General features: G+C 70.9%; 97 protein-coding genes, 1 tRNA gene and 3 pseudogenes (1 of these 101 cut by a window edge). 61 read left to right on the top strand and 40 right to left on the bottom strand.

The genetic code is table 11. The features are described from left to right. The 5 genes from sucB to ACFPIH_RS05235 all read left to right on the top strand — a co-directional run. Positions 1–1,528 carry the 3' portion of a 2-oxoglutarate dehydrogenase, E2 component, dihydrolipoamide succinyltransferase gene (sucB, locus tag ACFPIH_RS05255; RefSeq protein WP_385876277.1) on the top strand. It extends 236 nt beyond the left edge of the window, so 1,528 of the gene's 1,764 nt are visible here — the last part of the coding sequence; its start codon lies off the left edge, out of view; it ends in the stop codon at positions 1,526–1,528. A gap of 250 nt (positions 1,529–1,778) precedes the next feature. Next, entirely contained in the window at positions 1,779–2,402 is a 624-nt protein-coding gene (locus tag ACFPIH_RS05250; RefSeq protein ID WP_381179913.1) for a GntR family transcriptional regulator, read from the top strand. A 271-nt stretch (positions 2,403–2,673) separates the two neighbouring features. Then, on the top strand, positions 2,674–5,376 hold the full coding sequence (gene aceE / locus ACFPIH_RS05245) for a pyruvate dehydrogenase (acetyl-transferring), homodimeric type (RefSeq protein ID WP_381179910.1): 2,703 nt from the start codon (positions 2,674–2,676) through the stop codon (positions 5,374–5,376). 77 nt (positions 5,377–5,453) lie between these two features. Then, entirely contained in the window at positions 5,454–6,455 is a 1,002-nt protein-coding gene (locus tag ACFPIH_RS05240; protein WP_381179908.1) for a helix-turn-helix transcriptional regulator, read from the top strand. 104 nt (positions 6,456–6,559) lie between these two features. Then, positions 6,560–7,078, top strand: coding sequence for a DUF4240 domain-containing protein (locus ACFPIH_RS05235; RefSeq protein ID WP_381179940.1), 519 nt, complete (start codon positions 6,560–6,562; stop codon positions 7,076–7,078). On the opposite strand, the gene ACFPIH_RS05230 is transcribed toward ACFPIH_RS05235, so the two are convergent. Further along, positions 7,068–7,907: a M15 family metallopeptidase gene (locus ACFPIH_RS05230; protein ID WP_381179905.1), complete on the bottom strand. Its 840-nt coding sequence runs from the start codon at positions 7,905–7,907 to the stop codon at positions 7,068–7,070. The two genes, ACFPIH_RS05235 and ACFPIH_RS05230, sit on opposite strands and share 11 nt — an antisense overlap. Before the next feature lie 177 nt (positions 7,908–8,084). On the opposite strand from ACFPIH_RS05230, the gene ACFPIH_RS05225 reads away from it, so the two are divergent. Then, positions 8,085–9,794: a serine/threonine protein kinase gene (locus tag ACFPIH_RS05225; protein WP_381179902.1), complete on the top strand. Its 1,710-nt coding sequence runs from the start codon at positions 8,085–8,087 to the stop codon at positions 9,792–9,794. A 22-nt stretch (positions 9,795–9,816) separates the two neighbouring features. Here ACFPIH_RS05225 and ACFPIH_RS05220 read toward each other — a convergent pair whose 3' ends face one another. Further along, the gene (locus ACFPIH_RS05220) at positions 9,817–10,053 is read right to left on the bottom strand and encodes a hypothetical protein (protein WP_381179899.1); all 237 of its coding nucleotides are present in this window, start codon (positions 10,051–10,053) and stop codon (positions 9,817–9,819) included. Positions 10,054–10,129: 76 nt separating this feature from the next. Beyond that, positions 10,130–10,990 carry a peptidoglycan recognition protein family protein gene (locus ACFPIH_RS05215; protein ID WP_465270363.1) on the bottom strand — a complete coding sequence of 287 codons (861 nt, stop codon included), beginning with the start codon at positions 10,988–10,990 and terminating at the stop codon, positions 10,130–10,132. Positions 10,991–11,179: 189 nt separating this feature from the next. On the opposite strand from ACFPIH_RS05215, the gene ACFPIH_RS05210 reads away from it, so the two are divergent. Next, complete coding sequence (locus ACFPIH_RS05210) at positions 11,180–12,364, top strand: MarP family serine protease (RefSeq protein ID WP_381179893.1); 1,185 nt, start codon at positions 11,180–11,182, stop codon at positions 12,362–12,364. A gap of 3 nt (positions 12,365–12,367) precedes the next feature. On the opposite strand, the gene ACFPIH_RS05205 is transcribed toward ACFPIH_RS05210, so the two are convergent. After that, positions 12,368–12,865, bottom strand: a complete 498-nt coding sequence (locus ACFPIH_RS05205; RefSeq protein WP_381179890.1) for a GNAT family N-acetyltransferase — start codon at positions 12,863–12,865, stop codon at positions 12,368–12,370. Between the two features lie 71 nt (positions 12,866–12,936). Here ACFPIH_RS05205 and ACFPIH_RS05200 point away from each other — a divergent pair, with 71 nt between their 5' ends. Together ACFPIH_RS05200 and ACFPIH_RS05195 are read left to right on the top strand one after the other, a co-directional pair. Continuing rightward, positions 12,937–13,836, top strand: coding sequence for a TIGR01777 family oxidoreductase (locus tag ACFPIH_RS05200; RefSeq protein ID WP_381179887.1), 900 nt, complete (start codon positions 12,937–12,939; stop codon positions 13,834–13,836). 161 nt (positions 13,837–13,997) lie between these two features. Continuing rightward, on the top strand, positions 13,998–15,473 hold the full coding sequence (locus ACFPIH_RS05195) for an NAD(P)/FAD-dependent oxidoreductase (protein ID WP_381179884.1): 1,476 nt from the start codon (positions 13,998–14,000) through the stop codon (positions 15,471–15,473). A gap of 115 nt (positions 15,474–15,588) precedes the next feature. Here ACFPIH_RS05195 and ACFPIH_RS05190 read toward each other — a convergent pair whose 3' ends face one another. Further along, on the bottom strand, positions 15,589–17,448 hold the full coding sequence (locus ACFPIH_RS05190; protein ID WP_381179881.1) for a regulator: 1,860 nt from the start codon (positions 17,446–17,448) through the stop codon (positions 15,589–15,591). 256 nt (positions 17,449–17,704) lie between these two features. Between ACFPIH_RS05190 and lipB the strand changes: the two genes are divergently transcribed. The 4 genes from lipB (at position 17,705) to ACFPIH_RS05170 (ending at position 20,837) form a co-directional block, all read left to right on the top strand. Continuing rightward, on the top strand, positions 17,705–18,505 hold the full coding sequence (lipB, locus tag ACFPIH_RS05185) for a lipoyl(octanoyl) transferase LipB (protein ID WP_381179878.1): 801 nt from the start codon (positions 17,705–17,707) through the stop codon (positions 18,503–18,505). Between the two features lie 73 nt (positions 18,506–18,578). Then, positions 18,579–19,544, top strand: a complete 966-nt coding sequence (gene lipA / locus ACFPIH_RS05180; protein ID WP_381179875.1) for a lipoyl synthase — start codon at positions 18,579–18,581, stop codon at positions 19,542–19,544. A 309-nt stretch (positions 19,545–19,853) separates the two neighbouring features. After that, positions 19,854–20,057, top strand: a complete 204-nt coding sequence (locus ACFPIH_RS05175; RefSeq protein ID WP_381179872.1) for an SCO2195 family GlnR-regulated protein — start codon at positions 19,854–19,856, stop codon at positions 20,055–20,057. Between the two features lie 75 nt (positions 20,058–20,132). Further along, on the top strand, positions 20,133–20,837 hold the full coding sequence (locus tag ACFPIH_RS05170) for a DUF4191 domain-containing protein (RefSeq protein WP_381179869.1): 705 nt from the start codon (positions 20,133–20,135) through the stop codon (positions 20,835–20,837). Positions 20,838–20,920: 83 nt separating this feature from the next. On the opposite strand, the gene ACFPIH_RS05165 is transcribed toward ACFPIH_RS05170, so the two are convergent. Then, positions 20,921–21,388, bottom strand: coding sequence for an RDD family protein (locus ACFPIH_RS05165; RefSeq protein ID WP_381179866.1), 468 nt, complete (start codon positions 21,386–21,388; stop codon positions 20,921–20,923). Positions 21,389–21,600: 212 nt separating this feature from the next. On the opposite strand from ACFPIH_RS05165, the gene glnA (ACFPIH_RS05160) reads away from it, so the two are divergent. Next, on the top strand, positions 21,601–23,010 hold the full coding sequence (glnA, locus tag ACFPIH_RS05160) for a type I glutamate--ammonia ligase (protein WP_381179863.1): 1,410 nt from the start codon (positions 21,601–21,603) through the stop codon (positions 23,008–23,010). A 109-nt stretch (positions 23,011–23,119) separates the two neighbouring features. Here the strand turns inward: glnA (ACFPIH_RS05160) and ACFPIH_RS05155 are convergent, their stop codons facing one another. The 3 genes from ACFPIH_RS05155 to ACFPIH_RS05145 all read right to left on the bottom strand — a co-directional run bounded on the left by ACFPIH_RS05155 (position 23,120) and on the right by ACFPIH_RS05145 (position 25,201). Next, entirely contained in the window at positions 23,120–24,331 is a 1,212-nt protein-coding gene (locus ACFPIH_RS05155; RefSeq protein ID WP_381179860.1) for a tyrosine-type recombinase/integrase, read from the bottom strand. A gap of 88 nt (positions 24,332–24,419) precedes the next feature. After that, positions 24,420–24,713 (bottom strand): hypothetical protein, encoded by a 294-nt coding sequence (locus tag ACFPIH_RS05150; RefSeq protein ID WP_381179857.1) that lies wholly within the window; start codon positions 24,711–24,713, stop codon positions 24,420–24,422. Between the two features lie 17 nt (positions 24,714–24,730). After that, positions 24,731–25,201, bottom strand: coding sequence for a hypothetical protein (locus ACFPIH_RS05145; RefSeq protein ID WP_381179937.1), 471 nt, complete (start codon positions 25,199–25,201; stop codon positions 24,731–24,733). Between ACFPIH_RS05145 and ACFPIH_RS05140 the strand changes: the two genes are divergently transcribed. From ACFPIH_RS05140 to ACFPIH_RS05125, 4 genes and pseudogenes are all read left to right on the top strand, one after another. After that, a complete protein-coding gene (locus ACFPIH_RS05140; RefSeq protein WP_381179854.1) occupies positions 25,197–25,871 on the top strand; it encodes a YdcF family protein in 675 nt (224 codons plus the stop codon). The genes ACFPIH_RS05145 and ACFPIH_RS05140 overlap by 5 nt on opposite strands. An 82-nt stretch (positions 25,872–25,953) precedes the next feature. Then, a tRNA-Ser gene (locus ACFPIH_RS05135) sits at positions 25,954–26,036 on the top strand. A gap of 222 nt (positions 26,037–26,258) precedes the next feature. Next, positions 26,259–26,600: a DUF6234 family protein gene (locus ACFPIH_RS05130; protein WP_381179851.1), complete on the top strand. Its 342-nt coding sequence runs from the start codon at positions 26,259–26,261 to the stop codon at positions 26,598–26,600. Positions 26,601–26,603: 3 nt separating this feature from the next. Further along, positions 26,604–26,819 (top strand): annotated as a pseudogene (locus ACFPIH_RS05125) (YdcF family protein); the annotation flags it as partial. 442 nt (positions 26,820–27,261) lie between these two features. On the opposite strand, the gene ACFPIH_RS05120 reads toward ACFPIH_RS05125, so the two are convergent. The 3 genes from ACFPIH_RS05120 to ACFPIH_RS05110 form a co-directional block, all read right to left on the bottom strand. Then, positions 27,262–27,387 carry a hypothetical protein gene (locus tag ACFPIH_RS05120; protein ID WP_381179848.1) on the bottom strand — a complete coding sequence of 42 codons (126 nt, stop codon included), beginning with the start codon at positions 27,385–27,387 and terminating at the stop codon, positions 27,262–27,264. 18 nt (positions 27,388–27,405) lie between these two features. Then, on the bottom strand, positions 27,406–27,684 hold the full coding sequence (locus ACFPIH_RS05115) for a hypothetical protein (RefSeq protein ID WP_381179845.1): 279 nt from the start codon (positions 27,682–27,684) through the stop codon (positions 27,406–27,408). 159 nt (positions 27,685–27,843) lie between these two features. Further along, positions 27,844–28,047 (bottom strand): hypothetical protein, encoded by a 204-nt coding sequence (locus tag ACFPIH_RS05110; protein ID WP_381179842.1) that lies wholly within the window; start codon positions 28,045–28,047, stop codon positions 27,844–27,846. A 378-nt stretch (positions 28,048–28,425) separates the two neighbouring features. Between ACFPIH_RS05110 and ACFPIH_RS05105 the strand changes: the two genes are divergently transcribed. From ACFPIH_RS05105 to pspAB, 4 genes are all read left to right on the top strand, one after another. Continuing rightward, positions 28,426–28,680 (top strand): SCO2583/SCO2584 N-terminal domain-containing protein, encoded by a 255-nt coding sequence (locus ACFPIH_RS05105; RefSeq protein WP_381179839.1) that lies wholly within the window; start codon positions 28,426–28,428, stop codon positions 28,678–28,680. Positions 28,681–28,772: 92 nt separating this feature from the next. Further along, the gene (locus ACFPIH_RS05100; protein WP_381179836.1) at positions 28,773–30,236 is read left to right on the top strand and encodes a HEAT repeat domain-containing protein; all 1,464 of its coding nucleotides are present in this window, start codon (positions 28,773–28,775) and stop codon (positions 30,234–30,236) included. Positions 30,237–30,345: 109 nt separating this feature from the next. Next, a complete protein-coding gene (htpX, locus tag ACFPIH_RS05095) occupies positions 30,346–31,266 on the top strand; it encodes a zinc metalloprotease HtpX (RefSeq protein ID WP_381179834.1) in 921 nt (306 codons plus the stop codon). Positions 31,267–31,269: 3 nt separating this feature from the next. Then, entirely contained in the window at positions 31,270–31,854 is a 585-nt protein-coding gene (gene pspAB / locus ACFPIH_RS05090; protein ID WP_381179831.1) for a PspA-associated protein PspAB, read from the top strand. A gap of 16 nt (positions 31,855–31,870) precedes the next feature. Here pspAB and ACFPIH_RS05085 read toward each other — a convergent pair whose 3' ends face one another. Beyond that, on the bottom strand, positions 31,871–33,436 hold the full coding sequence (locus ACFPIH_RS05085) for an MFS transporter (protein ID WP_381179828.1): 1,566 nt from the start codon (positions 33,434–33,436) through the stop codon (positions 31,871–31,873). An 86-nt stretch (positions 33,437–33,522) separates the two neighbouring features. Here ACFPIH_RS05085 and ACFPIH_RS05080 point away from each other — a divergent pair, with 86 nt between their 5' ends. The 3 genes from ACFPIH_RS05080 (at position 33,523) to ACFPIH_RS05070 (ending at position 36,203) form a co-directional block, all read left to right on the top strand. Then, positions 33,523–34,203, top strand: a complete 681-nt coding sequence (locus ACFPIH_RS05080) for a FadR/GntR family transcriptional regulator (RefSeq protein WP_381179826.1) — start codon at positions 33,523–33,525, stop codon at positions 34,201–34,203. After that, the gene (locus tag ACFPIH_RS05075; RefSeq protein ID WP_381179823.1) at positions 34,200–34,925 is read left to right on the top strand and encodes an alpha/beta hydrolase; all 726 of its coding nucleotides are present in this window, start codon (positions 34,200–34,202) and stop codon (positions 34,923–34,925) included. Before ACFPIH_RS05080 ends, ACFPIH_RS05075 begins: the two co-directional genes overlap by 4 nt. Positions 34,926–35,003: 78 nt before the next feature. Continuing rightward, a complete protein-coding gene (locus tag ACFPIH_RS05070) occupies positions 35,004–36,203 on the top strand; it encodes a winged helix DNA-binding domain-containing protein (protein ID WP_381179820.1) in 1,200 nt (399 codons plus the stop codon). 82 nt (positions 36,204–36,285) lie between these two features. On the opposite strand, the gene ACFPIH_RS05065 is transcribed toward ACFPIH_RS05070, so the two are convergent. Next, positions 36,286–36,600 (bottom strand): hypothetical protein, encoded by a 315-nt coding sequence (locus ACFPIH_RS05065; protein WP_381179817.1) that lies wholly within the window; start codon positions 36,598–36,600, stop codon positions 36,286–36,288. Positions 36,601–36,867: 267 nt separating this feature from the next. Between ACFPIH_RS05065 and ACFPIH_RS05060 the strand changes: the two genes are divergently transcribed. The 7 genes from ACFPIH_RS05060 (at position 36,868) to ACFPIH_RS05030 (ending at position 44,729) form a co-directional block, all read left to right on the top strand. Further along, positions 36,868–37,557 carry an RlpA-like double-psi beta-barrel domain-containing protein gene (locus ACFPIH_RS05060; RefSeq protein WP_381179814.1) on the top strand — a complete coding sequence of 230 codons (690 nt, stop codon included), beginning with the start codon at positions 36,868–36,870 and terminating at the stop codon, positions 37,555–37,557. Positions 37,558–37,816: 259 nt separating this feature from the next. After that, complete coding sequence (gene glnII / locus ACFPIH_RS05055; protein WP_381179811.1) at positions 37,817–38,848, top strand: glutamine synthetase; 1,032 nt, start codon at positions 37,817–37,819, stop codon at positions 38,846–38,848. 408 nt (positions 38,849–39,256) lie between these two features. Continuing rightward, positions 39,257–39,847 (top strand): winged helix-turn-helix domain-containing protein, encoded by a 591-nt coding sequence (locus tag ACFPIH_RS05050; RefSeq protein ID WP_381179808.1) that lies wholly within the window; start codon positions 39,257–39,259, stop codon positions 39,845–39,847. Positions 39,848–39,929: 82 nt separating this feature from the next. Then, the gene (locus ACFPIH_RS05045) at positions 39,930–40,949 is read left to right on the top strand and encodes an NAD-dependent epimerase/dehydratase family protein (RefSeq protein ID WP_381179805.1); all 1,020 of its coding nucleotides are present in this window, start codon (positions 39,930–39,932) and stop codon (positions 40,947–40,949) included. A 52-nt stretch (positions 40,950–41,001) separates the two neighbouring features. Beyond that, positions 41,002–42,282 (top strand): sensor histidine kinase, encoded by a 1,281-nt coding sequence (locus tag ACFPIH_RS05040; RefSeq protein WP_381179802.1) that lies wholly within the window; start codon positions 41,002–41,004, stop codon positions 42,280–42,282. Continuing rightward, positions 42,267–42,923 carry a LuxR C-terminal-related transcriptional regulator gene (locus tag ACFPIH_RS05035; protein ID WP_381179799.1) on the top strand — a complete coding sequence of 219 codons (657 nt, stop codon included), beginning with the start codon at positions 42,267–42,269 and terminating at the stop codon, positions 42,921–42,923. Before ACFPIH_RS05040 ends, ACFPIH_RS05035 begins: the two co-directional genes overlap by 16 nt. Positions 42,924–43,106: 183 nt before the next feature. Further along, a complete protein-coding gene (locus ACFPIH_RS05030; protein WP_381179796.1) occupies positions 43,107–44,729 on the top strand; it encodes a DUF1996 domain-containing protein in 1,623 nt (540 codons plus the stop codon). 86 nt (positions 44,730–44,815) lie between these two features. Here ACFPIH_RS05030 and ACFPIH_RS05025 read toward each other — a convergent pair whose 3' ends face one another. Next, a complete protein-coding gene (locus ACFPIH_RS05025; RefSeq protein WP_381179793.1) occupies positions 44,816–45,265 on the bottom strand; it encodes a hypothetical protein in 450 nt (149 codons plus the stop codon). Between the two features lie 102 nt (positions 45,266–45,367). Between ACFPIH_RS05025 and ACFPIH_RS05020 the strand changes: the two genes are divergently transcribed. From ACFPIH_RS05020 to ACFPIH_RS05010, 3 genes are all read left to right on the top strand, one after another. Next, complete coding sequence (locus tag ACFPIH_RS05020; protein WP_381179790.1) at positions 45,368–45,895, top strand: tetratricopeptide repeat protein; 528 nt, start codon at positions 45,368–45,370, stop codon at positions 45,893–45,895. A 50-nt stretch (positions 45,896–45,945) separates the two neighbouring features. Beyond that, complete coding sequence (locus tag ACFPIH_RS05015) at positions 45,946–47,877, top strand: hypothetical protein (RefSeq protein WP_381179787.1); 1,932 nt, start codon at positions 45,946–45,948, stop codon at positions 47,875–47,877. 308 nt (positions 47,878–48,185) lie between these two features. Then, positions 48,186–48,905 (top strand): TetR/AcrR family transcriptional regulator, encoded by a 720-nt coding sequence (locus ACFPIH_RS05010; protein ID WP_381179784.1) that lies wholly within the window; start codon positions 48,186–48,188, stop codon positions 48,903–48,905. Between the two features lie 9 nt (positions 48,906–48,914). Here ACFPIH_RS05010 and ACFPIH_RS05005 read toward each other — a convergent pair whose 3' ends face one another. The 3 genes and pseudogenes from ACFPIH_RS05005 to pulA all read right to left on the bottom strand — a co-directional run bounded on the left by ACFPIH_RS05005 (position 48,915) and on the right by pulA (position 56,018). Beyond that, positions 48,915–49,277: a 5-carboxymethyl-2-hydroxymuconate Delta-isomerase gene (locus ACFPIH_RS05005; RefSeq protein ID WP_381179782.1), complete on the bottom strand. Its 363-nt coding sequence runs from the start codon at positions 49,275–49,277 to the stop codon at positions 48,915–48,917. A 30-nt stretch (positions 49,278–49,307) separates the two neighbouring features. Beyond that, positions 49,308–50,582 (bottom strand): annotated as a pseudogene (locus tag ACFPIH_RS05000) (PP2C family protein-serine/threonine phosphatase); the annotation flags it as partial. A 72-nt stretch (positions 50,583–50,654) separates the two neighbouring features. Continuing rightward, positions 50,655–56,018: a pullulanase-type alpha-1,6-glucosidase gene (gene pulA / locus ACFPIH_RS04995; protein ID WP_381179779.1), complete on the bottom strand. Its 5,364-nt coding sequence runs from the start codon at positions 56,016–56,018 to the stop codon at positions 50,655–50,657. Positions 56,019–56,239: 221 nt separating this feature from the next. Here pulA and ACFPIH_RS04990 point away from each other — a divergent pair, with 221 nt between their 5' ends. Continuing rightward, on the top strand, positions 56,240–58,291 hold the full coding sequence (locus ACFPIH_RS04990; protein ID WP_381179776.1) for a carbohydrate-binding module family 20 domain-containing protein: 2,052 nt from the start codon (positions 56,240–56,242) through the stop codon (positions 58,289–58,291). Between the two features lie 6 nt (positions 58,292–58,297). Here ACFPIH_RS04990 and ACFPIH_RS04985 read toward each other — a convergent pair. The 6 genes and pseudogenes from ACFPIH_RS04985 to ACFPIH_RS04960 all read right to left on the bottom strand — a co-directional run. Next, a pseudogene (locus tag ACFPIH_RS04985) lies at positions 58,298–59,272 on the bottom strand (glycoside hydrolase family 62 protein); the annotation flags it as partial. A 71-nt stretch (positions 59,273–59,343) separates the two neighbouring features. Next, entirely contained in the window at positions 59,344–60,759 is a 1,416-nt protein-coding gene (locus tag ACFPIH_RS04980) for a glycoside hydrolase family 30 protein (protein WP_381179773.1), read from the bottom strand. A 142-nt stretch (positions 60,760–60,901) separates the two neighbouring features. Then, a complete protein-coding gene (locus ACFPIH_RS04975; protein WP_381179770.1) occupies positions 60,902–62,584 on the bottom strand; it encodes a glycoside hydrolase family 13 protein in 1,683 nt (560 codons plus the stop codon). A gap of 50 nt (positions 62,585–62,634) precedes the next feature. Continuing rightward, complete coding sequence (locus tag ACFPIH_RS04970) at positions 62,635–63,513, bottom strand: sugar ABC transporter permease (RefSeq protein WP_381179767.1); 879 nt, start codon at positions 63,511–63,513, stop codon at positions 62,635–62,637. Between the two features lie 19 nt (positions 63,514–63,532). Further along, positions 63,533–64,540, bottom strand: a complete 1,008-nt coding sequence (locus ACFPIH_RS04965) for a carbohydrate ABC transporter permease (protein WP_381179764.1) — start codon at positions 64,538–64,540, stop codon at positions 63,533–63,535. A 108-nt stretch (positions 64,541–64,648) separates the two neighbouring features. Beyond that, positions 64,649–65,920, bottom strand: coding sequence for an extracellular solute-binding protein (locus tag ACFPIH_RS04960; protein WP_381179761.1), 1,272 nt, complete (start codon positions 65,918–65,920; stop codon positions 64,649–64,651). A gap of 298 nt (positions 65,921–66,218) precedes the next feature. Here ACFPIH_RS04960 and ACFPIH_RS04955 point away from each other — a divergent pair, with 298 nt between their 5' ends. Together ACFPIH_RS04955 and ACFPIH_RS04950 are read left to right on the top strand one after the other, a co-directional pair. Further along, positions 66,219–67,244: a LacI family DNA-binding transcriptional regulator gene (locus tag ACFPIH_RS04955; protein WP_381179758.1), complete on the top strand. Its 1,026-nt coding sequence runs from the start codon at positions 66,219–66,221 to the stop codon at positions 67,242–67,244. Between the two features lie 150 nt (positions 67,245–67,394). Next, the gene (locus ACFPIH_RS04950; RefSeq protein ID WP_381179755.1) at positions 67,395–68,276 is read left to right on the top strand and encodes a phosphatase PAP2 family protein; all 882 of its coding nucleotides are present in this window, start codon (positions 67,395–67,397) and stop codon (positions 68,274–68,276) included. A gap of 2 nt (positions 68,277–68,278) precedes the next feature. Here the strand turns inward: ACFPIH_RS04950 and ACFPIH_RS04945 are convergent, their stop codons facing one another. Continuing rightward, complete coding sequence (locus tag ACFPIH_RS04945) at positions 68,279–71,293, bottom strand: bifunctional [glutamine synthetase] adenylyltransferase/[glutamine synthetase]-adenylyl-L-tyrosine phosphorylase (RefSeq protein ID WP_381179752.1); 3,015 nt, start codon at positions 71,291–71,293, stop codon at positions 68,279–68,281. A gap of 160 nt (positions 71,294–71,453) precedes the next feature. Here ACFPIH_RS04945 and ACFPIH_RS04940 point away from each other — a divergent pair, with 160 nt between their 5' ends. Both ACFPIH_RS04940 and ACFPIH_RS04935 read left to right on the top strand, forming a co-directional pair. After that, positions 71,454–71,963: a pyridoxamine 5'-phosphate oxidase family protein gene (locus tag ACFPIH_RS04940; protein ID WP_381179749.1), complete on the top strand. Its 510-nt coding sequence runs from the start codon at positions 71,454–71,456 to the stop codon at positions 71,961–71,963. A 15-nt stretch (positions 71,964–71,978) separates the two neighbouring features. Further along, positions 71,979–72,422 carry a VOC family protein gene (locus tag ACFPIH_RS04935; RefSeq protein WP_381179746.1) on the top strand — a complete coding sequence of 148 codons (444 nt, stop codon included), beginning with the start codon at positions 71,979–71,981 and terminating at the stop codon, positions 72,420–72,422. 74 nt (positions 72,423–72,496) lie between these two features. Here the strand turns inward: ACFPIH_RS04935 and glnA (ACFPIH_RS04930) are convergent, their stop codons facing one another. Beyond that, entirely contained in the window at positions 72,497–73,858 is a 1,362-nt protein-coding gene (glnA, locus tag ACFPIH_RS04930) for a type I glutamate--ammonia ligase (protein WP_381179743.1), read from the bottom strand. A 345-nt stretch (positions 73,859–74,203) separates the two neighbouring features. Here glnA (ACFPIH_RS04930) and ACFPIH_RS04925 point away from each other — a divergent pair, with 345 nt between their 5' ends. Then, positions 74,204–75,181 (top strand): alpha/beta fold hydrolase, encoded by a 978-nt coding sequence (locus tag ACFPIH_RS04925; RefSeq protein WP_381179740.1) that lies wholly within the window; start codon positions 74,204–74,206, stop codon positions 75,179–75,181. Between the two features lie 17 nt (positions 75,182–75,198). Here the strand turns inward: ACFPIH_RS04925 and ACFPIH_RS04920 are convergent, their stop codons facing one another. Further along, positions 75,199–76,098 (bottom strand): MurR/RpiR family transcriptional regulator, encoded by a 900-nt coding sequence (locus tag ACFPIH_RS04920; RefSeq protein WP_381179737.1) that lies wholly within the window; start codon positions 76,096–76,098, stop codon positions 75,199–75,201. 121 nt (positions 76,099–76,219) lie between these two features. Between ACFPIH_RS04920 and ACFPIH_RS04915 the strand changes: the two genes are divergently transcribed. From ACFPIH_RS04915 to ACFPIH_RS04890, 6 genes are all read left to right on the top strand, one after another. Continuing rightward, on the top strand, positions 76,220–77,371 hold the full coding sequence (locus ACFPIH_RS04915) for a C45 family autoproteolytic acyltransferase/hydolase (RefSeq protein ID WP_381179734.1): 1,152 nt from the start codon (positions 76,220–76,222) through the stop codon (positions 77,369–77,371). A gap of 66 nt (positions 77,372–77,437) precedes the next feature. Then, complete coding sequence (locus ACFPIH_RS04910; protein WP_381179731.1) at positions 77,438–79,111, top strand: ABC transporter substrate-binding protein; 1,674 nt, start codon at positions 77,438–77,440, stop codon at positions 79,109–79,111. A 13-nt stretch (positions 79,112–79,124) separates the two neighbouring features. After that, the gene (locus ACFPIH_RS04905) at positions 79,125–80,078 is read left to right on the top strand and encodes an ABC transporter permease (protein ID WP_381179728.1); all 954 of its coding nucleotides are present in this window, start codon (positions 79,125–79,127) and stop codon (positions 80,076–80,078) included. Next, positions 80,075–80,923, top strand: coding sequence for an ABC transporter permease (locus ACFPIH_RS04900; protein ID WP_381179725.1), 849 nt, complete (start codon positions 80,075–80,077; stop codon positions 80,921–80,923). The genes ACFPIH_RS04905 and ACFPIH_RS04900 overlap by 4 nt, the downstream gene beginning before the upstream one ends. Before the next feature lie 5 nt (positions 80,924–80,928). Then, positions 80,929–81,915: an ABC transporter ATP-binding protein gene (locus ACFPIH_RS04895; protein ID WP_381179722.1), complete on the top strand. Its 987-nt coding sequence runs from the start codon at positions 80,929–80,931 to the stop codon at positions 81,913–81,915. Then, complete coding sequence (locus ACFPIH_RS04890) at positions 81,912–82,727, top strand: ABC transporter ATP-binding protein (protein ID WP_381179720.1); 816 nt, start codon at positions 81,912–81,914, stop codon at positions 82,725–82,727. Before ACFPIH_RS04895 ends, ACFPIH_RS04890 begins: the two co-directional genes overlap by 4 nt. On the opposite strand, the gene ACFPIH_RS04885 is transcribed toward ACFPIH_RS04890, so the two are convergent. The 4 genes from ACFPIH_RS04885 to ACFPIH_RS04870 all read right to left on the bottom strand — a co-directional run bounded on the left by ACFPIH_RS04885 (position 82,717) and on the right by ACFPIH_RS04870 (position 88,697). After that, a complete protein-coding gene (locus ACFPIH_RS04885) occupies positions 82,717–83,256 on the bottom strand; it encodes a VOC family protein (RefSeq protein WP_381179717.1) in 540 nt (179 codons plus the stop codon). The two genes, ACFPIH_RS04890 and ACFPIH_RS04885, sit on opposite strands and share 11 nt — an antisense overlap. Positions 83,257–83,342: 86 nt before the next feature. After that, positions 83,343–84,203, bottom strand: coding sequence for an NlpC/P60 family protein (locus ACFPIH_RS04880; protein WP_381179714.1), 861 nt, complete (start codon positions 84,201–84,203; stop codon positions 83,343–83,345). 137 nt (positions 84,204–84,340) lie between these two features. Further along, the gene (locus ACFPIH_RS04875) at positions 84,341–88,198 is read right to left on the bottom strand and encodes an nSTAND1 domain-containing NTPase (RefSeq protein WP_381179711.1); all 3,858 of its coding nucleotides are present in this window, start codon (positions 88,196–88,198) and stop codon (positions 84,341–84,343) included. Positions 88,199–88,331: 133 nt separating this feature from the next. Then, a complete protein-coding gene (locus ACFPIH_RS04870; RefSeq protein WP_381179708.1) occupies positions 88,332–88,697 on the bottom strand; it encodes a hypothetical protein in 366 nt (121 codons plus the stop codon). 272 nt (positions 88,698–88,969) lie between these two features. Here ACFPIH_RS04870 and ACFPIH_RS04865 point away from each other — a divergent pair, with 272 nt between their 5' ends. The 5 genes from ACFPIH_RS04865 to ACFPIH_RS04845 all read left to right on the top strand — a co-directional run bounded on the left by ACFPIH_RS04865 (position 88,970) and on the right by ACFPIH_RS04845 (position 95,138). Beyond that, a complete protein-coding gene (locus tag ACFPIH_RS04865) occupies positions 88,970–89,635 on the top strand; it encodes a DUF3105 domain-containing protein (protein ID WP_381179705.1) in 666 nt (221 codons plus the stop codon). Positions 89,636–89,646: 11 nt separating this feature from the next. Further along, entirely contained in the window at positions 89,647–90,246 is a 600-nt protein-coding gene (locus ACFPIH_RS04860; RefSeq protein WP_381179702.1) for a DUF305 domain-containing protein, read from the top strand. 198 nt (positions 90,247–90,444) lie between these two features. Next, positions 90,445–92,385, top strand: coding sequence for a S53 family peptidase (locus ACFPIH_RS04855; protein ID WP_381179699.1), 1,941 nt, complete (start codon positions 90,445–90,447; stop codon positions 92,383–92,385). Between the two features lie 82 nt (positions 92,386–92,467). Continuing rightward, the gene (locus ACFPIH_RS04850; RefSeq protein WP_381179696.1) at positions 92,468–94,222 is read left to right on the top strand and encodes an NAD+ synthase; all 1,755 of its coding nucleotides are present in this window, start codon (positions 92,468–92,470) and stop codon (positions 94,220–94,222) included. A gap of 37 nt (positions 94,223–94,259) precedes the next feature. Next, on the top strand, positions 94,260–95,138 hold the full coding sequence (locus tag ACFPIH_RS04845) for an NAD-dependent epimerase/dehydratase family protein (protein ID WP_381179693.1): 879 nt from the start codon (positions 94,260–94,262) through the stop codon (positions 95,136–95,138). A gap of 56 nt (positions 95,139–95,194) precedes the next feature. On the opposite strand, the gene ACFPIH_RS04840 is transcribed toward ACFPIH_RS04845, so the two are convergent. Next, positions 95,195–95,944, bottom strand: coding sequence for a MerR family transcriptional regulator (locus tag ACFPIH_RS04840; RefSeq protein WP_381179690.1), 750 nt, complete (start codon positions 95,942–95,944; stop codon positions 95,195–95,197). Positions 95,945–95,991: 47 nt separating this feature from the next. Between ACFPIH_RS04840 and ACFPIH_RS04835 the strand changes: the two genes are divergently transcribed. Both ACFPIH_RS04835 and ACFPIH_RS04830 read left to right on the top strand, forming a co-directional pair. Continuing rightward, complete coding sequence (locus ACFPIH_RS04835) at positions 95,992–96,513, top strand: DUF6194 family protein (protein ID WP_381179934.1); 522 nt, start codon at positions 95,992–95,994, stop codon at positions 96,511–96,513. 1 nt (position 96,514) lies between these two features. Then, on the top strand, positions 96,515–97,285 hold the full coding sequence (locus ACFPIH_RS04830) for an SDR family oxidoreductase (RefSeq protein WP_381179931.1): 771 nt from the start codon (positions 96,515–96,517) through the stop codon (positions 97,283–97,285). A 107-nt stretch (positions 97,286–97,392) separates the two neighbouring features. On the opposite strand, the gene ACFPIH_RS04825 is transcribed toward ACFPIH_RS04830, so the two are convergent. After that, complete coding sequence (locus tag ACFPIH_RS04825) at positions 97,393–97,809, bottom strand: MarR family winged helix-turn-helix transcriptional regulator (RefSeq protein ID WP_381179687.1); 417 nt, start codon at positions 97,807–97,809, stop codon at positions 97,393–97,395. Positions 97,810–97,931: 122 nt separating this feature from the next. Here ACFPIH_RS04825 and ACFPIH_RS04820 point away from each other — a divergent pair, with 122 nt between their 5' ends. Further along, a complete protein-coding gene (locus tag ACFPIH_RS04820) occupies positions 97,932–98,846 on the top strand; it encodes an alpha/beta hydrolase (RefSeq protein WP_381179684.1) in 915 nt (304 codons plus the stop codon). Positions 98,847–98,929: 83 nt separating this feature from the next. Beyond that, a complete protein-coding gene (locus tag ACFPIH_RS04815; protein ID WP_381179681.1) occupies positions 98,930–99,568 on the top strand; it encodes an HAD family hydrolase in 639 nt (212 codons plus the stop codon). Positions 99,569–99,590: 22 nt separating this feature from the next. Here the strand turns inward: ACFPIH_RS04815 and ACFPIH_RS04810 are convergent, their stop codons facing one another. Together ACFPIH_RS04810 and ACFPIH_RS04805 are read right to left on the bottom strand one after the other, a co-directional pair. Beyond that, a complete protein-coding gene (locus ACFPIH_RS04810; RefSeq protein ID WP_381179678.1) occupies positions 99,591–100,106 on the bottom strand; it encodes a GNAT family N-acetyltransferase in 516 nt (171 codons plus the stop codon). Between the two features lie 25 nt (positions 100,107–100,131). Further along, positions 100,132–100,908, bottom strand: coding sequence for a GntR family transcriptional regulator (locus ACFPIH_RS04805; protein WP_381179675.1), 777 nt, complete (start codon positions 100,906–100,908; stop codon positions 100,132–100,134). 212 nt (positions 100,909–101,120) lie between these two features. Here ACFPIH_RS04805 and ACFPIH_RS04800 point away from each other — a divergent pair, with 212 nt between their 5' ends. Further along, on the top strand, positions 101,121–101,438 hold the full coding sequence (locus ACFPIH_RS04800) for a hypothetical protein (protein WP_381179673.1): 318 nt from the start codon (positions 101,121–101,123) through the stop codon (positions 101,436–101,438). Next, positions 101,435–101,767, top strand: a complete 333-nt coding sequence (locus ACFPIH_RS04795) for a hypothetical protein (protein ID WP_381179670.1) — start codon at positions 101,435–101,437, stop codon at positions 101,765–101,767. Before ACFPIH_RS04800 ends, ACFPIH_RS04795 begins: the two co-directional genes overlap by 4 nt. Here ACFPIH_RS04795 and ACFPIH_RS04790 read toward each other — a convergent pair. The 4 genes from ACFPIH_RS04790 to ACFPIH_RS04775 form a co-directional block, all read right to left on the bottom strand. Beyond that, on the bottom strand, positions 101,764–102,993 hold the full coding sequence (locus ACFPIH_RS04790) for an MFS transporter (protein WP_381179667.1): 1,230 nt from the start codon (positions 102,991–102,993) through the stop codon (positions 101,764–101,766). The two genes, ACFPIH_RS04795 and ACFPIH_RS04790, sit on opposite strands and share 4 nt — an antisense overlap. 116 nt (positions 102,994–103,109) lie before the next feature. Then, positions 103,110–104,087 (bottom strand): endonuclease/exonuclease/phosphatase family protein, encoded by a 978-nt coding sequence (locus ACFPIH_RS04785; RefSeq protein ID WP_381179928.1) that lies wholly within the window; start codon positions 104,085–104,087, stop codon positions 103,110–103,112. A 276-nt stretch (positions 104,088–104,363) separates the two neighbouring features. Then, a complete protein-coding gene (locus tag ACFPIH_RS04780; RefSeq protein WP_381179664.1) occupies positions 104,364–104,987 on the bottom strand; it encodes a TetR/AcrR family transcriptional regulator in 624 nt (207 codons plus the stop codon). A gap of 46 nt (positions 104,988–105,033) precedes the next feature. Continuing rightward, positions 105,034–106,623, bottom strand: coding sequence for an MFS transporter (locus ACFPIH_RS04775; RefSeq protein WP_381179661.1), 1,590 nt, complete (start codon positions 106,621–106,623; stop codon positions 105,034–105,036). A gap of 177 nt (positions 106,624–106,800) precedes the next feature. Here ACFPIH_RS04775 and panB point away from each other — a divergent pair, with 177 nt between their 5' ends. The 3 genes from panB (at position 106,801) to ACFPIH_RS04760 (ending at position 109,679) form a co-directional block, all read left to right on the top strand. After that, positions 106,801–107,685, top strand: coding sequence for a 3-methyl-2-oxobutanoate hydroxymethyltransferase (gene panB, locus ACFPIH_RS04770; protein WP_381179658.1), 885 nt, complete (start codon positions 106,801–106,803; stop codon positions 107,683–107,685). Positions 107,686–107,841: 156 nt separating this feature from the next. Then, positions 107,842–108,867 (top strand): ATP-binding cassette domain-containing protein, encoded by a 1,026-nt coding sequence (locus ACFPIH_RS04765; protein WP_381179655.1) that lies wholly within the window; start codon positions 107,842–107,844, stop codon positions 108,865–108,867. Further along, positions 108,864–109,679, top strand: a complete 816-nt coding sequence (locus ACFPIH_RS04760) for an ABC transporter permease (protein ID WP_381179652.1) — start codon at positions 108,864–108,866, stop codon at positions 109,677–109,679. The genes ACFPIH_RS04765 and ACFPIH_RS04760 overlap by 4 nt, the downstream gene beginning before the upstream one ends. Positions 109,680–109,692: 13 nt before the next feature. Here the strand turns inward: ACFPIH_RS04760 and ACFPIH_RS04755 are convergent. Continuing rightward, on the bottom strand, positions 109,693–112,693 hold a 3,001-nt coding region (locus tag ACFPIH_RS04755; protein WP_381179649.1), incomplete at its 5' end, for an ATP-binding protein.

The following is a 112,693-nucleotide window of genomic DNA, read 5'->3' as shown; positions in this document are numbered from 1 at the left end:
CACGGGCGCGCCCGCGGCCGCCCCGGCCCCCGCCGCCGAGCCCGCCGCGGCTCCGGCCCCTGTCGCCGAGGCGCCCGCCGCCCCGGCTCCGGCCCCCGTGGCCGAGGCCCCCGCCGCTCCCGCGGCCCCCGCCGGTGGCGCGTCCGGTACGGACGTGGTCCTGCCGGCGCTCGGCGAGAGCGTCACCGAGGGCACCGTCACCCGCTGGCTGAAGTCGGTCGGCGAGAGCGTCGAGGCCGACGAGCCGCTGCTCGAGGTGTCGACGGACAAGGTCGACACCGAGATCCCGGCGCCCACCTCCGGTGTGCTGCTGGAGATCGTCGTCGGTGAGGACGAGACCGCCGAGGTCGGCGCCAAGCTCGCCGTCATCGGCGCCCCGGGCGCGGCTCCGGCCGCCGCCCCGGCACCGCCAGCCCCGGCACCCGCGCCCGCCGCCCCGGCTCCGGCCCCCGCCGCAGCCCCGGCGCCCGCTCCGGCACCGGCTCCGGCGCCCGCACCGGTCGCTGCCGCTGCGGCCCCGGCGGCCCCGGCGCCCGCGCCGGTCGCTCCGGCTCCGGTCACCCCGGCCGCGCCCGCGGCTCCGGCGGCTCCGGCCGGTGACGACGGTGCGTATGTCACCCCGCTGGTGCGCAAGCTCGCCGCCGAGAACGGTGTCGACCTGGGCGCCGTCAAGGGCACCGGCGTCGGTGGCCGTATCCGCAAGCAGGACGTCATCGCCGCCGCCGAGGCCGCGAAGGCCGCTGCCGCGGCGCCGGCTCCGGCCGCTCCGGCCGCCGCGAAGAAGGCGCCTTCGCTGGAGGCCTCCCCCCTCCGCGGCCAGACCGTCAAGATGCCCCGCATCCGCAAGGTCATCGGCGACAACATGGTCAAGGCGCTGCGCGAGCAGGCCCAGCTGTCGTCGGTCGTCGAGGTCGACGTCACCCGTCTGATGCGGCTGCGTGCCAAGGCGAAGGACTCCTTCGCGGCGCGCGAGGGCGTCAAGCTCTCCCCGATGCCGTTCTTCGTGAAGGCGGCGGCCCAGGCGCTGAAGGCCCACCCGGTCATCAACGCCAAGATCAACGAGGCCGAGGGCACGATCACCTACTTCGACACCGAGAACATCAACATCGCGGTGGACTCGGAGAAGGGCCTGATGACCCCGGTCATCAAGGGCGCCGGCGACCTCAACATCGCCGGGATCGCCAAGGCCACGGCCGAGCTGGCCGGCAAGGTCCGCGGCAACAAGATCACCCCGGACGAGCTGTCCGGCGGAACCTTCACCATCTCCAACACCGGTTCGCGCGGTGCGCTCTTCGACACGATCATCGTGCCGCCGGGCCAGGTCGCGATCCTCGGCATCGGTGCCACGGTCAAGCGTCCGGCCGTCATCGAGACGGAGGAGGGCACGGTCATCGGCGTCCGCGACATGACGTACCTGACCCTGTCCTACGACCACCGCCTGGTCGACGGAGCCGACGCGGCCCGCTACCTCACGTCCGTCAAGGCGATCCTGGAGGCGGGCGAGTTCGAGGTCGAGCTCGGCCTGTAACCCCCTGGGTTTCAGCAACGGGTGCCCCCGTCCGGTTCTCTCCGGGCGGGGGCACCGCCGTTCGTTCGCCCGCCGGCCCTGTGCCTGGCCGGTACCCGTCTTTACAAGCGGCCCCGTCGTGGGCGTGTAAGTCTCGTCTCACCTGCGTCAAAGCGCCCTTGTGCGCCGGTCCGGAAAGCGCTCACGGCCGTATTGTCTAAACGTCAAACGCCCCCGGGGCCGATGGGCGGCCCCTCCCTAAGGAGCCTCCATGACCGCGCCCGTCGTCCACTCGCTGCGCGAACAGATCCGCGAGCACATCGTGGAGGGGATCGTCAGCGGGCGCTGGAAGCCGGGCGAGCGGATCGTGGAGCGGCGGATCGCCACCGAGCTGGAGGTGAGCCAGACGCCGGTGCGGGAGGCGCTGCGTGAGCTGGAGTCGCTTCGGTTGATCGAATCCGCGCCGAACAAGGGCGTACGGGTGCGGAATCTGACCGCCGCCGATCTGGAGGAGAGCTACCCGGTCCGGGCGGGGCTCGAGGCCATCGCGGCGGAGCTGGCGGCGGACAGGCTGGCCGAGGACTGCTCGGCCCTGGAACCGCACGTCGTCGCGCTGTACGAGGCCGACCGGCACTCCGACGGAACCGGCCAGGTGCGGCACACCGTCGGCTTCCACCGCGAGCTGGTGCGGGCCGCCGGGAACTCCGTGCTGCTGCACACCTGGGAGGGCCTCGGCATCGAGGTGTTCACCGCGCTGTCCATCCGCTGGCTGGGGACCGTGCAGCAGTCGTACGCGGAGGAGCACGAGGAGCTGGTGCAGGCGTTCCGGCGGCGGGATCCGAAGATCGCGGACCTGGTGAAGGCCCACGTCCTGGGCTGTGCGCCCCGGGCCTAGCCTCCAGGGGAGCGCCTGTCCGCTCAGACGCGCGCTCACCTGCGAAAACCCCGGCCGCGGCAGTCACCCCGTGCCTCCGCCGAAGGCACCGCGTGCCGACTTTCTCGTATTCGAGAAGTTTTGCCCTCAACCCTTTGATCGATCATCGATCAGGGAGTTACAGTCGCCGACGGGCTTGCACCCAGGCCCACGCCCTGTCCTGCCAAAGACCAAGGGCACCCCCGAACCCTTACCCGTGAGGGAACCCCCTTCGACTGAGGAAGGCGGCGACATGACCGACCCCAACGCCATCCAGCCGAGCGAGCTCGACCAGCTCCCGGACCGCGACCCCGAGGAGACCGCCGAATGGCAGGCCTCCCTGGACGCCGTCGCCAGGGAGGCGGGACCGCATCGCGCCGCCTACCTGATGCGGCGCACGCTGGAGCGTGCCGAGGCGGGCGGCGTCGCGCTGCCGAAGCTCCTCGAGACCGACTACGTCAACACCATCCCCACCGCCGCCGAGCCGTCGGCTCCCGGTGACGAGGAGATGGAGCGCAGAATCACCGCGTGGAACCGGTGGAACGCCGCCGCCATGGTGACCCGGGGCAGCAAACACGGCGTCGGCGGCCACATCGCCACCTTCGCCTCCGCGGCCTGGCTCTACGAGACCGGCTTCAACCACTTCTTCCAGGGCAAGGAGGCCGACGGCTCGGGTGACCAGCTGTACATCCAGGGCCACGCGTCTCCGGGCATCTACGCCCGCGCCTTCCTCGACGGCCGGCTGACCGAGCAGCACCTCGACAACTTCCGCCAGGAGTCCGGCGGCAACGGCCTCCCGTCGTACCCGCACCCGCGTCGCCTGCCCTGGCTGTGGGAGTTCCCGACGGTGTCGATGGGCCTCGGCCCGCTGTCGGCGATCTACCAGGCGCGCTTCAACCGGTATCTGACCAACCGCGGCATCAAGGACGTCTCCGCGTCCCACGTCTGGGCCTTCCTCGGCGACGGCGAGATGGACGAGCCGGAGTCGACCGCCGCACTCGCGCTGGCCTCCCGCGAGGGGCTCGACAACCTGACCTTCGTCATCAACTGCAACCTCCAGCGCCTCGACGGCCCGGTCCGCGCCAACTTCAAGATCGTGCAGGAGCTGGAGGCCCAGTTCCGCGGCGCGGGGTGGAACGTCGTCAAGTCGCTGTGGGGCTCGGCCTGGGACGAGCTGTTCGCGCTCGACACCACCGGCGCGCTGGTCCGCCGGCTGCGCGAGGTGCCGGACGCCCAGGTGCAGACGTACCAGACCCGTGACGCCGCCTACATCCGCCAGGACTTCTTCGGCAAGGACCCGGCGCTCGCCGAGATGGCGAAGCTGCTGAGCGACGACAGGATCCTGGAGTGCTTCCACCTCTCGCGCGGTGGTCACGAGGCGCGCAAGGTCTACGCCGCGTACAAGGCCGCCGTCGAGCACAAGGGCGCGCCGACCGTCATCCTGGCGCAGACCGTCAAGGGCCACACTCTCGGCCAGGGCTTCGCGTCGAAGAACGCCAACCACCAGATGAAGAAGCTGACGGTGGACGAGTTCAAGGCGATGCGGGACCTGCTGGAGCTGCCGATCAAGGACAGCGACTTCACCGACGGTGTCGTGCCCTACGGCCACCCGGGCGCCGACTCCCCCGAGGTGCGCTACCTCCAGGAGCGCCGCGCCGCCCTCGGCGGTCCGGCCCCGGCCCGTCGTACGCACGCGCTCGCCCCGCTGCCCGCGCCCGCCGAGAAGGCCTTCGCCTCCTTCGACAAGGGCTCCGGCTCGCAGAACGTCGCCACCACCATGGCGTTCGTACGGCTCGTCAAGGACCTGGTCCGCGAGAAGGAGACCGGGCAGAGGTGGGTGCCGATCGTCCCGGACGAGGCGCGTACCTTCGGCATGGAGAGCCTGTTCCCGTCCCTCGGGATCTACTCCCCCAAGGGCCAGACGTACGAGCCGGTCGACCGCGACCAGCTGATGTACTACAAGGAGGCCAAGAACGGCCAGATCCTCAACGAGGGGATCACCGAGGCCGGTTCGATGGCCGACTTCATCGCCGCTTCCACCGCGTACTCCACGCACGGCGAGGCGATGATCCCGTTCTACATCTTCTACTCGATGTTCGGCTGGCAGCGCACGGCCGACCAGATGTGGCAGCTCGGCGACCAGCTCGGCCGCGGCTTCCTGGTCGGCGCCACGGCGGGCCGGACCACGCTGACCGGCGAGGGTCTGCAGCACGCCGACGGGCACTCCCCGGTGATCGCCGCGACCAACCCGGCCGCGCTGAGCTACGACCCGGCGTTCGCGTACGAGATCGCGACGATCGTCAAGGACGGTCTGCGCCGGATGTACGGCGAGGCCGCCCCGGGTGAGGACCCGAACGTCTTCTACTACCTCACCGTCTACAACGAGCCGCTGCCGCAGCCCGCGAAGCCGGCCGGGCCCGGCGTCGACGAGGGCATCGTCAAGGGCCTGTACCGCTTCAACACGGCGGAGACGGCCGGGCTCTCCCCGGTGGCCAACGCGCCCCGCATCCAGCTCCTCGGCTCCGGTACGGCGATCCACTGGGTCCTGGAGGCGCAGAAGCTGCTCGCCGAGGAGTGGGGCGTGGCCGCGGACGTCTGGTCGGCCACCTCGTGGACCGAGCTGCGGCGCGACGCGCTGGACGCCGACGCGGCGCTGCTGCGCGGCGAGGAGCGGGTGCCGTATCTGCGGCAGGCGCTGCACGGCGCCGAGGGTCCGGTGCTCGCGGTCACCGACTACATGCGCCAGGTCCCGGACCAGATCGCGCAGTGGGTCGAGCAGGACTGGTCCTCGCTGGGCGCGGACGGCTTCGGCCTCTCCGACACCCGCGCGGCGGCCCGCCGGCACTTCGGGGTCGACGCGCAGTCGGTGGTCGTCGCGGCGCTGGCCCAGCTCGCCCGGCGCGGCGAGGTCAAGGCCACGGCCGTGAAGGAGGCGCGCGAGCGCTACGGCCTGTAGGTAACGGTTCGACGAAGGGGGGTGCGGCGGCTGCCGTACCCCCCTTCGTTGTCGGTGGGTCCCGGCATCATGGCCCCATGCGTGCTGCCCGCCTCATCAAGATGGTGCTCCTCCTGCAATCCCGGCCCACCATGACCGCCGCCGAGCTGGCGCGGGAGCTGGAGGTGTCCGAGCGGACCGTCACCCGGGACGCCCAGGCGCTGTCGGAGGCGGGCGTGCCGGTGTACGCGGAGCGGGGGCGGGCCGGCGGGTACCGGCTGGTGGGCGGCTACCGCACCCGGCTGACCGGGCTGGCACGCGGTGAGGCCGAGGCGCTGTTCCTGAGCGGGGTACCGGGGGCGCTCAGGGAGATGGGTCTGGAGGACGTGGCGTCGGCGGCCCGGCTGAAGGTGTCCGCGGCGCTGCTGCCCTCCGTACGGGACGCCTCACGGACGGCGGCGCAGCGGTTCCATCTGGACGCGCCGGCCTGGTTCCGGGAGCCGGAGCCGCCTGCGCTGCTGACGGCGGTCGCGGACGCGGTGTGGGACGACCGGTCGATCCGGGCGGGCTACCGGCGCGGCAACGAGGTGGTGGAGCGGGAGCTGGCGCCGTACGGGCTCGTGCTCAAGGCGGGCGCCTGGTACCTGTGCGCACGGGTGCGGGACGCCGATGTGTTCCGGACGTACCGCATTGACCGTTTCGTCGAGGTCGAGATCTTGAAGGAACGTTTCAGCAGAGATGAGGAGTTCGACCTGCCGGGGTACTGGCGCGAGCAGGCCGAGCGGTTCGCGCGGTCGATCCTGCGGGCCGACGTCGTCGTACGGCTGTCTCCCGACGGCGTGCGCGGCCTTGTGCACGCCGTGGATCCGGTGGCCGCGCGGGACGCGCTGGCGGGCTCCGGGGAACCGGACGGGCGGGGGTGGGTGACGGTCACCCTGCGGGTGGAGTCGGAGGACGTCGCGCACACCCAGCTCACGGCGCTCGGCGCGCGGGCCGAGGTGGTCTCCCCGGAGTCGCTGCGGAAGCGGTTCGCCGAGGACGCGGCGGCGCTGGCGGCGCTGTACGAGCCGCGCGAGGCATGCGAGGCGGGAGAGTCCTGAGAAGCGGGAGGGACCGGAGAAGCGGGAGAGATGGGAGTGGTGGGGGAAAAACCGCTGTACTCCGCGTGCGTCGAGCCCTCCGAGGCACGATGCTTGGACCCGTGATGGACGAGCTGGAGTTCTGGGAGCTGATGGACGCCTCCCGCGAGGCCGCCGAGGGCGACCCTGAGGAGCAGGCCGACCTGCTCGTGGATCGGCTGCTCGGGCTGGACCCGGAGTCGGTGCTCGACTTCGCCCGGCACTTCGAGTCCCGGTACAACCGCGCGTACACCTGGGACCTGTGGGGCGCGGCATGGGTACTGCTCGACGGGGCGAGCGACGACGCCTTCGACTTCTTCCGGTGTTGGCTGATCGGACAGGGCCGGGAGGTGTTCGAGGGCGCGGTGCACGATCCGGACGCGCTCGCCGAGCTGCTGGACGACTTCGACGAGGAGATCGACGGGGACGGCGAGGAGCTCGGATACGCGGCCGACGAGGCCTACGAGCAGCTCACCGGGGCCGTCGCCCCGGATCTGGGCATTCCGCCCGCGCCGTCCGAACCCGAGGGCACACCCGTCGACTTCGAGAACGAGGGCGCGCTCGCCGAGCGGTTTCCCCGGCTGTGGGGCCGCTTCAAGGGGTGAGCCCTCCGTACGGCGGGCAGGAGTGACTGAGCGACGAGCGGGCCACCGGGAAGTCGAAGTACGTCGACGGGTACGGCTCGGCGGCGTAGGTGAAGTGCCACCACTCCTCCGCCAGGTTCACGAACCCCAGGTTCTCCAACGTGTCCTTCAGCAACAGCCGGTTGGCGTGCTGTGTGCCCACGATGCGCGGGTCCAGGGTGTGCGCGAGGGTGTCGAAGCAGTCGTAACCGGTCCCCATGTCGATGGAGTTGTCGGGGAACCGCTCCGCCGCCGAGGCGTAGCAGGGCACGAGGTTCTCGCCCGGAACGTAGGGGCGGGTGGGGACCGCGGGGAGCTTCACGAGGGTGAGGTCGACCGTACTGCCGCGGCTGTGACCGGACTTCTCGGCGATGTAGCCGTCGGTGAACAGGTCGGACTTGTCGACGCGAGGATAGAACTCCCGCTTCATCCCGTCGTCCGCCAGGTCCTCCGCCCAGCTGACGAAGTGGTCCACCGCCCGCTGCGGCCGGTAGCAGTCGTAGACCTTGAGCGCGTACCCGCGGGCCCGGAACGTCCGCTGTGCCGCGGCCAGCGCCCGGGCGGCGGGTGAGGTGAGGATGCAGAGCGACTCGTCGTATCCGTCGATCTCCTCCCCCACGAAGTTGTGGACGGTGGGGTAGCGCATCTCCTGGATGACCGACGGCGCCACGTCCTTGAGGGCGACGAACCCCGCCGGCGCCTTCGGGTAGTCCGCGTGTGCGGGTGCCGGAAGGGCAACGGCCACCGCGAGGACGGCCGACAACGAGGCGATGACGCCGGTGAGGCGCGTGCGTGCGTTTTTGACAGCCATGGGGCGGTACCCAACACCATCCTGTGCCGATGGGCACCCCGGCACGGGAACGGGGGCACGCAGGACTCGACAACCGTGCCCTGCCGGACAGTTCGCACCGTACGGCAGGGCAGTTCTCGGAGCTGTGGCGGAGAACTGCGTGTAGATTCCGCCGCGGCAGCGGAAAGGAAAGAAACGGTGTCCCACCAAGGACGGCTGATCGCCGGTCGATACCGCGTCCTCGACCGGATCGGCCGGGGCGGTATGGCCGTCGTCTGGCGCGCCCACGACGATCTGCTCGACCGCCAGGTAGCCGTCAAGCGGCTCCATCCGCAGCCGCATCTCGACGACGACGAACTCGCCACCCTCTTCGAGCGCGCCCGCCGCGAGGCCCGCAGCACCGCCAGGATCGTCCACCCCAATGTCGTCGTCGTGCACGATGTCGTGGACGACGAGGGTCTGCCCACGATCGTCATGGAGTACGTGCCCTCCACCAACCTCAACGACCTGGTCGAGGAGCACGGTCCGGTCCCGCCCGAGGAGGCCGCGAGGATCGGCCTGGCCGTGCTCGCCGCGCTGCGGGCGGCGCACCGGGCCGGGATCCTGCACCGGGATGTGAAACCGGCCAATGTGCTGCTCGCCGAGGACGGCCGGGTGGTCCTCACCGATTTCGGTATCGCCCACGCCTCCGAGACCTCACAACTCACGCGTACCGGCCAGTTGGTGGGCTCGGTCGACTTCATCGCCCCCGAGCGCCTCGTCGGCGCCGCTCCGGGCCCGGAGTCCGACCTGTGGGCGCTGGGCGCCACGCTGTTCCAGGCGGTCGACGGCCGCTCACCGTTCCTGCGGGGCTCGGTGACGGAGACGATGTACGCCATCGCCATGGAGCCGGTCCCCGAGGTCCGGAGCGCCGGGCCGCTCGCCCCGCTGATCCGGGGTCTGCTCGCGAGCAAGCCGGCCGACCGGCTGTCGGCCGAGGACGCCGAGCGCCTGCTGCGGACAGCGACGGCTTCGGCCGCCGACCGGGGTTCCGGTTCCGGTGGGGGTTCCTCCGTCGCTCCGGCTCAGGCAGCGAGGCGGAAAGCGAAGCTGAAACCGAAGCCGGGGCCGGACTCGGGGCTCCTGACCGGGGAGACGTCCGCTGTCGGCCTGCCCGGGGAACACACGCACCGTGCCGCGGCCCGGGTGAGGGCACAGCGGCGGCCCTCGGCCCGTTCGAGGAAGCGCGCCGTGCTCGTCGCGGCGGTCGCCACGGCCGTACTGATCGCGATCGCGTTGCTGGTCACCACGGCGATGGAGAAGGACCCCGCGAGCGCCGCCCCGTCGGGCGACCCGGTCCCGGTCGGCGACACCACCGCGCCGCGGACCCCCGGCACGGGGACGGCCTCTCCCGTCTCCTCGCCGTCGGCCTCCCCGGGTTCGGACGCCGCGTCACCGGCGGCGCAGCCCAGCCTGCCGTCGACGACCGGTACCGGGCAGGAGGATGCCGAGGTGCCGGCCGGGGGCGGGAACGTGTCCACGGGGCCGGATGTCGCCCCGACCGGCCGTGCGCTGGTGGTCGACGCCTCGGGGAAGTGCCTGAGCGGCGGCGAGGGGAACGAGGGGACGCAGCTGTTCCAGGCCACGTGCGACGGATCGGCGGCGCAGCGGTGGCAGATCCGATCGGACGGGACGATCCGGTCGTCGGGGAAGTGCATGACCGCGGCCGGAGGGGAGACCGCCGAGCGGACCGAGATCCAGCTGGCCGGCTGCGACGGCGGGGCGAGCCAGGAATTCCGCCTCGTCGGCACGGAGCTGCGGGCCGATCAGTCGCAGAGGTGTGTCGACATCTTCGGGGGTGCGAGCGGAACGGGCGCGGTCCTGTTCGAGTGCAACGGCAGGGACAACCAGACCTGGACGGCTCAATGACCCCCGTCGGTACGGAACCGCCTCACACCGCGTGCCTGCGGCGGGTGCTGTCCGCCGGGATGTAGGCGTTCTGGTCTGCGCGCTGGTCGGCGCGCACCGCGTGGTGCAGCGGGGCCCTGTTGGCCTGTTCGAGGGCGGACGCGGTGGTGGCGGCCGGGCCCAGGACGACGGCGGCGACGGCGCACAGGACGGTCCAGGGGCTGCGGGCGGCCTTGGTCCAGCCGGCGGCCGTCTGCTCGGTGGTGTGGCTGCTGTTCATGGTCCCCGCCTCCGGTCGGTGCGCTTGTGTTGTCCATGACCGTAGGAGGCGGGGATGGGAGAACCCTGAATCCCGCCTAAGGCGTTCCTGTGAGGCTCCCTGAGGGAGCTGTGGCGGCCGGGCGGCCCTGGAGCCGGGCGGCGGTGCCGCGGATCTCCGGGAGGCGGCCGCTGAGGGCGGCGCCGGGGCAGGTCGTCATGTAGCCGTCGTTGTGGCCGGCGAGCGCGGGGAGGGTGGCGGTGGTGCCCGCGGCGTACCGGCTGAGGCTGTTGCTGGAGGTGAGCCGGACGGTGGTGCGCGGGTCGACGCCGGCGAGGCCGAGTTTCCAGGCGGTCAGGGCCGCGATGGCGTCGATCATCGGCTGGGGGACGGTGGCTCCGGCGGTGAAGGTGCCCAGGGCGGCGATACCGGCCGAACGGTGGTTGAAGCCCTGGGTGTGGGCGCCGGTGACGGGGCGGTCGACACCGCCCGCGCGGCCCTCGTAGATGGTGCCGCAGCGGTCGACGAGGAAGTTGTAGCCGATGTCGTCCCAGTTCCGGTTGCCGGTCTGGCCCGTGTACAGGTAGCGGATGATGCGGGGCGCGTCCGCGCAGTCGTAGCCGTTGGGCGAGTCGGTGTGGTGGACGAAGACGGCGACGACCTTGTCGTCGTAGCGCGGCGGCGGCTGGGTGCGTCCGGCGTTCTTCTCCAGCCAGGCCGAGCGGGGCACGATAGGCGGCCGGGCGGCGGTGTGCGCGGCCGTCACGGGGCGCGCGGCGGCGGGCCGGTCGGCGCGGGCGGCCAGTTGGGCGGTGGCGGCGCGGTCGACGCCGTCCGCGCACAGCGGCAGGGCGGCGACGGCGGCCAGCCCGGGCATGCAGCGCAGGCAGCGCATGAGCACTGGGCGCGGGCCCGGTGTCCGCCGTGTGCGCGGGGACGCCTGTCGGTGGGCACACATGGACCCACTGTCGGCCGGTTCCGCGCGGTCCGCGATGTGTGCTGTGCCACCTGGTGGAACCATCATCCCGGTCCGTGACGTTTTCGAGGTGCACGCATGTGTGACCTAAACCGTTCACTCACGCGCGCGTGCGGCTGATCACCGGACCCGTCCCCCACGTACTGAAGGGTCCTAGAGAAAGGCGGCCCCGTGGACCTGCTCGACATCGTGCTGGCACTGGTGATCCTTGCCTATGCCGGCTCCGGCTACCGGCGCGGACTGGTGGCCGGCTGTGTCTCGCTGGCCGGCTTCGTGGGGGGCGCCGCGATCGGCGTGTGGGTACTGCCGTGGATCATGGGTTTGGTGACGCCGGGGACGACGGCGGCGACGGTGACTGCGGTGTTCACGGTCCTCGTGCCGGCGGCGGTCGGGCACGAGCTGGCGGGGCGGCTGGCGCTGCGGCTGCGGCGGGAGCTGGACCGGGGGCCGCTGAGAGTGGCGGACGGGGTCGGCGGGGCGGCTGCGAACGCGGTGGCGGTGCTGATCGTGGCGTGGGTGGCGGCGAGCGTGCTCGGCGCGTCCTCGTCGCCGATGGTGACGTCGTCGATCCGGGACTCCAAGCTGCTCGGGACGGTGCAGGACGCGATGCCGGAGACCACCCCGGCCTGGTTCTCCAACGCCACCTCCGCGCTCACCGCGGCGGGCTTCCCGCAGGTCTTCAACCCGTTCGAGAACGAGTCGACGGCCCAGGTCGCCAAGCCCAGCGGCGACAGCGTCACGGCGAGCGCGGCCAACGCGGCCAAGCTGAGCACCGTGAAGATCGAGGGCTCCTCGGGCGACCAGGGCCGCGAGGGCAGCGGCTTCGTGTACGCGCACGAGCATGTGATGACCAACGCCCATGTCGTGGCGGGCATCGACCACCCGAGCGTGCGCGTCGGGGGCGTGGGCGCGTCGTACGACGCCCTGGTGGTGCTCTTCGACCCGAACAAGGACGTCGCCGTGCTCTACGTGCCCAAGCTGCGCGCCCCCGTGCTGCGCTTCGAGAAGGCCGCCGAGCGGGGCGACGAGGCGGTCGTGGCGGGCTATCCGCAGGACGGCGACCTCAACCTCCAGGCGGCGACGGTCGCGAACCGGGTGAACGCGACGGGACGCAACATCTACAACGACGCGACCGTCACCCGCGAGATCTACTCGATCCGCTCCACGGTCCGCCCCGGCAACTCCGGCGGCCCGCTGCTCACCACGGACGGCCAGGTCTACGGCGTCGTCTTCGCCCGCTCCACCTCCGACAACGAGACCGGTTACGTCCTGACGGCGGCGGAAGTCACCGGCGACGCGCAGAAGGCGTCGACGGCGACGAAGCCGGTGGACACCGGGGAGCTCACCAGTTCGTGACACTCACAGCCGCATGCCCATGAACACGTCGTCCACGTACCCGCCGTCCAGCAGCCATTCCTCCGGCAGGGTCCCCTCCACCGCGAACCCCTCGGAGGCGTAGAGCTCCCGGGCGGGGGTGTTGGGGCCGAGGACGCGCAGGGTGAGGCGGCGGGCACCGAGCCGGCGGGCCTCCTCGACCGCCGCGCGGATCAGCGCCCGTCCGATGCCGCGGCCGCGCTCCTCGTCGAGGACGGCGAGGCCCTGTATCTGCCGGACGTGCAGGTTGCAGGCGAGCTGGGTGGGGCGGCCCAGGCGGACATAGCCGACGACGCGGTCGCCGAGCTCGGCGAGCAGGTGCTCCTGCGGATGATGGCTGTCGTCGAAGAAGGGGGCGTAGGGCGGCTGCGCCTGTGGCGTGACCGCGTGCAGCGGCGACCAGGTGAGCCGGTCGATCACGGCGAGCGACTCGGCGTCGGTGTCGCGGGCGGGACGGATACGCAGTTCGTCGGGTGCGGTCATGCGCGTCACCCTAGGGCGCTCGGGCCGGATCCCGACGGGGCTTTTATGCCGTCGCGCGGCAGGATGACCTCATGGAACAGCAGCGAACGCGAGTGGCGGTGGCCGGGGCGTCCGGTCTGATCGGCGGTGCCCTGGTGCGGTCTCTCGCCGCGGACGGGTACCAGGTGATCCGGCTGGTGCGCCGTGCGCCCCGGGGCGCGGACGAGGTGCGGTGGGAGCCGGAGGAGGGGCGCGTGGAGGCGGCCGGGCTCGCCGGGTGCGCCGCCGTGGTCAACCTGGCCGGGGCGGGCGTCGGGGACCGGCGCTGGACGGAGGACTACAAGAAGCGGATCCGCGACAGCCGGGTGCCCGCCACGGCGGGGCTGGCGAAGGCGCTCGCCTCGCTCGACGAGCCGCCGCGGGTGTTCGTGAACGGCAGTGCGATGGGCGTCTACGGCGAGACCGGCGACCGGATCGTGGACGAGAGCGCGCCCGCCGCCTCCGGTTTCCTGCCCGAGCTGTGCGTGGAGTGGGAGGGTGCCGCGGCGCCGGCCCGGGAGGCGGGGGTGCGCACGGTGTTCGTGCGGACGGGCCTTGTGGTGGCGCGCGGGGGCGGCGCGTGGGGGAAGCTGTTCCCGCTCTTCAAGGCAGGGCTCGGGGGCCGGATGGGCGACGGGCGGCAGTACTGGTCGTACATCGCGCTGCACGACGAGGTGGCGGCGATCCGGCACCTGCTGGACCGGGACGACCTGTCGGGGCCGTTCAACCTGACCGCGCCCGAGCCGCTGACGAACCGTGAGATCACCGCGGCCATGGGGCGGGTGCTGCACCGGCCGACGCTGTTCGCGGTGCCCGCGCCGGTGCTGCGGACGGTGCTGGGCGAGATGGCCGGGGATGTGCTGGGCAGCGCGCGGGTGGTGCCGAAGCGGCTGCTGGAATCGGGGTTCACCTTCGCGTTTCCCGGGATCGAGGACGCGATCCGGGCAGCCTGAACCGCTGCGGGAACGTATGCGACCGCCGTGCGACCGTGCCCTGTTGATGCGCGACTGTTCCTGACCGATCACAGCCCTAACCTCGATCCGAACTCGGGTATCCGGGAAGCCAGTTGGGGGCAGGACGTCCCCACCGGCCGCGCAACCTCGAGGAGGGGCACGTGCTAGAGCCCGCGTACCAGGCAGACGTCGTCGTCGTGGGAGCCGGAGTCGCCGGACTCTCCGCGGCGCATCGGCTGGCCAGCGCAGGAGTAACGACCGCGGTCCTGGAGGCCGCCCCTTACGTCGGCGGCCGTATGTCGACCGACAAGGTCGACGGCTTCCGGCTCGACCGCATCGGGCAGCTGCTGTCCACGGCCTATCCCGAACTGGGCCTGACACCGGGGCTCGACGCACTCGTGCTGCGTCCCTTCGCTCCCGGGGTGCTGCTGCACAGCGACGGGCGTCACCATCGCGCGGGAGCACAGGCCGGCACGGGGAGCGCGAGGGGCGCACTGCACGCCGTACGCGCCCTGGCGAGCGCCCCGAGGCCGGGTGCCCTGCCCCGGCCGCGCACGGGCGCCCACCGGGCGATGATGCCGCTGCCGGGCAGCCGGGCCCTGCCCCTGCCCGGCAGCCGGGCAGGGGCACCGTGGACGCCCGCCGCGAACCCGCCCCGGGTCCGGCCGGGCGCCCCGCTGGGGACCGCCGTGGACCAGGCCCGGCTGGGCGCCGCGCTCACCCGGATCGCCGCCACCCCCGCCGAACGGCTGCTGCGCCGCCCGGAGTCGGCCGCCGCGGCGGCGCTCGCGGCGCGCGGGCTGCCCGCCCGCACGATCGACGGGTTCCTGCGCCCGCTGCTCGCCGCGCTGCTGTGCGACCCCGACCTCACCACCTCCAGCCGGTGCGCCGACCTCGCGCTGCGGGCCTTCGCTGCGGGCCGGCTGTGTCTGCCGGAGGGCGGCGCCGAGATGCTTCCGGAGATGCTGGCGCGGACGCTGCCGCCGGGAACCGTGCACACCGGGGTGCGGGTCACCTCGGTCTCCACGACCTCGGTGACCACCGCCGAGCACGGCGAGTTCCGCTGCCGCGCGGTCCTGGTGGCCACGGACGCGCGTGCGGCGGCGGAACTGCTGCCGGGGCTGCGCGTCCCGGACTTCCACCCGGTGACGGTCCTCCACCACACCACGGACGAGCCGCCCGCGACCGGCGCGTCCCTGTTGCTGGACGCCGACCGGGGCGGCCCGGTCGCCCACACCACGGTCGTGAGCGACGTCGACCCGAGCCGGGCGCCGGCCGGGCGCGCGCTGATCTCCTCCACGGTCCTGGGCACGCCGCCGGACGATGTCGACACCGCCGTACGCATGCATCTCGCGCGTCTCTACGGCACCTCGACCGCGCGCTGGGAGACCCTCGCCGTCCACCGCACCCGGGAGGCGGTGCCGGTGATGCGGCCGCCGCACGATCTGCGCCGGCCGGTACGGCTCCTCGCCGGGCTGTACGTGTGCGGCGACCACCGGGACACCAGTACCGTCCAGGGCGCCCTGCACTCGGCGCACCGCGCCACGGCGGCGATCCTGTCCGACCTCGGGTCGGCCGGCTCCCTTCACCTCGCGGACCCACGCCCGACGGCCCGCCAGACCCAGGCGGCGGCGTAACGGTCCGCGGCGAAACCGTGCGGCGGGTGTCTGGGAGCGCCCCTGGGGGCTCCGCCCCCAGACCCCCACCCACGCCCACCCACCACCCGACTCGGTGGGTGAGATTGGCGCCGTCTCACCCCAGTGCCGCCACCTTCTCCCGGTAGCTCCGGGCCGGGGGCGCGTCCTTGTACGGCTCCAGGCGCCGTTCGAAGTCGCGGACGTACTCCACCGCCCGGACCGAGCGCATCTCCGAGGCCTGGCCGGCGGCCTCGGCGGCCAGTTGGCAGGCCTGGTCGAGTTCGCCGAGGCCCAGGCGGGCGGAGGCGAGCACGACGCGGCAGAAGAGGCGGCTGCGGGCGTAGGCGGCGGGGCGCAGCTGGAGGGAGCGTTCGGCGTGCTGGGCGGCGGCCCGGAACTGCTGGAGGTCGCGGTGGCAGTGCCCGAACTCGTCGGCCAGCTGCGCCTCGTCGAAGAACCGCGCCCAGTGCGGCACCTCGTCCCCGGCCCGGGCGGCCTCCAAAGCCCGCTCGGCCCGCACCAGGGCGGCCGTACAGGCCCGCACCTCGCCGAGCACCCCGTGCCCGCGCGCCTCGACGGCGTGCAGCAGCGCCTGGACGACGGGCGGGGCGCCGGTGCCCACGCCCTGCTGGGCCACGCGCGCCAGCTGGACGGCCTCCCGGCCGTGGCCGAGGTAGACGGCCTGGCGGCTCATGGTGACGAGCACGAAGGAGCCGTACGCCCGGTCCCCGGCCGCCTGGGCCAGCCGCAGGGCCTGGACGAAGTAGCGCTGGGCGAGGCCGTGCGCGGCGATGTCGAAGGAGGTCCAGCCGGCCAGCCGGGTGAGGTCGGCGGCGGCGCCGAAGAGCCGGCGGCCGGTCTGCTCGCCGTAGGTGCCGCGCAGCATCGGCTCGCACTCGTGCTCCAGGTACCGCACCAGGGCCTGCCGGGCGTGGCCGCCGCCGTACATGTCGTCGAGGGTGCGGAAGAGTTCGCCGACCGAGCGCAGCGCGGCGATGTCGCCACCGGTGACCCGCTGGCCCACCCCGCGCTCGGAGCCGCCGTGGCCCCCTTGGCCACGCTGGCCCCGCTGACGCGGAACGCCCCCGGCGGTGCCGGACACCGACCGGTGCGACGCGCCACCGGGACCGGCCCCGGAGTGGCCAGCTGACCCGGCACCGGGGAAGGCGGCCGACCCGGCCCCGGAGTGGCCAGCTGACCCGGCACCGGGGAAGGCCGCCGACCCAGCCCCGGAGTGACCAGCCGATCCCCCACCGGGGAAGGCCGCCGACCCGGCACCGGAGTGACCAGCCGATCCCCCACCGGGGAAGGCCGCCGACCCGGCACCGGGATGGGCTGCCGGTCCGGTCCCGGGATGGGCTGCCGGTCCGGCACCAGGATGGGCGCCCGGTCCGGCCCCGGGGAAGGCGGTCGATCCGCCCCCTGGGAAGGCCGCAGGCCCAGCCCCTGAGTGACCCGCCGCCCCGGCCCCGGGCTTGGCGGGCGGACGGCCCTGTACCGGGACCCGGGGAGTCGGGTCTGTGCGGGCGACCTTGTCGTCGGCCCGGCCGATCAGCCAGTCGCGGCTGGGCACCACGAGCCCCGCCGGGGTGAAGGCGATCTTGCGGAGCTCGGCGTGGCTGCCGGAGTCCTTGCGCCACAGCCCGCCGACGATGTCGATCGCCTCCTCGGGGGTGCCCGCGAACTCCAGGCCCGCGTAGACCGGCGCGCAGGCGTCCAGGCCGAGGTCCTGGGCGGTGAGGCGGCGGCCGAGCCGGCGGGTGAAGACCTCGGCGATCAGGGCGGGGGTGGTGCCCCGGGGCTGCTGGCCGCGCAGCCACCGGGTGACGGACGTCTTGTCGTATCTGAGGTCCAGGCCGTGTTCGAGGCCCAGCTGATCGACACGACGGGCCAGCCCCGCGTTGGAGAAGCCCGCTTCTGCGATGAGCGCGGCGAGCTGGCGGTTGGGAGTGCGCTGCGCGGGTCGTTCCGTCATCTGCGGTGCGGTCTCCTGCCTCCCGGGCTTCTGACGTGCCCGGATGAAGTGCCTTGATTTGCGGTGAGCAGCGGTGAGCAGCCCTGATGGCTCACGAACGGCGCGAATGTAGCGGAGCGTAGCCAGCCGGTCGCACATCTCGACGCCCATTCATCCGATCGTGTGAGGATTGGCCGTGCGGCTGACGCGGAACGCGCGGACGTACAGTGGCTTGGGCGCGTGACGCGCCTGACGACCTTCCAGGGAGGCGCTTGCCGTGAGTGAGTTGCGGTTCGTCCACATGGGTTTCGGGCCCTCGGCCGTGGAGTACCAGGAGGCCTGGGACGAGCAGCGCCGGGTGCACGCGGCCCGGTTCGCCGACGAGATCCCCGACACCGTGCTGCTCCTCGAACACCCGCCGGTCTACACGGCCGGCCGGCGCACGGCCGACAACGAGCGCCCCCTCGACGGCACCCCGGTCGTCGACGTGGACCGCGGCGGCAAGATCACCTGGCACGGCCCCGGCCAGCTGGTGGGCTACCCGATCCAGAAGCTGCCCCGCCCGGTGGACGTCGTCGCGCACGTCCGCCGTCTGGAGGAGGCGCTGATCCGCACCTGCGCGGAGTTCGGCGTGACGACCACCCGGGTGGAGGGCCGCAGCGGGGTGTGGGTGCTCGGCGATCCGGTGGAGAGGCGGCCGGCGATCGGCGGGCTGTCCCTGGACTTCGACCCACGGCTGACCGACGACGAGTTCGACCCGCGGCTGAACGGCCCCGAGTACGCCCCCTCCAACGCCGGGCAGCGCCGCGAGGACCGCAAGCTGGCCCAGATCGGTATCCGGGTCGCCAAGGGCGTCACGATGCACGGCTTCTCGCTGAACGTGAACCCCGACACCAAGTGGTTCGACCGGATCATCCCGTGCGGCATCCGGGACGCCGGGGTCACCTCGCTGGCGGCCGAGGCGGGCCGGGAGATCACGATCGCGGAGGTGCTGCCGGTGGTGGAGGGGCATCTGCGGGACGTGATGGAGAGCGCGGACCTGAGGCCCCGCGAGATCGAGAAGGCTCCGGCAGCCTGACACGGCCGCAGGCTTTCAAATCCACGGGCGTACCCTTGAGCACGCCGAAGAATCAAACGCTAGGGAGCCGGTCGTGTCCGCAGTCGCACCCGACGGACGCAAGATGCTGCGCCTGGAGGTCCGCAACGCCCAGACCCCCATCGAGCGCAAGCCCGAGTGGATCAAGACCCGGGCGAAAATGGGCCCCGAGTACACGAAGATGCAGAGCCTCGTGAAGAGCGAGGGGCTGCACACGGTCTGCCAGGAAGCCGGCTGCCCGAACATCTACGAGTGCTGGGAGGACCGCGAGGCGACCTTCCTCATCGGCGGCGACCAGTGCACCCGGCGCTGCGACTTCTGCCAGATCGACACCGGCAAGCCCGAGGCGCTGGACCGCGACGAGCCGCGCCGCGTGGGCGAGTCCGTGGTCACCATGGACCTGAACTACGCCACCATCACCGGCGTCGCACGCGACGACCTGGAGGACGGCGGCGCCTGGCTGTACGCGGAGACGGTCCGCCAGATCCACGAGCAGACCTCCGGCCGCGAGGCCGGCCGCACCAAGGTCGAGCTGCTCGCCCCGGACTTCAACGCCGTCCCGGAGCTGCTGCGGGAGGTCTTCGAGTCCCGCCCCGAGGTCTTCGCGCACAACGTCGAGACGGTCCCCCGGATCTTCAAGCGGATCCGCCCCGGCTTCCGCTACGAGCGCTCCCTGAAGGTCATCACCGAGGCCCGCGACTTCGGTCTGGTCACCAAGTCCAACCTGATCCTCGGCATGGGCGAGACCCGTGAGGAGGTGAGCGAGGCGCTGCGGCAGCTGCACGAGGCCGGCTGCGAGCTGGTCACGATCACGCAGTACCTGCGGCCGTCCGTGCGCCACCATCCGGTGGAACGCTGGGTGAAGCCGCACGAGTTCGTGGAGCTGAAGGAGGAGGCCGATCAGATCGGTTTCTCCGGGGTGATGTCGGGCCCGCTGGTGCGCTCCTCCTACCGCGCCGGGCGCCTCTACCAGATGGCCGTCGAGAAGCGGGGTACCTACATCGCCGCACAGGCCGTGTGACCTGGGCGACATTCCCCAACTCCGGTGCGCCGGACGGGTGCCGGGCAAGGGTGTGAACTCGCGCACAAGGTGCTACTCGCCAGTAATGGCCGATATGACGCGGCCTCGGCCGTCCTCGCAGATGAGGGCGCTCGCCGGGGCCGCGTTCGCGCTTCACGCCCCCCGAATGCCCCGTATCAAGGCTTCATTGGCGTTTGACCGGTCGGTCACGCACTGGTAACACCAATCAGTGACGCTGGTATCACTTCACGTAGACCCGCGTCGAACACGCAGACCCGTGCCCAATGCCGTCCGAGGGGGACCTCCACCATGCAGGCCGCGCCGCCCGTTCGTGCCACAGCGATCCCGTCCTTCACCACCGCCATCCGCGCCGTCGAGTCGCTGCTCATGAGCAGCGGTCAGCGCACCGCCCGTCGCAACGCCTGGACCTCCGTGCTCGAGGACCGTCGTCGCGCCAAGGACCGGGTCGAGGCGCAGCGCGTCCTCGAAGCGGTCACCGCCGCCCGTCCCTGACCCCCTCTCCCCCGCTCTCCCGCCTCCCGGACACTGCCGTCGTCGGCGCTTCCGGGGCCACGTAGACTTCGTCGCATGGCGAGAAGTGACAGCGCGGCGGATGCCGCTAACCCCGGGCGACTGAAGCAGATCGCCCTGACGTACAAGATGACCCGCAGGGCCGACAAGACGATCGGTCTGGTGCTCGCGGGTGTCTTCATCCTCATCTTCGGTGTCTTTCTCGCGATCGGTTTCCTGATCGGCCACCCGATCTACCTCGGCATCCTTGGATTCCTGCTCGCCTTCCTCGGGACGGCGATCGTGTTCGGACGCCGGGCCGAGCGGGCCGCCTTCGGCCAGATGGAGGGCCAGCCGGGCGCCGCCGCGGCCGTGCTCGACAACATCGGCCGGGGCTGGACGACGACCCCCGCGGTGGCGATGAACCGCAGCCAGGACGTGGTGCACCGCGCGGTCGGCAAGGCCGGCATCGTGCTGGTCGCCGAGGGCAACCCGAACCGGGTGAAGAGCCTGCTGGCCGCCGAGAAGAAGAAGATGAACCGCATCGTCGCGGACGTCCCGGTGTACGACGTGATCGTGGGCACCGGCGAGGGCCAGACCGACCTGAAGAAGCTGCGGACCGCGCTGCTGAAGTACCCGCGCGTCCTGAGCGGCCCGCAGGTCACGGCCACCAACGACCGGCTGCGCGCGCTGGGCGACCTGATGACCAACATGCCACTCCCGAAGGGCCCTATGCCCAAAGGCATGCGCCTCCCGAAGGGCGGCGGCCCCAAGGCCCGCTGACAGCCGCTGACACCTGCCGTACGACGATGGGGGCGCCCGGATCACACCGGGCGCCCCCATCGTCGTACGTGTCGAAGGCCGGTCTAGATCCGGACCTCGACCGTGCGCCCCAGTCGGTCGTGGAGGCCGCGGCCGTCCCGGTCCCAGATCAGGGCCGGGAGCGCCAGGCACAGCAGGACTGTGCGGATCAGTGAGCCCAGGGGGCGCACGGTGCCCGTCTCGACGGAGACCACCCGCAGGCCGAAGAGGCGTTTGCCGGGGGTGAAGCCGAGGGTGCTCACCGTGAGGGCACCGAGCACGAGGAAGAGGAGCAGGGTCCAGTTACTGGTGGCGGAGGTGTAGCCGTCAGTGATCAAGCTGTATGCGATCAACAGGCACAGTCCCCAGTCCACGGCCAGCGCGCCGAGCCGCCGGCCGGGGCGGGCGATCGAGCCCGGCCCCTCCTCCGGGAGGCCCAGCTGCTCGCCCCGGTATCCGAAGTCGGCACCCGCGTCCTCCATGGCCGCGCGGGGTCCGGACAGCCACGATCCGATTGCTTGCCTCTTGTCCACCGGACCACGGTACTGCGCACCCAAATGACCGGGGGACGTCGGGGTGGGTCGGGGCTACGGTGGAGGGAGGGGCGGTTAACTTGTGCGAAACAAATGGGTCACGTACGAGAAATCACCCGTCCCTAGTGTCGTGCGAAGCGTGTGCCACCGCACTGGCCGCACGAACGAACTACCACCCCGGCACGGGAACTGCCGGGAGTAGGAGGAGCTGGATGTTCCAGAACGCCGACGAAACCAAGAAGTTCATCGCGGACGAGGACGTCAAGTTCGTCGACGTCCGATTCTGCGACCTGCCGGGCGTGATGCAGCACTTCACGGTGCCCGTCGAGGCGTTCGACCCGGACGAGGAGCTCGCGTTCGACGGATCGTCGATCCGTGGTTTCCAGGCCATCCACGAGTCCGACATGGCCCTGCGCGCCGACCTGTCGACCGCGCGGGTGGACCCCTTCCGCCGCGACAAGACGCTGAACATCAACTTCTTCATCCACGACCCGATCACGGGCGAGCAGTACTCCCGCGACCCGCGCAACGTGGCGAAGAAGGCGGAGGCGTACCTCGCGTCGACCGGTATCGCGGACACCGCGTACTTCGGTCCCGAGGCCGAGTTCTACGTCTTCGACTCGGTCCGCTTCGCGACCACCGCGAACGAGTCCTTCTACCACATCGACTCCGAGGCGGGTGCCTGGAACACCGGCGCCCTCGAGGACAACCGTGGTTACAAGGTCCGCTACAAGGGCGGCTACTTCCCGGTCCCGCCGGTCGACCACTTCGCCGACCTGCGCGCCGAGATCTCCCTGGAGCTGGGCAAGGCCGGCCTTCAGGTCGAGCGCCAGCACCACGAGGTGGGCACCGCCGGGCAGGCGGAGATCAACTACAAGTTCAACACGCTGCTCGCCGCGGCCGACGACCTCCAGCTCTTCAAGTACATCGTGAAGAACGTGGCCTGGCGCAACGGCAAGACCGCGACCTTCATGCCGAAGCCGATCTTCGGCGACAACGGCTCGGGCATGCACGTCCACCAGTCGCTGTGGACGGGCGGCTCCCCGCTCTTCTACGACGAGGCCGGCTACGCGGGCCTGTCGGACACCGCCCGCTACTACATCGGCGGCATCCTCAAGCACGCCCCGTCGCTGCTGGCCTTCACCAACCCGACGGTGAACTCGTACCACCGCCTGGTCCCCGGCTTCGAGGCCCCGGTCAACCTGGTCTACTCGCAGCGCAACCGCTCCGCCGCGATGCGCATCCCGATCACGGGCTCCAACCCGAAGGCCAAGCGCGTCGAGTTCCGCGCGCCCGACTCCTCCGGCAACCCGTACCTCGCCTTCTCGGCCCTGCTGCTCGCAGGCCTGGACGGCATCAAGAACAAGATCGAGCCGGCCGAGCCGATCGACAAGGACCTCTACGAGCTCGCCCCCGAGGAGCACGCGGGAGTCCCGCAGGTCCCGACCTCGCTCCCGGCCGTCCTCGACTCGCTCGAGCGCGACCACGAGTTCCTGCTCGCCGGTGACGTCTTCACGTCCGACCTGATCGAGACGTGGATCGACTTCAAGCGCACGAACGAGATCGCCCCGCTCCAGCTGCGTCCGCACCCGCACGAGTTCGAGCTGTACTTCGACGTGTGATATCGCCCCAGGTCAGAGCGGGTTTCCGCTCCCCTGGGCCGTCTGTGGGCCGTCGGCCGTGCTCTTCCCACTCCGGGAAGGGCACGGCCGGCGGCCTTTGCGCTCACGGTCAGGGAGACACTCCCTTGCCGAACACCGAGTCGATGGCCCGGCGCGCCCGGTCCCTGCTGTTCGGCATCAAGTGCGTGTACGTCCGCAGCGTGAACCCCGGGTCGGAGTGACCGAGGTACTCAGCCAGAGCCTTGATGTTCTCTCCCGAGTCCAGCAGGACCGACGCGTAGTAGTGCCGCAAGGCGTGCATGCCGTGCTCACGCGACGGTTTGAACCGCTCCCCCGGCACCCGTTCCGGGATGACGCCGCCAGCAATCAGGGCGGGCTTCCACAGGTACATGTTGAAGTAGTTCCTGTTCAGTGCCTTACGTTCCCGCGAGTAGAACAGCAATTTCACTGTGACCGGCGGGCCGTCCGGGGTCTTCCACGGCAGAGTGACGTCGATAGGGGGCCGGCGGGTGACGTGCGCGGCGAGCGCATCCGACACCACGTCGGGCAGCGGCACGTCTCGCAGCTTGCCGCCCTTGGGCGGGGCGAACACCATCTGCGGACCGACCAGCTTGACCTGCCGTGCGATGTGCAGCACTCCCCCGTCGAAGTCGACTTCATCGACGGCCAGCCCGAAGATCTCGCCTTGTCGCAAACCGCACCCGGCACCGAGGTCCACCGTTGTCGCGTACTGCTCCGGGAGTCCGGCGCGAACAGCCACCACTCGATCACGCGTCCACGGCTTGATCTTCCGAGGATCAAGGCCGCACCGAACACAGCAGAGACGTTTGCAAACACGGTCCGCTGATATGAGGCTGCCATTCCGGAGTCCATGAGGGCCCGTGCCCACGTGCGGATATGGGTGGGCTGGAATGCGGTCATGGAGCGCGAACCGATGTACGGAAAGGCGTGCAGCCGAAACCGCAACTACATGTTCACGATGGTGGAAGGGTCCGTGGTCTGAGACGCCAGCCACGCCGTGGCGAAGTTTTGGAACGTCACCTTGCCCGCCGACGGGTCGACGTATTGCCCGCGCGTCATGTCCGTCTCGATGGCGCTCAGCCACTTCTCGGCAAGTCGCTTCGTCGCGGGCCAGGGCGCGCAGCAGGGACCAGGTCAGGTACCGGTCGAGGAACATGCGGTACTGGATCAGTTCGAGCGGCAGTGGGCCGACGGTGAGCAGGGTGAGGATCATGCCCCCGTCGGGAAGACGCTCGATACCGGTGCTGACGACCCGTTCGGTTCCCTCGGGCAGTCGCGGATGGATGCTGTGCTCGGGCATGCTGAAGGTCTCCAGTTCCTTGATGGTGACTGGCTGGACAAGGGCGACCCCGTGTTCTTTGGCGAGAAGGGGGTCGCCCTTGGCGTAGCTAGAAGGGCGGTTCGTTGCTGTAGCCGGCGGGGGCCCACGAGTCGCGGCCGTCGGTGGTGCGGCGGCGCAGCCACCGGGGGCGGCGCGGGAGGGGCAGCAGGACCGCGCGACGGTTCTCGTTCCAGCAGGTGCAGGGGTCCCATTCGGTGTCGGCGTACTCGCCGTCGGCGTCGCCGTAGTAGGAGGCGATCCAGCCGTCCCCCCGGCAGTCGGCGCAGTCGGGGCGGGGGGTGTCGGTCAGGACCAGCGAGCGGCGCCGCCAGCCGACGACCTGAAGCCGGAGTCGGATCACGGGTATTGGTCTCCTTCTCAGCCGTAGAACTTGTTCCGCTTGATCACGGCCTTGCGGATGTTGACGGTCGTCCCGCTCTTGCGGCCGCTCGCGCTGAACACCTGCACCGCGATCCATCCGCCGAAGATCACGGCGGCCAGGGTGATGAGCTGGGTGATGAGCACGGTCAGGGCGGCGATGAAGGTGGTGAGCAGCAGTCCGCCGCACACAGCGAGGAACCCGACGCCCCCGAGAGCGACGTTCACCGCCGCGCGCGAGACGGCCGGCTTGACGGCGGCCGGTTCGGGCTGCGCGGTGGGGATGGCGTAGCCGGTGATGATCCGGCCGTCGGGGAGGACGACGCTCGTGAACGCCGTACACGGCAGATGGCACAGTGGTTGAGTTCGCGGTCGGCGTTCATGCCGCCTCCCGCTTCGCGTGGGAGTACGAGTTCGACGTTCCCGATTCCGCCAGTGAGCAGGCCAACGGCGAGAAAGGTTTGACGTGATCTCCGTACGAGACTGGGTGGACGCCCAACTTTGTTGGGCATACCAACGGATGCAACCGCGTCCGTGCTCCGTCGGCATCGGTCTGGGAAGCCATGATCTGGGAGTAGCCGACACGACGGCGGACCTGTTCCGGCGCGGCATGATGCCGTTGATCGTGTTCACGGGAGCGACCAGCAAGACCACGCAGGAACGCATGCCGCGCGGCGAAGCCCAGCACTACCGGGACCGTGCGATCGAACTGGGAGTCCCGGGGAACGCCATCCTTGTGGAGCCTCACGCACGCAACACAGGGCAGAACATCATCCTGTCCCGCTCGCCACTCGAAGACGGCGGGATCGAGGTGTCCTCAGTGCTGCTGATCAGCAAGCCGTACGAGGAACGGCGGTCCTATGCCACCGCCCGGAAGCTGTGGCCCGGGGTGGAGTTCGTCAGTGCTTCCAGCCCGATGGCGCTCCCCGAATATGTCGATTCGATTCAGGACGCGCGCCTTGTGATCGACATGCTTGTGGGGTCACTGCAACGCTTGTTGATCTACCCGGCGCAGGGTTTCGCGATCTCGCAAGACGTGCCCGACGACGTGACGCGAGCGTACGAGCGGCTTGTGTCCCGTGCCTTCACGAGTCGTCTCGTGCCTGCCTCGGTTGGGGGCCCCTCCAGCACGGGCACCTGACGTGCTTTCCGGCACCCCTGCGGCCATCCTCTGGCCAACATCGCCCCCGGGGTGCGACACGCAAGGCTGTAGGTGCAGGCCAGCGGGCATCTCGCCGTGTGAAACCGGTCGGTCTTGAAAACCGTCGTGGCAGCGATGTCACCGTGGGTTCAAATCCCACACCCACCGCACGTGAACGGCCCCTGACCTGTGTGTTTGGTCGGGGGCCCTTCTCATGTCCGGCCCCCGTGACTGCCCGGTGTTCCCCGTTGTTTCCCTCTTGATCGGGCACGGCTGGGGCACGGTTGCCCGATCACCGGACGGTTCCGATGTGCGGCGCATTTGAGTAGCCATGCTCATGTGCAATACCTGCCACGACAGCATGCTGAGTGACATGCGATTAACGGGATGTCACCAGCAGACGGAATGGTCGTGGGTATGAGGCCCGGGGGTGAGCCGTCGACCGGCGAGCAGGTTGGGGTCAGCGTGGCGCTACTCGTCATCGACCTGGCCGTCATCGCTTGGTTGTGGTTCCGCTACGGGATGACGGGCTGGGCCGACAGTTACGACCAAGGCAATCCGCCCAGCGCGCCCAAGGAAGCGTTACGGGGGATGTGGCTCCTGGCTGGCGGCGCAGTCGTCACAGGCGGTGGTCTCCTTGTCCTGGGCTGGCGTATTCCGGGCGTCGTGCAACTGGTTGTCCTGGGAGTCGGAGCAGGACTGCTTGCCTGCTTCGCCGCCCGTGGATAGCGAACCCCCATGACGCTTCCCGAATACGTCGACTCGATCGGGGACGCGCGCCTTGTCCTCGACATGATGGTCGGCGCTCAGCAGCGCCTCATGATCTACCCCCGGCAGGGGTTCATGGTCGAGCAGGAGATTCCCGACGACATCCGGGCCGCGTTCGAGCGGCTACGCGACAGCGGGTTCACGAGCCGACTCGTGCCGGAAACCGCAAATCAGCCCTGACAGGGTCGGGGGCCGCTCCGTCTCTCCGTCTCATTCACCCCCGTCCGGAGCCGTTCACGGCGGTCCGCGCTCCGGACGGGAGTACCGGAATGAACGAGGGTGAACGGCTGCGGATCATGGCCTGACCAGCACGAACAGACCTCGAAAGCAAGTACGGAAGCCTGTCTGCCTCGGCCAGACCTTCCCTACCTCATCAAGCCCCGGCTGCGCTCCGCTCCGCCGGGCGGCCGCGGCCATGGGGTGATCACCGCAGAGCGGCAGCCGGTCACAGCAGTGCCTCCGGCGGGGGCGCTCAGGCTCCGAGATGGCCGGGGGACCGTACTCGAGTGCCGACCGGAAGTGGCGTGCGCGGGTGCTCCCATCCCGTCCGCCGTCGACCCAGGCAGAGCCGAGCAGACGCGGCCCCTGGCGTCCAGGTGGTGGGTTGAGGAGGGGGGCAGGCTCACCAGGTGGTCGGTTTCATGTGAAACGGCGGTTCGGCCCAACTTCCTTGCTCGCGCGAGGAGTTGAGGACGGCAGCGATCACTAAAGCTTGGAGGGCGATCTGTGCCGTCGCCAGTTCGATCACTATCCTGAGTGTTCGCTATCACCAGCGCACAGAACCGGGGAAACCTTCATGATCGAGCTTGGCATCCTGTTTGGTCTCCTGGTGGCGGCAGTGCTGGCCCTGATCTTTGTACTCCTGCGACGAGGAGGCCGACGCCCGGAAGCGGATGCGCCCACACTGCTCACGATCTTCCTCCGGAGTGTCCTCGGAGCAGCAGCAGTGGGATGCAAGCCGATGAAGATCCTCGGCGTCCAGCCACAGTGGAACCCGTCCTCTCGCCTTCTCGGCCTCCGGATCCGTGGGCTTGATCTCAGGCATGAGCCGCAGCCTAGCCGTGCCCGTTGCGTGCCCGGTCCGACGGGACGCAGCGGGGACTCACGGGGAACGGAGGCGCCGATCGCGCTCTGGCCCAGGTCAGAGACGCAGCAGGTCACCCGCCATCCGCATACGCGATCTTCCAACCTAGTACGCCGCCGATCAGGAGTAGAAGCCCCGGCCGTACTCCTCGCGCCCGACGCTGAAGTCGTCCGGACGATCACGGCGCAGCTCCTCATACCGGACCGCGAACACGTCGATGGCTTCATGAATCGTGCAGCCCAACACTTCGCGGATCGTCTTGAGCGCGAAGATGATCCGGTGATCGACGATGTCGCGATCTACGCTTGCCGGCAGTGTGGTCACGGGTCCCCCGAAGTCGCTGTACAGCAGCGGAGCACAGCAACCGCACAGACCACAGTCAACCGAGTAAGACTCCAGGCAAGCCAACGGCCAGCCAATCGACCTTCAGCAACCGTCGCGCCCATAGTTCGCATCAAGGGGCGGGGCGCCACGACACCCCCGCTTGGGCCGTCCCTGGGCCGTGCGGGGGTACTCAACGACGACCAACGCAAGGTCGCAGCGTTGATCAATTACGTAGCCGCAGGCCAGGGATCCGCCCCTTCACTTCTTCGACGTGTGATCGGTACGCCCCTGTGCGTCCGCGCCCCCGTTCCTGTTTCTCAGGGCGGGGGCGTCGTCGTATCGTGCCCGGGTACTGATGTTCGAGACAGGGGGACCGGGATGTCGCGACAGGACGACGAGGAGCGGGAGTTCGACCTCCGGTGGGCGGACCAGGCCGAGCAGAAGGAGCCCTCGGCGCGGGCGCGGATGCTGGCGGCGCGGTGGAAGGAGAACCCGCCGGAGCCGGTGCCGTTCCGGGGAGAGCCGGAGTCGGCCGGGCCGCGCAGGTCGTCGTGGGTGTCGACGGTGATCGTGCTGGGGTGCGCGGTCGCGGTGGTCCTGGTGCTGGGGTACACGCGGTTCCCGGGGCCGTGAGCATGAGCTGCGGCTGACCGCTTATTGCCACGACCGGGTGCGGTTCCGCTGCCTACGATCGCCGGACGGATCACGGCAGACCGGGGGCGGGTATGAACTGGAGCATCGGGGACGGGGAAGCGGCGGCGGTGCGGCTCGCCGGTGGAGCGGCGCTGCGGGAGGTGCTGCCCGGCGACGACCCGTCGGCCTGGACCGCGCTGGACGCCGGGGTGCGGCAGACCACCTGGTCCCCGGACGGCGACGGGTGGTCGCCCGCCTGGGAGCGGACCGAGGGCGGCCGGGCACTGGTCGGTGTCCTGCGCCGCCGTGTTCCGGTGCGCGCGGCGCCCTCGCTGACCGAGTCGCAGCTGGCGCTCGCCCTGTGTCACCGGGACGGCAGGTTCCGGCAGGCCGCGCTCGGGCAGGCCGCCGAGCATCCGGGGCTGCTCCCCCTGGTGGTCGTGCGCTGCTCGGACTGGGCTCCGCAGCTGTGCGAGCCCGCCCGGGAACGGCTGGCGCAGGTGCTCGACGCCGAGACCGCCGTACCGCTGATGCCTCTGATCCTGCGCATCGGTGGCCGGGGCCGCGGCGGCTTCGCCGCCGATCTCGCCGACGGGCTGTTGCGCGCCGCGCCGCCCGAGACCCTCGCGCCGCTGTACACCGACCCCGGCCGCGCCGTGCGCCGGTACGCCTACCGGCTCGCCGTCGACGAGGGGTTCCTCTCCCCCGCCGAGCTGGCCCGCGCCGCCGCCCGGGACTCCGACGCCGTCGTGCGGTCCCTGTGCGCGGACGCCGCCCTGGCCGCCGTATCGGACGACGGTGGTGCCTACGACGACGTACTCGAACCGCTCCTCGCGGCGCGCGGCCCGCGCGCCCGGGCCGCCGGGGTCACGGCGCTGCGGCGGGCCGGCCGGCCGGAGCGGGCAGTGGGATTCCTGGGTGACCGGTCGGGCCTGGTGCGGGCCTGTGCGCGGTATGTCGTACGGCAGTACGGCGGCGATCCGCTGACCTGGTACCGGGAGCGGTGCGCCGAACCGGAGGGGCCGGCGCCGGGGGCGGTGATCGGGCTCGCGGAGTCCGGCGGGCGGGAGGACGCGGAGTTGCTGCGGCCGTTGCTCGGGCATCCGTCGGCCGGGGTGCGGGCACGCGCCGTGGCCGGGCTGCGGATCCTGGACGTGACGGACGTACGGCGGCTGCGGCCGCTGCTGGACGATCCCGCGCCCGGGGTCGTGCGTGAGGTGACCGCGGCGCTGCTGCCGTCGGCGGAGCGGCTGGACGAGGCGGAGCTGACGGCGCGGCTGGCGGACCCGTGGCCGCGGCATGTGCGGGTCGCCGCGTTCCGGCTGCTGGACGCGCGGGGCGGGCTCGCGCGGCTCCGGGCGGCGGTCGGGTCGCTGGACGATCCGGACGTCAGGATCCGGCACTGGGCGCAGCAGTCCGTCCAGGGCTGGCACGCACCGGCGGACCTGCCGCGCGAAGCCGCGGCGGAGGTGGGGGAACTGCTGGACCGGGCGCGGCATCTGTTCAGCGAGTACGTGCTGACACGGCGCAAGTGGGAGGCCGGTCTGCGGGGCTGAGTGTTCGTGCCCGAGCCTTTGCTGGTCCTAGGGATGACCACGACCGGTTCATGGTGGGCCCGGGTGCACACTTGCAGTGGGGCGAGTGCCTGACTGCGGGGTGATGCAGATGCAGAGCCGTTTCCGGAGCGACCGGGGTCTGACCGTGCGGATGACGGTCACCTTGTTCCTGCTCGGACTTCTGTACGTGGCGTTCGTCGTCGCGTTGATCGTGTTGCTGAAATCGTGGGTGCTGGTCGTGGTGCTGATCGCGGCCATGTTCGTCGCGCAGTTCTGGTTCTCGGACCGGATCGCGCTGTTCGCGATGCGCGGGCGGGTCGTGGAGCGGGAGGAGTATCCCGAGCTGCACGCCGTCGTGGACCGGCTGTGTGCCCTCTCCGACATGCCGAAGCCGGTCGTCGCCGTGTCCGATATGGACATGCCCAACGCGTTCGCCACCGGGCGCAATCCCCAGAACGCGGTGGTGTGCGTGACGACGGGCCTGCTGCGCCGCCTCGAGCCGGCGGAGCTGGAGGGTGTGCTCGCGCACGAGCTGTCGCACGTGGCGCACAAGGACGTCGCCGTGATCACGGTCGCCTCCTTCCTCGGGGTGGTCGCCGGCCTCGTCGTGCGGTTCGCCTTCTACTCACAGCTGTTCGGCGGCGGGCGCCGGGACCAGAACACCGCCGCCGTCTTCGCCGCGATCATGGGGGTGTCGGCGGCCGTGTACGCGATCAGCTTCCTGCTGATCAGGGCGCTGTCCCGGTACCGGGAGCTGGCGGCGGACCGTGCGGCGGCGCTGCTCACCGGGCGGCCGTCGGCGCTGGCCTCCGCACTGACGAAGGTCTCCGGCGACATCGCCCGGATCCCCACCAAGGACCTGCGCACCGCCCAGGCCTTCAACGCCTTCTACTTCACCCCTGCGACCGGCAAGGAGCCCGGCATCGAGCGGTACTTCTCCACCCACCCGAGCCTGGAGCAGCGGATCGAGCAGCTGGGGCGGATCTCCGCCGAGCTGGGCGAGGCGGCCACGCCCGGGAAGGCAGGCTGACGCATGGGGTTGCTGGACATCCTGCTCGGCCGGACGAAACCGGTCGTCCCCGACCTCGATCAGCTGTTCGCGCTGCCGTCCGCGGCGGTGACGCTGGAGGCGGCGGCCGGATTCACCCCGACCGGGCAGGGTGCCGTCTGCTTCGCGACCGTGGAGGGCGCGGCCTTCGAGCAGACACATCGCGAGGTCCAGGCGCTCCTGGACGCGGACACCGAGCGCACCGGTCCCCCGGTACGGCTCCTGCGGGACGACTACGGCTACTCCTGGCTGCTCTCGCACCGCTCCCCCGACGACCTCTCGGCGCTGGTCAACGATCTGCACGCGGTGAACAGCGCGATGGAGGTCAACGGCTTCGGGCCGCAGCTGCTGTGCTCCCTGGCCGGGTTCGAGAACGCCGCCGGGCGGTCGCTCGCGCTGGTGTACCTGTACAAACGGGGGACGTTCTTCCCCTTCGCCCCGCTGCCCGAGCGGGGGCAGCGGCGGGACAGCGCGCTGGAGCTCCAGGTGAAGGCGGCCCTCGCGAACGACCTGCGGATCGAGCAGGACCTGAGCCGGTGGTTCCCGGTGTGGGGAGCGCCCGGGCTGTAGGGCCGGCAAGCCTCCTTCAGCCGCTGACCGGGCGGTCGCGGCCCGCGAGCAGGCCCGCCGCCGTCTGGGCCAGGGTCAGCAGCAGGACGAAGGCCAGCGGGGTGCGCCAGCCGCCGGTGTGGTCGTAGAGGATGCCGACGACCACGGGTCCTGGGATCGACAGCGCGTAGCCCCAGCTCTGTACGAAGCCGGAGAGCCGGACGACGGTCGCGCCGTCGCGCCCGCGTATGCCGATCATCGTGAGGGCGAGTGGGAAGGAGCAGTTGGCCACGCCCAGCAGGAGCGCCCAGAGCCAGGGGGCGGCGGCGGGGTCGGCCCACAGCCCCGCGAATCCGGCGAGGCCGCAGGCGCCGATGACCGCCGCGATCCCGCTCTGGTCGCGCAGCCTCCCGGCCACGGCGGACAGCGCGAAGGACAGCGGTACGCCGAGCAGCGAGGTCACGGAGAACAGCAGGCCCGCACGCCCGGCGGAGAGCCCGGCGTCCCGGAAGATCTGCGGCAGCCAGCCGATGACGATGTAGGCGGAGCTCGCCTGCAGGGCGAAGTAGGCGGTGAGGGCCCAGGTGGTGGGCGTGCGGGAGAGACGGCGGGACCGGGGGGTTTGCGGGTCGCTGGGGCGGGGGCTTGGGCGGTCGCCAGGGCGGTCGCTTGGGCAGGGGCTCTGGCGGTCGGTTGGCCGGGGGGCTTGACCATCGCCCGGCCGCGGATCCTGGCGGTCGCCCGGCGGGGGACCTTGCCGGGGGCTCAGCCGATCGCCTGGCCGAGGGCTCAGCCCATCGCCCGGCCACGGACCCTGGCCGTCGCCCGGCCGCGGATCCTGGCCGTCGCCCGGCGGGGGACCTTGCCGGGGGCTCAGCCGATCGCCTGACCGAGGGCTCAGCCCATCGCCCGGCCGAGGATCCTGACCCTCACCCCGTCGCGGATCCTGACCCTCGCCCCGTCGGGGGCTTGGGCAGGGGGCTTGGTGGGGGCTCTGTCGGGTGGGTTCGGGTGCCGGTGGGTGTGGGGGGTGGTGGCGGGCGAGGGTCGACCACGCGGGTACGGCCAGGGCCGCGAGGGCCGCCCAGGCGCCCAGGCCGTAGCGCCAGTCGCCGCCGAAGGCCTCGGTCAGGGGGACGGTCAGGGCGGCGGTGGACGAGGCGCCGGCGTTCAGGGCCATGGAGTACAGGCCGGTCATCGCGCCCACCCGGTCGGGGAAGAACTGCTTGACGACGGCCGGGAGCAGCACGTTGACGACCGCGATACCGGCGAGCGACAGGGCGGTCAGGACGACGAACAGGGTGGAGTCGGCGGCCAGCGGGCGCAGTGCGAGCCCCGCCGTCAGCACTGCGCCGGCGGCGGCGACGGTGCCGGCCGCCCCGTACCGACGGGCGAGCGCCGGGGCCGTCGCGCCGACGAGGGCGAAGCAGACGGCGGGGACGGAGGTCAGCAGCCCGGCGAGCGTGCCGCTCATGGCGAGGCTGTCCCGGACCTCTTCGAGGACCGGCCCGAGGCTGGTGACCCCGGGGCGCAGGTTCAGCGCCGCGAGGACGAGGGCGACCACCGCGAGCCGGTGCAGCAGCACTTCGTCATCGTTTCGCATGTGTCCTATCGTAGAGTCATCCCATGACTCTACGTCTAGAGGTCCCATGACTCTATCTCCGGTGATCCCTGTCATAGACTGACGGGATGACGCTGGATCCCGTGCGCCGTGAGGCGCTGTCCGACCAGGTGATCGCACGGCTGCGGCGGCAGATCACCTCCGGGGCCTGGCCGGTGGGCTCCCGTATCCCCACCGAGACGGAGCTGGTCGAGCAGCTCGGCGTGGCCCGCAACACGGTGCGTGAGGCCGTGCGCGCCCTGGCCCACACCGGCCTGCTGGACATCCGCCACGGCTCGGGCTCCTATGTGCGGGCGACCAGCGAGCTGGCCGGCGTGATGCGGACCCGCTTCGCGACGGTCGCGACGGACGACGTCATCGACGTCCGCAGCACCCTGGAGGTCCGGGCGGCCCGGCTGGCCTGCGCGCGGCGCACCGAGGAGGACCTGGAGCGGCTCGGTCTCGCCCTGGAGCAGCGGCAGCGGGCGTGGTCGGCCGGCGACCCGATGGGGTTCGTGAACGCGGACCTGGCCTTCCATCTGGCCGTCGTGGCCGCGTCGCACAACACCGTCCTGGCCGAGCTGCACGCGGATCTCGGCGAGGTGATCCGGGACTCGCTCCTCGACCACTTCGGCGACGCGCTGCGGCCCGAGCAGTTCCAGGACCACGCGCGTCTGGTCGAGGCCGTCCGCGACCGCGACGCCGACCGGGCGGCGCGCGAGGCGGGCTCCTACATGGACTGCGCGCCCACGGCGGGAGCCGCCAGGTGACGACCACTCACTCGATCCCCTTCCTCCACGAGTACGACGGTGAGCGCCTGAGCCTGGTGACATCCGGCGCCGCCGCCCCGGCCGCCCCCACCGCCGTCCTTCTGCACGGCGCCGGGAACGGCAGCAAGGAGCGACTCCTGCCGCTGCTCGGTGAGTTCGCCGCCGAGGGCTGCCGTGCCGTCGCCCTCGATTTCTCCGGGCACGGCGAAAGCACGGGCGCGCTGCGGGAGTTGAGCCTGCGGCGCCGCTTCGAGCAGGCGGTGTCGGTGATCGACGCGCAGGTGCCGGGGGTCGGACCGCTGCTGCTGGTCGGGTTCAGCATGAGCGGCCAGACGGTGGCGGATCTCGTCGCCCACTACGGGGAGCGCGTCCGCGCGGTGGGCCTGTGCGCGCCGGCGGTCTACGCGCCCGAGGCCTGGGACGTGCCCTTCGGCGACGGAACCGGCCGGTTCACCGAGATCATCCGCACCCCCGACGACTGGCGGCGGTCGCCCGCCCTGGCCGCCCTGCGCGCCTACGAGGGCCGCGCGGTGCTCGCCGTACCCGGCACCGACGCGGTGATCCCGCCGGAGGTGACCGAGGCCGTCCAGGACGCCCTCGCGACCCGCGCCCGGTACACCCGCTTCGAACTCCCGGACGCGACCCACCAGTTGGGCCTGTGGTTCCGCGACCGCGCGGACGACCGACAGGACTTCGTACGGACCCTGCTCACGCCGGCCTGAACAGCGACCGCGGCCCGTTGTCAGTGGCGTCGGGGAGGATGGGCGGGGAGGGAGCGGTGACGGCGGGCGGAGGTCGGGATGGGTGACGCGGTGCGGTATGTCGGCGGGGCGGAGCGGCGGGCGCGGGTGGGGGTGCGGCAGCGGCTGGCGCCGGGAGCGCGGGCGGCGACGCCCGAGGCGGTGGCCGACACCCTCGTCGCGCTGCACGGCTCGGACCCGGCGACGGTGTATCTGGCGATCGGCGCCCGGCTGGCGGACCCGGCGCCGACGGTGGCGGAGACGGACCGGGCGCTGTACGGGGACCGCACGCTGGTGCGGATGCACGGCATGCGGCACACGGTCTTCGTGTTCCCCACCGGGCTGACGGCCGTCGTACACGCCTCGACCGGTCTCGCGGTCGCGGCGCGGGAGCGGGCCACGCTGCTGAAGGGCATGGCGAAGGCGGGCGCGCCGGACGCGGCCTGGCTGAAGGAGACCGAGGAGTCGGCGCTGGCCGCGCTGGAGCGGCTGGGCCAGGCGACCGCGACCGAGCTGGCCCGCGAGGAGCCGCGGCTGCGCGAGCAGTTCGTGTACGCGGCCGGGAAGAGCTACGAGGGGGTCCACACCGTCGGCACCCGGCTGCTGAAGGTGCTGGGCGTCGAGGGCAAGGTGGTCCGGGGCCGGCCGCTGGGTTCCTGGACGTCCAGCCAGTTCCGCTGGGCCGTCGCCCCCGCCCATCCGGAGCTGGATCCGGCGGCCGCCCAGGCGGACCTGCTCCGCCACTGGCTGACGGCGTGCGGCCCGGCGACCGAGGCGGACCTGAAGTGGTGGACGGGCTGGCGGGTGACCGACGTACGGCGGGCGCTGGCCGCGATCGGCGCGCGGGCGGTGTCGCTGGACGAGGGCACGGGGTACGTCGTCGCGGAGGACGTCGAGCCGGTGGCCGGTCCCGCCGAGCCCTGGGCGGCCCTGCTGCCCGCGCTCGACCCGACGGCGATGGGCTGGCAGGCCCGGGACTGGTATCTGGCCCCCGAGCTGCGCCCCGCCCTGTTCGACTACAGCGGCAACGTGGGGCCGACGGTGTGGTGGAACGGCCGGGTGGTGGGCGCCTGGGCGCAACGGGCCGACGGGGAGATCGTCTGGCGGATCCTGGACGAGAAGGCTGTGGGGCGGGAGGCGCGGGCCGCGATCGCTGCGGAGGCGGAGCGGTTGGGGGCGTGGGTGGGGGACACGCGCGTGACGCCGAGATTCCGGACGCCGGTGGAGAAGGAGCTGGCGGGGCCCTTCCGGCGCGGGTGAGTTCAGTCGGCCCGTCCGGGGGAGTTCGAGGACACCGAAGGCGCCGGGCGCCGTGCGAAGACACGGCACCCGGCGCCTCCGCTCAACGCGAGTACCGCATCAGCGCCCTGACCATGTGGCACGTCGTGTCCGACGGCGGGTGGACACCGATCAGCTCCGCGGTGCTGCGGATCGTCTCGTTGCGGGCCTGGTTCGGCATGAAGACGCCCGAGTCGAGCAGCGCGATGGCAAGGCGCATGGCCTTGAGCTTGCGGTTGTGCATGACGTACCACTCGCGCGGCCGGCCGGGCGGCAACGGCCGCTTCGCGACGGGCACATAGGGCAGGTCGAGCTGGACGGAACGCTTGGCGGTGGACTGGGTCGGCAGCGGCTTCGGCTTCAGTGCGGCAGCGGGCACAGGCATCCTCCTGTCGCGGTCAGAGCTCCATCGGAACCTCCGGTGGAACCCTCGAACACTGCTTCTATTCTACCGCCCCCCACTGACAAAAGCCCCTGGCCACAAGGGCTTTCGGGGCCTCCGGGGCCCATGGGAAAGACGGGTTTTCGCGTGCCGCGGGACGCCGTGACGCGCGTCACACCGACCGAGTCCCGTGACCGCTGAGCAACCCCGTTCGGCATCTCGTACATAGCGGCGTACGCTCCCCCTATCCCTCAGGAGCCGCGCATGTCGCGCAGAAGAACGTTCGGCACGGGGAAGAAAGTCGCGCTGCTGGTGAGCGCGGCGGCGGTCGCGGGCGGCGGCGCCTTCGTGATGGCGAACACCTCGAACGCCGCCCAGACACCGCAGAACGCGAAGACGCTGTCCGCTGCGAACTCGACGGTCTGCCAGGGGCTCGCCACCGCCCTCGGCAACAACCAGAAGTTCATCGACGGCCAGCGGGCCGCTCCGGACGCTCAGTCGGAGGCCCGGATCGCCAACCGCGAGGCGGTCATCGCGCAGATCAAGGTGCAGCAGCAGGCGTCGGGGTGCGTCGTTGGGGAGTCGGCTCAGGACTCCCAGTCGACACAGCCCTCGCCGGCCGCTTCAGCACCGGCCGCTTCAGCGCCGGCGGCCTCGGCCCCCGCGGCCTCCGCCCCGGCCGGCAACGGCGGGGCAGCCGCCTCCGGGCAGCAGGTCTGCAACGGCTCCACCGTCACGCTCTCCGGTGAGGGCGGGGCTCCGGCGGCCTCCAGCAACCAGTTCCCGGCGGGAACCAAGCTGAAGGTCACCAACCTGGACAACAACAAGTCCACGACCGTCGAGGTCACCTCGGTCTCCGGCAGCTGCGCGCTGCTGAACAACGCGGCTTTCGAGCAGGTCCGCGAGCCCGGCAAGTTCCTGATCCGCCGGGCCCTGATCGAGAAGGTGGGGTGAGGCCCAGCCGGGAAACCTGAGGTACGTGTCAAGGGCCCCACTGTTCGCGGCCACGAGCAGCGGGGCCCTTACGTGCGGCAGGCGCAGTGGCCGTACGCAGGGCACGAACGACCAGGTAACACGGGGTTCACATTCGAGCAATGATCGGGAAATCGGCTGTTGACAAGCTGCCGGGCAAACACCGGCGGCGCCTCAGTGCCGCAGCGCCGCAGAATGCAGCACCCGCAAGTGCGCAGACACACCCCGAAGGAAGTGGCCCGTGACCTTCAAGGCTGAGTACATCTGGATCGACGGCACCCAGCCGACGGCGAAGCTCCGTTCCAAGACGAAGATCATCGCTGGCGAGCCGGCCGGTCTCGACGCACTCCCGATCTGGGGCTTCGACGGGTCCTCCACGAACCAGGCCGAGGGCCACGCCTCGGACCGTGTCCTCAAGCCGGTCTTCACCTGCCCCGACCCGATCCGCGGCGGCGACGACATCCTCGTCATGTGCGAGGTCCTCAACATCGACATGACGCCGCACGAGTCCAACACCCGTGCCGCGCTGGTCGAGGTCGAGGCGAAGTACGGTTCGCAGGAGCCGATCTTCGGCATCGAGCAGGAGTACACCTTCTTCCAGGACGGTTACCCGCTCGGCTTCCCCAAGGGCGGCTTCCCGGCCCCGCAGGGCGGCTACTACTGCGGTGTCGGCGCCGACGAGATCTTCGGCCGTGAGGTCGTCGAGGCGCACCTGGACAACTGCCTCGCCGCCGGCCTCGGCATCTCCGGCATCAACGCCGAGGTCATGCCCGGCCAGTGGGAGTTCCAGGTCGGCCCGCTCGCCCCGCTCGAGGTCTCGGACCAGCTGTGGGTGGCCCGCTGGCTGCTCTACCGCACCGCCGAGGACTTCGGTGTCTCCGCCACCCTCGACCCCAAGCCGGTCAAGGGCGACTGGAACGGCGCCGGCGCGCACACCAACTTCTCCACCAAGGCGATGCGCGAGGGCTACGACGCGATCATCACCGCGTGCGAGTCGCTCGGCGAGGGCTCCAAGCCGCTCGACCACGTCAAGAACTACGGCGCCGGCATCGACGACCGCCTGACCGGTCTGCACGAGACCGCCCCGTGGAACGAGTACTCCTACGGTGTCTCCAACCGCGGCGCCTCGGTCCGTATCCCGTGGCAGGTCGAGCAGGACGGCAAGGGCTACATCGAGGACCGCCGTCCCAACGCCAACGTCGACCCGTACCTGGTGACCCGCCTGATCGTGGACACCTGCTGCGCCGCCCTGGAGAAGGCCGGCCAGGTCTGATCCGCACCGCGGCTCCGCTCAAGGGGCGCCCCGCCGACACGGTGGGGCGCCCCTTCGGCATGGCGGGGCGCTCTTTGGGATGCCGCGCGGTTCCATGAAGGGAACAAGAAGCGTCCAAGCAGTGAGAGACCCCTGCTGTTACGGGCGGGTGTCTGCTTCAATGGCCTCATGGCCAGCTTCCAGAACCACACCGCGACGGGTCGCCATGACCTCGAGCCGTTCTGGCCTTCCCGTCAGCACCACGACTTCGACCGGGTGTGTTGCCGCGCGACGAACGCGCCGGCCCTCTAAAGCCGTACACCCCGGCCTTCGGCCAGCGCGCACGACGTACGTCCCCGACGAGCCCGACCACGAATCGCGGCCGTCGTCCTCCCCGGCGAACCTCTCGCGCGAAAGAGCTGACCTCTCATGGCGACCACTCGTTCCCTCACCTCCGTTCCCGACTCCCTCGCCGACTCCCCAGCCGTCTCCCCCACCGCTCCGGCCCGTCAGCGGCTGCGCGCCGTGGACCGGGACGAGGTGGTGAACGTCGCGGAGTTCCTGCCGCCGGGCGCCACCTGGCTGCCCGCCCCGCAGCACGCCCTGCCCACCCTGCCGGGCCGGCCGCCGATGATCGGCTATCTGGTGCTGGTCCCGGCCGACCAGCAGCCGCCCTTCCTTCCGGTGGCGGTGCCGGACCAGCCGGAGGCGGTGGAGTCCGGCGCGGACGCGCTGGTGCGGATCGACACCGTGCAGCGCACCGCCGCCGTCGACGGGCGTGAACTCGACCTCACCTACCTGGAGTTCGAGCTGCTCGCGCATCTCGTGACGCACCCGAACCGGGTGCACACACGCGACCAGCTCGTCACCACGGTGTGGGGCTACGGGCATGTGGGCGACGGCCGTACGGTCGACGTCCATATCGCCCGGCTACGCCGCAAGTTGGGCGCGGAGCACCGCAAGTCCATCCAGACGGTGCGCCGGGTCGGCTACAAGTACACGCCGCCGACCGGCCGTTGAACCCCTGCTGATCCTCTGCTGATCCTCTGCCCTCGGCAGACTCCGGTTCCGTACCGCGCCCGCACCGGGCAGAGTCACCGGTATGAGACTTCTGGTGCTGGGTGGTACGGAGTTCGCGGGACGGGCCGTCGTCGAGGCGGCCCTGGGGCGCGGCTGGGAGGTGACGGTCCTCAACCGGGGCCGGCACACGCCGCTTCCCGGCGTACGGGCGCTGACCGGCGACCGCACCGCGCCGGGGGGCCTGACCGCGCTCGAGCAGGGCGAGTGGGACGCCGTCGTCGACACCTGGTCGGCGGCGCCCCGCCCGGTGCACGAGGCGGCGCGGCTGCTGCGGGGCCGCGCCGGCCGGTATGTGTACGTGTCGAGCTGCTCGGTATACACCTGGGCGCCGCCCGCCGGGTACGCCGAGGACGCGCCGGTGGTCGAGGGCGCCGCACCGGACGCCGGGCAGAGCGACTACGCCCGCGACAAGCGGGGCGGTGAGCTGGCCGCCGTCGACGCCTTCGGCGCGGAGGACTCCGTACTCGTCCGGGCCGGGCTGATCCTCGGCCCGTACGAGAACGTCGGCCGGCTGCCCTGGTGGCTGGGCCGGATGGCGCGCGGCGGCCCGGTCCTCGCGCCCGGCCCGCTTGAGCTGCCCCTGCAGTACGTCGACGTCCGCGACCTCGCCGAGTGGATCCTCGGAGCCGTCGAGCAGGAGCTGAGCGGCCCGTTCAACCTGATGAGCCCTCAGGGACACGCCACCATGGGCGAGTTGCTAGAGGCGTGCGCCGGCGTCACCGGTTCCGGCGCCGAACTGCGCTGGACCGACCCGGAGATCGTGCTCGGCGCGGGCATCGAGCCGTGGGTCCAGCTGCCGGTGTGGGTGCCGCCGGGCACCGACATGCACGACGCGCTGCACTCCGCGGACGTCTCGCGGGCGGTGGCGAGCGGGTTGTCCTGCCGGCCGGTCGAGGAGACCGTCGCCGACACCTGGAGCTGGCTGCGGTCCGTCGGCGGGACCGCGCCGCACCGCAAGGAGCGGGCGGTCAAGGGCCTGGACCCGGAGGTGGAGGCCAAGGTACTCGCCGGGACGGGGGGTGTATCTGACACCACCCCCTGACCGGGGGCTTCGGGCCAGTGCCCCCTCGGTCCGGGTCGGCCAGACTGACCGCATGAACATCAACACACAGAGTGGCGAGGGCGGTTCCAGGGCGCGCGGCATGGCGCTGGCCGCCTTGCGGGGGTTGTCGCTGGCCGTGGTGTCGCTGCCGCTGGCCGTCCTGTGCTTCGTGCTCTCCGTCGTCTCCATGGCGCTGATACCGATCGGGGTCGGGGCGCTCGCCCTGCCCTATGTGACGAAGGGGGTGCGCGCCTACGCCGACCGGCGGCGGGCGCTGGCCGCCGAGTGGGGCGGGGTGCGCATCCCGTCGGCGTACCGGCCGCTGCCCGAGACCGCCAACCCGTGGAAGCTCACCAACGCGCTGCTGCGGGACCCGGCGACCTGGCGGGACCTGCGCTGGCTCCAGGTCGACATGACGGCCGGGTTCGTCACGGCGATCCTGCCGGCGGCGCTCGTCTACTTCCCGCTGGAGGGGTTCGCGCTGGCGGCGGGGCTGTGGAGGGTGGTGCTGGAGGGGCCGGACGACACCTACTGGTACGGGTTCGTGCCGGTCACCGGCCAGGCGTCCGCGTTCGGCGCCGCCGCCCTGGGCGTCGTGGTCCTGGTCCTCGCGCACCGGTACACCGTCCCCCTGTTCCACGCCCACTTCCGGCTCACCCGCCGGCTGCTCACCCCCACCCAGGCCGAACTGGCCGAGCGGGTGCGGGTGTTGACCGAGACGCGCCGGGACGCCGTGGACACCTCGGCCGCCGAGCTGCGGCGCATCGAGCGCGACCTGCACGACGGCGCCCAGGCCCGGCTGGTGGCGATGGGCATGGACCTCGGCACGGTGGAGGCGCTCGTCGACAAGGACCCCGAGAAGGCGAAGCGGCTCCTCGCGCAGACCCGCCAGTCGTCCGCCGAGGCCCTCGCCGAACTGCGCGACCTGGTGCGCGGCATCCATCCGCCGGTGCTGGCCGAGCGCGGTCTCGGCGACGCCGTACGGGCGCTGGCGCTGCGGCTGCCGGTCGCCACGGAGGTGACCGTCGACCTCGACGGCGGCCGGGCCGACGCGCCCGTGGAGTCGGCCGCCTACTTCGCCGTCAGCGAGATCTTCACCAACGCGGTCAAGCACTCCGGCGCCGACCGGATCTGGGTGGACCTGCACCACACGGACGGCAGGCTGCGGATCTCCGTCACCGACAACGGCCGGGGCGGCGCGGCGGTCGGGGCCGGTTCGGGCCTGGCCGGGCTCGAACGGCGGCTCGGTACATTCGACGGCGTCCTTGCCGTCAGCTCCCCCGCCGGCGGTCCCACGATGGTGACCATGGAGATCCCTTGCGAGTTGTCCTAGCCGAAGACCTGTTCCTGCTGCGCGACGGGCTCGTACGGCTCCTGGAGGCCTACGACTTCGAGATCGCCGCGGCCGTGGAGAGCGGGCCGGAGCTCACGCGGGCCCTCGCCGAACTGGAGCCGGACGTCGCCGTGGTCGACGTCCGGCTCCCCCCTACGCACACCGACGAGGGCCTGCAGTGCGCCCTGGCGGCCCGCCGCGACCGGCCGGGGCTGCCGGTGCTCGTCCTCTCCCAGCATGTCGAACAGCTGTACGCGCGTGAGCTGCTCGCCGACGGCAGCGGCGGGGTCGGCTATCTGCTGAAGGACCGGGTGTTCGACGCGGAGCAGTTCGTGGACGCCGTACGACGGGTCGCGACGGGCGGCACCGCGATGGACCCGCAGGTGATCCAGCAGCTGCTGGCCCGGCGCGAGGGCGACGGACAGGGCCCGGTGGCCCGGCTCACTCCTCGCGAACGGGAGGTTCTGGAGCTGATGGCGCAGGGCCGGTCGAACGGGGCGATCGCCGCAAGACTGGTCGTCACGGAGCGGGCGGTCGCCAAGCACACCGCGAATATTTTCCTGAAGCTGGGTTTGGAGGTCTCCGACGACGACAACCGCAGGGTACTGGCGGTGCTGGCCTATCTGGACCAGGGCGGATGAGCACTTCAAGTGCGGTGCGGTGTGGGGATGTTGGGGTGGTTTTGTCGCCGGGGTGGACGTCCGGGTCTCTCATCAATTTCTGAGACCGCTGAACACCACTGGGACGAGGTGCGTAAGTGAGGGAGCAGCTTCACTCCTGTCGGGCGCCTCGATGCTGCCCCGCAAGGAAGTCAGAGGAGTTCCATGGGACGCAACATTCGTAAACGCCGTTCGTCGATGGCCACGAAGGCCGTGGCAGCATCGGCGGTTCTAGCGCTCGGTGGGGGCGGGCTGATCTGGGCGAACTTCTACGCTTCGGCAGATGAGTCGAGCTCGGGCCAGAACTCGACCAAGGCCGCCACCGCGGCGGCTCAGGTCGCCACCATCTCCTGCCCGGATGTGGGGCAGAAGCTGACGAACGTGCCCGAGAAGGCCAAGCAGGGCGTCGCCACCGAGCTGGCGAACCTCGACAAGCAGATCACCGAGGCGTACGCCCGGCTCGCGTCGACCCGCCAGGCCCAGACTCAGGACGCCGGGTTCGTCCAGAACGCAATCACCGGCCCCCTCAAGGAGAAGCGCGCCGCCACGATCGACCGGATTCGGATCGATATCCAGCGCGTCGGTGGCCAGTTCAACACGCAGTTGAGTTCGCTCGCGGCCTGCACGACCCAGGCGGCCAACACGAACGCCGGCCAGGCGGGCAACGGGCAGAACAACAACGGCCAGAACAACAATGGCCAGAACAACAACGGCAACCAGAACAACGGTGGCCAGAACAACAACGGCCAGAACAACGGTGGCCAGAACAACGGCGGTCAGGCCGGCAACGGTCAGGCAGGCAACGGTCAGGCAGGCAACGGCGGTCAGCAGGCGGGCCAGAACGGCCAGGGCGGCAACGGCCCGGTCGCGGCCGACTTCGTGGACATCACGAAGGTCCAGCAGAACGCCTCGACCAACGTGGGCACCAACGGCTTCGCCGCGAACGGCAACTCGGGTTCCAAGGGCACGTTCGTCACGAAGTGCGGCACCAACGGCAACGACAACCACAACACGGACAACGTGATTGTCGCCCCCGGTGTCACCAACGGCGCGCACCACCTGCACGACTACGTCGGCAACCAGAACAACGACGCCTTCGCGAGCGACCAGGATCTGGCCAACGGCACCACCAGCTGCCAGAACCAGGGCGACAAGTCCTCGTACTTCTGGCCGGTGCTGCGCGTCCAGGACGGCACGCAGGACTTCGACCAGAACAACGACGGTGGTGGCAAGGAGGGCAACGTCGGCAAGATCCTCCAGCCGGCCCAGGCCCAGCTGACGTTCGTCGGCAACAAGAAGGCCCAGGTCGTCGCCATGCCGACCGCCCTGCGCATCATCACCGGTGACGCCAAGGCCTTCGTCAACGGCACCGCCAACGCCAACGTGAACTGGTCCTGCACCGGGTTCGAGAACAAGGTCCAGCTGCACGACAAGTACCCGATCTGCCCGCAGGGCAGCCAGGTGGTGCGCACGACCTTCTTCCAGAGCTGCTGGGACGGTCAGAACATCGACAGCGCCAACCACCGCACGCACGTGTCCTTCGTCCAGCAGGACGGCACCTGCGCCAACGGCTTCAAGGCGATCCCCCAGCTCCAGGTCCGGCTCGTCTACAACGTGCCGCAGCCGAAGCTGGCGAACGGAGCGATCACCAACCCGTACGCGGTGGACACGTTCCCGGAGCAGCTGCACAAGCCGATCACCGACCACAACGACTTCATCAACTTCTTCTCCACGAACACGATGAACCAGATGGTCAACTGCATCAACACCGGCAAGAAGTGCCAGTAGTCGCAGTAGAAGTCGCACACTGAGAGAGCCGGCGGTGAGGATTCCTCACCGCCGGCTCTCTCAATGCGTTCTCAATGCGTACGGCTTCAGTGGCCGGAGTGCGTCGCGCCGTCGGACGCCTCGCCCGACTCGTGCGCCGAGTGGTCCGTGCCCTCCTCGATGTCACCGCCGAGCGTCTTGCGCAGCGCGTTCACGGTGCTGGTCTCACCCACGGCCACCCACTTGCGGCCGACCAGGTAGTGACCGCCGTAGTCCTTGGCACCGTTGATCCACTCGCGCTGGCCGCGGTCCGTCGCGAACGTCGCCAGGATGAACTTTCCGTCCGCGTTCTTGCAGATGGCCTGGCGGATCTCGTCGGCGTCGGTCTGCATGTTCGGCGTGCACTTCACCTCGGCGGCCAGGTGCTCCAGGCTGCCGGTCGCCGCCGACGGCACGGCCGCCACGGCCTTCGCGTCCCCGTCGGCGCCACCGCAACCGGTCAGCGCCAGTGCCGCCGCGACGGCCACCGCCGCGAGCATGGGTCGGGTCACCTTCATCTGTTCCTCCCTGCGAGAGCCTCTTTCTGGATACGGCTCCCGTCCGCGGTCCGCTCAACATACCGGGGTGACCGGGCGGCACCCGCGTGCGAGAGTGGGCCGGTGAACCAAGACGGAAAAGACCCGGCGGACTGGGAAGACCGTGTGACCGCCGCCTGGGCCACCCTGGACGACTACCCGGAGGAGCGGGCCGCCGAGTTCCGCGCCGTGATCGACGCGCTCGTCGCCGAACTCCCCGAGGGCAGCCCGCTCGGCCCCTTCGAGCGCGCCTGCGCCTGGGACTCCACCGGCCACAGCGACCGGGCCGTCCCCCTCTACCAGGAGGCGCTCGCCCTCGGCCTGAGCGAGGTGAGCGGCTACCAGGGCCGCCGGGCGAAGATCCAGCTCTCCAGTTCCCTGCGCAACACCGGCCGGGCCGAGGAGGGCGTCAAGCTCCTCACCCCCGAACTGGACGGCCCCTCCGACGAACTGGACGACGCCGTACGCGCGGTTCTGGCTCTGTGTCTGTCCAGCCTGGGCCGCGACCGCGAGGGCCTCGCCCTGGTCCTCGGCGCGCTGGCACCCCATCTGCCGCGCTACCAGCGTTCGATGGCGAACTACGCGCGGGCGCTGACCGACCCGCAGGGGTGACTCACCCGGACGGCCGGTGACCATCCACCGTCGCGCTCGTTCTGCTGGACGTGCAGTCACAGGATGTCGCCAAGCGCCCCGCACCCGGTACCGCAGCGGACCGGGTGGTCGACGTCGAGCAGGCCGAGGCCGCGCTCGTCGAGCACTACCCGCGTCTCGTCCGGCTCGCCTACCTGGTGCTGCCGCCGGGCCTCGGCCGGGGCCGCCGCGTGCTGACCGCCCACGCGCTCGTCCAGCGCGCCCTCCCGCGCGGGCGCGCCTCCGCCCCGGTCATCCCGGCCCAGTCCACCGGCCGCGACGGCGACCCCGGGTACGCCTACGTCCGCCTCCAGGTGGTGCGTACGGCCCTGGAGGCGGGCCTGCCGCTGCGGCGCCGGGCGTGGCCCAAGCGCGCACAGCTGCCGCCGCTGCTCCCCCAGGTGTGGGGGCTGCGGCTGTTCCCCCGCTCCGGCGGCGCCGACGAGCTCGCCCTGGACCAGCTGCTGTCGACCCTCCCGGGCCCGGCCCGTGCCGCGTACGTGCTGCGCGGTCTGGAGAAACTCCCCGACGGCGACGTACGCAAGGTCCTGACCGGCGCGGGTGTCGAGCCGGACGACGTGGACGAGGCGCTGCGCGAGGCGGAGACGATTCCCGCGGCAAGGTACCCGCTCCTCGACTCCCCCGAGTTCGACCCCTGTTCGCTGCAGGCCCGGCCCACCGATCTGATGCGCCGCCGTCAGCACGGCAAGGCCGCGCTGGCCGCCGCGGTCGCCCTCGGGGTGTGCGGCGCGCTGGTCGCGCTGCCCGGCGACGGCTGGGCCCCGGACGGCGCGGCGGCCCCGCCGTACGCGAAGAACCCGGCCGCCGAGGCCGCCCTCGACCCGGGCCGGCTGCTGAAGGTCTCGCCCGTCGCGTGGAAGACCTCCGCACGCACCGACTTCTCCGTCTGGCCCGCCCGCGGCGCACTCGTCCGCGACGAGGCGCTGCTGCGCCGCGCCCTCGCCGTCCTGGCCCGCCCCGGCGCGACGGTGCGCGTCTCGGCGACCCCCGACACCCCGGCCGGCGGCCCGTCCGGCCCGCCGCAGCTGCTGTACGCCGGCGACGTCGACAACGCGCGCGTGGTGATCCTCTACGACGGTCTGCGCATCGCCCGCTACGCCGAGCCGAAGGGCGGCACGGCCGGGGCGGCGCTGGACTTCGCGCGGGTCGACGGCGCGAGCGGCGCCGAGTCGGGCGCGATCGTGCTGGGCCGGGCCGACGGCAACGTCCGCTATCTGACGGCCCCCTGGGTGACGGAGGCGGGCGAGCGGGACCTGACCAAGCCGGGCGCCGGGATGATGGGCCTGACGATCACCGACGGCATCACCTCACCGCTGTCCAGCCCCGCCACCCGGACCGGCACCTGCACCACCTGGAACGTCCTCCAGCTCACCGACGCCTCCGGCAGCCACCTCCTGACCGACCTGGGCGAACTCGTCCCGGCCCGGCTCACCGCGGGCCGGCCCTCCTCGCCGAAGTCGGCGGCGGGCGCCGAGGCGCTGAAGACCTGGGCGCCGTTCGCCTGCTCGCTGGCCGACACACGCGGACAGGGCGTACGGACGGTCAACGTGTGGTCGTACACACGGCAGTCGCTGCCCGACGCGACCGGCTCGGCGGAATGGGTGTGCACCCGCGCGGAGACCTGGCGGGGCGACGGCACCCGGGTGCTGGCCCAGTTCCGTACGCCGGGCGGGCTGTTCGGGGCGGCCGTGGCGAAGGCCGGGGACGTGCCGTCGTGCGGGCCGCGCGATCCGCATGTGCTCGCCGGTGTGCTGTGGAAGTCCGAGGCCGGCACCTGGTACCTCCTCGCGGCGGGCGACAAGGGCACCCGGTCCGTTCGGGCGACCGGCGGGGTGACCGGATCGGCGGACGGCAACCTGCTGGCGGTACGCGCGCGGCAGGGCGCGAAGGCGGACCTGAAGGGCACGCTGAAGGACGGACGGCCGGTGGGCGGGCTCCACTGACCGCCGCTCGCCGATGAGCACGCGCTGGGCCGGAACCAGACGCGTCCGCCGCCGAGTTGGCGGAATCACCCGCTGTGGCGGAGCGGGTGCCGTCCGTCCGGATGGAGGGGTTCCGGCCACGGGCGGCGGGCGGCGGCGCCTTCGAAGTCGAACTCCGTTCCAGCTCACGGGGGTTGACGGTCGACTCGGACGCCTCCGTGCGGGCGAGGTGGATCACCGGGATCACTTGCTCACGGACTCGGATCCATGTGAACTTCCCTGACGGATCCGGTCCGTTGGCGGCCGGATCCGATCGGTAAGCTGAGCGCATGACTACCGGGGTTCGTCGCAGCAGGATGGGAGTCGAGGAGCGTCGGCAGCAGTTGATCGGCGTCGCCCTCGAACTGTTCGCCCAGCGCTCGCCCGACGAGGTGTCCATCGACGAGATAGCGGCAGCCGCCGGCATCTCGCGCCCCCTCGTCTACCACTACTTCCCCGGCAAACTCAGCCTCTACGAGGCCGCGTTGAAGCGGGCCTCCGAGGACCTCGCCAGCCGGTTCGTCGAACCGCACGAAGGGCCCCTGGGATCAAGGCTGTTGAGGGTCATGCGCCGGTTCTTCGACTTCGTCGACCAGCACGGCCCCGGCTTCTCCGCCCTGATGCGCGGCGGCCCGGCGGTCTCCGTCGGCGCGGCGGACACCCTGAGCCATGTCTCCACCACCAACGCCCTCATCGACTCGGTCCGCCAGGCCGCCTACGAGCAGATCCTCTCCCACCTCGTGATCACCGACCCGCCCGCCCGTCTGGAGCTGGTCATCCGCTCCTGGATATCGCTCGCCGAGTCGACCGCGCTGATCTGGCTGGACGGACGGCGCATCCCGCGCGCCGAGCTGGAGGTACAGCTGGTGCACGACTTCGCCGCGCTGACCGCCGTGAGCGCGGCCTACGACGAGGAGATGCGCGCCCTGCTGCGCCCCATGCTGGGCAGCGAGCCGGCCGACGGCCCCTTCGGAGACCTGGCGACCCGGCTCATCGCCCTGGCGTCCTAGAGCCTGCCCCTAGCCCTCGTACTTGCGGTAGGACGGGTCGAGGTCGCGTACCTCGGCGGAGGCGTGCAGGACGAAGTCCTCGTTCTCCACGTGCTCGCGCAGCAGTTCCAGGACGGCCTCGGTCAGTCTGGCCTTGGTCTCGTCGGAACGCCCGGCCAGCAGACCGAGGGTGACATGGACGATGGCGTGCTCCTCCACCGCCAGATCCTGGTACGCGTAGGCAGCGGAGTCGGCCTTGCGGAACAGGGTCTTGCAGGCTTCCGGCTTGGCGGCGGCGATCTCGACGACCGAGGCGTGCAGGGCCTTCGCGAACTCCTCCTCGTCGAAGGCGCGGGACATCGCCGGCGAGTAGTCGACGGTGATCTGCGGCATGGGAACTCCTGTTCCGGTCGGGATTCCCGCTCACCCTAGCCTTAGCGCCAGCATCGCGATGTCGTCCTCCCTGCTGTGCCCGAAGCGGCCGAGGAGGAGGTCGCACAGGGCGTCCAGGCCGGGCGGGGCGCCGGCGGCGGCCGTGCGGAGGTGGGCCAGGCTGACGCCGAGGTCGGTACCCCGGGTCTCGATCAGCCCGTCGGTGACCATCAGCAGCCGGTCGGCGGGGTCCAGCACCAGCTCCGTCGGCTGCGGGCGCTCCAGGCCGAGACCGAGCAGCGGCCCGGCCACGTCGACGTACTCGGCGCGGTGGTCGCCTTTCACGATCAGCGGCGGGAGATGGCCCGCGTTGGCGACGCGCAGCCGCCCGGTGGCGGGGTCGAGGAGCGCCAGGCAGACGGTCGCGGTGACCTCGGGGTGGTAGTGCTGGACCATCCGGTCCAGGCGGGCGGCGAGCGCCGCGGGGTCGGGGTCCTCGACGCAGTAGGCGCGCAGCGCGTGCCGGATCTCCACCATCACGGTGGCCGCCTCCAGCGAGTGCCCCACGACATCCCCGACCGCGGTGAGCACCCCGCCCCGGGTGGACACGGCCGCGTAGAAGTCACCCCCGATCTCGGTCTCCGGCGACGCCGGCACATACCGCACCACCAGTTCGACCCCGGACAGCCGGGGCGGCCGGTCCGGCCGGGGCAGAAAGCTGTGCTGCAGGGTGAGCGCCACGTGCCGTTCCGCCTGGTAGAGCAGCAGCGGCTCGGCGGCGAGGGCGGTGACCTGGGCGAGCCGGGAGAGAAGGCCGTCGTGGTGGGCGGAGGGGAGAGTGAGGGAGGGGGCGGGGGTGGCGACGCAGACCGGGGTGCGGCGGCCCCGGGTCACCGCCAGGACCAGACGGGCTGCCTCCCGGCGGTCCGGGTGGAAGAAGCCGGCCGGCCACAGCGCCGCCGGTACGACGACGCTCCGCACTCCGCTGTGCCCGTTCACAAGCCCGGCGAGCAGCCGGGCCACCGCCTCGTGCCCGGCCGGGTCCGGCAGCCCGAGCGTGCCGCGCTCGCGGGACGTGCCCCGGTGCAGCGCGCCGTCCGGCCCGGTCACGAAGACGACGGCCGCGGTGCCGGTGAGCCGGGCCGCGCCTTCGGCCGCCGCGTCGGCGAGCTCGCCCGGGCCGCGTGCGGTCTGCACGGCCACGGTCGCCTCCGCGAGCAGCGTCAGCCGCCGCGCCCGTACCGTCGCGTCCCCTCGCCGGCGCGCCCCGCGCAGCGCGGCCCGTACGACGGCCTGGATCTCCAGTGAATCGGCGGGCACCGTCAGACTCCCGGCCCTCTCGGAGAACAACGTGGGACGGCCCCGGACCCGGGACCGCCCCACTAAATTAGTCCTGTATCAGGAGTCCCGCGAGAACACCGCGACAGTACGACCCGGAACGGCGAACGTGCCCGATTCCCGTGCGTAGGAAGCGGACTTGACGATAGAGTCCGCTCCCGCCGCCTGCAGCGGATGGAGCCGGTAACCGGTTCCCGCGACAGAATCGATTCGCTGCTTCTGGGTGACCGGCGTCGCGTTGAAGACCACGACCAGTTCGCCCAGCCGCATGGTGATCACACCGGGTGTCTCGTCCTTGCCGGACAGCGGGAAGGAGAGCGCCGACTGCACCCGCGCGGCCGTGCCGAGGGAGAACGCCTTCTCCGTCGTACGGATCCGCAGCAGGTCGCGGTACGCGGCGGAGGCACCCTCGATCTGCGCGCAGCCGATTCCCCGCACCGTGCTCAACAGCGGTGTGGCGTACGGCCATTTGGCGGCGTTGTCGGCGGCCGGCGGCAGCCCGCGGCCGAAGCCGTTTCCGTCGGCGCAGTTCCAGTGGATCGCGTTGAACCAGTCACCGCTGTCGTAGCTGTTGCGGTCCAGGGACTTGGAGCGCAGCAGGTCGCTGCCCGCCTGGGACAGGGCCGGTCCCTGGGAGAGGGCGGCCGTGGCCATGGCGAGGACCTGCGTCCGGGCGCGGTCGGCCGCGTTCGTGTCGGCGGGCAGCTTGTAGGTGAGGGCGTCGAACAGGGATTCGTTGTCGTGCGCGTCGACGTAGGCGAGGGCGTCTCCGGGGGCGTCCGCGTAGCCGGCGGGCTGTCCGTTGTAGTCGACCTCGGCGCCGGTGACCTCCTTGCCGTCGGTGTCGGTGAAGCGGTAGGCCGCCAGGTCTCCGGAGAGCCCGACCTTGATCAGGTCCTGGTAGTGCAGGAGCCGGGCCCTCTGCTCGGCCTCCGTCCCGTTGGCGGTGGAGGCGTTGGGGTCGGTGTAGAGCCCGGACGCGAAGCCCTGGACGCCGGGGTCGGCGTCGAAGGGGCCGCCGCCGCGTACGGCGTCGCGGGCGCGGTCGGAGAAGGTCGCGATCCCGGTCCCGACCATGTTCTTCTGCGTGGCCTGGACGAACCGGGCGTCGTCGGCGACCTCGCCGAAGTTCCAGCCCTCGCCGTAGAGGATGATCTTCTTGCCGTCGACGCCGTCCCTGGCCGTGGTGAGCGCGTCGAGCGCCTTGCGGACCGCCAAAATGTTGGCCTTGGGGTGGTGCCCCATGAGGTCGAAGCGGAACCCGTCGACCTTGTACTCCCTGGCCCAGGTGACGATCGAGTCGACGACCAGTTTGCCCATCATGGCGTTCTCGGTGGCGGTGCCCGCGCAGCACGTGCTGGTGGCCACCGATCCGTCGGCGAGGAGCCGCTGGTAGTAACCGGGGACGACCTCGTCCAGCACGCTGGTCTCCGCCTGCCCGGCGGCCGACGTGTGGTTGTAGACGACGTCCATGACGACCCGCAGGCCGTCCTCGTTCAGCGCCTTGACCATCCTGCGGAACTCGACGGTACGGGCGGTGCCGTCCGGGTCGGTGGCGTACGACCCCTCGGGGACCGTGAAGTGGTACGGGTCGTAGCCCCAGTTGTAGGCGTCCCGCGCGGCGGTCGCGGAGACGCACTCCTGCTGTCGGTCGGAGTCGGCCGGATAGGAGGCGAGATCGCAGCCGGTGGTCTCCTGGTCGGCCTTCCGCTCCGGAACGGTGGCGAAGTCGAAGGCGGGGAGGAGGTGCACATAGGAGGTGCCGGCCTTCGCCAGCGCGCGCAGATGCTTCGAGCCGTCGCTGTCCTTGTCGGTGAAGGCGAGATAGGTGCCGGGGTGCTCGGCGGTCCGGTCGGCCGCCGAGAAGTCCCGGATGTGCAGCTCCTGGATCTGGGCGTCCTTCAGCGGTACGGCCTTGGGCTTGGCGAGGCCCGACCAGCCGCCCGGGGCAAGGGACTTGTCGTCCAGGTCGACGACGAGACTGCGTTCCGAGTCGGCGGTGAGGGCGACCGAGTAGGGGTCGGTGACCTTGTTGGTGACCACCTTCCGGACGCTGGGCGCCCACACCTTCACGACGTACCGATAGGGCTTGTTCCGCCAGGACTTGGGGCCGGTGACGGACCAGACCCCGGTGGCGTCGTCGCGCACCATCCGCTTCACCGAACCGTCCAGCTCCAGGGAGACGTTCTGTGCGGTCGGCGCCCAAACCGTCAGCGTGGGACGGCCGTTGTGGAAGACCGGCCCGAGCTTCGCCTTCGTGGCCCCGGCGTAGAGGTCGTCGAGCACGCCTGCGATCTGCACACCGGTCGCGGCCAATACCGCCCCGTGCGGTGCCCGTTGGGTGGCGACGACCTGTCCGGCGAGCGCCTCCCGCACCCGGTCCGGGTCACGCGGATCGACGGACCACGCGCTGTACGCCTTCAGATGGGGGTACTTGGCCTTCTGCGCGTCGGTGAGGGAAGTCCTGGTCAGCCGGAGCCACTTGGCGTCTCCGGTGAGGGTGCCGTTGTCGACCGCGATCGTGCCCTCGCGGCTGTAGAGCAGTTGAGTGGAGGCGGCGGTCTCGGAGCCGTTCCAGGCGACGGTGTTCCGGTCGATCCAGATCGCCTTGGAGGTCGTCAGATCGAGCGCGGCGGCGGAACCGGCCGGCTGCGGGAGGAGGTGGTCCTCCTGCCCGTTCAGCAGCCAGACCTCGTGCCCGTCGGCGGTGAGATCGAGCGACCGGTCGGCCGGGAGGTCCTTCTCGTCGCCCTTGTGGATGATGTAACTCAGGCTGGTGGCACCGTCGTTGAGCGGTACCTCGAAGACCGCGCCGAAGGCGTCGGTGCGGGTCGGCTCGATCGGGTTGGACCATTCGGTGGGGTCGGCCGCGCCCGTCCAGACGTGCAGTCCCCAGCCGTCGTAGTTCCCGTCGGCACGGTGGTAGTGGAGTACGGCCCTGGAGGTGTCCTCGGCAGGGTAGTCGTCCGGCCGCTCGGTCCGTACGGTCGTGTCGCCCTGCTCGATCCAGACCTCGCCGGTCCTCGTCACGTCGATCGTGCGGTCGGCGGAGACGTCCTTGTTTCCGTCCTTGTCGATGACGAGGAAGCCGACGTTCGACGCGCCCGGCTTCAACTTGACGTAGGCGAAGGCTCCGTAGGCGTCCCGGCCGGTGAAGGGGTGGCTGTCCGGCCAGTTCGTCGACTCGCCGTCGGCCAGATCGCCCCAGGCGTACAGGCCCCAGCCGTCGTAGTCGCCGTCGGTGCGCCGGTAGTGGACGACCGCGTAGTCACGGGAGGAGGCGGAGGGGGTCTCCTCGGCGGGCGGGGTGCCGGTACTGGACACGGCGGTGGCGCTCGCCGTGCGGCCGGCCGAGTCGACGGCAACGGCCTTGTAGCGCAGGGCTGTTCCGGCCGGTACGTCCTTGCCGACGACCTGTGTGACCTGGTACGGGGCGTGGTCGGCGGAGCCCAGCGTCCGCCATGTGCCGTTGCCGGTCTGCGCGGCGAAGACGACGCGGTTGAGCTGTCCGCCGTCGACGTCGGCACCGATCTCGACGGTGCCGGTGGCCCCGGCGGCCGGGGCGTGGAGGGCGACGGTCGGCCTCGTGGCCGGTGCGGCGAGGGTGCGGGCGGCCTTGAGGACGATCGCCGAGCCCGCCGGGACCGTCACCGTGATCTTCTTGTCGGCTCCTGACATGACCGTCGCCCCGGTGCCGTGGATCCCCCGGAAGGCCATGTTCGCGGAACCGGTCGCGAAGGTCGCCTCCTTCTCGGTGCCCGCGTTGTTGAAGGCGACGACGTACTCGGAACCGGTTGCCGCGTCGGTGCGGGAGAAGGCGTAGACGCCGGCGCCGTCGGCCGCGTAGCGCTCGGTCTGGACGCCGTCCGTCAGCGCCGGGTTGGCCTTGCGGAGTTTCGCGAGGGCGGCGATCTGCCGGTACAGCGGGGCGGAGGTGTCGTAGGCGTCGCTCGCGTGGGTGCGGTCGGTGCCGAGCTGGTCGTCGTCGAGGTAGTCGGCCGTGCGGGACGCGAACATCGTCTGGCGGGCGTCCTTGTCGCCGCCGGAGCCGGTGAAGCCCTGCTCGTCGCCGTAGTAGACGACGGGGTTGCCGCGGCTGAGGAACATCAGCTCGTTGGCGAGCCGGTCCTTCGCGAGCAGTTCGGCGTCGGTGGCCTCCGGGTCGTCCTGCTTCAGGAAGTACCCGATGCGGCCCATGTCGTGGTTGCCGAGGAAGGTGACCTGTTCATAGGCGTTGGCCTTGTCGGTCGTGTACTTGTAGTCGGCGCCGAAGACTCTCGACAGCGTCTGCGCGCCGGCGCCCTGGGAGGCGTACTGGCGGGCCGCCTCCTGGAAGGGGAAGTCGAGCGTGGCGTCGAGGCGGCCCTGGGTGACGTACGGGGAGGTGATGTCCGGGTCGGCGGAGTAGACCTCGCCGAACATGAAGAAGTTCTCGCGCCCCTGTGCGGCGGCGTACGCGTCGAGCGCGGTGGCCCACTGGGTCCAGAACTCCATGTTCACGTGCTTCACGGTGTCGATCCGGAAGCCGTCGATATCGAAGTCCCGCACCCAGCGCTTGTAGATCTTCTCCATCCCGCCGACGACCTCGGGCCGCTCGGTCCACAGGTCGTCGAGGCCGGAGAAGTCGCCGTAGGTCGTGGACTCGCCTGCGTAGGTCGAGTCGCCGCGGTTGTGGTACATCGTCGGGTCGTTGAGCCAGGAGGGGACCTTCACGTCCGAGGCGACCGTCGGGGTGCGCGGGAAGGAGTCGGCGTCGACTGCGGGGAACCCGGCGCTTCCGTCCGCGTAGTCGGCGTCGTCGAAGGGCTCGCCGTCCTTGGTCAGGTACGGGAAGGCGCCCTTGGCGAGGTAGTCGTAGGACTTCTCCTCGTAGTCGACGACGTCGGCGGTGTGGTTGGTGATGACGTCGAAGAACACCTTCATGCCCTTGGCGTGCGCCTTGGCGATGAGGGTTTCGAGGTCCTTGTTGCTGCCGAAGTGCGGGTCGACCTGGGTGAAGTCGGTGATCCAGTAACCGTGGTAGCCGGCCGAGGCGTTGCTCCCCGTCCCCTGGACCGGCCGGTTCCTGAAGATCGGGGCCATCCAGATGGCGGTGGTGCCGAGGCCCTTGATGTAGTCGAGTCGCTTGGCTAGGCCCTTGAGGTCACCGCCCTGGTAGAAGCCCTTGTCGGTGGGGTCGTAACCGGTCTCCAGACGGGAACCGGTCAGTCCGCCGGTGTTGTTGGAGGCGTCTCCGTCGGCGAACCGGTCCGGCATCACAAAGTAGAACTGCTCGCGGGTGTCGTCGTGCCGGGCGGGCGCGGCGGCGAGCTTCGCGTCGGACGGCGGTGGGGGCGGGGTGGCCGCGCGGGCGGCGAGGGGCTGGACCAGGGCGGCGGCCAGCGCGGCGACGGTGACGGCCGCGATCCGTCTTCTCGGTGTCACAGGCGGGAACTCCTAGCGATTGCGGCTCACTTGCTCTCACTTGCTCTGCTTGCTCTCTTGGCCCGACCCCGCGCGACCGTATCCCTGCCGCAAGGTTTACAGCAAGAGTCATGAAACCCATCGAAAGAACTTTCACGCCGGACCTTGACGGGTCTCCTCAACTGCCCCACGCTCACCGGTTGTTGAAGCCGTATCCCGGCTTCCTGTCTTCCGGAGCCGCCATGAACACCAGACACCGGCGCACGGCCCGTGCCGTGGCCGCCGCCGCGCTGGCCTTCGCGGGAGCGACCGCCCTGCCCGCCGCCACCGCCCACGCGGACGTCACGACCTCCGGCGATGTGATCGCCAACCTGTGGGAGTACAACTGGAACTCGGTCGCGTCCGAGTGCACGAACGTGCTCGGCCCGAACGGCTACGGCGCCGTGTGGGTCGCCCCGCCGGCCGAGTCGCTGAAACAGCCCAGCTACTACTGGTGGGACGTCTACCAGCCGTACTCGTACAACCTGAACGGCCGCTTCGGGACGGCGGCCCAGTTCGCGTCGATGGTGACGGCCTGTCACAACGCCGGACTCGAGGTCTACACCGACGCGGTGATCAACCACACCGCCGCACAGACCGGAACCGGCTACAACGGCACGACGCTCACCAGCAGGTACGACACCCCGGACTGGGACCCGGGCGACTACCACACCTCGGCCGAGTGCAACGACTCCGACCTGCTCATCGACGACTGGTCCAACCTGAGCGAGATCCAGAACTGCGAGCTGCTGGGCCTGCCGGATCTGAAGACCGAGAGCGAGCACGTCCGTTCGGGCATCGCGGGCTTCCTCAACAGCCAGATCGCCCTGGGTGTGGACGGCTTCCGGGTCGACGCGGCGAAGCACATCCCGGTCGCCGACCTCAACGCGATCCGGGCGAAGCTGAACGACACGTCCTCGGGCGCGGACCCGTACGTCTTCCAGGAGGTGTACCCGGGTTCGACCCCGGCGGCGAGTGACTACTACGCGTCGGGTGACGTCCTGGACTTCACGTACGCGAGCAGGCTGAAGTCCGCGTTCCAGGGGAACGTGAGCGATCTGTCGTCCCTGGAGAGCAGCGGCATCCTGCCGGCCGCCAACTCGGTGTCCTTCGTGAGCAATCACGACACCGAGCGCAACGGCCTGCACATGAGTTACAAGGACGGCGACACCTACCGGCTGGCCAACGTCTTCCAGCTCGCCTACAAGTGGGCCACCCCGACGGTCTACTCCGGCTTCGAGTTCTCCTCCTCCGACCAGGCCCCGCCGAACTCCAACGGCTTCGTCACGGACACGAACTGCTCGAGCGGCTGGTACTGCCTCCAGCGCGACACCGCGATCACCGGCATGGTGAAGTGGCACAACGCGGTGGGCTCGGCGGAGGTCGTCAACTGGTCGACGAAGTCGTCGAGCGTGATCGGCTTCGCCCGTGGCACGGGCGGCTACGTCGCCATCAACAACGGCTCCTCGGCGGCGACTTACACCTTCGCGACCGGTATGGCCGACGGCACGTACGCGAACGTCGTGGACAACGGCACGACGACGGTGACCGTCTCCGGCGGCAACGCCACTCTCACGATCCCCGCGAAGAGCGCGATCGCCTTCTACAACGGCGCGTTCACCCCGTGCGACAGCTCCTGCGAGGACCCGGACGACGGCACGTCGACGGTGACGGCGACCTTCAACGCGTACGCGTCCACCCCGTCCGGCACCGACGTCTACGTCGTCGGCTCCGTCGCCGCCCTGGGCGGCTGGGACACGTCGAAGGCGATCCGGCTGTCGTCCGCCGGGTATCCGATCTGGTCGGGGGAGGTGAGTGTGCCGATCAACACGGGCTTCGAGTACAAGTACCTCAAGAAGGACGCGTCCGGGAACGTGACGTGGGAGTCGAACGCCAACAGATCGGCTGCGACGGCGACTTCGGCGCTCTCGCTCAGCAACTCCTGGAACGTGGCGAACGCGAGCGCCACCGACGTCACCTTCAACGTCAACGCGACGACCGCCCTGGGCACCGACGTCTACGTCGTCGGCTCGATCGCCTCACTCGGCTCCTGGAACCCGGGCGACGCGATCCCGCTGTCCTCGGCGTCGTACCCGACGTGGAGCAGGACGGTCATCGTCCCCCGGAGCACGGCCTTCGAGTACAAGTTCCTGAAGAAGGACGGCTCCGGGAACGTGACCTGGGAGTCCGGGACGAACCGCTCGTACACGACGGGCGGTTCGTCCGGGTACTCGACGAACGACACCTGGAAATGAGCCTGTTCAGCAGGTGGAGTTCGTCTGGGTGAGCAGTCCCAGCCGCCACGGGAGCGTGTTGTACGGGCCCGTGGCGGCCGGGTCGAGGCCCTGGTAGAGGTACTGGAGGCGGCAGGAGCTGATGGTGAGGGTCTGGTCGCTGCCTGCGCGGATCATCTCGCCGTGGCTGATGTCGTTGGTCCAGGGGGTGCCGCTGAACGTGACGTTGGTGGAGCGGGCGAAGGGCTTGGCCTCGGTGTCGGCCAGCGCGGTCCAGGTGCCGGTGATGCCGGTGGACGTCCAGGAGCGGAAGTACCGCTTGCCGTTGCTGCCGATCGCCTCGACGAGGAGCAGGTAGGAGTTGGAGTCGGCGAGCTTGTAGACGTTGGCGGCCTCCCACAGGCGGTACCTGCTCGCGTCGGACATCACCATGACCGTGTTGGTGAAGCCGTTCGGGAAGGCGGCCACGGATGTCTGCGAGCGGTAGAGGTGTCCGTTGTCGTCGGAGGAGAACAGGTAGCAGTTCGCCGTGTCGCAGATGGTCCAGAAGTCGACCCAGTAGCCGCTGCCGATGTTGTCCTTGATGATCTGCGGCATGCCGGAGGCGTAGAACTTCTTCGGCGCGGTCCACGAGGCCGGGTTGGCGATGTCCGTGGTGGTCGAGTACGCCGCGTTGTCCCCGGTCTGGTAGACGAGGTACCACAGCCGCTGCGGCGCGAAGTAGAACACCTGCGGTGCCGCCTTGTACCCGGTGCCGATCGCCGTCTGGTCCAGGTAGTGGTGCTGCGCGGCGGCGGCCTGCGACCAGTCGGTGAAGTTGAGGTACACCATGCTGTAGACGCCGGCGCTGGTCGTGGTGGTGGCGAACACGTGCCACCGGCCGCCCGAGTACACCACCGACGGGTCCTTGATCGCGCTGAGCTGGTGGGCGGCGTCCGACTTGGCGGTGATCAGCGGGCCGCTCGACGACCAGGTGAAGCTGCCGGGCAGGGCGGTCGCCGCGGCGGACGAGGGTGACATCGTCATCCCGAACACCAGGGCGAGCCCGCCCAGTAAGAGACCCAGACGTCCTGTCACGCGCATCGCGACTCCTGTCGGCTGAGGGTGTAGGTGACCAGTGAGCGGGCCGGAACCGTGGCGGTCAGCGACCCCCCGTTCACGGCGACGGCGGGCTGCCGGGCCATGCTGCTGGAGCCGTTGGTCAGGTACGGGGTCGCCGTACCCGTGGTGATCCCGGTGTTCCGGAGGCTGTACGACACCTGCTGGGCGCCGGTTCCGGCGTTGAGCGCGACGACGGTCAGCGTGCCGTCGGTGTTGCGGAACGCCGAGAGCCTGAGGTCGGCGTCGGGGGTCGTGGCGGCGATGCGGGTGGCGCCGGGGCGGACGAAGCGGCTGTAGCCCGCGAGCGCCCACAGTCGCTTGGAGACGTGGTAGCTGTCGCCGTCCATCTGGATCAGGCCTCGGGTGGCACCCGTCGAGGCGCCGTACCAGTAGACGTAGCCGCTGGTGTTCCCCCTGGTGAGGGCGTCGTGGACGGCGGAGGCGACGGTGAAGCCGTCGTAGCCGCTGCCGTCGTCCCAGTTCTCGTTCCAGGCCGTGCCGTTGGGTGACCACTCCGACATCCAGGTGCGCTTCAGGGTCGGCAGCGGGCCGTCGACGGCGCTGGCGTAGGTGTGGCCGGTGTGGGTGGCGACGTAGCCGCGTGCCGTGGCGTCCGCCTCGATCGCGGCGCTGTAACTCTTCTGCTGGGTCCAGCCGAAGGAGTCGCAGCAGGCGACCTTGTATCCGGCGGCGCCCGCGACCGGCCCCAACACCTTGGTGAACTCGACGGCCTGGGCCGGGGTGAGCCGCATGGAGTCGTAGGTCGCCGTCCAGTCGGGCTCGTTGGTGAACCCGAGGTCGGTGATGCCGATGCCGGCCTGTCCGTAGAAGCGGGCGTACTGCACAAGGAAGCCGGCGTACGCCCTGCGCCAGTCGCCGCTCGCGCAGGACGCGTCGGCCAGACCGCACAGGGTGCCGCCGTTGGCGTCCGTCCCGTTGGTCTTCATGTACCCGGGCGCGGTCCACGCGTCGGCGTAGAACCGGCTCACGCCGTACGCCTTGGCCTGCTGGGCGAGCCACACCTGGCCCTTGTCGTACCCGTCCCACACGTACCTCGGGGTGGCGTCGGGCCCGCCCGGGTCGGTCGGCTGGATACCGGAGTCGATCCCGAGGCGCAGGATGCTCAGCCCGGCGCCGCTGCCGCGGCTGAGCAGCAGGTCGAGAATCTCCCGCTGACGCTGTGCGGAGAGTCCCTGTGAGCCGTTCATGATGGCGGCGCGTCCGAAGTGCTCGGAGAAGCCGAAGCCGTCGATGGGCTGGTAGGCGATGGACCCGTCGACGGTCGCCGAGGAGGCGGCGGCCGCCGGCAGGTCGGCCGCGGTGGCAGCGGCGACCATGAGGAGGACCGCTGTGGACGTCAGCGTCCACTTCCTGAGTCTGCGCAGCATGATCCGCCCAATCGTGGGAGCGCTCCCATCTCCCTGCGGAAGGTAGGACCGTGACATGCAAGCGTCAACCCCTCCGGTGCGTCCCGGTGGTCTCCGCCCGCGGCAGGAGTGTGGAGAGCCCCTGCCGCGGGCGGGCGGCCGGTCAGGCCGTCGTCCACCACACCGTCGTGTCCGCCGGGAGCGTCGCCCCGCCGGCCGTCTCGGCGATCTCGTCGCCGCTGGTCAGCAGGACCCGGCCGTAGGAGGGGATCCGCACCGGCTCACCCGAGGTGTTGGCGACGCACACGAACTCCCCGCGGCGGAAGGCCAGTACGCCCTCCGGGGCCGTCAGCCACTCCACCGAGTCGCCCGCGCCCAGGTCGGGCCGGGTACGGCGGATACGCAGGGCCGTGCGGTACAGCTCCAGGGTGGAGCCCGCGACGCCCTGTTGGGCCGCCACGCTCAACTCCCCCCAGCCGGACGGCTGAGGCAGCCAGCTGCCCCCGTCCCCGAAGCCGTACGACGATCCCTCGCGCGTCCAGGGGATCGGGACCCGGCAGCCGTCGCGGAAGCCGTCCTGGCCGGCGCCGCGGAAGTAGGCCGGGTCCTGGCGGACCTCGTCGGGGAGGTCGACCACGTCCGGGAGGCCGAGTTCCTCGCCCTGGTAGACGTACGCCGAGCCGGGGAGGGCGAGCATCAGCAGGGTCGCCGCCCGGGCGCGGCGCAGGCCCAGGCCGCGGTCGCCCGCCAGGCGGATCTGGGTGCCGAGGCCGGGCGGGTTGGCGAAGCGGGTGGCGTGGCGGGTCACGTCGTGGTTGGACAGGACCCAGGTGGACGGGGCGGACACCGGGCGCATCGCCTCCAGCGTGCGGTCGATGACCGTCCGCAGTTCCTTCGCGTCCCAATCGGTGCTCAGGTACTGGAAGTTGAAGGCCTGGTGGAGTTCGTCGGGGCGGACGTAGTTCGCGGTGCGCTCGACGGTCGGGGTCCATGCCTCGGCCACGAAAATACGCCCGCCCGAGTACTCGTCGAGGATCAAACGCCACTGGCGGTAGATCTCGTGGACGCCGTCCTGGTCGAAGAACGGCGTGACATCGTTGCCCAGCAGCTTGAGCTGGTCGTGCACGCCGAGGTCCGGGAGGCCCTCGGCCTTCACCAGGCCGTGGGCCACGTCGATGCGGAAGCCGTCCACGCCCATGTCCAGCCAGAAGCGCAGGATCGAGCGGAACTCGTCGCCCACCGCCGGGTGTTCCCAGTTGAAGTCCGGCTGTTCGGGGGCGAAGAGGTGCAGGTACCACTCGCCGTCGTCGACCCGTGTCCAGGCCGGGCCGCCGAAGACGGACTCCCAGTCGTTGGGCGGGAGTTCGCCGTTCTCGCCCTTGCCGGGGCGGAAGTGGTAGCGGTCGCGGAGGGGCGAGCCGGGGCCGTCCGCCAGCGCCCGTTTGAACCACTCGTGCTGGTCGGAGGAGTGGTTGGGGACCAGGTCGACGATGATGCGCAGGCCCAGATCGCGGGTGTCGCGGATCAGCGCGTCCGCGTCCAGCAGCGAGCCGAACATCGGGTCCACCTCGCGGTAGTCGGCGACGTCGTAGCCGGCGTCCGCCTGCGGGGAGGCGTAGAACGGGCTGAGCCACACGGCGTCCACGCCGAGGTCGCGCAGGTACGGGAGGCGGGAGCGTACGCCTTCCAGGTCGCCCATGCCGTCGCCGTCGCTGTCGGCGAAGCTGCGCGGGTACACCTGGTAGATCACCGCGTCCCGCCACCAGTCGCGGTGTCCGACGACGGTCGGGACGGCCGCCGCCGGGGTGGGAGTGGTGGCCCGGGCTGCGGAGTGCTGCTGGCTCATGGCGTCCTTGGTGCGTAAGGGGATCGGAGTGGTCTTCACAGGAGGTGGGCTCAGCCCTTCGTGCCGCCGGCCGTGAGACCGGTGACCAGATTCTTCTGCACGAGGTAGAAGAACGCGGCGGCCGGTATCGCGATCAGCACGGCGGTCGCGGCCATGAGGTTGCGCTGGGCGTCGTGCTCGCTGACGAAGGACTGCAGGCCGACGGCGAGCGTGTACTTGTCGTCGCTGAGCATGAACACCGACGCGAAGGCGACCTCGCTGAACGCGGTGAGGAAGTTGTAGAAGGCGGCCACCGCGAGGCCGGGCCTGGCCAGCGGCAGGATGAGGCGGACGAAGGTGCCGAACGGGCTGAGCCCGTCGACGCGTCCGGCCTCGTCGATCTCGAAGGGGATGGTGTCGAAGTACCCCTTGAGCAGCCAGGCGCTGTACGGCACGACGGTGGTGCAGTAGACGAGGATGAGGCCCAGGTAGTTGTCGATGAGCCGGAGATCCGCCAGGACCTGGTACATCGGGACCATCAGGACGGCGACCGGGAACATCTGGGTGACCAGCAGGACCCACATGAACTTCCGGTAGCCGGGGAAGCGCATGCGGGAGACGGCGTAGCCGGTGGTGGCGGCGAGCAGGACGCCGATGGCCGTGGTGCCGAGGGTGACGATGAGCGAGCTCTTCAGCCAGTTGAAGAACTCGGTGTGCCGCAGGACGAACGTGTAGTTGTCGAACGTCATCTTGTCCCAGATGCCGCCGGGGTGGAGATAGTCGTCCTTGTCCGGGCCGAGGGACAGATAGACCAGCCAGCCGATCGGGAACAGCGCGATCAGACTGGCGACGGTCAGGATCGCGTGCGAGACGAGGGAGCCGGCGAGGGTGTTCTCGCCCCGGCGGCGGACACGGCGGGGGGCGGAGCTCTCGGGTGTGGTCGTGCTCATGGGTACGGAGACTCCTGCCTCAGATCGCGAGCTGCTGCTCGTTGCGGTTCAGCCAGCGGCGGTAGAACGAGGTGAAGACGATCAGGATGGCCAGCAGCAGGATGCCGTAGGCGGCGGACTGGGCGAAGTCGCGCGGCTGCTGTCCGAAGCCGAGGTAGTAGGCCCAGGTGACCAGGATCTGCGCGTCGGGTGCGGTGTTGCCGAACAGCAGGAAGATCACGGCGAACTGGTTGAAGGTCCAGATGACACCGAGGAGTACGACGGTGGAGCTGACCGTCCTGAGGCCGGGCAGGGTGATGTAGCGGAAGCGCTGCCAGGCGCTCGCGCCGTCCATCTCGGCCGCCTCGTAGAGGGAGTTGTCGATGGCCTGGAGGCCGCCGAGCAGCGAGATCATCATGAACGGCACTCCGCACCAGGTGTTGACCATGATCGCGGCGAACCGCTGCCAGAAGGTGTCCTCCAGCCACAGCGGCGTGGGCAGGTGCAGGGCGTCGAGCGCGGAGTTGATGACGCCGCCGTCGGCGAGCATGAAGCGCCAGCCGAAGACGGTCACGAACGTGGGCACCGCCCAGGGCAGGACGAGGATCACCCGGTAGAGGGTCCGGCCGCGCAGTTTCTGGTTGAGCAGCAGGGCGAGGCCGAGGCCGACGGTGTAGTGCAGGACGACACAGGCCGCCGTCCACACGATCGTCCAGATGAAGTGCGACCAGAAGCGGTCGTACGCCGTCGGGCCCCAGAGGATGTCGGCGTAGTTGTCGAGACCGATGAACCGGTAGGTGGCGTCGATGTGGTTGACGCCGATCGTGCGCGCCGTGTTGAGGCTGTTGGCGTCGGTGAGGGTGAGGTAGAGGCCGTACACCAGGGGATACAGGACCAGCACGCCCAGGACGACGGCCACCGGGGCGATCATGGCGTAGGCGTACCAGTGTTTCCGGTAGCCCTGCCTGAGTCGTTGGCCCAGGCCGGAGCGTGGCTGCTCGCGGTCACCGCGGCGCTTGCCGGTCGCGCGGTCGATGGCGACTGTCATGGTTCGACACCTTCTGGAACGTCTGCTGGTCAGGGGGGTGTACGGCGCTCAGGCCGGTGGCCGCCGGATCCCTCCCCCATGCCAAGGGATCCGGCGGCCACGCGGGGCTCACTTGCTGAAGTCCGGCACCAGCTTGGCGATGGCGGTCTCGGCGGTGCTCAGGCCCTTGTCCAGGGACTCCTTGCCGCCCGCGATCTTGGGCAGTTCGGTGTCGAGGGGGCCCCACAGGGAGCTGTACTCCGGCAGCGCGGGGCGCGGCTGGGCGGCGGCCAGGACGGCTCCGTAGCCGGCGATGCCCGGGTCGGCCTTGACCTCGGTGGTGTAGGCGTCGTCGCGGGTCGGCAGCGTGGAGTTCTTCAGCGCGATGGTGGCCTGGGACTTCGCGGAGGTCATGAAGTTGACGAACTTCAGCGCGGCGGCCTGGTGGGCCTTGTCCGAGCCGGCGTAGACGGAGAGGTTGTGGCCGCCGGTGGGGGCGCCCGCCTTGCCGGTGGAGCCGGCCGGGACGGTGGCGATGCCGAGGTTGGCCTTGTCCTTGAAGGCGCTGCCCTTGTAGAAGTTCGTGATCTCCCAGGGGCCCTGGACGATCGCGGCGACCTTGCCGTTGACGAACGCGTCCTGGATGTGGGCGTAGGCGTCGGCGGTGGTGTCGGCCTTGTGCAGGCCCTTGCCGTCGAAGAGGCCGAGCCAGGTGCCGTACGCCTTCTTCGCCGCCGCCGAGTTCACGGTGATCTTCTTGGCGGCGGCGTCGACGGTGTCGGTGCCCTCGCCGTAGAGGAAGGACTGGGCGTAGTAGGCCTGGGTGGAGCCCCAGTAGCCGTCCACTCCGGTCTTCGCCCTGATGGTGGCGGCGGCGGTCTTCAGGTCGTCCCAGGTCTTCGGGGCCTCGGCGATGCCGGCCTTCTCGAAGAGCTCCTTGTTGTAGACGAGCGCCAGGGTGTCGGTGACCAGCGGCACGCCGTACGTCTTGCCGTCGTACTTGGCCTGCTCGATCAGGTTCGACTTGAACTTGGCCTGGTCGGCGAGGGCCTCGGTGCCGTCCAGCGGCAGGAAGTAGCCCTTCTTGGCGAAGGCGGGGGTCCAGCCGACCTCGGAACGCAGGATGTCCGGGGCGCCGGAGGCACCGGCGGCGGTGTCGAACTTGTTCTGCGCCTGGTCGAAGGGGACGTTGACGTACTTGACCTTGACGTCCTTGTTGGCGGCCTCGAACTCCTTGACCAGGGCCTGGTACGTCGGCGCCTCGTTGGTGGCGTTGGAGGTGTCCCACCAGGTGATGGTCACCGGGCCGTCGGACTTGTCGCTTCCGCTGTCTCCACCGCAGGCCGTCGCCGCGAGGGCGAGGGACGCCACCAGCGCGGTGGCCGCTATGCCACGCCGCATGAGTTCTCCTTGAGGCTTGAGGGTGAGGGGGACGCCGTCGGGCGTCGCCGAACGTAACAGCGATGTAAGCAGCGCGAAAGGTCTTGCAGCAAAAAAGTGCAAGACGGCGGTGAAGTTATCCGGGCGTGACCCGGCAGCGACCGCCATGAGACGCTTGTTTGCGGCCCTGGAGCACTTCAGGTCGGCTGTGCAAGACTCTGCAAGCTCTTGCCATCACTTACATGAGGGATCACGAGGGAGCGCGATGACGCAGCAGCCCGGGCGTGGCCGGCCGACCCGGCCGGTACAGTCCACGTCTGTGACCACACGGCTTGCCGACATCGCCGCCCAGGCGGGGGTGAGCGAAGCGACCGTCAGCCGCGTCCTCAACGGCAAGCCTGGCGTCGCCGCCACCACCCGTCAGTCCGTGCTCGCCGCGCTGGACGTCCTGGGCTACGAGCGCCCGGTCCGGCTGCGCCAGCGCAGCGCGGGTCTGGTCGGCCTCATCACGCCCGAGCTGGAGAACCCGATATTCCCGGCCCTGGCGCAGGTCATCGGCCAGGCGCTGACCCGCCAGGGCTACACCCCGGTGCTCGCCACCCAGACCCCGGGCGGCTCCACGGAGGACGAGCTGACCGAGATGCTGGTCGACCGCGGGGTGGCCGGCATCATCTACGTCTCCGGGCTGCACGCGGACACCACGGCCGACATGCAGCGCTACGAGCAGCTGCGCGCGCAGGGCGTCCCCTACGTGCTGGTCGACGGCTTCTCGCCGAAGGTCCAGGCGCCCTTCATCTCCCCGGACGACCGCGCCGCGATGACCCTCGCCGTCACCCATCTGGTCTCCCTGGGCCACACCCGCGTCGGCCTGGCGCTGGGCCCCAAGCGGTTCGTGCCGGTCCAGCGCAAGATCGAGGGCTTCGTCCGGACGATGCAGGACCTGCTGGGCCTGGCCCCGGGGACCATCGAGGAGGAGCTGGTCCAGCACTCGCTGTACACCCTGGAGGGCGGCCAGGCGGCGACGGCCGCCCTGATCGACCGGGGCTGCACGGCGATCGTGTGCGCCAGCGACATGATGGCCCTCGGCGCGATACGGGCCGCCCGGCAGCGCGGTCTCGCGGTCCCGCAGGACGTTTCCGTGGTCGGTTTCGACGACTCCCCGCTGATCGCCTTCACCGACCCGCCGCTGACCACGATCCGCAAGCCGGTGCCCGCGATGGGCCAGGCCGCGGTACGTACACTGCTGGAGGAGATCGGCGGGACGCCTGCGCCGCACAGCGAGTTCGTGTTCATGCCGGAGCTGGTGGTGCGGGGTTCGACGGCATCGGCGCGCAGGACACCGTAAGGTGGTAAATCGTTCGTAAGACGGAGGAAACCAGGTTTCCAGCAGTGCGCTGGTAGGAGACCATGGGGTCCGTGCGCCGTAGAACATGCACGGCGAACCCGACCGGCGGATGATCGGGCCAAGAGAGCTTCTCTGGCAGAATTTGTGTCCATGGGTGAACCGACCGTGACGCCACTGGAACGCCATGACCAGGCCGTTCCGCACTCCGTCACGGCCGGGACCGGTGAGCGCCGGCTGGACCGGCTGCGCACCCCGCGCCGGCCCCGTCTGTGGTTCGAGATCCTCCTCATCGCGGTGAGTTACTGGACGTACTCAATGATCCGCAACGCGGTCCCGGAACAGCGTTCCGAGGCGCTGCGCAACGCGGACTGGATCTGGCGGACCGAGCACCACCTCGGGCTGGCCTTCGAGACGTCGGTGAACCACACCGTGAACTCGGTGACCTGGCTCATCGTGAGCATGAACTACTACTACGCGACGTTGCACTTCGTGGTGACGCTGGGTGTCCTGGTGTGGCTCTACCGCAGCCACCCGGGGCGTTACGCGGCGACCCGCCTGGTGCTCTTCGCGACGACGGCCGTCGCGCTGGTCGGGTACTACTTCTTCCCCCTCGCGCCGCCGCGTCTCATGCCGGGCGGCAATTTCGTCGACACGGTGACGGTCCACCAGACCTGGGGCTCGATGGCGTCCGGCGACCTGAAACACATGTCGAACCAGTACGCCGCGATGCCGTCCATGCACATCGGCTGGTCCCTGTGGTGCGGGCTGACGATCTTCGCGCTGGCGAGGCTGCCCTGGGTGCGGATCCTGGGCCTGCTGTACCCGGTGGCGACGCTCGTGGTCATCGTCGCCACCGCCAACCACTTCTGGCTGGACGCGGTGGGCGGCATCCTCTGTCTCGCCTTCGGCTTCACGGTCTCCCGCGCCTGGTACGGCAGCCTGCCGTACACCTTGCCGAGGGTGGTCCCCGCCCCAAAGGGGCGCGGGGAACTGCGCGACAAGCCACGACGGCGTAGCAGCCAAAAAGCCTGACGTCACCCCGCGTAAAACAGCTCGTCCACAACCCCCCGCGCCCGGCGGGCGGTCCTCCGATAGCCGTCGAGCAGCTCACCCACATGGCCCGGGCCGTACCCCAGGTACCGACCCACCGCGGCCAGTTCACGACTCCCGGAGGGAAACGTGTCGCCGGCCCTCCCCCGCACCAGCATCACCGCGTTCCGCACACGTGTCGCGAGCACCCACGCCTCGTCGAGCACGCCCGCGTCCTCCCCGGAGATGAGCCCGGCCGCGCAGGCGGCGGCGAGCGCCTCCCGGGTGCGGGTGGTCCGCAGCCCCGGCTCCGCCCACCCGTGCCGCATCTGCAGCAACTGCACGGTCCACTCCACGTCGGACAGCCCGCCCGGCCCGAGCTTGGTGTGCAGCTTGGGATCGGCGCCCCGGGGCATCCGTTCCGACTCCATCCGGGCCTTCAGCCGCCGGATCTCCCGTACGGCGTCCTCGCCGAGCCCCTCCGCCGGGTACCGCAGCGGATCCACCAGCTCGATGAACCGCCGCCCCAGCTCCTCGTCCCCCGCGACGGGTTCGGCCCGCAGCAGGGCCTGCGCCTCCCAGCCCAGGGACCAGCGCCGGTAGTAGGCCTGGTACGACTTCAGCGTCCGCACCAGCGGCCCGGACTTGCCCTCGGGCCGCAGATCCGCGTCGATCAGCAGCGGCGGGTCCGCGCTCGGGATCTGCAACAGCCGCCGCATCTCGGCGACCACGCGGTTCGCGGCCTCGCCCGCCTCCCGCTCGTCCTGGCCGTCCCACGGTTCGTGCACGAACAGCACGTCGGCGTCGGAGCCGTAGCCCAGCTCGTGCCCGCCGAAGCGCCCCATGCCGATCACCGCGAACCGGGTGGGCAGGGTGTCCCCCCAGCCGTCCCGCACCACGGCCCGCAGGGTGCCCGCCAGGGTCGCCGCCGTCAGATCGGAGACGGCGCCGCCCACCCGGTCCACCAACGCGCCCTGATCGGGCTCGGTGGGCTGGGTCTCGGTGCCGTACGAGCTGACGATGTCCCCGGCGGCCGTACGGAACAGTTCCCGCCGCCGCACCCCGCGCACCGCGGTGACCGCCTGCTCGGCGCTCTCCGCGCGCCCGACGGCCGAGAGGATCTCCTGCTCCAACTGCCCCCGTCCACGCGGCTGGAGACCACCGCCGGTGCCGGCCCCCTCGCCGTCTCCGTCGCCCAGCAGTGCGACGGCTTCGGGCGCCCGCATCAGCAGATCGGGGGCGAGGCGGCCGGCGGACAGCACCCGGGCGAGGTTCTCGGCGGCGGCGCCCTCGTCCCTCAACAGCCGTAGATACCAAGGGGTCTTGCCCAACGCGTCCGACACCTTGCGGAAGTTGAGCAGCCCGGCGTCCGGGTCGGCGGAGTCGGCGAACCAGCCGAGCAGAACGGGCAGCAGGGTGCGCTGGATCGCGGCCTTCCGCGAGACGCCCGAGGCGAGCGCCTCCAGATGCCGCAGCGCGGCGGCGGGGTCCGCGTACCCCAGGGCGACCAGCCGTTCCCGGGCCGCCTCCATGCTCAACCGCGCCTCACCGGTGGCAAGTTGGGCGACGGCGTCGAGCAGCGGCCGGTAGAAGATCTTCTCGTGCAGCCGCCGTACGACGGCCGCGTGCCGTTTCCACTCCCGGTTCAGCTCGACGACCGGATCGGTCCGCAGCCCGAGCGACCGCCCCAGCCGCCGCTGGTCCTCCTCGGCCTCGGGCACAAGATGGGTCCGCCGCAGCCGGTACAGCTGGATCCGGTGCTCCATCGACCGCAGAAACCGGTAGGCGTCGTCGAGCTGTACGGCGTCGACGCGCCCCACGTACCCGCCGGCGGCGAGCGCCTGGAGGGCGTCGAGAGTGGTCCCGCTGCGCAGCGAGGTGTCGATGCGGCCGTGCACCAACTGGAGCAGCTGCACGGCGAATTCGACGTCCCGCAGGCCCCCGGGGCCGAGCTTCAGCTCCCGCTCGACCTCGGCGACCGGGATGTTCTCCACGACCCGCCGGCGCATCTTCTGCACGTCGGTGACGAAGTTCTCCCGCTCGGCGGCCTGCCACACCAGCGGTTCGACGGCGGCGACGTACTCCGCGCCGAGTTCCAGGTCACCGGCCACCGGCCGGGCCTTGAGCAGCGCCTGGAACTCCCAGGTCTTGGCCCACCGCTGGTAGTAGGCGAGGTGGCTGCTGAGCGTCCGTACCAGGGGTCCGTTGCGCCCCTCGGGCCGCAGATTGGCGTCGACGGGCCAGATCGATCCCTCCACCGTGGTCTCGGAACAGACCCGCATCATGTGGGAGGCCAGCTTGGTTGCGGCCCGCAGCGCCTTGCCCTCGTCGGCCCCGTCGACGGCCTCGCCCACGAAGATGACGTCGACGTCGGAGACGTAGTTCAGCTCGTGTCCGCCGCACTTCCCCATGGCGATGACGGCGAGCCGGCACAGCGCGGCGTCGTCGGGCGCGGCACCGCGGGCGATGCCGAGCGCGGCCCGCAGCGTCGCGGTGGCCAGGTCGGCGAGTTCCGCGGCGGTCTGGGCGAGATCGGTCGTGCCGCACACGTCCCGCGCGGCGATCGACAGCAGGCACCGCCGGTAGGCGACCCGCAACGACACCGGATCCGCGGCTTCCGCGAGCCCCCGCTCGAACTCCTCCACCCCCGGGTGGAGATCCCGGGGCTCGTAGGTGACCAGCGCCTCCCAGTCCCGGGGGTGCCGGGTCAGATGGTCCGCGAGGGCGGCGGACGCCCCGAGCACTCCCAGCAGGCGGTCCCGCAGCGGTTTCGCCGCTATCAGCGTGTCGAGCAGCCCACGCCGGGCGGCGGGCCCGGGCTGCGCCTCGAGAAGCCGTACGAGACCATGCAGAGCGAGGTCGGGATCGGCGGTCGCGCCCAGCGCCTCCAGCAGAAAGGGGTCGTCGCGCACCAGGGACAGCTCGGGCCGGTCGAGCAGGCGCTCGGAGGCGGACGGGTCGGTGAAACCGTGTCGCAGCAGCCGCGTGAAGGTACTGCTCCTGCGCCCCGGCGCCATCATCCCGGCCTCCTGTCGCGGACCGACCTCCGGATCAAGGTCGTACTGTCCCGAGCGTAACCGGAGTGCCTGCGAGAAGAGCCGGAGCGGCGACCGATGAGTTCGCTGCCCGGACGGGGTCGGTACACCTGGGAGGACACCGGTCGAACCGCTGGGAGGAATCATGCGACGACAACCCGTGGGCGAGCTGGACGAGCGGTACAGCAGCGAGGAGGCCACGGCCCACGACTGGCCGGAGGTGACCGCGCTGCTGGGCTCGGCCGAGCTGTTCTGGATCTCGACGGTACGACCGGAGGGACGGCCGCACGTCACCCCGCTGGCGGCGGTCTGGGCCGACGGGGCGCTGCACTTCGCGACCGGTCCCGACGAGCGCAAGGCGCTCAACCTGGGGCAGAACCCGCAGGTGGTGCTGACGACCGGCACGAACACCTGGGCCGAGGGCCATGACGTCGTCGTCGAGGGCGAAGCGGTGCGGGTGTCGGACGACGGCCGGCTGCGCGAGCTGGCGGCGGCCTGGGAGGCGAAGTACGGGGAGTTCTGGCACTACGAGGTGCGGGACGGCCGCTTCCACCACGGTGCGGGAAATGCCCTCGTCTTCGCGGTGGCGCCACGGACGGTTTTCAGCTTCGGTAAGGGAGAGCCGTTCAGCCAGACGAGATGGCGGTTCGACTGAGAGAAGGGGAACAGCATGCTGTACACGCTCGAAGTGATCCCGCTGCCCGTCAGCGACATCGACCGGGCCCGGGACTTCTACCGCGACCGGGTCGGCTTCCACGTGGACATCGACCAGGAGGTCATGCCGGGCATGCGCATCGTCCAGCTGACGCCCCCGGGCTCCGGCTGTTCCATCGCGCTCGGCGACACCATCTGGGAGACGATGGACGGCCCCCGCCCGGCCCCCGGCTCCTACCAGGGCCTCCAGCTCTGCGTGGCCGACATCAAGGCGGCCCACGCGGAACTGGTCGACCGCGGCCTGGAGATCTCCGAGCCGGTCCAGTACGCACCCGACGACGGCGCGACCTTCATGCACTTCAAGGACCCCGACGGCAACGGCTGGTCCATCCAGGAATACCGCCGCAGAGCGACAGAGCCCCTGCACAAGGTCCTGGCCGACCTGGCCGCAGCCAACTAAGGGGCGCGGGGAACTGCGCGACCAGCCCCCACGAAGGGGAACTCGCCGCACAACCCCCGCCCCCCAGCGGAGCGCTACAGCACAGGCAGGTTCTTCCGCAGCTCGAACGCCGTGACCTCGCTGCGGTACTCCTCCCACTCCTGCCGCTTGTTGCGGAGGAAGAAGTCGAAGACGTGCTCGCCCAGCGTGTCGGCGACGAGGTCGCTGCGTTCCATGAGGGTGAGGGCCTCGCCGAGGTTCTGGGGCAGCGGCTCGATGCCCATCGCGCGGCGCTCGGCGTCGGAGAGGGCCCAGACGTCGTCCTCGGCGCCCGGCGGGAGCTCGTAGCCCTCCTCGACGCCCTTGAGGCCGGCGGCGAGGAGCATGGCGTAGGCCAGGTAGGGGTTCGCGCCGGAGTCGAGGGAGCGGACCTCGATGCGGGCGGATCCGGTCTTGCCGGGCTTGTACATGGGGACGCGGACCAGGGCCGAGCGGTTGTTGTGGCCCCAGCAGATGTAGGAGGGGGCCTCGCCGCCGGCGCCGGCGGTGCGCTCGGAGCCGCCCCAGATGCGCTTGTAGGAGTTGACCCACTGGTTGGTGACGGCGGCGATCTCGGCGGCGTGCTTCAGCAGGCCGGCGATGAAGGAGCGGCCGACCTTGGACAGCTGGTACTCGGCTCCGGACTCGTAGAACGCGTTGCGGTCGCCCTCGAAGAGCGAGAGGTGCGTGTGCATGCCGCTGCCCGGGTGCTCGGAGAACGGCTTGGGCATGAAGGTCGCCTGGACCCCCTGCTCCAGCGCGACCTGCTTCATGACCAGGCGGAACGTCATGATGTTGTCGGCGGTGGACAGCGCGTCGGCGTAGCGGAGGTCGATCTCCTGCTGGCCGGGGGCGCCCTCGTGGTGGGAGAACTCGACCGAGATGCCCATCGACTCCAGCATGGTGATCGCCTGGCGGCGGAAGTCCATGCCCACGTTCTGCGGGGTGTGGTCGAAGTAGCCGGAGTTGTCGGCCGGGGTCGGACGGGAGCCGTCCAGCGGGCGGTCCTTCAGCAGGAAGAACTCGATCTCCGGGTGGGTGTAGAAGGTGAAGCCCAGGTCGGAGGCCTTGGCGAGGGCGCGCTTGAGCACGTAGCGCGGGTCCGCGAAGGACGGGGAGCCGTCCGGCATGAGGATGTCGCAGAACATGCGGGCGGTGCCGGGGGCCTCCGCGCGCCAGGGCAGCACCTGGAAGGTGGACGGGTCGGGCTTGGCGATCATGTCGGACTCGTAGACCCGGGCGAAGCCCTCGATCGCGGAGCCGTCGAAGCCGATACCCTCGTCGAATGCCTGTTCGAGTTCGGCCGGGGCCACGGCGACGGACTTGAGGAAGCCCAGCACGTCCGTGAACCACAGGCGTACGAACCGGATGTCGCGCTCCTCCAAGGTCCGAAGCACGAACTCCTGCTGCTTGTCCATCTTCCGCTTCCCCATCCTTGCTGGTCAGGCCGCCTGTCTCCCGTCCCACGAAAGAGGCGGTCGGGCACCTGAGCATCCCACCACAACACCATTTCGTGCGCGTTGCGGACCATGATCGCCCAAACGACCCCGGGCTGAACGCCTCGCGTCCCGCGGGTGTACTGCTCTGCCGCCCATATTGCCTGCTCGGACTGACATCCGTAATGCCCGACCGCTCCTAGAGACGGGATCAAGGGCCCGCGCGGGTGTTTTGCCGAACCGGCAAGAGGCTTCGCGACCGGCGCGCGACCCCCCGGATCATCGGTGGCACTGCCTACAACTGCTTCGCGAAACCGGGAGGACCCCATGCCGCAGCCGACCGCCCCCGTCCACCGTCTGGTCACCTCACCCGCCGGCCGGACCCATCTCGTGGAGCAGGGCAGCGGACCGCTCGTGCTCCTCGTGCACGGGTTCCCGGAGTCCTGGTACTCCTGGCGCCACCAGCTGCCGGCGCTGGCCGCGGCCGGCTACCGGGCCGTGGCGATCGACGTCCGCGGGTACGGCCGCTCGTCGAAGCCGGCCGCGCTGGAGGAGTACCGGATGCTCGACCTGGTGGCGGACAACGTCGCCGTGGTGGAGGCCCTGGGCGAGCGGTCCGCGGTGATCGTCGGCCACGACTGGGGTGCGACGATCGCCGCCACCTCCGCGCTGGTCAGGCCGGACGTCTTCCGCGCGGTGGGGCTGCTGAGCGTCCCGTACACCCCGCCGGGCGGGCCGAAGCCCAGCGAGGTCTTCGCGCAGATGGGCGGCGGGGAGGAGTTCTATGTCTCCTACTTCCAGCGGCCGGGGCGGGCCGAGGCCGAGATCGAGCCCGACGTGCGCGGCTGGCTCGCCGGTTTCTACGCCGCTCTGTCCGCCGACACCATGCCCGGCCCCGGCGCCCCCGACCCGCACTTCGTCGGCCCCGGCGGAACGCTGCGCGACCGTTTCCCGGCCGGCCGGCTGCCGGCCTGGCTCGACGAGGGCGACCTCGACGTCTACGCCGGTGAGTTCGAGCGCACCGGACTGACCGGAGCGCTGAACCGCTATCGCAGCATGGACCGTGACTGGGCGGACCTGGCCGACTACGCCGGCGCGCCCCTCACCCAGCCGTCGCTCTTCGTCGGGGGCGGCGAGGACGCGTCCACCGTCTGGCTGTCCGACGCGATCGAGGCGTACCCCGGCACCCTCCCCGGCCTCACCGCCTCGCACCTTCTCGACGGCTGCGGCCACTGGATCCAGCAGGAACGGCCCGAGGAGATCAACCGCCTCCTGACCGACTGGCTGGCCTCCCTGAAGGGCTGACGACGGCCACCCGGCCGTCAGCCGCGTCCCGGCCCCAGCAACTGCCCCCGCAGCGCGTCCAGTTGATGCGCGTGCTCGACCGCTGACGTCTCGTCGAGGGTGGTGAGGGCCAGCAGCAGTACGTCCGCGACGACGAGGCTGGTCAGCGCCTCACTGGTGTTCCCGGTGGGGGTGTAGGGCGCGAGGAGGACCGCCTCCACCCGCCCCTCGAACGCCTCGCTCAGTTCGTCGGTGACGAAGACGACCCGGGCGCCGACCGCGCGGGCCCGCTCCACCAGGACGGTGAGTTCGGGCAGCCGTCGTCCCGGCTGGAAGATCACCACCGCGTCGCCCTGGCCGAGGGAGAGCAGCTGGTCGGCGAGGCCGAACCCGGTCTCGCCGACGAAGCGGGCCCGGTGGCCGATGCGGCCCAGGGCGCGGGCGAGGTGGCGGGCGGCGAGTTCGCACGCGGCGACGCCGTAACAGAGCACCTCACGGGCCTCGGCGAGCACCGTGACCGCCCGTTCGAGGGCGTCGGTGTCGACGAGCCGCCGGCACTGGTCGATGCACTCCTGCGTCTCGTCGAAGACGTCCGTCCAGATCTTGCCGAGGTCCTTGCCGACGTGCGCGATGCGCTGGGCCAGCCGGACGTCGGGGGCCTGCCCCGCGGTGAAGTCGGCGGCCAGTTCCCGCTTGAGGGCAGGCAGACCGGCATACCCGAGGCGCTGGAGCGCGCGGACGACCGTGGCGTTGCTGGTGCCGCTGGCCGTGCCCAGTTCCTGGGTGCTGGCGAACATCACCTGCTCGACCGGGGCGCTGACCAGGTACTGGGCGACGGTCCGCTCGGACGCGGACAGCTCGTCCCACTGGTCGCGGACGGTGGCTCTGAGGCGGGTGAGGCCTCCTGGGGCGGCACTGCCCGTTCGTGAAATATCCATTACGCCTCTTGACTCCCGCGGTACCGGCGTTACGCTGCTGAACAATTCATTCCGGAGACATGAACTTTCGGAACGAATGTTACAGACTCTACGCCCGCGAGCCCCGTCGAGGAGCCTCACCATGAAACGCAGCCTTCCGGTCGTCGAGATCTCCGGGACCCCGTCCCAGCGAGGCCGGCAGTACGGAGAGGCCGTGGCACCCCAGCTGGAAGCCTCGCTCGCGTACTACGCGGAGGCCTTCGGCTCGTCCTCGGGCCTGACCTGGGAGCAGGTCACCGCACGGGCCGCCCGCTGGCTGGCGCCCGTGCGCGACTACGCGCCCCACCTGCTGGAGGAGATGCAGGGCATCGCCGACGCGGCCGGGCTCGGCCTGCTCGACGTACTGGCGCTCAACGCCCGCGGCGAGGTCATCTACGACGGCTCCTTCGCCCGTATGCAGGTGCAGGACGCGGCACCGGAAGAACCCGCCGAGGGCTGCACCTCCTTCGCCGCCTACGGACCGGCCAGCGGGGACGGCCATGTCTGGGCCGGGCAGAACTGGGACTGGCGGGCGGGCGTCGCCGACACCGTCGTCATGCTGCGGATCGTCCAGCCGCCCAAGCCCACCCTGATCATGCAGGTGGAGGCCGGCCAGATCGGCCGCCAGGGCGCCAGCTCCGCCGGGATCGCGCTCAACGCCAACGGCCTCGGCGGCCGGTTCGACGACACCGTGGGACTGCCGCAGACCGTGATCCGGCGCAGCGTCCTGGACCAGCCGAGCATCACCGACGCGCTGAACGTGCTGTGCCGCACCCGCGCCCATATCGCCAGCAACGCCCTGCTGACCTGCCGTGAGGGCTTCGCCGTGGACATCGAGACCACCCCGGCGGGCCACGGCTGGCTCTATCCGGACGCCGGGCTGCTGGTGCACGGCAACCACTACCAGGCCGGTGTCCCCGCCGCCCTCGCCGCCGGTTACCGGCCGCTGTCCCCCGACTCGCTGGTCCGCGTACCCCGCGCCGAGGACGGTCTGCGGCTGCTGCGCGAGTCGGGCGGCCCCGACGAGTCCCGCAAGCTGATCAAGCAGGCGATGTCCGACCACCTCGGCTTCCCGGAGTCGCTGTGCACCCACGCCGACCCGCGCGAGCCCGAGCTCAAGCACTGGCAGACGCTGGTCTCCTCCTGCGTGGACCTCACCACGGGCGACTACCACGCCACGGCCGGCACCCCGTGCGACCACGAGTACCAGCACCTGCCCTGGAACCTCTACGACGGCCCCCACGCCCTCAACTGATCCCTGCGCCCCCCACATGCCGAGGCTCCCCGCCCACCCCTCATCACTCCGCCCAGGAGCACCGCCATGAAGTTCACGCCCTCGATCACGTCCCGGCCCTCCGCCGGACTCAGGTCCTCGCTCACCGCCGCCGGCCTGGCCGGCGTGCTGGCCCTCACCGCCGCGTGCAGCGGCGCCGACACCGGTTCGGCCGCGGGCGCCGGCGGCGTCGACGTGTCGAAGCTGAAGCTCAGTCCCACCACGCCCGCGGCCACGGGCGCCGTCGACTCGGTGAACTGGCTGCTCGAGGACGAGCCCGAGTCCCTCGACCTCGACACCCAGGGCGGCAGCGCCGGCCGGACCGTCCTCGGCAACGTCTGCGAGCGCCTCTACCAGCTCCAGCCCGACATGTCCGTACAGCCCTCCCTCGTCGCGAAGGAGACCAGGCCGGACGACACGACGCTCGTCCTGACCCTGCGGGACGACGTCACCTTCCACGACGGTTCGAAGATGACGGCCGACGACGTCCTCTACAGCCTGAAGCGGCACGCCGATCCGCAGATGGAACAGTCCGACGAGTTCGAGGGCGTCAGCGCGATGCGCAAGACCGGCGCCGACGAGATCACCATCACCTTCAAGCAGCCCGACGCCCTGTTCACCAAGGCGCTCGCGGGCGACGCCGGGCTCGTCTACCGGAAGGCGCAGGTCGAGAAGGAGGGCCGGGACTTCGGTACGCCGGGGCAGGCCGACGCGTGCTCGGGGCCGTACGAACTGACCGGCTGGAAGTCCGGCGACTCGATCACGCTCACCCGCTTCGACGGCTACCGGGGCAAGAAGCCGCTGGTGAAAAAGGTCGTCTTCCGGTGGGCCCAGGACAGCGCGGCGGTCAACGCGCTGAGCACCGGGGCCGCCGACGGCGCCTACCTCGACACCGTCACCTCGGCCTCCGCCCTGCGCGGGAAGAAGGGCCTCGCCCAGTACTACGGCCCGAGCACCGCCACCCTCGCGCTGATCCCCACCGAGCGCGGCGGACTCGCCGACCCCGACATCCGCCGGGCGCTGTCCCTGACCCTCGACCGCGCGGGCATCGCCAGGTCCGGCTACGGCGGGCTCGTCGAACCCTGGGCCACCCCCGTCGGCTCGGGCGCCTGGGGCTACGAGAAGGCGGCGTTCGAAGCCGCGCAGAAGGAGCTCACCGGCGCCCCCGCCCAGCCCTCCGCCGACGACCTCACGGAGGCGAAGAAGCTCGTCAAGAACGCGAAGTCCGTTCCCGACGAGCCCATCGTGATCGGCACGGACAGCACCCAGGGCCGGCTGGTCATCGCCAACGCCGTACGCGCCGCCCTGACCCGGCTCGGGCTGAAGGCGCAGATCAAGACCGTGCCGGCCGCGCAGTACGGGGAGTTCTACGGGGACAAGGAGGCCCGTGCCGACATCGACGTCCTGGTCGCCGACTGGTACATCTCCAAGAGCGACCCGGTCGGTTTCTACGACAACGCGCTCTCCGACAGCTCCAACAACTGGGTGGGCTTCAAGAGCGCCGACTACGACGCCAAGGTCGGGCAGGCCGTGCGGACGATCGACGACAAGCAGCGCGCCGCGCTGGTCGTGGACGTCGAGCGGCAGTTCGCCGAGGCCGCGGTGTGGATCCCCGTCGCCCAGATGCCGACCGTGCTCGTCATGAGCGACAAGCTGACCGGCCCGCGCTCCTCCATGGCCTATCTCTACTCGCCCTGGGCCGCAGAACTCGGCGCCAAGTAAGGATCCGGAACAGATGATCGTCGCACTTGGACGGCGGCTCGCCGGCCTCGCGGCCACCCTGCTGGCGGCGTCCTTCGTGATCTTCGCCGCCGTGTACGCCGCCCCCGGCGACCCCGCCGTCTTCCTGGCCGGGGGCCGCGACAAGCTCACCCCCGAGCGGCTGGCCACCGTACGGGCGCAGTACCACCTCGACGAGCCCCTGGTGGTCCAGTACGGCCGCTGGCTGTGGGACTGCCTCCATCTCGACCTCGGCCGCTCCTTCCAGTACGGCGACCAGGTCTCGGACCTGCTGGCCGCCCGCTTCCCCACGACCCTCGCCCTGGTCGCCTACGCCACGGTCCTCTTCGTCGTCCTCGGGGTCGGCGCCGGCGTCCTGGCCGCCGTACGGCGTGGCACCTGGGTCGACTCGGCGGTCACCGGCGGCACCACCCTCACCGCGTCCGTGCCGTCCTTCGTCGGCGGGATCGCCCTGGTCGCCGTCTTCGGCGTGCAGCTGGGCTGGTTCCCGGTGACGGGCGGCGGCGAGGGCTTCGGCGGCACCCTGCACCATCTGACCCTGCCCGCCGTGGCCATGGCGCTGGGCGCGCTCGCCGTCGTCAGCCGGGTCACCCGGCAGGCGATGGCGGACGCGGACGCCGCCGACCACGTGGCCGTCGCCCGTGCCGCCGGACTGCCCGAGCGGGAGATCGTCCGCCGGCATGTGCTGCGCAACGCGCTCGGCCCGATCGTCACCATGTGCGGTCTGGTCACCGCGGGCATGCTCGCCGGGACGGTGGCCGTCGAAACGGTGTTCGGCATCAGTGGCATCGGCACGCTGCTGGTCGGCGCGGTCAACAGTCACGACTTCCCGGTCGCGCAGGCCGTCCTGCTGGTGATGGTCACCTCGTACGTCGTCGTCACGACCGTCGTCGACCTGGTGCACCCGCTGCTCGACCCGCGTCTGAAGAGCCTGAGGAGCCCCGCATGACCACCGTGCCCGCAGTGCCCCTGGGCGGTGTCCTGCCCGTCCGTCGCCCCTGGGGTGTGTGGATCGCCGGGAGCGTGCTCGTGCTCGTGGTGCTCGCCGCGCTCCTCGCGCCGCTGCTCGCGCCGTACGCGCCGGACGCCATCGACCTGTCGTCCTCGCTGGCCGGCACCACCGGCGCCCACCCGCTCGGCACCGACGCCTCGGGCCAGGATCTGCTCTCCCGGGTGCTGTACGGCGCCCGCACCAGCCTGGTCGCGCCGGTGCTGCTGCTTCTGCTCGCCGCCGCGATCGGCGTCACCCTCGGCACGCTCGCCGCCTGGCGCGGCGGCTGGGTCGACGCGTTCGTCTCCCGGATCACCGACGTCATGTACGCCTTCCCGGGGCTGCTGTTCGTCGTCCTGGTCATCGCCGTGTTCGGCACGGGTATGACCACGTCCGTGGTCGCGCTCGGGCTGGCGTTCGCGCCGACGATCGCGAAGTACACCCGCAGTGTCGCCCTGGCCGAACGGTCCAAGCCGTACATCGACGCGTACCGGGTGATGGGCATGGGCGGGCTGCGGATCTGCGTGGGCCATCTCGTGCCCAACCTGGCCCGCTCGATCGTCGGCTACCTGGTGGTGCTGTTCGGTGAGTCCCTGATGAGCCTGGCCACGCTCAGCTATCTGGGCTTCGGCGCGCAACCGCCCAGCTCCGACTGGGGGTTGATGGTGCAGGAGGGGCAGGCCGCCATCGTGCAGGGCGCGTTGCTGCCCGCGCTGGTGCCGGGTACCGCCATCGCCGCGGTGGTCGTGGCCTTCAACGTCGTCGGCGTACGGGCCGCCGACCGACTCGGCACCAGGAGGTAGCCGCCATGCTGCTCGACATAGAGAACCTGACCCTGTTGCTGCCCGGCGCGGCCCGCCCGCTCCTCGCGGACGTGTCCCTGAAGGTCGCCAGCGGTGAAGTCGTGGGCCTGGTCGGCGAGTCCGGCTCGGGCAAGTCGACCACCGCGAAGGCCGCGCTGCGCATCCTCCCGGACGGGGTGACCGCCGAGGGGCGGGTCCGGGTCGACGGCGAGGACGTCCTGGCCATGACCGGCGCACGGCTGCGCGAACACCGGGCCCGGACCGTCGCCATGGTCCACCAGGATCCCCGCTCGGCCCTCAACCCCGTACGCCGTATCGGCGACTTCCTCGTCGAACGGCTGGTCCGCACCGGGTCCACCGACCGGCGCGACGCGCGAGCCCGCGCCGTCGAACTGCTCGGCTCGGTCGGCCTGCCCGACCCCGAGCGGCATGTACGGCAGCACCCGCACGAGCTCTCCGGCGGCATGCTGCAACGCGTCGTCATCGCCGGTGCGCTGGCCGCCGAGCCCCGGCTGCTGCTCGCCGACGAGGCCACCAGCGCGCTGGACGTCACCACTCAGGCGGACATCCTCGCCCTGCTGCGCACCCTGCGCGAACAGCGGGAGCTGGGGCTGCTGTTCATCACCCACGACCTGCATCTGGCCGCCGCCTACTGCGACCGCGTGTACGTCATGTACGCGGGCCGGGTCGTCGAGGAGCAGCAGGCCGAGCGGCTGTTCGGGCACGCGCGACACCCGTACACCCAGGGGCTGTTGGAGTGCTCTCCCGAACTGGGCGACACCTCCCGCGTGCTGCGCCCGATCCCGGGCCGGCCGCCGTCCCTCGCGGACGGCTTTACCGGCTGCCCCTTCGCGGACCGCTGCCCGCACACCGAGTCCGCCTGCGAGACCTGGCAGCCGGAAGCGCTGTCCCTCCAGGACGGCGGTACGGCGGCCTGCCGACGCGTTCATGACCGACGACCGGCCGCCGAGGCCACCGGGAGGACACGGTGAACGACAACCCGCCGCTGCTTGTCGTGGACGCCGTCCGCAAGACCTACCGGCTGCCGGGAGGGGGCCGGCTGACCGCCGCCGACAAGGTGTCCTTCACCGTGCCCGGCGGCGGCTCCCTCGGCATCGTGGGCGAGTCCGGGTCGGGCAAGAGCACGGTCGCCCGGATGCTGGTCGGGCTGATCCGGCCGGACGCGGGCACGGTCGCGGTCGACGGCCGTGAGCGGGGCCAGGCCCGGCGCGCGGGGCGTCGGGGGCGGCTGGCGCGGGCCCGTGAGATCCAGATGGTCTTCCAGGACCCCTATCTCTCCCTGGACCCGCGTCTGACGTCCGGTCAATGTCTGCGCACCGCACTCCGGTTGCACGATCACCCGGCCGTGGACGCCCGGGTCACGGAACTCCTCGACCAAGTCGGCCTGGGCGCCCGGGAGTCGGACGCCCGCCCCCATGAACTCTCCGGCGGTCAGCGGCAGCGTCTCGCCATCGCGCGGGCGCTCGCCGTCGACCCGCGGATCCTCGTCCTCGACGAGGCGGTGGCCGCGCTGGACGTGTCCATCCAGGCGCAGATCCTCCAACTCCTCGGTGAGGTACGGCAGGACACCGGCGTGGCTCTCGTCTTCGTCAGCCACGACCTGGCCGTGGTACGGCACATCACGGACGAGACAATGGTCATGCGCCGGGGCACGGTCGTCGAACAGGGCCCGACCGAGCGGGTGTTGGGAGCACCCGAGCACGACTACACCCGCCGCCTGCTGGCCTCCGTACCGCACGAGGGCTGGGACCCGGCGGACGCGCGGCAGCCGGTCACGTCCTGACGGGCGGGCTGCCGTGGCCGTCACGGCGCCCGCCCAGCTCGGCGTCGAGGGTCTCCTGGGCCACCCGCATGGCCTCGGCGTAGCGGGGTTCCCTCAGCCGCTTCCACATCTCGTCCTCGGGAACGTCCTCGACATGGCTGACCACCCACCAGATGTTGCCGAAGGGATCCCGGATCCGCCCTCCCCGATTTCCGAAGGCGTCGTCGGCCAAGGGGGTGACCACCCGGCCGCCGGTCTCGACGGCCCGGGCGACCGCCGTGTCCGCGTCGGGGACGTACACCCGCAGCAGACTCGGCAGGACGGGCCAGTCCGCGTGCCGGTCGAAGGCGAGTACGACGGTGTCGCCCACCCGGATCTCCCCGTGGCCGATCAGCCCGTCCTCGGTCGGCACCCGCCCGAGCTCCTCGCCGCCGAAGGCATGCGTGACGAAGTCGAGAAACGCGCCGGTGTCGTCGGTGACGACCCAGGGCGCGACGGTGGTGCAGCCCGCCGGCGCGCCGCTGGTCTGTTTCTGTTCCTGCTCTGCCATGGCGGCGGTCCTTTCGCTGCTGTCAACTGCCCCAGCTCCGACGCCAGGCGCGAAACAGGTCCGCCGCCGTCCTACTGGGGCACGGGTCAGGTGCAGGTGGGCACCCCTTCCAGCCAGGCGGGTCCCTTGATGTAGATGTTGGTCATCCATGCCCTGTAGTCGGGCAGGTAGGACCAGGCGTCGTTGGTGTAGCCGTCGGAGGTGACCAGTTCCGCGTGCTTCTGGCACTGGACGCGGATGGTCGTCGACTGCGGGAAGGCGTAGACGCGGGCGGCGCCGACGGAGGGTGCCGCCTTGGTCCACACGCCGGTGCCCCAGGTCTGGAAGACATGGCCGGTCACCGCGCCGGTGTTGACGCGCAGCGCCCCGAAGTAGTCGCCGTTCAGCCGGACGTCGCTGACCATGAGTTTCGTGCCGGACTGCCGGGCCTCGACCATCTTGCCCGCGCCCAGGTAGATGGCGATGTGGTGCAGGTTCTGCGAGGTGCCCCAGGCCAGCAGGTCGCCCGGCAGCAGCGGGGCGGTCCCCTGGTCGGCGGTGAAGCGCTCTGCGGCGCGGTGCGTGTAGTACTGGGTGCTGGCGACCCCGTTGAGGATGTCCGACCCGGCGGCCTGGGCGTAGGCGTACCGGACCAGCCCGGAGCAGTCGAAGCCGAGCCGTTCGGGGTCGTGCTCGCTGGCCGGGTCGGTGGGGTCCACCTGCCCGTAGGTGGCGCCGGGCTGCGCGCCGTGCCCGCCGCCCCAGGTGTACCAGACGCCCGCCGTGACCTGTGCGCAGGCCGCGGCGACGGCCCGCTCGGCCGCCGGGGAGGCGCCCGGCGCCAGGACCGCGCACTCGCCGTCGGCGGCGGCGCGGGCGGGAGCGGCCGCGAGGGCGCTCCCGGGCGTCCAGAGGACGAACGTCAGTAAAGCGATGAGTAGGCCGATGAGACCGGTCCGGCGCACCATGCCAGAACCCCCGTTTCTTCTGGTTTGCTTCCGGTGACAACCTGCGGCACCGGGGCCCACGTCGTCGAGCCCCCGGCCCGCGCCTGTCGAAAAGGCAACGGGAAACCCTTGGGAAACCCCCGCCCACCAGGGGCGTTCTAACATCCCGTCACGTGCGCGGACAGCCTCAGCCGGCAGATCGCGGTGAACCGTCCGGACACGTCCAGGTCCCACAGCCGTGCGGTCCCGTCGTTGCTGCTGCTGGCCACCGTCCGCCCGTCCGGGGCGAAGGCGATGCCCCACACGGCGTTCGTGTGGCCGGTCAGCGTGGCCCAGGGCCGCCGTCCGGCCACGTCCCACAGCCGCACCGTACGGTCGCTGCCACTGCTGGCCAGCCGCCGGCCGTCGGGGGAGAACGCGATACCGCGCACCGAGCCGGTGTGGCCGCGCAGCACCGCGACGGAGCGGTGCCCGCGGACGTCCCACAGGCGTACGGTCCCGTCGTTGCCGCTGCTCGCCAGCGCGTGGCCGTCCGGGCTGAACGCCACCCCCCGTACCGCGCCGGTGTGCCCGGTGAGCGTGGCCAGCGGCCGGCGCCGCGCCACGTCCCACAGCCGTACCGTCAGATCGTCGCCCGCGCTCGCGAGGGTGCGCCCGTCGGGGCTGAAGGTGACATCGTTGGCGAAGTCCGTGTGTCCGGTGAGGGTGGCCAGCCGGCGGCGGGTGGCGACGTCCCACAGCCGCACCGTGCGGTCGGCGCCCGCCGACGCCAGCAGGGCGCCGTCCGGGGAGAACGCCACCGCGAACACGTCCCCGTGATGGCCGGTGAGCGTGTCGAGGAGGCGGTGCCCGGCCACGTCCCACAGCCGGACCGTGCCGTCGGAACCGGCCGAGGCGAGCGTCCGCCCGTCGGGCGCGAACGCCACCGAGAACACGGCCGCGCGATGCCCCCGCAGGGTCGCGACGGCCCGGCGGCGCGCCACGTCCCACAGCCGCACGGTGTGATCGGTGTCGGCGGTCGCCAGCAGTCTTCCGTCGGGGCTGTAGGCGGACTGCCAGACCTCGGTGAACGGACGGGCCGTCAGCACCGATCCCCGCAGGTCCCACAGCACCACCGACTGGTCGAACCCGGCGGTGGCGAGCATCGTCCCGTCGGCGTTCACGGCCACCCCCATCGTGTAGTCGGTGTGGCCGGTGAGCGTCAGCGTCTGCATCCCGCTGCGCACGTCCCACAGCCGGGTCGTGCCGTCCCCGCCCGCGCTGACGACCGTGGCGCCGTCCGGGGTGTAGGCGACCGCGTTGATGTCGTCGCTGTGCCCGGTCAGGACCGCGGTCGTCCGGCGCCGGGCCACGTCCCACAGCCGTACGGTCCGGTCGGCTCCCCCGCTGGCCAGGCTCCGCCCGTCCGGCGCGAACGCCACGCCCAGCACGGCGTCGGTGTGCCCCCTGAGCACGGCCGGCGGCCGGTCGCCCACCGTGTCCCACAGCCGTACGGTCCCGTCGGCGCCGGCCGACACCAGGGTCCGGCCGTCCGGGGCGTACGCCAGCGCGTCGACGTTCCCGATGTGACCGGTGAAGGACGCGACGCGGCGCCCCCCGTCGGTGTCCCACACCTGGACCGTTCCGTCGCCCGCCGCGACGGCCAGCCTGCCGCCCCGGGGGTCGAAGGCCACGGCCCGGGCGTCCTCGGTACTCGTCGGCAGCACCGCCCTCACCCGGTGGCCGGCCACGCTCCACACCCGTACGGGCGCGTCCATGGCGCCGGCCGCGAGCGTACGGCCGTCGGGGCTGAAGGCGACCGACCGCACCTGGCCGGGCACCCTGAACGTGGCCGTCGTACGGCGGTCGGCGAGCCGTCGCAGCGTCACCGAGCCGTCCGAACTGCCCGTCGCCAGCGTTCTGCCGTCGGGCGCGAACGTCACCGTGTTGACCGGCCCCCGGAACCCGCCGAACCGGGCCGAGAAGGGCTGCGCCTGGGTGCTCAGCAGGGCACCGCGCGCCTCGGGCGTCGCCTGGGAGCGGTAGGCCTCCTCGGCGAGCAGCATCGAGGCCTCGGGCTGACCGGCGGCCAGGGACGTGGACTGCGCGGCGAGCGCCCGGGAGCGGGCGATCCGCTCCTGGTGCAGCGCGCCCGAGCGCTGCTGGTACGCCAGGCCTCCCGCCATGACGGCGAGGGCCAGCAGCACCACCAGCGTGGCCAGCGTGCCCTGCCGGAGCCGGACCTGCCGCCGGGCCTGCCGCTGCCGGTCGGCCTCCTCGGCCCGGCTCGCCCGCAGGAACGCCTCCTCCTGCGCGCCGAGCCGGCTCCGCCCGGCCGTCTCCTCGGCCTCCTCGGCCCACGCGCGGACGGTGTCCAGGCGGGTGCCCCGGTAGAGGGCGGACGGATCGCGGCCCTCGCGCTCCCACTCTTCGGCGGCGTGGGCGAGTTGCTGGTGGATCAGCAGTCCGGCCCGGTCGGCGTCGATCCAGCCGCGCAGCCGGGGCCAGGCGTGCAGCAGGGCCTCGTGGGCGATCTCGACGGTGTCCCGGTCGGCGGTGATCAGCCGGGCCCGCACGAAGGCGTCCAGGGCGGCCGTGGCACCGTCCGCGTCGGCGAGCCGCTCCATCAGCGCGGCCCGGCTCATCCGGCACCGGGTCGGTCCGGTGCCGTCGGCGACATGGACCAGGCGCACCAGGATCCGGCGGATCGTCTGCTGCTCGACCGGGTACAGGCGTGCGAACACGTTCTCCGCGGTCCGCGCGACCGCGCCCCGGATCCCGCCGGTGCGCTCGTACCCGGCGACGGTCAGGGTGGCGCCCTCGCGCCACTGCCAGGTGGTCAGCAGCGCGTGGGAGATCAGCGGCAGCGCACCGGAAGGTGTCACGTCCGGCGGGGTGCCCGACCCGTCGCCGGGCAGTCCCTCCGGTTCGTCGCGCAGGCCCGCGTCCCGCAGCAGCAGGGGGACGAGACCCGACTCCAGGGTGAGTCCGGCGAGTTCGGCGGGGCGGGTGATCGCCTCCCGCAGTCCAGCCACGGACATCGGGGACAGCACGAACAGCCCGTCGGTGAACACCGGGGCCAGTTCGGGGAGTTCGAGGCAGCCGCCGGACAGGTCGGCCCGTACGCCGAGGACCACGACGGCGGGTTCGTGGCCGGAGCCCGACGGGCGGGACGTCGACACGGCGCACAGCACCCGGACGAAGGCCCGCCGTTCGTCCTCGTCGGAGCAGAGGGTGAACAACTCCTCGAACTGGTCGACGAGCAGCACCGGACGCACCGGCGGGGGCCGTCTGTCCGCGCCGCCAGGTGCGCTGTCGTCCGCCGTACGCCGCCTCACCGCCTCCAGCAGGACCTCGGGCCGTTCCCGCAACTGCCGTACGGTGACGCCGAGATCGCCGTCCAGAGCCTTCGCGACGCTGGTCAGCAGCTCCTCCAGCGGATGTGCGGTGGGGGTGAACGCCACCACCGGCCACCGCTCGGCACCCGGCATCGGGAAGCCGCCCGGGTTCCGGAAGGCCGGTACGAGACCGGCGTTGAGCAGGGACGACTTGCCGGCACCGGAAGGGGCGACGACCATCAGGGGCCCGCTGCCGATCCGTTCGAAGACCCGCTCGACCAGTGCGGCGGTGGCCCGCTCACGGCCGAAGAACCACCCGGCGTCCCGCGCGGTGAACGCCGACAGACCCCGGTAGGGACAGACACCGTCGAACGACGTCGGCCGCCCGGCCTGCGGGTCTCCCTCCGGGGCGTTCTCGGCCAGCAGTCCGAGCAGTCCGCCCTCGGCACGCAGGATCTGGTCGCACCGGCGGGCGACATCGACGGTGGCCCGCTTCGCACCCGTCTCGATCTTGCTCAGATAGCCCTTGCTGTAGTGCGCCTGCCGGGCCAGGTCGGCGAGCGACAGCCCGCGCTGTCGGCGGAGTCTTCTCAGCTGGGCGGGGAAGGCCGGAACAGCGCCGTCCGTCGGTTCCGGTTCAGGTCGGTCGCCGGTGTACCGCTGCTCCCCCACCACGTCCCCCCGGGGTGTCGTGCGCATAAGCCGTGAAACAGGCGATGCACAGACTACTGCCGGGGTATGACGGTCGATCAGCCTTTCGCCGGTGTGGCGGAAACACGGACTTCCGGAACCGCGGTGGCGGTTCCGGAAGTTCCCCCGTGCGGAAAGGCTTCTACGGCCGGTTGAGCTTGATCGAGTTGACCGGCGTCAGGTCGGCCCACACGCCGCCCTGGGCCGGGATGGTGTAGTTGCAGTTCGTGCCGCCGTAGTTCAGGCACAGTTCCGCCGTGGCGCCACCGGTCTGGTTGTTGAGGACCCAGTGCCAGCCGACCTGGTTGCTCAGGTTGTGGGCCCCGTAGGTGAGGTACTTGTTGCTCGGGCTCTGGGCGGGGTCCTGGCCCTGCGGGTAGATGCAGACGTAACCGCTCGGACACCCGGCCCAGTCGTCGGCCGGCCTGGCCTCGGCCGTACCGGTCAGCGCCATCGTCGCGGCGGCGGCGGTGACGAGTGCGGCAACCCCGCTGAACACCTTGCGCATTGTTTCCCCCTTGCGTTCATCCTGCCTGGTCGCAGGCCGTGCTCGGTCTGTCGCCATCAGACTGGCCGCCGTGCCCCGAGAGGTCGACGGGTTTCCTGTTTCCCATCACCACGCCACCCGGGAAACCGCCCGTGATCAGCACTGTCCGGGGAAGGAGGGCAACGCCGCAGGGGCCTGCCCACGACATCTCCCACGCCTCCCCATTACGATCAGTTGACCTGTACGACAGAAACACCACGCCTCCCGCCCCTTTCCCCCAGAAGGACAGGCCCATGGGTTCCGCCAACAAGACCAGCAGCGCGGCGCGCAAGGCGCGTATAGAGGAGATGCGGCGTGCCGAGAAGGCACGTGAGCGGCGCAACCGGATCTTCGCGATCACCGGCAGTGCCGTCGCCGTGGCCGCGCTCGTGGCCGGCGGTGTGTTCGTCATCCAGGCGCAGAAGGACGACGACTCCTCCAGCGCCGCCGACTCCAAGACCTCGGGGAGCTTCGTCACCGGCTCGGACGGCGTGAAGACCTGGAAGGGCACCCTGGGGCGGACGCACGTCGCCAAGACGGTGAAGTACCCGACCGAGCCCCCGGTCGGCGGCAACCACAACCAGGTGTGGATGAACTGCAACGGCGACGTCTACACCAAGGCTGTGGACAACATGAACGCCGTGCACTCGCTCGAGCACGGCGCGGTGTGGGTGACGTACAACAGCAAGGCCGGCAAGGCCGACGTCGACGCGCTCGCGGCGAAGGTGAAGAAGACGCCGTACACGCTGATGAGCCCGGACGACGCTCAGGCCGACCCGATCATGCTGACGGCGTGGGGGCACCAGCGCACGGTGACCGGGGCCGACGACGCGAACGTGGCCAAGTTCTTCGAGAAGTACGTACAGGGCGAGCAGACGCCCGAGCCGGGCGCGGCGTGCACGGGCGGTCTGTCGAAGTGAGGTACGCGGGCGTGGCCGTCGCCGTGGCCGGGGTGCTGGTCGCGGCGGGGGCCATCACGTACTCCGTCGCCGAGGACGGCGGGGCGGACGCCGCGGCCCCGGCCGCGGACTCGGCCGACGCCGGGTTCGCCCGGGACATGGCCGTGCACCACCAGCAGGCCGTGGAGATGTCGTACATCGTGCGCGACCGCACGGACGACGAGGAGGTCCGCCGGCTCGCCTACGACATCGCGCAGACGCAGGCCAACCAGCGCGGCATGCTGCTGGGCTGGCTCGATCTGTGGGGGCTGCCGAAGGTGTCGTCCAAGGAACCCATGAGCTGGATGGGCATGGGCGGCATGAGCGACGGCGAGGACGGCGCGCTGATGCCCGGGATGGCCACCAACACCGAGCTGAAGAAGCTCGGGACGCTGAACGGCAAGGCGGCCGAGGTGCTCTTCCTGCAGCTGATGACCAAGCACCACAAGGGCGGTGTCCACATGGCCCAGGGCTGTGCGGACAAGTGCACGGTGGGCGTGGAGAAGCGGCTCGCGCAGGGCATGGTGGAGGCGCAGCAGTCGGAGATCGACCTGATGGCGGGGATGCTGAAGGCGCGCGGAGCCAAGCCGTAGAAGGCCCCTTAGCCGACTCTCCGGACCAATCCGTAGGGTTTTCCCTCGATTTCACGGACGTATCCGTCAAATCAGCCCAGCAAGCGGTCACTTGGCCTCTTCTTGGTGTTCGCATTCCCCTGGCATGAACGGTTCATCGCAAGAGTGGCCAGCACGCAGAGTGATCCACTCGCGTCGAACCACATATCAGGGGGTCCCATGAGATCCAACCGCGCCGCGCTGCGCGCCGGGGTGAGCATGGCAGCGACACTGCCCATGATCGCCGGCGCGCTCGCGCTCGGCATACCCGCGGCGCACGCCGCGGACGGCCCGGCCCGTGACACGCTGGCCGGGACCAGGCCCGCGTGGGCCACGGCCAAGGCGGACAAGGGCGCGACCTCGGACAGCAGCCAGGTGCACGCCCGTGTCTACCTCGCGGGACGGGATGCCACCGGCCTCGCCGCGTACGCGAAGGCGGTGTCCGACCCGCGCTCGGCCGCCTACGGCAAGTACCTCTCAGCGAAGCAGGCGCAGGCCCGCTTCGGCGCCACCAAGGCTCAGGTGGCGGCGGTCAGGTCGTGGCTGACGGCAGCCGGTCTGAAGGTCACCGGCACCACGCAGCACTACGTCTCCGTCAGCGGTGACGTGGCCGCCGCCGAGAAGGCGTTCGGCACCCAGCTGCACAACTACGCCAAGGGCTCGAAGACCTACCGCGCGCCGTCGAAGACCGCGTCGGCGCCGGCGGGCCTGGACGGTGCCGTCCTGACCGTCACCGGCCTGGACAACGCGCCGCACAGGGCCAGCTCCAAGGACGAACTCCCGCCGCCGGACGCGGTGTTCAAGAACGCCGGGCCGTTCTCCTCGTACTACGGCTCCACCACCGCGAGCACCCTGCCGTCGGCGTACGGCAAGAAGATCCCGTACGCCGTCCAGGGCTACACCGGCAAGCAGCTGCGGGCCGCCTACGGTGCCGGGAGGTACACCGGCAAGCATGTGCGCGTCGCCATCACCGACGCGTACGCCTCGCCGACGATCGCCCTCGACGCGGCCACCTACGCGAAGGCGCACGGCGACAAGTTCTGGAAGACGGGCCAGCTGACCCAGGTGCTGCCCTCGGACTACACCAAGACCGAGGAGTGCGGGGCGGCCGGCTGGTACGGCGAGGAGACCCTCGACGTCGAGGCCGTGCACGCGGTCGCGCCGGCCGCGGACGTCACGTACGTGGGCGCCGCGTCCTGCTACGACGACGATCTGCTCGACTCGCTCAGCAAGGTCGTCGACAACCACCTGGCCGACATCGTCTCCAACTCCTGGGGCGACATCGAGGCCAACCAGACGCCGGACCTCGCGGCCGCCTACGACCAGGTCTTCCAGTTCGGCGCGGTCGAGGGGATCGGTTTCTACTTCTCCTCCGGCGACAACGGCGACGAGGTCGCCAACACCGGTACGAAGCAGGTCGACACCCCGGCCAACTCGGCGTGGGTGACGGCGGTCGGCGGCACCTCGCTGGCGGTCGGCAAGGGCGACAAGTACCTGTGGGAGACCGGCTGGGGCACCGAGAAGGCCTCGCTGTCCGCCGACGGCAAGAGCTGGACCGGCTTCCCCGGCGCGTTCACCTCGGGTGCGGGCGGTGGCACCAGCAAGACGGTCGCCGAGCCCTTCTACCAGAAGGGTGTCGTCCCGAACGCGCTGGCCAAGGCCAACAGCGCGGCCGGCAACCGGGTCGTCCCGGACATCTCGGCGATCGCCGACCCGAACACCGGCTTCAAGGTCGGCCAGACCCAGACCTTCCCGGACGGGTCGCAGCAGTACAGCGAGTACCGCATCGGCGGCACCTCGCTGGCCGCTCCGGTGATCGCGGCGGTCCAGGCCCTCGCCCAGGAGGCGCGCGGCGGCAAGGCGATCGGTTTCGCCAACCCGTCGATCTACTCCAAGTTCGGCTCGCGGGTCTACCACGACGTCACGGACAACCCGACGGGCTCCGGGCTCGCGGTCGCGCGCGTCGACTTCGCCAACAGCTACGACGCCTCCGACGGCCTGCTGACCTCGGTCCGCAGCCTCGGCAAGGACAGCTCGCTGTCCGCGGTGAAGGGCTACGACGACGTCACCGGCGTGGGCACGCCCACGAGCGGTTACATCGAGTCGTACCGGCGCCGCTAGAGGCTCATGGGGATGGGGGTGCGTGAGGTGTGTGACACCTCACGCACCCCCATCGCGTCGCTCTGACGATTACACTGAACGCGTGCCTCAACTTCGTCTCGCCCTGAACCAGATCGACACACGTGTCGGCGACATCGCCGGAAACACCGAAACGATCCTCCGCTGGACCCGGCACTCCGCCGAGCAGGGAGCGCATCTCGTGGCGTTCCCGGAGATGGCGCTGACCGGCTATCCCGTCGAGGACCTCGCCCTGCGCTCGTCCTTCGTCGAGGCCTCCCGCGCGGCCCTGCGCACGCTCGCCGTGCGCCTCGCCGAGGAGGGCTTCGGGGATCTGCCGGTGGTCGTCGGCTACCTCGACCGGTCGGAGAACGACCAGCCGAAGTTCGGCCGCCCGGCCGGCTCCCCGCGCGACGCGGCGGCGGTCCTGTACGGCGGCGAGGTGGCCCTGGCCTACTCCAAGCACCACCTCCCCAACTACGGCGTCTTCGACGAGTTCCGCTACTTCGTGCCCGGCGACACCCTGCCGGTGATCCGGGTGCACGGCGTGGACGTGGCCCTCGCGATCTGCGAGGACCTCTGGCAGGACGGCGGCCGGGTGCCCGCGGCGCGCTCCGCCGAGGCCGGTCTGCTGCTCTCCATCAACGCCTCCCCCTACGAGCGCGACAAGGACGACACCCGTCTGGAGCTGGTCCGCAAGCGGGCCCAGGAGGCGGGCTGCACCATCGCCTACCTCGCGATGATGGGCGGCCAGGACGAACTGGTCTTCGACGGCGACTCGATCGTCGTCGACCGGGACGGCGAGGTGGTGGCGCGGGCTCCGCAGTTCTCCGAGGGCTGTGTGGTCCTGGACCTGGACCTCCCGGCGGCGTCGGCGGTGGCCCCGACGGGCGTGGTGGACGACGGCCTGCGCATCGAACGCGTCGTCCTGTCCGAGGACCCGCTCACGCCGTACGACCCCTCGATGACCGGCGGCCACGCGGATCGCCTGGACGACGACGAGGAGGTCTACTCGGCCCTGGTGGTAGGCCTGCGCGCCTATGTCGTGAAGAACAACTTCCGCTCGGTCCTCATCGGCCTGTCCGGCGGTATCGACTCGGCGCTGGTGGCGGCGATCGCGTGCGACGCGGTGGGCCCGGCGAATGTGTACGGCGTGTCCATGCCGTCGAAGTACTCCTCCGACCACTCGAAGGGCGACGCGGCGGAGCTGGCGCGCCGCACCGGTCTGAACTTCCGTACGGTGTCGATCGCCCCCATGTTCGACGCGTACATGGGCTCCGTCGACCTGACCGGCCTGGCGGAGGAGAACCTCCAGTCCCGCCTCCGCGGCACCCTCCTGATGGCGATCTCCAACCAGGAGGGCCACATCGTCCTCGCCCCCGGCAACAAGTCGGAGCTGGCGGTCGGCTACTCGACGCTGTACGGCGACTCGGTCGGCGCGTACGGCCCCATCAAGGACGTCTACAAGACGTCGATCTTCCGCCTGGCCGAATGGCGCAACCGCGCGGCGGAGGAACGCGGCGAAACCCCGCCGATCCCCGAGAACTCGATCACGAAACCCCCCAGCGCGGAACTCCGCCCCGGCCAGGTCGACACGGACTCCCTCCCCGACTACCCCGTCCTGGACGCGATCCTCGACCTGTACGTCGACCGGGACCAGGGCGCGGACGCGATCGTCGCGGCGGGATACGACCGTGAGCTGGTCGTGAAGACCCTGCGCATGGTGGACACCGCGGAGTACAAGCGCCGCCAGTACCCGCCGGGCACGAAGATCTCGGCGAAGGGCTTCGGCAAGGACCGCCGCCTGCCGATCACGAGCAGCTGGCGCGAGTCGGTGTAACCGTCGCAACCGTCGAGTTCGTACCTCTGGAGTACTCATGCGGGTCTTAGTCGCCGGCGCCACCGGTGCCGTCGGCCGTCCGCTCGTCCCGATGCTGGTCGCGGCCGGGCACGAGGTCACCGGAACCTCCCGGACCCCGGCAGGGGTCGAGCGGATCCGCAGCCTCGGTGCGACGGGTGTCCGAGTCGACGCGCTCGACGCCGAGCGGCTCCGGAACGCGGTCCGCGCGGCGGCGCCGGACGCGGTGATCCATCAGCTCACCGACCTCTCCGCCGCCGACGGAGCCGCCAACGGCCGGATCCGCCGCGAGGGCACCCGCCATCTCGTGGACGCCGCGAAGGCGGCCGGCGTCGGCCGGATCGTCGTCCAGTCGATCTCCTGGGCGTACGAGCCCGGCGACCGCCCCGCCGACGAGGCGGTCCCCCTCGACGGTACGACGACCGAACCCCGCACCCGAATGGTGGCCGCCGTCCGCGAGCTGGAGGAGACGGCGGCCGAGCTGGAGACGGCGGTCGTCCTGCGCTACGGCCTGCTGTACGGCCCCGGCACCTGGTACGCGCCGGGCGGCGCCTTCGCGGCGGCCCTGGCCGGCGACCGCTCGGCGGTGTTCCTGGGCAGCACCGTGGCGAACGACGCGGTGAGTTCCTTCGTCCACGTCGCCGACGCGGCGGCCGCGGCACTGGCCGCGCTCGACTGGCCGACCGGCCCGGTCAACATCGTGGACGACGAGCCCGCCCCGGCACACGTGTGGCTCCCGGCCCTGGCCCACGCCCTCGGCGCCCCCGCCCCGGCGCGGACTGCGGGCCGCCAAGGATGGGAGCAGGGCGCGCTCAACACGCTTGCGCGCAACCGGGGTTGGCAGCCGAAGTGGCCGACCTGGCGGACGGGTTTCGCCGCCCGGCACGACATCCGCTGAGTTGCCGCCTCGTTGAGCAGAGCGTTCCACTCCACAGCAGACCGCCGTGCGCCCACCTAGGTGGTCGTCGGTTCCTGAGCGGCTGCAACGACGGCCGCCAGGTCTGCGCCCGCTCGGAGTAGCGCCACGGTCCGTGTGGCGATCTGGTCAAGACGCTGTTGCAGGATGCGCTGGGTCTCTCCCGGGCCGTCGAGTCGGTGCAGGGAGCCCATGATCTCGCGCACCGCGGGAATGCCGTAACCGGCGCTGCGGAGGGCCGCGACGATTCGGGCCGCTCCGGCGGCTGCAAGACCGTAGCGGCGTGCTTGCAGTGACGTCACTCGCTCGGGGGTGACAAGCCCTTCCTGCTCCCAGAACCGCAGGGTGGAGGAGCGTACGTTGAGCGCTCCGGCGAGCTCGGTGATCGTCATCGCGTCACTGTCCTGCTCGAACTCGGATGTGTTCGCTTCGGCCCGGATCGCCCGCAACGCTTGTTGAGCGCGCAGGGCCTCCTCCCGTTCCCGCGCGAGCCGAACATGGACCGTGTTGATCGCTGAGGCCGCCTCCGCGATCGTCTCCGTTCGCAGCTCCGCGAGCATCTGCCGGGCTGTGACAGGCCCAACAGCACCTGCGAGTCCCCGATAGGCGCGAAGGGCGTGCACGTGCAGCGGTGTGTAGGAACGGTAGCCGTTGCTCGATCGAGCGGCCGGTGGAATGACTCCCAGCCTCTCCAGGTCGCGAACCTGTTGCACCGAGTACCCCGACTGCATGGCGACATCGGTGGTTCGGAGCGGTACCCGTTGCGATCCGCTCACCAGCTCGCCCATCGGCCAACCCCACATAAGCACTTGAAGGTGATGCTTGAACCATGAGTATGGAACAGATCATCGCGACCGTGCGAGGCTTCGCCGGCGCGCTCGTGGTCGTCCCGCAGCCGGGCGGCGACTTCCCCGAGCTCGCGTGGGGGGACGCGTTCTTCTACTACGCCCCCGACGGCCAGATGCCGCAGAACGTCCAGCCCTACGGAACGATCGTCATCAAGAACTACCCCGACGACGCCGCTTCCGACCTTGACCCTCCGGGCCGCTGGCGCGTGAACATCCACGCCGACCGTGCGACGTTCCGGGAGCTCACGGGCGAGGAAGCGCGCAGCCTCACCCGGCCTCGCGACTACGCGGCCGCCGACAGCGTGATGCCGCACCCGGTATACGGGGCACTCGGCTGGATCTCCGTCGTCAATCCTGGTGAGAGGACGACGGACACGGTCGTACAGCTTCTGCGCAGCGCCCACGACGCCGCTCGTGCCAGGTTCGCGCGGCGACACGAACCAGGAAAATCGGGTTGCCGTCCCCGTGCAGCAGGCCGAACGATTGCGCCTTGTGACGACTGCCGATGAGATGCCGCTGTTCGATGCCGCCAGGCCGGTCGCGTTGGTGACGGGCGTCGGCCGGTCCGTCGGAATCGGTGCGGGGATCGCTCGCCGACTGGCCGAGGCGGGCTGGAACGTCGCCTTCACCTACTGGACGCCGTACGACGCGCGCATGGCCTGGGGCATCGAGGCTGACGCCGCGGACACCATGGCCCAGGCCCTGGAGGAACGGGGCGCCGACACTGCGGCGGTCGAGGCGGACCTCGCCGATCCCGAGGCCCCGGAGCGCGTCTTCGACCAGGCTCAGAGCCGTCTCGGTGGCATCACCGCGTTGGTGATGTGCCACTGCGAGTCGGTGGACTCCGGCCTGCTCGACACCACCGTGGAGAGCTTCGACCGCCACTTCGCGGTCAATGCGCGTGCCACCTGGCTGCTGATCCGTGAGTTCGGCCGTCGCTTCCACGGGGCTCCGGGAACCGGACGCGTGATCGGCCTCACCAGCGACCACACCGTCGGCAACCTGCCCTACGGGGCGAGCAAGGGCGCACTCGACCGCATCACCCTGGCCGCCGCCCACGAACTCGCCCACCTCGGGATCACCGCCAACGTGATCAACCCGGGCCCGGTCGACACCGGGTGGATGTCCGACGACATCCGCGATCACGTACTGCGCCAGACACCGCTGGGACGTCTGAGCAGCCCGCAGGACACCGCTCACCTGGTGGAGTTCCTGTGCTCACCGCAGGGCCAGTGGATCAACGGCCAGCTGCTGAAGAGCAACGGCGGTTTCGCCGACTGACCAGCCGACCCGACTACGCTGCCTCCGGCGACTCAGCGGTTGGATGTGGGGTGACCTCCGAGCCTGTCCGTGTGCTTCAGCGCGGCCGGCCGCCCGTCGTCATGGCCTCATTCTGGCGGCTTGAGCATCTCCAGAAGGATGCGTTGCAGCTCGGTGCGGTCCTGCGGGGTGATCCTCGCCAGCCTGCGGTCGAACTCCGCCGCGAGCGCTGAGAGCGCATGGTCCCGCGCCGCCTCGCCCTCGGCAGTCAGGATGAGCCGATGCCGCCGCAGGTCCTCGTCGTCGATCTCGCGCCGCATGAACCCCTTGGCGACGAGGTTGCGGACGTAGACCGTCACGCTCGCTTTGGGGATCATCAGCGCCGCCGCGAGTTCGGCGGGGTACGGCGACGCGGCCACCTCGGCCAGCACGAAGAACTCCTTCGTCTCCAGCCCGAGCCCGGCCAGTTCAGCGCTGCAGGCATCCATTACGACGCTCAGCAGACGATGGTTCAGCGTCCACAGCTGTGCCCCGTCAACCGCCACGCAAGCCCCTCCATCCGTCCAGGTGGTACAGTTCTGAATTAGTTCCAAACTGTATCAGATGATGTTTCGTACTGGACAGTTACGGAACAAACACCTACGTGATACGTGAAAGGCGCCATCAGATGCTTCAGCACATCACGATCCCGCGCGGACCGATCGATCTCGCGGCCGACCTCCACCTGCCCGACAGCATCGACGATGCGGCGCCGCTGCGCGCCGTGGTGCTCTCCACGCCCGGCAGCAGCGTGAGGGAGCAGATCGGCGCGAACTACGCATCCCGTCTCTCCGCCCGCGGCGTCGCGGCGCTCGTGTTCGACCCCGCCCATCAAGGTCGGAGCGGCGGAGAGCCCCGCGACCTCGAAGACCCCTACCGCCGCGGCGAGGACATCTCCTACGCGATCGACGCGCTCAGTACGATCCCCGGCATCGCCCCGGAACGCATCGGCGTCCTCGGCGTCTGCGCCGGCGGAGGCTACGCAGTGCACACCGCCCGCACGGACCATCGCATCAAGGCGGTCGGCACGGTCGTCCCAGTCAACATGGGCACGTCGTTCCGCGACTTCCAGCCGGATGGCGCGGCGGCCGCACTCGACACCATGGCCGACGCGCGCATCGAAGAGACCCGCTCCGGCGAGCCGACCCGCGTGAACTGGCTGCCCGACACCTTGGAAGAAGCCACAGCACTCGGGCTGACCGATATCGACACGACCCAGGCAGTCACCTACTACCGCACCGAGCGGGGCAGGAACGAACACTCCACGAACCGCCGCCTCTCGCGCGGCGACTCGCTGCTGCTGGGCTACGACGCGTATCACCTCGTCGACCAGCTCATGACCCAACCGCTGCAGGTCATCCTCGCCGGACGCATCGGCAACACCGGCTCCTACGAGTCCGGCACGCAGCTGTGGAAGCTGGCACCCAACCCGGTCGACCTCATGGTGATCGACGGCGCCGGCCACTACGAGATGTACGACGAGCCCGAGTACGTCGACGCCGCCGTCAACCGGCTCGTCAACTTCTACTTGAACAACCTGTAAATCATCCAGCCCGGTGAACCTGTGCGGTCAGGGCACTAGACCCCGGGCGGGCCCAAGGCCCCGTCCACTACCCTCCCGGGGTGATGGCGACCATCGTGCTGGACGTAGGCGAGACGATCACCCGCGACGACCGCTACTGGGCCTCCTGGGCCGACTGGCTGGACGTCACCCGTCACACGCTCTCCGCGCTCGTCGGCGCGGTCGTCGCAAGGGGCCAGGACAACGCAGATGCTCTGCGGCTCGCACGCCCCGGCTGCGATGTGGGAGCCGAGTACCGCGCCCGCGAAGCGGCCGGACACGGCGAGTACCTCGACGAGAGCGACCTCTACGACGATGTGCGCCATGCCCTGTCCGCACTGCGTGAACGCGGCGTGCGAGTCATCATCGCGGGCAACCAGACCACACGTGCAGGTGAACTGCTGCGCGCCCTCGCCCTACCGGCAGACCTGATCGTGACGTCGGAGGATTGGGGAGTCGCCAAACCTCAGCCGGCGTTCTTCGAGCGGGTACTGGAGGTCGCACAGGCCCCGGCCGACAGAACCCTGTACGTCGGCGACCACCCGGCCAACGACATCTTCCCGGCGAAGGCGGCAGGGCTGCGCACGGCACACCTCCGACGCGGGCCGTGGGGGTGCCTGTGGGCAGACGATCCGGAGGTCGTGGCCGCGGCGGACTGGCGGATCGACAGCCTCTCCGAACTGATCACGATCGTCGGCGACTGACGAGCCCGTACGCGCGGATCGGTCAAGCACCGGGGGCGGCATAGCAGATGGCCTCGATGCTCTGCCCCGCGCCGAAGTGGTGTGTCGTACGGCCCGTCCTGAGCCAGCCAAGGCGTTCGTAGAGGCGCAGGGCCGCCTGGTCCTTGACCATCACATCCAGAACCAGGCGGCGGCCATGACTCACCCCGTAGCCCATGGCCGTCCGAACCAACTGCGCACCCACCGCGCGGTTACGTACGTCCCTGACGACGAACAGCCGGGCCAGTACGCCGATGTGCTGCTCGTCGTCCGCGCTCTGTTCGGCCCACAGCGACACGGCGCCCTCGCCACGCGGCCGCATCACCGCGACATGGCCGACGATCCTTCCCTCCACCTCCGCGACCCAGGAGGCCAGTACGTCCTCGGACCGCAGCCATTCCTCGGGGCGGGCCACGCCCTCGACCGGGTAGCCGTCAGTGGCGTGCACGTCGGTCAGCGCCGCTGCGGCGCCGGGGAGATCCGTGTCCTCGAACGGGCGGATGACGGTGCTGCTCAGCATGCTGGGCTCCTCGGACATGCGGCGATCACTCGACAGACAGTTCGTAGAGCAGGCCGGTCAGGTCGGCGCGGTGCACGTAGCGGGACACTTCGAACGGCTCGCTCTCCTGGTCAAGGCTCGTGTGCAGGACCTCGATGACGGGAACCCCGGAGAGCAGCCCGAGAACCTCGGCCTCGGCCGGTGTCGGCATGCGTGCCGTGATCTCGTCCCGTACCCGGGTCATGACGTGGCCGAGTTCTTCGAGCCGGCCGTAGATCCCGTCCTTGCCGGTCCGGGGCTGGGTCAGCGGCGTACCCTCGGCCTCGGCCCACCTGAGGTAGGTCGACACGATCTGCACGGGCTCGTCGTCGGCGAAGTAGTGGTTCTCCCGGTGCAGCACGCTCTCCTCGTCGGCCGACACGCCCAGGCGCTCGGCGATGTCGCGGGGCGGGCGCTCACGGGTGATACCGACGACGTCGATGCGGGCTTCCTTACCCTGACGCCTGGCTTCGAGCCGGAACGGAGTCAGACCGGTCTCGCGGTTGCTGCGCGAGTAGCGGTCGCTGCCGAACCGGAACAGCCGCTGCGGCTCCCGTACGAAGACCCCGCTTCCGTGACGGGCCGTCACCAGCCCTTCTTCCGAAAGAATCCGGATCGCCTCACGGGCCGTGTTACGCGCTGCTCCGTACTGCTGCGCGAGAGCCCGTTCGGAGGGCAGCTTCTCGCCGGCAGCGAAGCGCCCGGACTCGATGGCAGCCCGCAACTCTTCCGCGATACGTCTGCTCGGAGGCTGGTTCGAGGAGGAGCCGGGGGTCGTTGCCATGCCCCCAGCATATCAACTGGCTTAAGCCAGTAGCTTGACGCGGGCGGCCACCCGTCGCCAAACTGGCTTGAGCCAGTAGCCGACCGCTGTCGGCCGACACATGCCGGGACGGTGCCCTACCGCCAAGCAGACACACCGTCCCGGTCCCCTCGGAAGGGAGCCTCCATGATGCCCGCGACCCGAGCGACCGCGCACCTGCCAGAGGTGAGCGAGTGAGCTACGGCCGAGACACCGTCCCTCCTCCAGGTCTACGGCTGCTGCCCTGGGAGAGCGACACCGGTAAGACTTGCTTTCTGTCCACGGACGGCATCCCCGGCCGGTTGTCCCGGCTCGCGGACGAGATCGAAGCGGCCCAACTCCATGACGCCGCCGATGTCCTGGCGGGCGCGAAAGCCGTCCTCGACGATCACAAGGCCGGCGAGTACGCGCTACGAGGCGCCCTGCGGGCAACCTCCCAGGTCCTCGGCGATGTACTGCGCGCCGCCGACAGCCGGGGCGCCAGACTGCCCCAGCCGGACATCCACCCGTGACGGCGGCTGACCCGCCCGCCCTCTCCGCCGAGTGCACGACAGGCCAGCTCGCCGCCCCCTCCGCCGAACTCATGACGACCGGCGACGGTGTGATCCTCGTGGACGTCGCCACCGGTTCGCAGGCCTGGACGGAGCCCGTCGGGAGCGGCTGGAGCGTTCACCAGCGCGGGCCGCTGCGTCTGTGGGATGCCGTGGAGGAAGCCCTCGCGGCCTGGCAGGGCGCGGGGGCGCCCCCGCAGTCCGAGTTCGGGATGTCCGTGGGTGTCGACGGTGACCAGTGGGTCTGGGCCGGGAATCCGGAGGGACCCTCCTGGCGGTTGCCGGTCTAGCCGCGGCGGGCTTCCAACTCCGCCTCCGTCCGCCGAGGCGTGCCCGCGGCGACCACACGCTGTCGGCCGGCGCTCGGAGCGCGCCGGACATCCACCGCGTAGGCGATGCCCGCCACCCCCAGCCCCAGCACGCCCAGCCCCGCGCCCGCGAGTGCCGGGGACGTGACGCCGAAGCCTGCTGCCAGGGCCAGGCCGCCGATCCAGGCGCCGCCGGCGTTGGCGAGGTTGAAGGCCGCCTGGTTGGCGGAGGAGGCGAGGGAGGGGCCGGAGGCGGCCTTCTCCATGACCATCAGCATCAGCGGGGAGCCGGTGAGGAAGGCCGTGATGCCCAGCAGGACCACTGCCAGGGCCGCGCTCCACTCCGTGCGCATCAGCACCGGGAAGAGGGCGAGGACGGCCACCAGGGAGGTCAGGCCGCCGAACAGGGTCGGGCGCAGGGCGTGGTCGGACAGCCGGCCGCCCAGCAGGTTGCCGATCGTCGCGCCGACGCCGAACAGGGCCAGGAGCAGCGTGACGCTGGAGTCGGCGTAGCCGGAGGCGTCCGTCAGCATCGGCGTGATGTAGCTGTACGCGGAGAACAGGGCGCCGAAGCCCGCCACCGTCGTACCGAGTGCCAGCCAGACCGGGAGGGACTTCAGGGCCGTCAGTTCGCCGCGCAGGCCCGCCTGCGGTGCGCCGACCGCCGTGCGCGGGATGAGCAGGCGCAGGGCGAGGATCGACACGACGCCGATCGCGCTCACGCCCACGAACGTCGCACGCCAGCCCAGGTGCTGGCCCACCAGCGTGGCCGCCGGGACGCCCGCGATGTTGGCGATGGTCAGGCCGAGGAACATGAGCGAGACCGAGCGGGCCTTGCGCTCGGGGGCGACCACGCTGGTGGCGACGACCGCGCCGACGCCGAAGAAGGCGCCGTGCGGCAGGCCGCTGAGGAAGCGGGCGGCCAGCAGCCAGTCGGCGTCCGGGGCGAGCGCGGACAGGGCGTTGCCCGCCACGAAGAGGATCATCAGCCCCGTCAGCACGGCCCGGCGCGGCATCCGGGCCGTCGCCGCGGCCAGCAGCGGGGCGCCGATCACGACGCCGAGGGCGTACGCGGAGACCAGGTGTCCGGCCGTGGGGAGGGAGATGTGCAGGTCCGCCGCGACTTCGGGCAGCAGGCCCATCATCACGAACTCGGTGGTGCCTATGCCGAAGGCGCCTATGGCGAGGGCGAGCAGGGCCAGGGGCATGGAGAGCGCAACCTTTCAAGGCGAGGGTGGGGTCTGTTCCATCGTATGTTCAGGTACGGAACAAACTCTCCCCCGCCCGGTATTCCGGAAGGTTGAGCCCTGGTTGCCGGAGGGTTTCAGGAATCGGTGAGCTTCACGCGGGCCGCCACCGGGAGGTGGTCGCTACCCGTCCGGGGGAGGGTCCAGGACGTCACCGGATCCACGCCCTTCACCATGATCTGGTCGATCCGCGCCATCGGGAACGACGCCGGCCAGCTGAAGCCGAAGCCGTTGCCCGCCGCGCCCTGCGTGGAACGCATCTGCGAGGTCACGGCGTTGAGCGAGCGGTCGTTCATGGTGCCGTTGAGGTCGCCGAGCAGGATCACCCTGGTCAGCTTCTCGTCGGCGATGGCCTCGCCCAGCGCGTCCGCGCTCTTGTCGCGCTGGCGGGCCGTGAAGCCGGCCTGGAGCTTGACCCGGACCGACGGGAGGTGGGCGACGTACACCGCGACGTCGCCCTCGGGCGTCGCCGCCGTCGCCCGCATCGCGCGCGTCCAGCCCAGCTTGATGTCGACGGGCTTGACGCCGCTCAGCGGGTACTTGCTCCACAGACCGACCGTGCCCTGCACCGAGTGGTACTTGTACGTCGTCTTGAGGACCTTCTCGTAGACCGGGACCGCCGACGTGGTCAGCTCCTCCAGGGCGACCATGTCCGCACCGGACTCGGCCACGTCCTCCGCGGTGTCCGTCGGGTCGGGGTTGTCGGCGTTGACGTTGTGCGTGGCGACGGTGAGGTCACCGCCGCTGCCGGTCTTGTCGCCGATCAGCCCGCCGAAGAGGTTCGTCCAGACGACGGCCGGCAGGACCACCGCGATCAGCGCGGTCGCCGACTTGCGGACCAGGGCCAGCAGGAACAGCAGCGGGATGAACACACCGATCCACGGCAGGAACGTCTCGATGAGACTGCCGAGGTTGCCGAACCGATTGGGGATGCGCGAGTGCAGCAGCATCACCAGGGAGAGGAGGAGGGCGATCCCGGCCAGCACCAGGCCGCGGCGCCAGATACGCGGGTCGCCGCGCCAGCCGGACGTCAGCCGGCCCGCCAGTCGTTCCATCAGGCGCCGGAGCCGGTCTCCCCGAGGCTCGGGTCCCGAGCCTCCGTTGCCGTCCGTCTCCGTCATGTACGCCTGCTGCGCCATACCGTCGCCTCACTGCCCGCCGTGCACACCGTCTCCCCCTTGGGTATGACCCTAGGGGATGTTCGGCTTCGATCCTGCCGTCCCTCGACGGCCGTACTCGGACGAGGACGAGCGAGGCGCCGGGCGCAGTTCCGGACGGGGCGTGTGATGCCCGTGCTGTAACGAAACGCGCACATTCAAGCCGTACAAGCTTCAATTGACAGGGCGTAGTCCGGCGAGCAGCGTGTCGACTATCCGTTCCGCGAGGCCCTCGCCGAGTTCGCCGCCGGGGCGCAGCACCGCGCGGACCAGCATGGGGCCGACGACGATGTCGTTCACCAGCTCCAGGTCCAGGTCGGCGCGGAGTTCGCCGTTCTCCTGGCCCCGGCGCAGAACCTCCAGGCCCAGGCTGCGCCGGGGGGCTATGACGGAGTTGTGGTACGCCGCCCAGATCTTGGGGCTGCTCTTCATCTGGGCGTGGACGTTGTGCAGGATCGCCGAGGAGCGGTTGGCCAGGCCGCGGCGGCGCAGCGACTCCAGCAGCGCGATCAGGTCGTCGCGCATGGAGGTGCCGGGCAGTTCGACGTCGTCCGGCTCGGCGGAGCGCAGGACGTCGACGAACAGCTCCTCCTTGCCGCTCCAGCGCCGGTAGATCGTGGCCTTGCCGACGCCGGCGGTGCGGGCGATGCGCTCCACGGAGATCTCCGCGAGCGGAACGCCGTCCTCCAGGAGCTTCATCGTCCCCTCGATGATGGCCCGTTCCACGGCCTCACTACGGGGGCGGCCCCGGACGGGCTGCTGCGGGGTGATCCCCCGGCCGGCGAGACTCACGGTCATCGGTCCTTTCGTCGTACCGGAGAGATTCTCCCCCCAGGACGGGCGGCTACGACTCCGAGGTCCCCACCAACTCCCCCTCCGGGGCGCCCTCCTGAGGCGCCTTCGGCTTCCCCGGCAGGAACAGGCCGACGACGACCGCCCCGGCCAGCGCCACTCCGGCCCCGCACAGCGCGGTGACGTGCATGGCGTGCAGGAACGCGTCGTTGGCGGGCCCGACCAGGTCGCGGGAGCCGAGCTTCGCGGCGACGCCGAGGGTCGCCTCGATGGATTCGCCGGCCGTCTCGCGCAGTGCCGCCGGGAGCCCGCCGAGGCTGCCCTCGATGCCGTTGCGGTACGACGCGGAGAGCACGGAGCCGAGTACGGCGATGCCGAGCGCGCCACCCAGTTGGCGGAAGGTGTTGCTGAGGGCGGAGGCGGAGCCGGCCTTCTCGCGGGGCAGGGCCTGCATGATGACCACGCTGGTCGGGGTCATGACGTGGGCCATACCGGTGCCCATGCAGAAGAACACGATCTCCAGGAGCCAGATCGGGGTGTCCGCGTCGAGCGTGGCGAACGCGACCAGGGTCGCCGTGAGCACGAGCATCGCGCCGGTGGTGGTGGCCCGCACCCCGAAGCGGTCCACGACCAGCCGGGCGCGCGGCGCGAAGACCAGCTGCGCGGCAGCCAGCGGAAGCAGCAGCAGACCGGACTGCAGCGGCGAGTAGCCCCGCACGCTCTGGGTGTAGAAGACGGAGAAGAAGGTCACACCCATCAGCGCGAAGAAGACGAGGGTGATGACGGCCATCGCGGCCGAGAACACCTTGTTCTTGAAGTAGGTGACGTCTATCGACGGGTGGTCGCTGCGCGCCTCGTACACGACGAACGCGGCGAGTACGACGAGACCGGCGCCGACCGTCGACAGCACGGCCGGGTCGGTGAAGTCGGCCAGTTCGCCGCCCTTGATGATGCCGTAGACGAGCAGGACGAGGCCGACGACGGACAGGACCACGCCGACGGCGTCGATGCGGCCCGGGTTGGGGTCGCGGGAGTCCGGCACCAGCCACAGCATCAGCGCGAACGCGATGATCACGATCGGCACGTTGACCAGGAAGACCGAGCCCCACCAGAAGTGGTCGAGGAGGAGGCCGCCGGTGATCGGGCCTATGGCGATGGCGAGGCCCACGCCGCCGGCCCAGATGCCGATCGCCTTGGGCTGCTCGTCGCGCTCGAAGACGTTCATCAGGACGGCGAGGGTGGCCGGCATCACGAACGCGGCGCCGACGGCCATCAGCGCGCGGAAGACGATGAGCTGCGCGGGCGAGCCGGACTCGGCGGCCAGCGCGGATCCGATGCCGAACACGGCGAGGCCGCCCAGCAGCACCTTCTTGCGGCCGAGACGGTCGCCGAGCAGGCCCGCGGTGAACAGCAGGCCGGCGAAGACGAGCGTGTAGGCGTTTATGGCCCACTCCAGCTCGCTCTGCGTGGCACCGAGGCCGATCGGGGCGGGCGTGGAGATGGTCTTGATCGCGACGTTCAGGATCGAGTTGTCGAGCACCACGATCAGGAGGCTGAGCATCAGCACGCCGAGTATCGCCCACCTGCGCCGGTGGACCGCTTCCGGCACCCGGGAAGGGGCGGGGACGGCAGGAGTAGTCATGGCGTCGAGACTAGGACTTTTTCAGACGCTTTCGATACGAGACCGTCTCGTATCTGAACTCCTTACTGAGGTTTTACCCACAGGGGGCAGTCTGGCCCCGCCCGGCGCGAGGTGCCACCATGGAGACGGTCCGGGGACGCCGTGAGGGTGCCCCGAGATGACGAAGGAGCCGTTGCAATGACGCAGCTTTCGGCTGCCCAGCCCGCATCGCAGAAGCAGCAGCACACCGACGGCAGCACCAACGCGCTGTACGGGGGCAAGGGCACACGCCGCATCACCGTCCGCGACATCGCGCTCGCCAAGGAGCGCGGCGAGAAGTGGCCGATGCTCACCGCGTACGACGCGATGACCGCGTCTGTGTTCGACGAGTCCGGGATCCCCGTGATGCTCGTCGGCGACTCGGCGGGCAACTGTCACCTGGGCTACGAGACCACCGTGCCGGTCACCCTCGACGAGATGACCATGCTGTCCGCGGCCGTCGTCCGGGGCACCCGGCGCGCCCTGATCGTCGGCGACCTGCCCTTCGGCTCCTACCAGGAGGGTCCGGTGCAGGCGCTGCGCTCGGCCACCCGCCTGGTGAAGGAGGCCGGGGTCGGGGCGGTGAAGCTGGAGGGCGGCGAGCGCTCGCACCGCCAGATCGAGCTCCTCGTCGAGTCCGGGATTCCGGTCATGGCCCACATCGGGCTCACCCCGCAGTCCGTGAACGCGATGGGCTACCGGGTGCAGGGCCGCGGCGAGGAGGCGGCGGCGCAGCTGCTGCGGGACGCGAAGGCCGTGCAGGACGCGGGCGCGTTCGCGGTGGTCCTCGAGCTGGTGCCGGCGGAACTGGCGGCCGAGGTGACCCGCGTGCTGCACATTCCGACGGTCGGGATCGGCGCCGGTGCCGAGACCGACGCGCAGGTGCTGGTGTGGACCGACATGCTCGGGCTGACCGGCGGTCGCGTCCCCAAGTTCGTGAAGCAGTACGCGAACCTGCGCGAGGTGATGGGCGGCGCGGCGAGGGCGTTCGCGGAGGACGTCGTCGGCGGAACGTTCCCTCTGGACGAGCACTCCGTCCACTAGGACCTGTCCGGCCGGACAGGTCCTTGGTCCCACCAGAGCCATCTCCGCACCTCGCGACAGCCCGCCGGCTTCCCCCACGGCGGGCTGTCGTGTTTGTAGTCGCGATGTCGGCGGGATGTCGGTCGTTTGTCGGTGGGGGTTGGCAGTGTTCCTGTCATGACGCGAATCGTGAAGGACAACGGGGGCGCGGGGAGCGCTGTGACCGTCCGGGGACTGGTCAAGCACTACGGCGAGACCAAGGCCCTGGACGGGGTCGATGTGGATGTGCGGGAAGGGACCGTGATGGGGGTGCTCGGGCCGAACGGCGCCGGGAAGACCACCCTTGTGCGGATCCTGTCCACCCTGCTCGCACCCGACGCCGGGCAGGCGACCGTCGCCGGCTACGACGTCGTACGGCAGCCCCGGCAGTTGCGCCGGGTGATCGGGCTGACCGGACAGTACGCCTCGGTGGACGAGAAGCTGCCGGGCTGGGAGAACCTCTATCTGATCGGGCGGCTGCTCGATCTGTCCCGCAAGGACGCGCGGACCCGGGCGGACGAACTGCTGGAGCGCTTCGCGCTGACGGACGCCGCGAAGCGGCCGGCGGGGACGTACTCGGGCGGTATGCGGCGGCGGCTCGACCTCGCCGCGTCGATGATCGGCCGGCCCGCCGTGCTGTTCCTCGACGAGCCGACCACCGGTCTCGACCCGCACACCCGCAACGAGGTGTGGGGTGAGGTGAAGGCGATGGTCGGGGACGGTGTGACCGTGCTGCTGACCACGCAGTACATGGAGGAGGCCGAGCAGCTCGCCTCCGAGCTGACCGTCGTCGACCGGGGCAAGGTCATCGCCAAGGGCGGTATCGACGAGCTGAAGGCGAAGGTCGGCGGGCGGACGCTGCGGGTGCGGCCGGCGGATCCGGTGCACCTGCGGCCCCTCGCCCGCGCGCTCGACGAGCTCGGCATCACCGGACTCGCGAGCACCGTCGTGGACACCGAGCGCGGCTCGGTGCTGGTGCCGGTGCTGAGCGACGAGCAGCTCACCGCGGTGATCGGCGCGGTCACCGCGCGCGGTATCACCCTCTCCTCCCTGACCACCGAACTGCCCAGCCTGGACGAGGTGTTCCTGTCCCTCACCGGCCACCGCGCCAGTGCCCCGCAGGACACCGTGCCCGCCGAGACCCTCGAGGAGGTCGCCGTATGAGCGCCGCCACTGTCACCGCCCCCGTCGTGGACGCCCGTATCCCGCTGCGCAACCACCTCCGGCACACCGGCGCGCTGATCCGCCGCAATCTGCTGTGGATCCGCCAGGACCCGGAGTCCATGTTCGACGCCGTGCTGTTCCCGGTGATCTTCACCCTGCTGTTCGTGTACGTCTTCGGCGGCTCCATCGGCCAGTCGCTGGGCGGCGGACAGGAGGCGTACGTGCAGTACGTCATCCCCGGGCTGCTGGCCATGATGGGGATGAACATGGCCCAGGGCGTGGGCACCGGGTTCAACACGGACTTCAACTCCGGGGTCATGGACCGCTTCCGGTCCCTGCCGATCGGGCGCGGCTCGGTGCTGATCGCCAAGATCATGGTCGAGCTGATGCGGATGCTCGTCGCGTGCGTGATCCTCATGATCGTGGCCGTGCTGGTGGGCTTCGACATCACCAACTGGCCGGGGCTGTTCGCCGCCGTGGGGCTCGCCACGCTGTTCGGCTCGGCGCTGATGTGGGTGTTCATCACCCTCGGTGTGACGATGAAGAGCGCGCAGTCGGTGCAGGCCATGGGCTTCCTGGTGCTGATGCCGCTGCAGTTCGGCTCGTCGATCTTCGCGCCGACCGGCTCGATGCCGGGCTGGCTGCAGAACTTCACCGAGTACAACCCGCTGTCCTCGCTCGCGGACGCGGCGCGCGGACTGATGGTGGGCGGTCCGGTCGCCCACGGGCTGTGGGTGACGCTGGCCTGGACGGTGGGTCTCACAGCGGTGATGGCACCGGTCGCGATCTACAAGTTCCGTACCAAGAACTGACGTTCACGGGCACTCACACCAGGGCGGCGGCCTCCTCGTAGGAGAGGGCGCCGCCCTCGGCGTACGCGGCCTCGAACGCCTCCTCGCCGAGGACGGCGCGGGCGGCGGCGGTGGCCCGGGCGCGGGTCTCGCGCTCGGTGCGTGCGTCGACATGGCTCGGGTGCAGCAGGGCCGCGGAGGTGCCGAGGCAGCGGGCGGCGTCCGCGGCACGGCGGCCGCCGTCGGCGCCGGCCAGGGCGAAGGCGGCGATGGTGAGGTAGAAGGCGCGCATGTGCGGGGCGATGTTCATGGACAGCTGTTCCGCGGCGTGCGCCAAGGCCTTGCGGATGGCGGTCAGGGCGTCCTCGTGGTTGCCGTCGACGGCTTCCACCCAGGCCTCCGCGCCGAGGATGAAGGCGTCGAACACGATGAAGTGCGCGAGGGAGAACGTCGCCCGCAGCAGCCGGAGTTGTTCCCGGGCCTCGGCTAGGCGGCCGGTGAGGGCGAGGTGCGCGGCGAGGAAGAGACGGGCGGCGGGCATCGCCTCGTTCGACCTGCTTTCGGGATTGTCGGCGACCTCTCGCAGCATGCGTTCGCCGCGCTCCTCCTCGCCCGCCTCCAGGAGCACGCTGCCCAGCCGGGCGCGCAGGACCGCCAACTGGTGCCGGGCGCCCAGCTGTTCGCCGTATTCCATGGCCTTCTCGTAGTCGGCGGCGGCCTCTCGGTAGGCGCCCAGCCGTTCATTGGCCTCGGCGCGCGCGGAGTAGGCCTCGGTCGTGCCCCAGGCGTCGCCCAGCCGGCGGAAGATCGTCAGTGCCTCATCGGCGTCTTCGCCCGCGGCGCCGGCCCAGTCGGAGCGGTTGGCGAGGAGGTTGGCGCGCAGTTGCAGGCTGCCCGCCAGCTCCCACTCGTAGCCGGGGGTGCGGCGGCAGGTCTCGACGTTGGCGTCGATGATGGCGCGGACCCGGTCCATGTCGCCGGTGAGTATCACGGCGAAGAACCAGAGCAGGCCGGGCGAGCGGCAGGTCTGCGGCATGCCGGGGGCGTAGGTCTCGCTCACGATGCGCAGCTTGCGCTGTGCCTCCGGGGTCTTCCAGGCCTCCAACTCGGTTTCCATACAGGCGAGATGGGCCAGATGGACGCCACGCCGGGCCTCGGCGAGGAGTTCCCCGGACAGTGGCGGCGGCCTGTCGGTGACCCGCTCCCACACCGGCGCGGCGGGGACGACGGGGTCGGCGAAGGGGTCCGGACCGAGTTCCATGACCGCGCTGCACCAGGTGCGGGCCTCGATACGCAGATCGCGCATCAGCCAGTACGGGACGAGGGAGAGGACAAGGCTGAGCCCCTCCTGCTCGTCGCGTGCGGCGACCGCGCGGTGCAGGGCGATCCGCAGGTTCTCGTACTCCAGCTGGAAGCGGTCGATGGCGTCGCGTTGCCGCGTTCCGCGAAGCAACGGCTCGGTGGTGCGGGCGAGTTCGCGGTAATACGTCAGATGCGCGCGCTCGGCGTCGGCACGCCGGCCCGACTCGTCGAGCCGCTCCCCGGCGTACTCGGCGACGGTCTCCAGAAGCCGGTAGCGCATCTCACCGTCGGCAGCCGGCGCGGCCACGACGAGGGACTTGTCGACGAGAGAGGCGAGGGGAACCAGCGGATCGGGGACGGCGGGGGTGGTGGGGACGGTGCAGACGGCCTCGACCGCGGCGAGGTCGCAGCCGCGCGCGAACACCGAGAGCCGGCGGAGGACTTCGCGCTCCTCCTCGTCGAGCAGGTCCCAGGACCAGTCCACCACCGCGCGCAGGGTCTGCTGGCGGGGCAGAACGGTACGGCTCCCCGAAGTCAGCAGCCGGAAACGGTCGTCGAGCCGGTCGGCTATCTGACGTGGCGTCAACATCCTTAGTCGGGCGGCCGCCAGCTCGATCGCGAGCGGCAGGCCGTCGAGCCGTCGGCAGATCTCGGCGCAGGCTTCCGGGTCGTCCTCGACACGGAAGCCGGGCCGGGCGGCGGCGCCCCGGTCGGCGAGCAGCCGCAACGCGAAGGGATCCGGCAGCGGCTCCACCTGCCGCAGCAACTCGCCCGGCACGCCGAGGGGTTCACGGCTGGTGGCGAGCACGGTCAACTCCGGGCAGCGCTCCAGGAGTTCGCCGACGAGCCGGGCGGCGACGCCGACGACGTGCTCGCAGTTGTCGAGGACGATCAGCATGCGGCGCGGGGCGCAGTGCTCCACCAGCCGCTCCACGGGCTCGTCGTACCGGTCGGCGACCGCCCGCATCTCCTCCGCGCCGGCGCCGTACAGCACGGTCTCGCGCGCCCCCAGGGCGGTCAGCACGGCCTGCGGGACGGCGTCCGGGTCGGCCACGGGAGCGAGCTCCACCAGCCAGACCCCGTCGGGTGCCCGGTCCCGTACGGCCTCGGCGGCCTCCTGCGACAACCTTGTCTTCCCGGCCCCGCCGGGCCCGAGCAACGTCACGAGCCGAGCGGTCGCGAGATCCCGGTCGATGACGTCGATCTCGGCCTTACGCCCGACGAAGGAGGTGAGCCGGGCCCGCAGGTTGCCGGGGATTTGGGTGGAGTTGGGGACGAGGGTGGGGGCAGTGTTCGGGGCGGCCGGGGTGCGTGGCGGCGACTGGGAGGCGGGATGGCCGGCACCGTCGTGGGAGTACGGCGAGGCCGAGCCGGGAGACGCCTGAGCGCCCCGGGCCCGTGCGCCCGGGCCGACGGGCTCGGCTGGAGCGACGGGAACGGCCTGGGCACCCAGGCGGGGGGCAGCGCGATACATACCGACGTACGGCGGAGGCTCGGCACCCGAGCCCGGGGCACCGCGGTCCGGGCCCGCATGCGGCGCAACCTGCCCACCCGAGCCCGGGGCAGCGGGGTTGGCGGCCGACGCGTACGGCACAGGCCCGGTGGTCGAGCCCGGGGCAGCGGGGTTGGCGGCCGACGCGTACGGCACAGGCCCGGTGGTCGAGCCCGGGGCAGCGGGGTTGGCGGCCGACGCGTACGGCACAGGCCCGGTGGTCGAGCCCGGGGCAGCGGGG

It is taken from the genome of Streptomyces vulcanius (assembly GCF_042653945.1).
Lineage (GTDB): Bacteria > Actinomycetota > Actinomycetes > Streptomycetales > Streptomycetaceae > Streptomyces > Streptomyces mangrovi.
Note: the sequence above shows the minus strand (reverse complement) of the source record. Positions and strands in the feature narration are given on the sequence as shown.

What these genes read in the sequence shown, in the direction of transcription:
- ACFPIH_RS04970 (WP_381179767.1), bottom strand. Translation starts at nt 63,513, where the DNA reads ATGAGCACGACCACACCCGAGAGCTCCGCCCCCCGCCGTGTCCGCCGC.
- ACFPIH_RS04865 (WP_381179705.1), top strand. Translation starts at nt 88,970, where the DNA reads ATGGGTTCCGCCAACAAGACCAGCAGCGCGGCGCGCAAGGCGCGTATA.
- ACFPIH_RS05240 (WP_381179908.1), top strand. Translation starts at nt 5,454, where the DNA reads ATGCGTGCTGCCCGCCTCATCAAGATGGTGCTCCTCCTGCAATCCCGG.
- ACFPIH_RS04885 (WP_381179717.1), bottom strand. Translation starts at nt 83,256, where the DNA reads ATGGCAGAGCAGGAACAGAAACAGACCAGCGGCGCGCCGGCGGGCTGC.
- ACFPIH_RS04905 (WP_381179728.1), top strand. Translation starts at nt 79,125, where the DNA reads ATGATCGTCGCACTTGGACGGCGGCTCGCCGGCCTCGCGGCCACCCTG.
- ACFPIH_RS04945 (WP_381179752.1), bottom strand. Translation starts at nt 71,293, where the DNA reads ATGATGGCGCCGGGGCGCAGGAGCAGTACCTTCACGCGGCTGCTGCGA.
- ACFPIH_RS04775 (WP_381179661.1), bottom strand. Translation starts at nt 106,623, where the DNA reads ATGACTACTCCTGCCGTCCCCGCCCCTTCCCGGGTGCCGGAAGCGGTC.
- ACFPIH_RS05190 (WP_381179881.1), bottom strand. Translation starts at nt 17,448, where the DNA reads ATGACGGAACGACCCGCGCAGCGCACTCCCAACCGCCAGCTCGCCGCG.
- ACFPIH_RS05050 (WP_381179808.1), top strand. Translation starts at nt 39,257, where the DNA reads ATGGCGACCACTCGTTCCCTCACCTCCGTTCCCGACTCCCTCGCCGAC.
- ACFPIH_RS04990 (WP_381179776.1), top strand. Translation starts at nt 56,240, where the DNA reads ATGAACACCAGACACCGGCGCACGGCCCGTGCCGTGGCCGCCGCCGCG.
- ACFPIH_RS04875 (WP_381179711.1), bottom strand. Translation starts at nt 88,198, where the DNA reads ATGCGCACGACACCCCGGGGGGACGTGGTGGGGGAGCAGCGGTACACC.
- ACFPIH_RS04910 (WP_381179731.1), top strand. Translation starts at nt 77,438, where the DNA reads ATGAAGTTCACGCCCTCGATCACGTCCCGGCCCTCCGCCGGACTCAGG.
- ACFPIH_RS05005 (WP_381179782.1), bottom strand. Translation starts at nt 49,277, where the DNA reads ATGCCGCAGATCACCGTCGACTACTCGCCGGCGATGTCCCGCGCCTTC.
- ACFPIH_RS05215 (WP_465270363.1), bottom strand. Translation starts at nt 10,990, where the DNA reads ATGTGTGCCCACCGACAGGCGTCCCCGCGCACACGGCGGACACCGGGC.
- ACFPIH_RS05060 (WP_381179814.1), top strand. Translation starts at nt 36,868, where the DNA reads ATGTCGCGCAGAAGAACGTTCGGCACGGGGAAGAAAGTCGCGCTGCTG.
- ACFPIH_RS04780 (WP_381179664.1), bottom strand. Translation starts at nt 104,987, where the DNA reads ATGACCGTGAGTCTCGCCGGCCGGGGGATCACCCCGCAGCAGCCCGTC.
- ACFPIH_RS04880 (WP_381179714.1), bottom strand. Translation starts at nt 84,203, where the DNA reads ATGGTGCGCCGGACCGGTCTCATCGGCCTACTCATCGCTTTACTGACG.
- ACFPIH_RS05045 (WP_381179805.1), top strand. Translation starts at nt 39,930, where the DNA reads ATGAGACTTCTGGTGCTGGGTGGTACGGAGTTCGCGGGACGGGCCGTC.
- ACFPIH_RS05085 (WP_381179828.1), bottom strand. Translation starts at nt 33,436, where the DNA reads ATGCGAAACGATGACGAAGTGCTGCTGCACCGGCTCGCGGTGGTCGCC.
- ACFPIH_RS05100 (WP_381179836.1), top strand. Translation starts at nt 28,773, where the DNA reads ATGAACTGGAGCATCGGGGACGGGGAAGCGGCGGCGGTGCGGCTCGCC.
- ACFPIH_RS05220 (WP_381179899.1), bottom strand. Translation starts at nt 10,053, where the DNA reads ATGAACAGCAGCCACACCACCGAGCAGACGGCCGCCGGCTGGACCAAG.
- ACFPIH_RS05155 (WP_381179860.1), bottom strand. Translation starts at nt 24,331, where the DNA reads ATGCCCGAGCACAGCATCCATCCGCGACTGCCCGAGGGAACCGAACGG.
- ACFPIH_RS04895 (WP_381179722.1), top strand. Translation starts at nt 80,929, where the DNA reads ATGCTGCTCGACATAGAGAACCTGACCCTGTTGCTGCCCGGCGCGGCC.
- ACFPIH_RS05115 (WP_381179845.1), bottom strand. Translation starts at nt 27,684, where the DNA reads ATGCCTGAGATCAAGCCCACGGATCCGGAGGCCGAGAAGGCGAGAGGA.
- ACFPIH_RS04900 (WP_381179725.1), top strand. Translation starts at nt 80,075, where the DNA reads ATGACCACCGTGCCCGCAGTGCCCCTGGGCGGTGTCCTGCCCGTCCGT.
- ACFPIH_RS04785 (WP_381179928.1), bottom strand. Translation starts at nt 104,087, where the DNA reads ATGGAACGACTGGCGGGCCGGCTGACGTCCGGCTGGCGCGGCGACCCG.
- ACFPIH_RS05070 (WP_381179820.1), top strand. Translation starts at nt 35,004, where the DNA reads ATGGGTGACGCGGTGCGGTATGTCGGCGGGGCGGAGCGGCGGGCGCGG.
- ACFPIH_RS05080 (WP_381179826.1), top strand. Translation starts at nt 33,523, where the DNA reads ATGACGCTGGATCCCGTGCGCCGTGAGGCGCTGTCCGACCAGGTGATC.
- ACFPIH_RS04980 (WP_381179773.1), bottom strand. Translation starts at nt 60,759, where the DNA reads ATGCTGCGCAGACTCAGGAAGTGGACGCTGACGTCCACAGCGGTCCTC.
- ACFPIH_RS04840 (WP_381179690.1), bottom strand. Translation starts at nt 95,944, where the DNA reads ATGGGCGAGCTGGTGAGCGGATCGCAACGGGTACCGCTCCGAACCACC.
- ACFPIH_RS04935 (WP_381179746.1), top strand. Translation starts at nt 71,979, where the DNA reads ATGCTGTACACGCTCGAAGTGATCCCGCTGCCCGTCAGCGACATCGAC.
- ACFPIH_RS04805 (WP_381179675.1), bottom strand. Translation starts at nt 100,908, where the DNA reads ATGGCAACGACCCCCGGCTCCTCCTCGAACCAGCCTCCGAGCAGACGT.
- ACFPIH_RS04960 (WP_381179761.1), bottom strand. Translation starts at nt 65,920, where the DNA reads ATGCGGCGTGGCATAGCGGCCACCGCGCTGGTGGCGTCCCTCGCCCTC.
- ACFPIH_RS05030 (WP_381179796.1), top strand. Translation starts at nt 43,107, where the DNA reads ATGGGACGCAACATTCGTAAACGCCGTTCGTCGATGGCCACGAAGGCC.
- glnA (WP_381179863.1), top strand. Translation starts at nt 21,601, where the DNA reads ATGTTCCAGAACGCCGACGAAACCAAGAAGTTCATCGCGGACGAGGAC.
- ACFPIH_RS04965 (WP_381179764.1), bottom strand. Translation starts at nt 64,540, where the DNA reads ATGACAGTCGCCATCGACCGCGCGACCGGCAAGCGCCGCGGTGACCGC.
- aceE (WP_381179910.1), top strand. Translation starts at nt 2,674, where the DNA reads ATGACCGACCCCAACGCCATCCAGCCGAGCGAGCTCGACCAGCTCCCG.
- ACFPIH_RS05105 (WP_381179839.1), top strand. Translation starts at nt 28,426, where the DNA reads ATGTCGCGACAGGACGACGAGGAGCGGGAGTTCGACCTCCGGTGGGCG.
- ACFPIH_RS04940 (WP_381179749.1), top strand. Translation starts at nt 71,454, where the DNA reads ATGCGACGACAACCCGTGGGCGAGCTGGACGAGCGGTACAGCAGCGAG.
- ACFPIH_RS04835 (WP_381179934.1), top strand. Translation starts at nt 95,992, where the DNA reads ATGGAACAGATCATCGCGACCGTGCGAGGCTTCGCCGGCGCGCTCGTG.
- ACFPIH_RS04760 (WP_381179652.1), top strand. Translation starts at nt 108,864, where the DNA reads ATGAGCGCCGCCACTGTCACCGCCCCCGTCGTGGACGCCCGTATCCCG.
- ACFPIH_RS04815 (WP_381179681.1), top strand. Translation starts at nt 98,930, where the DNA reads ATGGCGACCATCGTGCTGGACGTAGGCGAGACGATCACCCGCGACGAC.
- ACFPIH_RS04810 (WP_381179678.1), bottom strand. Translation starts at nt 100,106, where the DNA reads ATGCTGAGCAGCACCGTCATCCGCCCGTTCGAGGACACGGATCTCCCC.
- ACFPIH_RS04915 (WP_381179734.1), top strand. Translation starts at nt 76,220, where the DNA reads ATGAAACGCAGCCTTCCGGTCGTCGAGATCTCCGGGACCCCGTCCCAG.
- glnA (WP_381179743.1), bottom strand. Translation starts at nt 73,858, where the DNA reads ATGGACAAGCAGCAGGAGTTCGTGCTTCGGACCTTGGAGGAGCGCGAC.
- ACFPIH_RS04855 (WP_381179699.1), top strand. Translation starts at nt 90,445, where the DNA reads ATGAGATCCAACCGCGCCGCGCTGCGCGCCGGGGTGAGCATGGCAGCG.
- ACFPIH_RS04920 (WP_381179737.1), bottom strand. Translation starts at nt 76,098, where the DNA reads ATGGATATTTCACGAACGGGCAGTGCCGCCCCAGGAGGCCTCACCCGC.
- ACFPIH_RS04845 (WP_381179693.1), top strand. Translation starts at nt 94,260, where the DNA reads ATGCGGGTCTTAGTCGCCGGCGCCACCGGTGCCGTCGGCCGTCCGCTC.
- ACFPIH_RS05235 (WP_381179940.1), top strand. Translation starts at nt 6,560, where the DNA reads ATGGACGAGCTGGAGTTCTGGGAGCTGATGGACGCCTCCCGCGAGGCC.
- panB (WP_381179658.1), top strand. Translation starts at nt 106,801, where the DNA reads ATGACGCAGCTTTCGGCTGCCCAGCCCGCATCGCAGAAGCAGCAGCAC.
- ACFPIH_RS05205 (WP_381179890.1), bottom strand. Translation starts at nt 12,865, where the DNA reads ATGACCGCACCCGACGAACTGCGTATCCGTCCCGCCCGCGACACCGAC.
- ACFPIH_RS04790 (WP_381179667.1), bottom strand. Translation starts at nt 102,993, where the DNA reads ATGCCCCTGGCCCTGCTCGCCCTCGCCATAGGCGCCTTCGGCATAGGC.
- ACFPIH_RS04870 (WP_381179708.1), bottom strand. Translation starts at nt 88,697, where the DNA reads ATGCGCAAGGTGTTCAGCGGGGTTGCCGCACTCGTCACCGCCGCCGCC.
- ACFPIH_RS04925 (WP_381179740.1), top strand. Translation starts at nt 74,204, where the DNA reads ATGCCGCAGCCGACCGCCCCCGTCCACCGTCTGGTCACCTCACCCGCC.
- ACFPIH_RS04830 (WP_381179931.1), top strand. Translation starts at nt 96,515, where the DNA reads ATGCCGCTGTTCGATGCCGCCAGGCCGGTCGCGTTGGTGACGGGCGTC.
- ACFPIH_RS05175 (WP_381179872.1), top strand. Translation starts at nt 19,854, where the DNA reads ATGCAGGCCGCGCCGCCCGTTCGTGCCACAGCGATCCCGTCCTTCACC.
- ACFPIH_RS04975 (WP_381179770.1), bottom strand. Translation starts at nt 62,584, where the DNA reads ATGAGCCAGCAGCACTCCGCAGCCCGGGCCACCACTCCCACCCCGGCG.
- ACFPIH_RS05040 (WP_381179802.1), top strand. Translation starts at nt 41,002, where the DNA reads ATGAACATCAACACACAGAGTGGCGAGGGCGGTTCCAGGGCGCGCGGC.
- ACFPIH_RS05170 (WP_381179869.1), top strand. Translation starts at nt 20,133, where the DNA reads ATGGCGAGAAGTGACAGCGCGGCGGATGCCGCTAACCCCGGGCGACTG.
- ACFPIH_RS05250 (WP_381179913.1), top strand. Translation starts at nt 1,779, where the DNA reads ATGACCGCGCCCGTCGTCCACTCGCTGCGCGAACAGATCCGCGAGCAC.
- ACFPIH_RS05010 (WP_381179784.1), top strand. Translation starts at nt 48,186, where the DNA reads ATGACTACCGGGGTTCGTCGCAGCAGGATGGGAGTCGAGGAGCGTCGG.
- ACFPIH_RS05025 (WP_381179793.1), bottom strand. Translation starts at nt 45,265, where the DNA reads ATGAAGGTGACCCGACCCATGCTCGCGGCGGTGGCCGTCGCGGCGGCA.
- ACFPIH_RS05200 (WP_381179887.1), top strand. Translation starts at nt 12,937, where the DNA reads ATGGAACAGCAGCGAACGCGAGTGGCGGTGGCCGGGGCGTCCGGTCTG.
- ACFPIH_RS04950 (WP_381179755.1), top strand. Translation starts at nt 67,395, where the DNA reads ATGGGTGAACCGACCGTGACGCCACTGGAACGCCATGACCAGGCCGTT.
- ACFPIH_RS05130 (WP_381179851.1), top strand. Translation starts at nt 26,259, where the DNA reads ATGTCACCAGCAGACGGAATGGTCGTGGGTATGAGGCCCGGGGGTGAG.
- ACFPIH_RS04820 (WP_381179684.1), top strand. Translation starts at nt 97,932, where the DNA reads ATGCTTCAGCACATCACGATCCCGCGCGGACCGATCGATCTCGCGGCC.
- ACFPIH_RS05230 (WP_381179905.1), bottom strand. Translation starts at nt 7,907, where the DNA reads ATGGCTGTCAAAAACGCACGCACGCGCCTCACCGGCGTCATCGCCTCG.
- pspAB (WP_381179831.1), top strand. Translation starts at nt 31,270, where the DNA reads ATGGGGTTGCTGGACATCCTGCTCGGCCGGACGAAACCGGTCGTCCCC.
- htpX (WP_381179834.1), top strand. Translation starts at nt 30,346, where the DNA reads ATGCAGAGCCGTTTCCGGAGCGACCGGGGTCTGACCGTGCGGATGACG.
- ACFPIH_RS04765 (WP_381179655.1), top strand. Translation starts at nt 107,842, where the DNA reads ATGACGCGAATCGTGAAGGACAACGGGGGCGCGGGGAGCGCTGTGACC.